The sequence below is a fragment of the Roseibium sp. FZY0029 genome (assembly GCF_036350355.1).
Lineage (GTDB): Bacteria > Pseudomonadota > Alphaproteobacteria > Rhizobiales > Stappiaceae > Roseibium.
The window spans coordinates 1-115,343 of sequence record NZ_JAZDVZ010000008.1 but is presented as its reverse complement, the minus strand read 5'-3'; the positions used below and the strand labels follow the sequence as shown (position 1 = coordinate 115,343).

Annotated in this window: 94 protein-coding genes and 2 pseudogenes (1 of these 96 running past the window's edge); 22 read left to right on the top strand and 74 right to left on the bottom strand. The window is 59.2% G+C overall.

Going from position 1 to position 115,343, the window contains the following annotated elements:
• Together V1T76_RS21755 and V1T76_RS21750 are read right to left on the bottom strand one after the other, a co-directional pair.
• Positions 1–126, bottom strand: the beginning of a protein-coding gene (locus tag V1T76_RS21755) for a tripartite tricarboxylate transporter substrate binding protein (protein WP_330562787.1). It extends 825 nt beyond the left edge of the window; only the first 126 of its 951 coding nucleotides appear in the window; its start codon is at positions 124–126; its stop codon lies beyond the left edge, outside the window.
• Between the two features lie 27 nt (positions 127–153).
• Positions 154–882 (bottom strand): GntR family transcriptional regulator, encoded by a 729-nt coding sequence (locus V1T76_RS21750; RefSeq protein WP_330562786.1) that lies wholly within the window; start codon positions 880–882, stop codon positions 154–156.
• A gap of 86 nt (positions 883–968) precedes the next feature.
• Between V1T76_RS21750 and V1T76_RS21745 the strand changes: the two genes are divergently transcribed.
• Positions 969–1,736 carry an amidohydrolase family protein gene (locus V1T76_RS21745; protein WP_330562785.1) on the top strand — a complete coding sequence of 256 codons (768 nt, stop codon included), beginning with the start codon at positions 969–971 and terminating at the stop codon, positions 1,734–1,736.
• Between the two features lie 64 nt (positions 1,737–1,800).
• On the opposite strand, the gene V1T76_RS21740 is transcribed toward V1T76_RS21745, so the two are convergent.
• Entirely contained in the window at positions 1,801–2,079 is a 279-nt protein-coding gene (locus tag V1T76_RS21740) for a hypothetical protein (RefSeq protein ID WP_330562784.1), read from the bottom strand.
• 582 nt (positions 2,080–2,661) lie between these two features.
• Between V1T76_RS21740 and V1T76_RS21735 the strand changes: the two genes are divergently transcribed.
• On the top strand, positions 2,662–3,864 hold the full coding sequence (locus V1T76_RS21735; RefSeq protein ID WP_330562783.1) for a glycosyl hydrolase family 8: 1,203 nt from the start codon (positions 2,662–2,664) through the stop codon (positions 3,862–3,864).
• A gap of 49 nt (positions 3,865–3,913) precedes the next feature.
• Here the strand turns inward: V1T76_RS21735 and V1T76_RS21730 are convergent, their stop codons facing one another.
• Entirely contained in the window at positions 3,914–4,456 is a 543-nt protein-coding gene (locus tag V1T76_RS21730) for a TetR/AcrR family transcriptional regulator (protein ID WP_330562782.1), read from the bottom strand.
• Between the two features lie 202 nt (positions 4,457–4,658).
• Here V1T76_RS21730 and V1T76_RS21725 point away from each other — a divergent pair, with 202 nt between their 5' ends.
• The gene (locus V1T76_RS21725; protein WP_330562781.1) at positions 4,659–5,519 is read left to right on the top strand and encodes an alpha/beta fold hydrolase; all 861 of its coding nucleotides are present in this window, start codon (positions 4,659–4,661) and stop codon (positions 5,517–5,519) included.
• 457 nt (positions 5,520–5,976) lie between these two features.
• On the top strand, positions 5,977–7,656 hold the full coding sequence (locus tag V1T76_RS21720) for a methyl-accepting chemotaxis protein (RefSeq protein ID WP_330562780.1): 1,680 nt from the start codon (positions 5,977–5,979) through the stop codon (positions 7,654–7,656).
• Positions 7,657–7,802: 146 nt separating this feature from the next.
• Here the strand turns inward: V1T76_RS21720 and V1T76_RS21715 are convergent, their stop codons facing one another.
• The 8 genes from V1T76_RS21715 to V1T76_RS21680 all read right to left on the bottom strand — a co-directional run bounded on the left by V1T76_RS21715 (position 7,803) and on the right by V1T76_RS21680 (position 19,184).
• Positions 7,803–8,618, bottom strand: coding sequence for an ATP-binding cassette domain-containing protein (locus V1T76_RS21715; protein WP_330562779.1), 816 nt, complete (start codon positions 8,616–8,618; stop codon positions 7,803–7,805).
• Positions 8,611–9,648, bottom strand: coding sequence for an ABC transporter ATP-binding protein (locus V1T76_RS21710; RefSeq protein ID WP_330562778.1), 1,038 nt, complete (start codon positions 9,646–9,648; stop codon positions 8,611–8,613). Before V1T76_RS21710 ends, V1T76_RS21715 begins: the two co-directional genes overlap by 8 nt.
• A 1-nt stretch (position 9,649) precedes the next feature.
• Positions 9,650–10,546, bottom strand: a complete 897-nt coding sequence (locus V1T76_RS21705) for an ABC transporter permease (protein WP_330562777.1) — start codon at positions 10,544–10,546, stop codon at positions 9,650–9,652.
• Complete coding sequence (locus tag V1T76_RS21700; protein ID WP_330562776.1) at positions 10,543–11,550, bottom strand: ABC transporter permease; 1,008 nt, start codon at positions 11,548–11,550, stop codon at positions 10,543–10,545. Before V1T76_RS21700 ends, V1T76_RS21705 begins: the two co-directional genes overlap by 4 nt.
• 66 nt (positions 11,551–11,616) lie before the next feature.
• Positions 11,617–13,191 (bottom strand): ABC transporter substrate-binding protein, encoded by a 1,575-nt coding sequence (locus V1T76_RS21695; RefSeq protein WP_330562775.1) that lies wholly within the window; start codon positions 13,189–13,191, stop codon positions 11,617–11,619.
• 53 nt (positions 13,192–13,244) lie between these two features.
• Positions 13,245–17,099 carry a hydantoinase B/oxoprolinase family protein gene (locus V1T76_RS21690; protein ID WP_330562774.1) on the bottom strand — a complete coding sequence of 1,285 codons (3,855 nt, stop codon included), beginning with the start codon at positions 17,097–17,099 and terminating at the stop codon, positions 13,245–13,247.
• Positions 17,100–17,115: 16 nt separating this feature from the next.
• Positions 17,116–17,853 carry an IclR family transcriptional regulator gene (locus V1T76_RS21685; protein WP_330562773.1) on the bottom strand — a complete coding sequence of 246 codons (738 nt, stop codon included), beginning with the start codon at positions 17,851–17,853 and terminating at the stop codon, positions 17,116–17,118.
• Between the two features lie 179 nt (positions 17,854–18,032).
• Complete coding sequence (locus V1T76_RS21680; RefSeq protein WP_330562989.1) at positions 18,033–19,184, bottom strand: amidohydrolase; 1,152 nt, start codon at positions 19,182–19,184, stop codon at positions 18,033–18,035.
• A gap of 375 nt (positions 19,185–19,559) precedes the next feature.
• Here V1T76_RS21680 and V1T76_RS21675 point away from each other — a divergent pair, with 375 nt between their 5' ends.
• Both V1T76_RS21675 and V1T76_RS21670 read left to right on the top strand, forming a co-directional pair.
• Positions 19,560–20,939, top strand: coding sequence for a glutamate decarboxylase (locus V1T76_RS21675; protein WP_330562772.1), 1,380 nt, complete (start codon positions 19,560–19,562; stop codon positions 20,937–20,939).
• Between the two features lie 92 nt (positions 20,940–21,031).
• On the top strand, positions 21,032–21,925 hold the full coding sequence (locus V1T76_RS21670) for a hypothetical protein (protein ID WP_330562771.1): 894 nt from the start codon (positions 21,032–21,034) through the stop codon (positions 21,923–21,925).
• Between the two features lie 132 nt (positions 21,926–22,057).
• Here the strand turns inward: V1T76_RS21670 and V1T76_RS21665 are convergent, their stop codons facing one another.
• The 4 genes from V1T76_RS21665 to V1T76_RS21650 form a co-directional block, all read right to left on the bottom strand.
• A complete protein-coding gene (locus V1T76_RS21665; protein WP_330562770.1) occupies positions 22,058–24,466 on the bottom strand; it encodes an aminotransferase class III-fold pyridoxal phosphate-dependent enzyme in 2,409 nt (802 codons plus the stop codon).
• A gap of 328 nt (positions 24,467–24,794) precedes the next feature.
• Complete coding sequence (locus V1T76_RS21660) at positions 24,795–25,700, bottom strand: LysR family transcriptional regulator (protein ID WP_330562769.1); 906 nt, start codon at positions 25,698–25,700, stop codon at positions 24,795–24,797.
• 106 nt (positions 25,701–25,806) lie between these two features.
• Positions 25,807–26,859, bottom strand: coding sequence for an agmatinase (gene speB, locus V1T76_RS21655; RefSeq protein WP_330562768.1), 1,053 nt, complete (start codon positions 26,857–26,859; stop codon positions 25,807–25,809).
• Between the two features lie 358 nt (positions 26,860–27,217).
• Positions 27,218–28,156 carry a helix-turn-helix domain-containing protein gene (locus V1T76_RS21650; protein WP_330562767.1) on the bottom strand — a complete coding sequence of 313 codons (939 nt, stop codon included), beginning with the start codon at positions 28,154–28,156 and terminating at the stop codon, positions 27,218–27,220.
• A 234-nt stretch (positions 28,157–28,390) separates the two neighbouring features.
• Here V1T76_RS21650 and V1T76_RS21645 point away from each other — a divergent pair, with 234 nt between their 5' ends.
• A complete protein-coding gene (locus V1T76_RS21645; protein WP_330562766.1) occupies positions 28,391–29,290 on the top strand; it encodes an alpha/beta hydrolase in 900 nt (299 codons plus the stop codon).
• 142 nt (positions 29,291–29,432) lie between these two features.
• Here the strand turns inward: V1T76_RS21645 and V1T76_RS21640 are convergent, their stop codons facing one another.
• Positions 29,433–30,269 (bottom strand): helix-turn-helix transcriptional regulator, encoded by an 837-nt coding sequence (locus V1T76_RS21640; protein WP_330562765.1) that lies wholly within the window; start codon positions 30,267–30,269, stop codon positions 29,433–29,435.
• A 704-nt stretch (positions 30,270–30,973) separates the two neighbouring features.
• Here V1T76_RS21640 and V1T76_RS21635 point away from each other — a divergent pair.
• From V1T76_RS21635 to V1T76_RS21625, 3 genes are all read left to right on the top strand, one after another.
• Positions 30,974–35,494 carry a VCBS domain-containing protein gene (locus V1T76_RS21635; protein ID WP_330562764.1) on the top strand — a complete coding sequence of 1,507 codons (4,521 nt, stop codon included), beginning with the start codon at positions 30,974–30,976 and terminating at the stop codon, positions 35,492–35,494.
• A gap of 68 nt (positions 35,495–35,562) precedes the next feature.
• Entirely contained in the window at positions 35,563–37,335 is a 1,773-nt protein-coding gene (locus tag V1T76_RS21630; RefSeq protein ID WP_330562763.1) for a type I secretion system permease/ATPase, read from the top strand.
• Entirely contained in the window at positions 37,335–38,660 is a 1,326-nt protein-coding gene (locus V1T76_RS21625) for an HlyD family type I secretion periplasmic adaptor subunit (RefSeq protein WP_330562762.1), read from the top strand. Before V1T76_RS21630 ends, V1T76_RS21625 begins: the two co-directional genes overlap by 1 nt.
• Before the next feature lie 197 nt (positions 38,661–38,857).
• Here the strand turns inward: V1T76_RS21625 and V1T76_RS21620 are convergent, their stop codons facing one another.
• The 13 genes from V1T76_RS21620 to V1T76_RS21560 form a co-directional block, all read right to left on the bottom strand.
• Positions 38,858–39,553, bottom strand: coding sequence for a GntR family transcriptional regulator (locus tag V1T76_RS21620; protein ID WP_330562761.1), 696 nt, complete (start codon positions 39,551–39,553; stop codon positions 38,858–38,860).
• A 16-nt stretch (positions 39,554–39,569) separates the two neighbouring features.
• The gene (locus V1T76_RS21615) at positions 39,570–40,046 is read right to left on the bottom strand and encodes a hypothetical protein (RefSeq protein WP_330562760.1); all 477 of its coding nucleotides are present in this window, start codon (positions 40,044–40,046) and stop codon (positions 39,570–39,572) included.
• Between the two features lie 168 nt (positions 40,047–40,214).
• On the bottom strand, positions 40,215–41,813 hold the full coding sequence (gene ggt, locus V1T76_RS21610; protein WP_330562759.1) for a gamma-glutamyltransferase: 1,599 nt from the start codon (positions 41,811–41,813) through the stop codon (positions 40,215–40,217).
• 41 nt (positions 41,814–41,854) lie between these two features.
• Positions 41,855–42,547, bottom strand: coding sequence for an ABC transporter permease (locus V1T76_RS21605; RefSeq protein WP_330562758.1), 693 nt, complete (start codon positions 42,545–42,547; stop codon positions 41,855–41,857).
• A complete protein-coding gene (locus tag V1T76_RS21600) occupies positions 42,547–43,257 on the bottom strand; it encodes an ABC transporter permease (protein WP_330562757.1) in 711 nt (236 codons plus the stop codon). Before V1T76_RS21600 ends, V1T76_RS21605 begins: the two co-directional genes overlap by 1 nt.
• A gap of 68 nt (positions 43,258–43,325) precedes the next feature.
• Positions 43,326–44,180: a transporter substrate-binding domain-containing protein gene (locus V1T76_RS21595; RefSeq protein ID WP_330562756.1), complete on the bottom strand. Its 855-nt coding sequence runs from the start codon at positions 44,178–44,180 to the stop codon at positions 43,326–43,328.
• Between the two features lie 99 nt (positions 44,181–44,279).
• A complete protein-coding gene (locus tag V1T76_RS21590; protein ID WP_330562755.1) occupies positions 44,280–44,954 on the bottom strand; it encodes a GntR family transcriptional regulator in 675 nt (224 codons plus the stop codon).
• A 439-nt stretch (positions 44,955–45,393) separates the two neighbouring features.
• A complete protein-coding gene (pglB, locus tag V1T76_RS21585; protein WP_330562754.1) occupies positions 45,394–46,728 on the bottom strand; it encodes a polygalacturonase PglB in 1,335 nt (444 codons plus the stop codon).
• A 103-nt stretch (positions 46,729–46,831) separates the two neighbouring features.
• Positions 46,832–47,620 carry a glucosamine-6-phosphate deaminase gene (nagB, locus tag V1T76_RS21580; protein WP_330562753.1) on the bottom strand — a complete coding sequence of 263 codons (789 nt, stop codon included), beginning with the start codon at positions 47,618–47,620 and terminating at the stop codon, positions 46,832–46,834.
• A gap of 62 nt (positions 47,621–47,682) precedes the next feature.
• Positions 47,683–48,819, bottom strand: a complete 1,137-nt coding sequence (locus V1T76_RS21575) for an ABC transporter ATP-binding protein (RefSeq protein WP_330562752.1) — start codon at positions 48,817–48,819, stop codon at positions 47,683–47,685.
• A 58-nt stretch (positions 48,820–48,877) separates the two neighbouring features.
• A complete protein-coding gene (locus V1T76_RS21570; protein WP_330562751.1) occupies positions 48,878–50,071 on the bottom strand; it encodes a Gfo/Idh/MocA family protein in 1,194 nt (397 codons plus the stop codon).
• 95 nt (positions 50,072–50,166) lie between these two features.
• Positions 50,167–51,348, bottom strand: coding sequence for an ROK family transcriptional regulator (locus tag V1T76_RS21565; RefSeq protein ID WP_330562750.1), 1,182 nt, complete (start codon positions 51,346–51,348; stop codon positions 50,167–50,169).
• 44 nt (positions 51,349–51,392) lie between these two features.
• Positions 51,393–51,803 (bottom strand): hypothetical protein, encoded by a 411-nt coding sequence (locus V1T76_RS21560; protein ID WP_330562749.1) that lies wholly within the window; start codon positions 51,801–51,803, stop codon positions 51,393–51,395.
• On the opposite strand from V1T76_RS21560, the gene V1T76_RS21555 reads away from it, so the two are divergent.
• Positions 51,765–53,516 (top strand): glycogen debranching protein, encoded by a 1,752-nt coding sequence (locus V1T76_RS21555; protein ID WP_442970160.1) that lies wholly within the window; start codon positions 51,765–51,767, stop codon positions 53,514–53,516. The genes V1T76_RS21560 and V1T76_RS21555 overlap by 39 nt on opposite strands.
• A 74-nt stretch (positions 53,517–53,590) precedes the next feature.
• Here V1T76_RS21555 and V1T76_RS21550 read toward each other — a convergent pair whose 3' ends face one another.
• Entirely contained in the window at positions 53,591–54,205 is a 615-nt protein-coding gene (locus V1T76_RS21550; RefSeq protein WP_330562747.1) for a GNAT family N-acetyltransferase, read from the bottom strand.
• A gap of 236 nt (positions 54,206–54,441) precedes the next feature.
• Between V1T76_RS21550 and V1T76_RS21545 the strand changes: the two genes are divergently transcribed.
• The 3 genes from V1T76_RS21545 (at position 54,442) to V1T76_RS21535 (ending at position 57,643) form a co-directional block, all read left to right on the top strand.
• Positions 54,442–55,776, top strand: coding sequence for an extracellular solute-binding protein (locus V1T76_RS21545; protein ID WP_330562746.1), 1,335 nt, complete (start codon positions 54,442–54,444; stop codon positions 55,774–55,776).
• 140 nt (positions 55,777–55,916) lie between these two features.
• Positions 55,917–56,813, top strand: coding sequence for a carbohydrate ABC transporter permease (locus tag V1T76_RS21540; protein ID WP_330562745.1), 897 nt, complete (start codon positions 55,917–55,919; stop codon positions 56,811–56,813).
• Complete coding sequence (locus V1T76_RS21535; protein WP_006938027.1) at positions 56,810–57,643, top strand: carbohydrate ABC transporter permease; 834 nt, start codon at positions 56,810–56,812, stop codon at positions 57,641–57,643. The genes V1T76_RS21540 and V1T76_RS21535 overlap by 4 nt, the downstream gene beginning before the upstream one ends.
• A gap of 376 nt (positions 57,644–58,019) precedes the next feature.
• Here the strand turns inward: V1T76_RS21535 and V1T76_RS21530 are convergent, their stop codons facing one another.
• From V1T76_RS21530 to V1T76_RS21510, 5 genes are all read right to left on the bottom strand, one after another.
• A complete protein-coding gene (locus tag V1T76_RS21530) occupies positions 58,020–58,946 on the bottom strand; it encodes an SMP-30/gluconolactonase/LRE family protein (protein WP_330562744.1) in 927 nt (308 codons plus the stop codon).
• Positions 58,946–59,710: a cytochrome b561 domain-containing protein gene (locus V1T76_RS21525; RefSeq protein ID WP_330562743.1), complete on the bottom strand. Its 765-nt coding sequence runs from the start codon at positions 59,708–59,710 to the stop codon at positions 58,946–58,948. Before V1T76_RS21525 ends, V1T76_RS21530 begins: the two co-directional genes overlap by 1 nt.
• Positions 59,711–59,978: 268 nt before the next feature.
• Entirely contained in the window at positions 59,979–61,028 is a 1,050-nt protein-coding gene (locus V1T76_RS21520; protein WP_330562742.1) for a substrate-binding domain-containing protein, read from the bottom strand.
• Positions 61,029–61,051: 23 nt separating this feature from the next.
• The gene (locus V1T76_RS21515) at positions 61,052–62,074 is read right to left on the bottom strand and encodes an ABC transporter permease (protein WP_330562740.1); all 1,023 of its coding nucleotides are present in this window, start codon (positions 62,072–62,074) and stop codon (positions 61,052–61,054) included.
• Positions 62,075–62,085: 11 nt separating this feature from the next.
• Positions 62,086–63,594: a sugar ABC transporter ATP-binding protein gene (locus V1T76_RS21510; protein ID WP_330562738.1), complete on the bottom strand. Its 1,509-nt coding sequence runs from the start codon at positions 63,592–63,594 to the stop codon at positions 62,086–62,088.
• 140 nt (positions 63,595–63,734) lie between these two features.
• Between V1T76_RS21510 and V1T76_RS21505 the strand changes: the two genes are divergently transcribed.
• On the top strand, positions 63,735–64,757 hold the full coding sequence (locus tag V1T76_RS21505) for a LacI family DNA-binding transcriptional regulator (protein WP_330562736.1): 1,023 nt from the start codon (positions 63,735–63,737) through the stop codon (positions 64,755–64,757).
• A gap of 11 nt (positions 64,758–64,768) precedes the next feature.
• Here the strand turns inward: V1T76_RS21505 and V1T76_RS21500 are convergent, their stop codons facing one another.
• From V1T76_RS21500 to V1T76_RS21480, 5 genes are all read right to left on the bottom strand, one after another.
• The gene (locus V1T76_RS21500; RefSeq protein ID WP_330562734.1) at positions 64,769–65,785 is read right to left on the bottom strand and encodes a LacI family DNA-binding transcriptional regulator; all 1,017 of its coding nucleotides are present in this window, start codon (positions 65,783–65,785) and stop codon (positions 64,769–64,771) included.
• A gap of 104 nt (positions 65,786–65,889) precedes the next feature.
• Complete coding sequence (locus V1T76_RS21495; protein ID WP_330562733.1) at positions 65,890–66,222, bottom strand: hypothetical protein; 333 nt, start codon at positions 66,220–66,222, stop codon at positions 65,890–65,892.
• Entirely contained in the window at positions 66,219–67,106 is an 888-nt protein-coding gene (locus V1T76_RS21490) for an NAD(P)-dependent oxidoreductase (protein WP_330562732.1), read from the bottom strand. The genes V1T76_RS21495 and V1T76_RS21490 overlap by 4 nt, the downstream gene beginning before the upstream one ends.
• Positions 67,103–67,603, bottom strand: coding sequence for a gluconokinase (locus tag V1T76_RS21485; RefSeq protein ID WP_330562731.1), 501 nt, complete (start codon positions 67,601–67,603; stop codon positions 67,103–67,105). The genes V1T76_RS21490 and V1T76_RS21485 overlap by 4 nt, the downstream gene beginning before the upstream one ends.
• Complete coding sequence (locus tag V1T76_RS21480) at positions 67,603–68,370, bottom strand: SDR family oxidoreductase (protein WP_330562730.1); 768 nt, start codon at positions 68,368–68,370, stop codon at positions 67,603–67,605. Before V1T76_RS21480 ends, V1T76_RS21485 begins: the two co-directional genes overlap by 1 nt.
• An 84-nt stretch (positions 68,371–68,454) precedes the next feature.
• On the opposite strand from V1T76_RS21480, the gene V1T76_RS21475 reads away from it, so the two are divergent.
• Together V1T76_RS21475 and V1T76_RS21470 are read left to right on the top strand one after the other, a co-directional pair.
• Positions 68,455–69,402 carry a 2-hydroxyacid dehydrogenase gene (locus V1T76_RS21475; protein WP_330562729.1) on the top strand — a complete coding sequence of 316 codons (948 nt, stop codon included), beginning with the start codon at positions 68,455–68,457 and terminating at the stop codon, positions 69,400–69,402.
• A gap of 7 nt (positions 69,403–69,409) precedes the next feature.
• Positions 69,410–70,441, top strand: a complete 1,032-nt coding sequence (locus tag V1T76_RS21470; protein WP_330562728.1) for an L-idonate 5-dehydrogenase — start codon at positions 69,410–69,412, stop codon at positions 70,439–70,441.
• A 111-nt stretch (positions 70,442–70,552) separates the two neighbouring features.
• Here V1T76_RS21470 and V1T76_RS21465 read toward each other — a convergent pair whose 3' ends face one another.
• Entirely contained in the window at positions 70,553–70,969 is a 417-nt protein-coding gene (locus tag V1T76_RS21465; RefSeq protein ID WP_330562727.1) for a GlcG/HbpS family heme-binding protein, read from the bottom strand.
• A 1,029-nt stretch (positions 70,970–71,998) separates the two neighbouring features.
• On the opposite strand from V1T76_RS21465, the gene V1T76_RS21460 reads away from it, so the two are divergent.
• A complete protein-coding gene (locus V1T76_RS21460) occupies positions 71,999–72,703 on the top strand; it encodes a Crp/Fnr family transcriptional regulator (RefSeq protein WP_330562726.1) in 705 nt (234 codons plus the stop codon).
• 254 nt (positions 72,704–72,957) lie between these two features.
• Here V1T76_RS21460 and V1T76_RS21455 read toward each other — a convergent pair whose 3' ends face one another.
• From V1T76_RS21455 to V1T76_RS21355, 21 genes are all read right to left on the bottom strand, one after another.
• Positions 72,958–73,569 (bottom strand): LysE family translocator, encoded by a 612-nt coding sequence (locus V1T76_RS21455; RefSeq protein WP_330562725.1) that lies wholly within the window; start codon positions 73,567–73,569, stop codon positions 72,958–72,960.
• A 194-nt stretch (positions 73,570–73,763) separates the two neighbouring features.
• Entirely contained in the window at positions 73,764–77,027 is a 3,264-nt protein-coding gene (locus tag V1T76_RS21450; RefSeq protein ID WP_330562724.1) for an adenylate/guanylate cyclase domain-containing protein, read from the bottom strand.
• Between the two features lie 298 nt (positions 77,028–77,325).
• Complete coding sequence (locus V1T76_RS21445; RefSeq protein ID WP_330562723.1) at positions 77,326–78,681, bottom strand: PepSY-associated TM helix domain-containing protein; 1,356 nt, start codon at positions 78,679–78,681, stop codon at positions 77,326–77,328.
• A gap of 284 nt (positions 78,682–78,965) precedes the next feature.
• Positions 78,966–79,358 carry a hypothetical protein gene (locus V1T76_RS21440; RefSeq protein ID WP_330562721.1) on the bottom strand — a complete coding sequence of 131 codons (393 nt, stop codon included), beginning with the start codon at positions 79,356–79,358 and terminating at the stop codon, positions 78,966–78,968.
• A gap of 249 nt (positions 79,359–79,607) precedes the next feature.
• Positions 79,608–80,342 (bottom strand): class II aldolase/adducin family protein, encoded by a 735-nt coding sequence (locus tag V1T76_RS21435; protein ID WP_330562719.1) that lies wholly within the window; start codon positions 80,340–80,342, stop codon positions 79,608–79,610.
• Between the two features lie 15 nt (positions 80,343–80,357).
• A complete protein-coding gene (locus V1T76_RS21430; protein ID WP_330562718.1) occupies positions 80,358–81,791 on the bottom strand; it encodes a carnitine 3-dehydrogenase in 1,434 nt (477 codons plus the stop codon).
• Positions 81,788–82,705 (bottom strand): 3-keto-5-aminohexanoate cleavage protein, encoded by a 918-nt coding sequence (locus V1T76_RS21425; RefSeq protein ID WP_330562717.1) that lies wholly within the window; start codon positions 82,703–82,705, stop codon positions 81,788–81,790. Before V1T76_RS21425 ends, V1T76_RS21430 begins: the two co-directional genes overlap by 4 nt.
• Before the next feature lie 17 nt (positions 82,706–82,722).
• On the bottom strand, positions 82,723–83,508 hold the full coding sequence (locus V1T76_RS21420; RefSeq protein WP_330562716.1) for a carnitinyl-CoA dehydratase: 786 nt from the start codon (positions 83,506–83,508) through the stop codon (positions 82,723–82,725).
• The gene (locus tag V1T76_RS21415; RefSeq protein WP_330562715.1) at positions 83,505–85,556 is read right to left on the bottom strand and encodes an acetate--CoA ligase family protein; all 2,052 of its coding nucleotides are present in this window, start codon (positions 85,554–85,556) and stop codon (positions 83,505–83,507) included. The genes V1T76_RS21420 and V1T76_RS21415 overlap by 4 nt, the downstream gene beginning before the upstream one ends.
• Positions 85,557–85,559: 3 nt before the next feature.
• Entirely contained in the window at positions 85,560–86,720 is a 1,161-nt protein-coding gene (locus tag V1T76_RS21410) for an acyl-CoA dehydrogenase family protein (protein ID WP_330562714.1), read from the bottom strand.
• A gap of 399 nt (positions 86,721–87,119) precedes the next feature.
• Positions 87,120–88,010, bottom strand: a complete 891-nt coding sequence (locus V1T76_RS21405) for a LysR substrate-binding domain-containing protein (RefSeq protein ID WP_330562988.1) — start codon at positions 88,008–88,010, stop codon at positions 87,120–87,122.
• A 131-nt stretch (positions 88,011–88,141) separates the two neighbouring features.
• Entirely contained in the window at positions 88,142–88,816 is a 675-nt protein-coding gene (locus tag V1T76_RS21400; RefSeq protein ID WP_330562713.1) for a DUF1028 domain-containing protein, read from the bottom strand.
• A gap of 34 nt (positions 88,817–88,850) precedes the next feature.
• Positions 88,851–89,267, bottom strand: a complete 417-nt coding sequence (locus tag V1T76_RS21395) for a RidA family protein (RefSeq protein ID WP_330562711.1) — start codon at positions 89,265–89,267, stop codon at positions 88,851–88,853.
• Positions 89,268–89,299: 32 nt separating this feature from the next.
• Positions 89,300–90,550, bottom strand: a complete 1,251-nt coding sequence (locus V1T76_RS21390) for a flavin-containing monooxygenase (RefSeq protein WP_330562710.1) — start codon at positions 90,548–90,550, stop codon at positions 89,300–89,302.
• A gap of 47 nt (positions 90,551–90,597) precedes the next feature.
• Positions 90,598–91,749 (bottom strand): acetylornithine deacetylase, encoded by a 1,152-nt coding sequence (gene argE / locus V1T76_RS21385; protein ID WP_330562709.1) that lies wholly within the window; start codon positions 91,747–91,749, stop codon positions 90,598–90,600.
• 75 nt (positions 91,750–91,824) lie between these two features.
• Complete coding sequence (locus V1T76_RS21380) at positions 91,825–93,189, bottom strand: aminotransferase class III-fold pyridoxal phosphate-dependent enzyme (protein WP_330562708.1); 1,365 nt, start codon at positions 93,187–93,189, stop codon at positions 91,825–91,827.
• The gene (locus tag V1T76_RS21375; protein ID WP_330562707.1) at positions 93,186–93,962 is read right to left on the bottom strand and encodes a carbon-nitrogen hydrolase family protein; all 777 of its coding nucleotides are present in this window, start codon (positions 93,960–93,962) and stop codon (positions 93,186–93,188) included. Before V1T76_RS21375 ends, V1T76_RS21380 begins: the two co-directional genes overlap by 4 nt.
• 20 nt (positions 93,963–93,982) lie before the next feature.
• Complete coding sequence (locus V1T76_RS21370; RefSeq protein ID WP_330562706.1) at positions 93,983–95,011, bottom strand: extracellular solute-binding protein; 1,029 nt, start codon at positions 95,009–95,011, stop codon at positions 93,983–93,985.
• Positions 95,012–95,052: 41 nt separating this feature from the next.
• A complete protein-coding gene (locus V1T76_RS21365; RefSeq protein WP_330562704.1) occupies positions 95,053–95,862 on the bottom strand; it encodes an ABC transporter permease in 810 nt (269 codons plus the stop codon).
• On the bottom strand, positions 95,862–96,785 hold the full coding sequence (locus tag V1T76_RS21360; RefSeq protein WP_330562703.1) for an ABC transporter permease: 924 nt from the start codon (positions 96,783–96,785) through the stop codon (positions 95,862–95,864). Before V1T76_RS21360 ends, V1T76_RS21365 begins: the two co-directional genes overlap by 1 nt.
• Positions 96,785–97,858 carry an ABC transporter ATP-binding protein gene (locus V1T76_RS21355; protein WP_330562702.1) on the bottom strand — a complete coding sequence of 358 codons (1,074 nt, stop codon included), beginning with the start codon at positions 97,856–97,858 and terminating at the stop codon, positions 96,785–96,787. The genes V1T76_RS21360 and V1T76_RS21355 overlap by 1 nt, the downstream gene beginning before the upstream one ends.
• Before the next feature lie 87 nt (positions 97,859–97,945).
• Here V1T76_RS21355 and V1T76_RS21350 point away from each other — a divergent pair, with 87 nt between their 5' ends.
• The gene (locus tag V1T76_RS21350; protein ID WP_330562701.1) at positions 97,946–98,743 is read left to right on the top strand and encodes a helix-turn-helix transcriptional regulator; all 798 of its coding nucleotides are present in this window, start codon (positions 97,946–97,948) and stop codon (positions 98,741–98,743) included.
• A 176-nt stretch (positions 98,744–98,919) separates the two neighbouring features.
• Here V1T76_RS21350 and V1T76_RS21345 read toward each other — a convergent pair whose 3' ends face one another.
• From V1T76_RS21345 to V1T76_RS21300, 10 genes and pseudogenes are all read right to left on the bottom strand, one after another.
• A complete protein-coding gene (locus tag V1T76_RS21345) occupies positions 98,920–99,498 on the bottom strand; it encodes an NAD-dependent epimerase/dehydratase family protein (protein WP_330562987.1) in 579 nt (192 codons plus the stop codon).
• Between the two features lie 17 nt (positions 99,499–99,515).
• Positions 99,516–100,274: pseudogene (istA, locus tag V1T76_RS21340) on the bottom strand (IS21 family transposase); the annotation flags it as partial.
• Positions 100,275–100,308: 34 nt separating this feature from the next.
• On the bottom strand, positions 100,309–100,614 hold the full coding sequence (locus tag V1T76_RS21335; RefSeq protein ID WP_330562700.1) for a type II toxin-antitoxin system Phd/YefM family antitoxin: 306 nt from the start codon (positions 100,612–100,614) through the stop codon (positions 100,309–100,311).
• Positions 100,615–100,903: 289 nt separating this feature from the next.
• Entirely contained in the window at positions 100,904–101,536 is a 633-nt protein-coding gene (locus V1T76_RS21330) for a DUF2478 domain-containing protein (protein WP_330562699.1), read from the bottom strand.
• A complete protein-coding gene (locus V1T76_RS21325) occupies positions 101,533–103,374 on the bottom strand; it encodes a hypothetical protein (RefSeq protein WP_330562698.1) in 1,842 nt (613 codons plus the stop codon). Before V1T76_RS21325 ends, V1T76_RS21330 begins: the two co-directional genes overlap by 4 nt.
• The gene (locus tag V1T76_RS21320) at positions 103,375–104,487 is read right to left on the bottom strand and encodes a P-loop NTPase (RefSeq protein WP_330562697.1); all 1,113 of its coding nucleotides are present in this window, start codon (positions 104,485–104,487) and stop codon (positions 103,375–103,377) included.
• Between the two features lie 3 nt (positions 104,488–104,490).
• Positions 104,491–105,255 (bottom strand): ethylbenzene dehydrogenase-related protein, encoded by a 765-nt coding sequence (locus tag V1T76_RS21315; protein WP_148583185.1) that lies wholly within the window; start codon positions 105,253–105,255, stop codon positions 104,491–104,493.
• Between the two features lie 11 nt (positions 105,256–105,266).
• Positions 105,267–105,992 (bottom strand): molecular chaperone TorD family protein, encoded by a 726-nt coding sequence (locus V1T76_RS21310; RefSeq protein ID WP_330562696.1) that lies wholly within the window; start codon positions 105,990–105,992, stop codon positions 105,267–105,269.
• 29 nt (positions 105,993–106,021) lie between these two features.
• Positions 106,022–107,002: a chlorate reductase subunit beta gene (gene clrB / locus V1T76_RS21305; RefSeq protein ID WP_330562695.1), complete on the bottom strand. Its 981-nt coding sequence runs from the start codon at positions 107,000–107,002 to the stop codon at positions 106,022–106,024.
• A gap of 27 nt (positions 107,003–107,029) precedes the next feature.
• Positions 107,030–109,762: a molybdopterin-dependent oxidoreductase gene (locus tag V1T76_RS21300; protein WP_330562694.1), complete on the bottom strand. Its 2,733-nt coding sequence runs from the start codon at positions 109,760–109,762 to the stop codon at positions 107,030–107,032.
• A gap of 205 nt (positions 109,763–109,967) precedes the next feature.
• Between V1T76_RS21300 and V1T76_RS21295 the strand changes: the two genes are divergently transcribed.
• The 3 genes from V1T76_RS21295 (at position 109,968) to V1T76_RS21285 (ending at position 114,753) form a co-directional block, all read left to right on the top strand.
• Positions 109,968–112,343, top strand: coding sequence for an ATP-binding protein (locus tag V1T76_RS21295; RefSeq protein WP_330562693.1), 2,376 nt, complete (start codon positions 109,968–109,970; stop codon positions 112,341–112,343).
• Positions 112,340–113,083 carry a response regulator transcription factor gene (locus V1T76_RS21290; RefSeq protein ID WP_330562692.1) on the top strand — a complete coding sequence of 248 codons (744 nt, stop codon included), beginning with the start codon at positions 112,340–112,342 and terminating at the stop codon, positions 113,081–113,083. Before V1T76_RS21295 ends, V1T76_RS21290 begins: the two co-directional genes overlap by 4 nt.
• Positions 113,084–113,544: 461 nt before the next feature.
• On the top strand, positions 113,545–114,753 hold the full coding sequence (locus V1T76_RS21285; protein ID WP_330562691.1) for a multidrug effflux MFS transporter: 1,209 nt from the start codon (positions 113,545–113,547) through the stop codon (positions 114,751–114,753).
• A 243-nt stretch (positions 114,754–114,996) separates the two neighbouring features.
• Here the strand turns inward: V1T76_RS21285 and V1T76_RS21280 are convergent.
• A pseudogene (locus tag V1T76_RS21280) lies at positions 114,997–115,343 on the bottom strand (DDE-type integrase/transposase/recombinase); the annotation flags it as partial.

Sequence of the window (115,343 nt, the reverse complement as noted above, 5' to 3'; positions counted from 1 at the left end):
ACTGGTGTCGGTGCCGCCACCGGCCGGCGCGGGCACGGTAACCTCAATGGCGCGTTCAGGATATTCCGCCAGTGCCGGCGCAGAGACCAGCGGCAACAGGGCGATGCCGACAAGAAATTTTTTCAACGTTTTTCCTCCTGGTTGTGTTTTGTATCAGCCGATGCGGCTGCGATAACGGAACCGGTTTGCCGGGCCGCGAGCGATACGCCATTCGAGCGGCGTACCCTTGATGGAATAGGCGGTGCGTTCGATCACCGCGATTGCCTCACCCGGTTTGATGCCAAGTCGGGATGCGGTCGTTTCATCCGCAGTTCCGAAACTCACTTCGTCATCGGCCGACGCGACGAAGACATCAAAACGGTCGAGATAAACCGGGTAGAGCAGCGGGCCGACCTCATTGTCCGGGATCGTTTCGAAGCCGGCGAAAAGGTTTGCCGGGATGTAGATTTCCTCGCTCAGGAACGGCCGGTCGGCAAAATCGCGCAGGCGTTCGATCCGGATGACGTCATCGGTGCCCAGCACCTTTGCGACCGCTTCCGGCGCCTTCACGCGTGTACGCGACAGCAGTCTGCTCGTGGGAATGCTCTGGCCGCTGCCAGCGTCGCGCATCTGGAAAAAGCGGAACAAGGTCGCATTGAAGGCGGGTTTGCGAAGATAGGTGCCCGAGCCCTGACGCCGCTCGAGAAGGCCTTCGTCCACCAGCATCTGGACAGCCTTGCGGACTGTGCCGACGGAAAGGCCGCCTTCACGGGCAAGGCGATTGTCGGAGGGAAGCGCTTCATCGGCACGCCATTCACCTGCAGCGATGCGCGCGGCAAGTTCGTCGCGCAGCCGCAGATAAGCGGGCAGCCTTGTATCGATCATCGACGCCGTTTGGACCATTAACTCGTCCTCCTCGTGGCCACGAAACATCATTTGACCTCTCTAGTCAACCAGTTATATATAGAACTTGAAATCGAGGAGGTTGAATGTTCAGATTCGATTGCCACGCCCATGTCTATGAACGCGTCGTGCCAGCGGGGACCGTCCGGTATCTTCCGGAGCACCCTGCTCCACTTACTCAGTGGCTTTCGAAGATCGCCTCAAACGCTCTGACGGGAGGGGTAATCGTTCAGGTCAGCTTTCTCGGCACCGACAACAGCCAGCTTCTTTCGGCGCTGACCGGCCTGGACAAGCGCCGTTTCGCAGGAGTTGCGGTCACAAGCCTCGATGTGAGCGAAAAGGAACTCGAGGCGCTACTTCAGGGCGGAGTGCGCGGGCTGCGCTGGAACCTTGTCGGGGATGCCCCGCTTCCGGACCTGCAGTCGGACTGCCTGCGCCGCTTCGCCAGCCGCTTGCGCGCGCTTGGGATGCATGTCGAAATCCAGCTCGAAAGCCCCCGGCTCGCAGACTGGCTGCAGCCGCTGTCGCGTCTGGGACTGCCTGTCGTGATCGATCATATCGGTCTGCCGGTCTCAAAGGATGCACAGCGCGAACCCTGGATCGAGGCACTGTCGACGCTCTCTGACCGCTCGTCCTTTTTCGTCAAGCTGAGTGCTCCTTATCGGGGCATCGCCGACCCTCGCGACCATATCTCGCGCCTGCACCGGTTGCTGGGCGACGGACGCTTCGTCTGGGGCAGTGACTGGCCGCACACGAGGCACGAGGATTGTGCCGTCTATGAAGGATTGCTGGCGCTCGGTGAAGACTATGACGACGCCAGTGCCGCGAACATCCTTTACGGCATCACGGCCTGACGGGCCGGTCATGCCCGTCGCCGGTACTGCGAGTGCACCCTCGGTGCCTCCGGCGGTTCCAACTTCAGAGCTTGCGCAATTTTTTCAGCACAGCCGACAGCATGCCGTTGAATGTATCGATTTCTTTCTGGGTCGACTCTGAAAACGAGTTGTCGAAGAGATTGCGAGCTTCAACAAAGGCTTCATTGCGCAGATTGTCGCCTTTCTCCGTCAGGCAGACTTCGGTGACCCGGCCGTCGTTGAGCATCCGCTGGATGACCTTTGTGATGGTGTTCAGCTTTTGCGCGGAAAACTGTGCGATCTCCGAGACAGACAGGTATTTGTCTTCGTAGAGGCTCATCATGGCCCGCCATCGGGGACTATCGATGCCGTGCAACTTAATTCTGCATTCAAGAGCATCGGAGCAGGCCGCATGAATCAGGCTGTTCCAGTAAAAGGGCCATTTTTCCTTAAGGTGTGCAGGGCTGTCTTGTCGACTTTTTGTCATTTTTTGCCTGTCAGTTCTTCGTAACCTGCGGATAAAACATTCCTTTCCCCTTATGTATGAGGTGTCTCCCTAAATTCTTTCAAGATAGCGTTTGGTCTGGTGATGCAATCGGATCTCCTATCCTTCGGGCCGGACACATAAGGCTGACCATTCAGGTTCCAGACGGTCGCATTACCTCGGAAGGGGTCGCTCCGGTCCACTCGCGATAGGCTCGCCAGACCGACTTATTAAATTCTTGATTTTGAGAGTTTAAAGGCACACGGCACCTTCAACAGCGGATGGCGGAATGACTTAGGACATTCTGTTCCGAACGCCCAGGAATTCGTCAGTTCGCAGATCAAAGTTCGTATATTTCAAGCTGGCCCAAGCTGTTGTGCTTCTGGGCAGCTTTGACATGTCGTAGAACGGAGGGCGTACTTCCGTTTTCAAGGAGAACATGTGTTGTTCCGTTTTCTTGCGACGCTCGTCTGGTGTCTTCTTCTGCTTCTGCCCGTTGCGGCCCGTCCCCTGTTTCCATCGCAACCTCAGGCGGAGCGCCTGGCGGCTCTGGACAGGTTCTGGGCGGACTGGAAGAAAACCTACCTCCATGAAGGGTGCGGCGGTGCTTACGTCGACACGTCGGGGGATGAGAAGCCGACGTGGGGCGGCAGTGCCACCGGCACACTCACCGTTTCCGAAGCACACGGATATGGCATGCTGGCGCTCGTCAAAATGGCGTCGCGCGATCCAGAGGCGCAGGAAAACTTCACAAGCATGGTTGCCTTCTATCGCACGCACCCGGCATCCTCCGGCCCCGGTCTGATGGCCTGGAACCAGACCCGAGATTGCAAGGATGCTCCGGACGGGGGCGATATGTCGGCAACCGATGGCGATCTCGATACGGCCTTGGCGCTTCTTCTGGCTGACGAGAAGTGGGGAGGTTATCGAGAGGCCTTCGATCAAGCCCAGCAGGCGATTTTGGAGCGTGAGGTTACGGCTGACGGCATGATGCGCCTCGGCGACTGGGCGGTTGATGAGGACTACTCCGGAACATCCCGGTCTTCTGACTTCATGCCGGCAAGTTTCGCGGGCTTCGCAAAAGCCGCCGGCGATTTGTCTCCACGCTGGACATCCATTCGCGATCGCGGCTACCGGGTATGGGGTGATATCGCCGAGAACCACGCGGGAAACACCGGTTTGGTTCCGGACTTTCTGGTCGGGCTTCCTGAAGACCCAAGGCCCGCAGAGGCCGACTTTCTGGAAGGCGCCGGCGACGGCCAGTTTTCCTGGAACGCCCTCAGATTTCCCTGGAGGCTCTCACTCGATCTTGTTGAGACAGGCGACACGCGTGCCGCAGACCATCTCATGGTGATCAACCGCTGGATTCGCGGTGCGGCAAAAGAAGACCCATTCCGGATCGCGACAACATACCGACTGGACGGAAGCATTCCGGAGGATCAGTCAACTGGCTCCGCGGCCTTTATCGCCATGTTTGCCGCTGCCGCGGTTGCCGGTAGCGGTGACCCCGACGGAGACCAGGCCTGGCTTGATGCTCTGTGGTCGGCCATGATAAGCATCCCGCTTGCCGATGAAGACTATTATGGCAATACGCTTAAATTGTTGGCGATGATCGAGCTCTCAGGACAGTGGCAGGAACACTGATTCATCCGGGCCGAACCGCGGCTGATGCCTGAAGAGGTGTTGCTGCGTGTCAAGGCTTCTGTTTCGCGGCATCCAAAAGGTCTTGCGCCAACGCTTCCGACCCTACAGCTCGGGCCAGTATAAGGGCACCAACCATCGTGGATAACTGCCGCATCGCCTCATTGCGATTGCCGTCCGGCCCGGCGAGCAGATCGACACTCGCCTCCAAAGCCTCCGCGAAAGCTTCCTGAACCTTGCCCCCCTGGCGCGGCGCTTCGGCTGCCAATGCCGCATAACAACACCCATCCGACCTGTTCTCGATATGCAATGGCGTAAGATATGACCTTGCGATGACTTCGCCAGGCGCATCGTCAGATGCGGCAATGACATCCTCCCACTTCTTCCGGTTCTCGGCCAACGCGGCTTCGGTCGCTTCTGCCACCAGCGCCGCCTTGTCCTGAAACTGCTTGTAAAATCCACCGTGGGTCAGGCCGACCGCTTTCATCAGGTTGGCAACGCCAATCCCGTCATAGCCGTGTTCCCGGAACAGGTGGCTGGCGGCAGACACCACCTTTTTCCGATTTTCCTCGGCAACTTCACGGCTGACGCGCATACCTGCCTCCTTTGACTTAAGATTATTTTCATAATCTAATCTTGACGACTTAAAGATTACAATAATAATCTATAATTCGACGCGACCGAAACGCCGTAAAGACCGATGCCTCATCGACAGGCTCAAGAATGGGAAAGTCGCATCCAGGTGTTGCGCCCGCAGTCGCATCCGACATCGACCACCTTTGAAAAGGGAGACAGACATGACACTCAACATCCGGGAAGCCCGTTCCAGTACGGACATGAATGTAACCGACGTGAAAGGCACACCGATCGCCTGGCGCAGCCAGGGCGAAGGGCGCCCGCTGCTGATGCTCAACAGGTTCCGGGCGGCAATGGCCGACTGGGATCCGGCGCTCACCGCAGCACTTGCCGCGAGCCATCGGGTTATTACATTCGACAACGCCGGCGTTGGCGATAGCGGAGGAAGCGTCCCAGACACCCTGGAAGGCGCGGCCGATGTCGCCATTGGTTTGGTAGACGCGCTCGATCTGGAAAATCCGCATGTGCTCGGCTGGTCGATGGGGGGAATGACCGCACAGATCCTTGCCGCCAAATATGGCGACCGGCTGGGCGGCGTCGTTCTTGCCGGGACCACCCCGAGTTTTGCGGTGAAGGGAGCGATCCCTCTTCCCGAAGAATGGCTGGCAGTCGCCAGGAAGGAAGACAACTCACCCCGCGACATGCTTTTCCTCTTCTACGCTGATAGCGAGAGCAGCCACGCGGCCGGCATGGCTTCACTTACCCGTATCGGCGGGGGTGATCCGGTTGCCGGGGCTGCATTGAAAACCACCCTGGAAACCTACGCTGGACAAGGCATCGCCACGCGTAAATTCTTCCAGGGCGAGGATGGAGCCTTCAAACGGCTTGGCAAAATCAACGTTCCAGTCCTCGTCGCCAACGGTGATCGCGACAGGGCCTTTGCGGTCGAAAACTCGCTGGCGCTGGTCAGGGCGATCCCGAATGCCCAGCTCGCCATCTATCCCGATTCCGGACACGCCTTCCATTTCCAGTATGCGGAACGCTTTGCAGAAGACGTTACCCGCTTCCTGGCTTGCGCCTGAAAGGGCTCTCCTGGGTGGCCCAAGCGCCTTCGCACGGGCCGTTCATCACGAGCCCAAACACATCAGACAGTCGAAAGAAAGTGAGCATCCGGCGGGCGCTTCTTTTCAGCTTCGCTCTCATGTTGCACTGCGAAAGCAGGACAACAAAAAACAGCGCAAGTTATCAGCCCGGCTCCGACGGAGGCTCACCTTCGACCGCATTCAGAGATCTCTCTGCGTAAATATGCGTACTCTGAGACCTGCCGCAGAAAGGCCAAATCCTCCAGAACAGTATCGGTATAGAGGAAGGAAGAGATGACTTTGCCTAACCTTGCGCCACCACATTGATGAAATTGCCCGATGCACAACTTTGTGCAGCGCACATAAACCTTTTCGCAACGCCCTCTCATGTAAAGGCTGAGGTACAGGAGCCACCACGCGGTGCAACCCTAACTCCTTGTCTGCGGAGATCGGTCAGGTGCTGAAGAATATTTCCATCGTCAAGAAAATGCTTGGCGTCATCATGCTTTTGAGTTTCGCGGCTGCGGGAACCACCTGGCTGGCTTACAGCCAGTTGACCGGTGTCACGCAGACATTCAACAGGGTCGGGCTTTCGGAAGAAGCAGCCCGCGAAGCGATGGACCTGCGCATCGATATCGTCGCCATCAGCCGCATGACCTATCAGCTTGCGCTCGATGCGGAAAATGCCGCCGATTACCGCGCCCAGAACAAGCGCCGCGTCGAAGAAATGCTCGACCGGCTACCGAAGCTGGAAGCTGTTGCGGATGCAGAGGAAATCAAACAGCTCGACACGGTACGGACCTCGCTCAAATCCTACTTCTCCAATATCGAACAGATGATCGATGTTGCTGAACGCTCACCGGAAGACAACGCGGCCATCAATGCGGCGCTCGACGTTGCCTTGCAGGGCCAGAAGACGGTGACCGACAATGTGAAGGTCTACAGCAATTACTCCTCCGCGAAGATGGCGACGCTGCGGGAGAGCGCCAGCGAGAACGCCCGGTCGGCTGCATCCAGCCTGGTGATCATTGCGGCACTGGCGGTTATCTTCTCCATTGCACTCGGCATCTGGATTTCCCGCTTCGGCATCGCAAAGCCGATCTCGCGTATCGTGGACACGTTCAAGGAACTCGCACGGGGTAACCTCGACGTTTCCATCGAAGGAACTGAGCGTACGGACGAAATCGGCGACCTGGCAAAAACGGCGCATTATTTCCGGGAACAGGCCGGGGAAAACGCCCGCCTAGCCCTGGAGAACGAAGACGAAAAAGCCCGTGCGGAAGAAAAACGCCAGGCGGAACTGCACAAGATGGCAGCCCAGTTCGAGGAAGCTGTCGGTAGCATCGTTCAGTCGGTTTCCGCGGCAGCGTCTCAGCTCGAGACCTTCGCTCGCGAGATGTATGAGACCGCGAATGTAACCTCCGAACGGTCCGGCACGGTGGCAACCGCTTCAGAAGAAGCCTCCTCCAACGTTGAAACAGTCGCCTCCGCGACTGAGGAGCTGACCGCGTCGGTACAGGAGATCTCCGGTCAGGTCGACCGCTCCAACAGCATTTCCGACGAAGCCGTCAGAGACGCGGATTCTGCGGCCAGCAAGGTACACGGCCTGTCCAGCGCCGCCCAGAAGATCGGCGACATCGTCGAACTGATCAGCGGCATCGCTGCACAGACCAACCTTCTTGCCCTCAACGCGACCATCGAGGCCGCTCGCGCCGGCGATGCCGGCAAGGGCTTTGCCGTGGTTGCTGCCGAGGTCAAGGAACTTGCGGACCAGACAGCCCGCGCGACCACCGAAATTGCCGATCAGATCGCGGAAATCCAGAGCTCGACCGACGAATCCGCAACCGCCATCAACGGTGTTGCGACGACGATCGGCAAGGTCAAGGAAATCAGCACTGCGGTCGCCGCCTCGGTGGAGCAGCAGGCTGCGGCAACACAGGAAATTGCGCACAACATCCAGCAGGCCGCCATGGGCACCATGGAAGTCTCGCGCTCGATCGGTACCGTTACCGAAGCGGCTACGAAATCGAGTGCAACCGCGAACGAAGTTCTTCAGGCTTCCGGCGACCTTGCCAAGCAGTCGGAGTTTCTGCAGTCCGAACTGAGCAGGTTCCTGGCCACCATCCGGGCTGCCTGATCAACGACCAAACGGACGTCCTTATGTTTGACAGGCGATGGCGGCCCGGCTGCCATCGCTTTTTTGTTGTCCCGCAGCAGGCAGAAACCTGGTGCGCTTTACCGGTCTTCCTGTTTCAAAAAGAACCGGGACACATCACCAAGCCCTCAGGCTGCGCTGCCCCGAACCTTTACTTCCGGCATTGCCCCGATCAGCATCTTGGCGTAGTCGCTCTTCGGCGCGTCGAAGATCTCGTCGGTCTCGCCCTCTTCGACAAGCTCGCCGCGATAGATGAGGGCAACCCGGTCGCACAGGTAGCGCACCACGGCAAGGTCGTGACTGATGAAGAAATAGGTGAGCCCGAGTCGGTCCTGCAAATCGCACAAGAGGTTCAGCACCTGGGCCTGGACTGACACGTCGAGCGCCGATGTCGGCTCGTCAAGCAACAAGAGCTCAGGACCCGAGGCAAGCGCCCGGGCGATACAGATGCGCTGGCGCTGCCCACCGGAAAATTCGTGCGGAAAGCGCGAGAGGTGCTGGGGTCCAAGGCCGACAAGCGACAGAAGTTCGGCCGCACGATCGGTGCGCTGACCACGGTTCAGATTCAGAATGTCGTTATGAACGAGCATCGGTTCGGTGACGATGTCGCGCACCGACATGCGCGGGTTCAGCGACGCATAGGGGTCCTGAAAAACGATCTGAACGCGGGCCCGCAGGCGCCGAAGTTCGGCGGACGAAAGATGGGCAAGATCCTGCCCCTCGAACAGAATGCGCCCCGCAGTCGGCGTTTCCAGATGCAGAATGGAACGGGTCAGTGTCGTCTTGCCCGACCCGCTTTCGCCGACCAGCCCGAAGCTTTCCCCTTTCTGAACCGAAATCGAAACGTTGTTGAGCGCCTGTACCTCGGCAGTGCGTCCGAACAGCGTGCGCCTGGCACCGTAGATTTTGGAGACATTCTCAATCTGCAGGATCGGCTCAGGCATCGACGAGATCCTCCGTTTCGTTAAGGCGGATACAGGCGGCATGATGCGTGCCGCCAACTTGAACGGGTTGTGGCAGCGTCTGCGTGCAGGCTTCGACGGCGCGTGAGCAGCGAGGCGCGAACCGGCAGCCCGGCGGCGCAGAGATGAGGTTTGGCACCGACCCGCCGAGACCGTTCAGCGAGCCCCGCTTCGAATGCTTGGTCGGGATCGATGCCATCAGAGCCTTGGTGTAAGGGTGCGCCGGGCGCTCGATCACCTCGGCGACAGGACCACTTTCAACGATATTGCCTGCATACATCACCGCGACATGAGAGCAGGTCTCGGCCACGACGCCCAGGTTATGCGTGATCAGGATGACACCGATAAAATGGTCGGCCACCGTCCCCTTGAGCAACTTCAGGATCTGCGCCTGAACCGAAACATCCAGCGCGGTCGTCGGCTCGTCGGCGATCAGAAGATCCGGCCGGCCGATCAGCGCCATCGCGATCAGCACGCGTTGGCGCATGCCGCCCGAAAACTCGTGCGGATAGTTGTCGAGCCGCGCCTCGGCGTTGGGTATGCCGACACGATCCAGCATGTCTCCCGCCAAGCGCCGCGCCGCACGTCGGCGCTCGCGGCGGCTTGCGTTCGGCGGGCAATCGAGGATCGACGCATCGTGACTTGCGGCCGCGAGAGCGACATCAACAAGTTGCTCGCCGATGCGGTAGGACGGATTGAGGTTGGTGGTCGGGTCCTGGAAGATCATCCCGATCCGCTTGCCGCGCAGGCTCTGCACCTCTTTTGCCGGAAGGCTCAGAATATCGCGGCCCTCGAACAGGATCTCGCCGTCGATGTAGCGCGCGGGCGGCGTGGAGACGAGCCGCGAGATAGACAGTCCCGTCAGCGACTTGCCGCAGCCGGATTCCCCGACAAGGCCCCAGATCTCACCGCGATTGACCGTCAAGTCGATGCCGTTCAGAACATGCGCCGCCCCGTCGAAACTGGTCATCGTCAGATGCAGGTTGCGGATATCAAGCAGTGGGTAGGTCATCTCAGCGCCTCGCTTTCGGGTCGAGGATGTCGCGCAGGCCGTCGCCAAGCAGGTTGAACCCGAACACCGCGAAGAACATCGCCATGCCGGGAGCCATAGCCGTCCACCAGTAGTCTGGCATGTAGGAGCGCGAGAGCGACAGAAGGGTGCCCCATTCCGGGGTGGGCGGGCGCACACCGATCCCGATGAAGCCAAGTCCGGCCACCGTCAGGATCGCGAAGCCCATGTCGAGCGACATCTTCACGATGATCGGCGAGACGACGTTGGGCAGGATATGTCGGAAGAGGATGCGCGAGGGATTGGCCCCGATGGCCCGTGCGGCCGTCACATAAACTTCTTCACGCGCGGCCAGCACCTCACCACGGACCAGGCGCGCATATCCCGGCCACCAGGAGAGGGAGATCGCGATCACCATGTTGGTGAAGCCTGGGCCGAGCGCCGCGGCAATCGCCATGGCCAGGATCAGGCTCGGGATTGTCAGCGTGAGGTCGGTCAGCCGCATCAGGCCTTCATCGGTCCAGCCGCCGACAAACCCCGCCACCGCTCCGACGAGTGTACCGATCAGCGTACCGATGAGGACGACCCCGAAACCGGCGAGAACCGAGACCGTTGCCCCTGCCATCACGAGAGACAGGACATCCTGACCAAGTTCGTTCGTCCCGAAGGGATGTGTCAGCGAAGGTGGTTGGAAGCGATTGGCAGTGTCGACAGCTCCGGCTACATGCTCGGGGTATGGTGCCAGGATGGTGCCGAAAGCGGTGAAGAACAGCACGATAGCAACGACAGCCGCACCAAGCATCGACAGCTTGCTTTGCCGAAAGCGAAACAGCGCGCGGCGCAGGCGGTCGTCGGCAGGACGCGGGATCTCGACCTCGGAAGTCTGGGCAGTCTCGCTCATGAGTAGCGTACCTTCGGGTTGATGACCCCGTACAGCAGGTCGATAACAAGGTTGGCGGCAACGAACATCAGGCCGATGACGAGAGCCACACCGATGACGGGCATCATGTCCTGCGAGATGATCGCCTTCGTTGCGTAAAGGCCAAGACCCGGCCAGTCGAACACGGTTTCCACCAGCACGGTTCCGCCCAGAAGCCAGCCGAAGTAAAGCCCGATGACCGTCAGCGTTGCGGAAACGGCATTTCGGGCGATGTATTTGAGGATGATCTTCGCACGTGGCAGGCCGAGCGCGCGGGCGGTCGTGACATAGTCCTGGCCCATCACCTCGATGGTTGAGGCGCGCATCATGCGCATGATCGTGGCCAGCGGCGAGAGGGACATGGCGATGGCGGGCATTGCCAGATGCCGAAGGGCGGTCACGAAGGTGTGCATGTCGCCTGCCAGCAGGGAATCGATCGTGAGAAAGCCGGTTACGGTTGGCGGCGGAATGACGATGATCGGCAGACGGCCGCCGAGCGGCAGCCACATCAGCCACATTGCGAAGCAGAGTTGCAGCAGCAGTCCGAGAAAGAAGCGGGGCATGGAAATCGCGCCGATGGCAACGACCTGCGACAGGTAATCCGGCCAGCGGTTGCGCCAGACGGCGGTTGCCAGGCCAAGCGGGATGCCGATGCATACGGCAATCAGCATCGCGGCGATGACGAGTTCCAGCGTTGCCGGCAGGTAGGCCGCGATGTCAGCCGCCACGGGGCGCCGGGTCAGAAGCGATGTGCCGAGGTCGCCGTGCAGAAGTCCGGACAGGTAATCGAAGTATTGCGTCCAGATCGGCTGATCCAGTCCAAACTCGCGCGCCAGGGCGTCGATTTCGGACTGGGTGGCGTTCGGCCCTGCAGCCAGAGAAACCGGGTCGCCGGGCAACAGCCGCGCAATGGCGAACATGATCACCGTCAGCCCGATGACAACGGGTATAAGCAGCAGGATCCGCCGCAGGATGAAATACAGCATCTCAGACGCCCTTTGATTGGGAACGGCCGGGCGCAGGTATTTGCGCGCCCGGCCTCAACGGGAAGGTCAGAGCGACAGCGGCCAGGCCTCGATCGCATTGGAGGCAACCGGTGTGAAGTGGTAGCCCTTCACGTTGTCGCGCATGCCAAGCTTGCGGCGTTCAAGCACGCCGAAGATGTCCGGCGCGTCGGCAACCACCTTCTTCTGGAATTCTCCGTAGATCTCGACCCGTTTGGCCGGGTCGATCTCCGCACGGCCGGCCTCGATGAGGGCGTCGACCTCCGGATTGTGATAGACGGCGTTCTGCCAGCCACCATTGCGCGAGGAGTGGTAGGCGGCAAAGGCGATGTTGTCGGGATCGCCGTAGTTGGCGGTCTGATAGACCGGGAAGAGATCCGGGAAGGTTTCCGGTGACTTGCAGGCAGCGACCATGTCCGGCCATTTCAGCGGCTGGATTTCCAGGTCGATGTTCAGCTTCTTCAGGCTGTCCAGCATGATCAGCGCCCAACGGCGTTGCTGCTCCAGGCCAGAAACATGAACCATCTTGAGCGTCAGGCCCCCCTCGGGATACTCGGTCTTGGCCAGATATTCCTTGGCCTTGTCGAGATCGGTCCGGTAGACCTCCAGATCCGGATTGAAGCCCAGAATACCGTTCGGCAGCGGGCCCGTCATCAGATCGGCGTAGCCGGCTGCGTCGAGGATAGCCTGATAGTTGGTGGCGTAGGAAATCGCCTTGCGCAGATTGACGTCGGCGAGCGGGCCCTTTTCCGTGTTCATCTTGATCGAGAAGGTACGGTATTCTGGTTCGATCACCCGCACCACGCCTGGTGCGTCCTTCAGCGAGTCCATGTCTTCGGAGGTCAGATCGACCGCGATATGTGCCTCGCCCCGCTGCAGCATCAGCCGCTGCGTTGCCGTTTCACGCACGATCTGCCAGATGACGCCATCAAGGTTGCCGCCAGCCGGCTGCCAGGCGTCGGCCACGCGTGCAAGGTGATATAGCGTACCGACTTCGAAGCGGGCGACCTGGAAGGGGCCGGACCCGGCGGTGTTGGTCAAAAGCCAGCTCTGGCCCTGATCGTCGCCAAGGTTTGCTTCAACGGCGGCTTTCTCCACCACGAAGATCCACGGCAGAACCTGAAGAAAAGCCGCAAACGGTGTTTCCAGCTTGAATTCGACCGTGCCCGCATCCACTGCACTGACGCCTTCCGGGGTCACAATTCCGCGGATCATCCAGGAATTGCCCTTGGCGAGTTCCAGCGCACGCTGGAAGGAATACACCACATCATCCGCGGTTACCGGATTGCCGCTGTGAAACTTCGCAGCCGGGTTCAGTTTGAACGTGTAGGTCAGGCCGTCTTCGCTCATCGTCCAGCTTTCGGCCAGCCCGGGAACCGGCTCGGGCGGATTGCCGGAAACACGGACGAGCGGATCGTAGACGTTGCGCAGGAAGAATGAAGCGGAGTAGCCCGTCGCAGTATGCGGATCAAAGTTCGGAATGTCCTGACCCGATGCGATGATGAGAATGTTGCTGCCCGACTGGGCAAAAAGCTGTGTGGGGAAACTCGCTGCCGCGAGGCCCGCCCCGGCCATGGCCAGAAGGCCACGGCGGGAGACATTGAACTGCTTGGATACGGTCATCAGTTTGCTCCTTACTGGATCGGTCTGTTTTCTTTTCTTTTTATCTTGAGCCCTCAGGCCCCTACCTTCCCTAGTTCCTTTTCCGCGTGTGCCTGTTCGGGTACCGCAGTGTTCTGGTAATGCTGGCGCACGTGTTCCGGTGTCACGTAACCATGGGCCAGGTCACGGGCCACAGCGGCCTGGTCGCGTTCGTCCGGGTTGCCGAAGCCGGCACCACCGCCGAGCACAAGCTCGACGATCTGGTCGGTCGTATGGAGGGACACCAGCGCGCCGGTGCCGCAGTCGCGCAGCAATTCGCCGTCGCTGCTTTGCACAAGACCGCGTGCCCCGCCGCCCGCTTCGCCGCCGAACAGGCCCGGGATCGGGTTGTCGACGCCTTCCGGATAGACCGAGACAAGCATTTCCTGACCGTCCTCATCGCGCTTGCGGAAGCGGACCATCTGACCAAGCCCGCCCCGGCTCTTGCCGGCGCCGCCGCTGTCCGCCAGGAAGGTCTTTTCCAACACCAGCACGGGAACGCGGCTCTCCATCAATTCAATGGATGTATTTGCAGCCGAGGTTGGCCAGAGCAGCGAGGAATGACCGTCCTTGCGCTCGGAGCCGCCCTGTCCGCCGCCGCAGAACAGCATGTCGGAATAGAACTGACCGTCACGGTCCTGGCCATAAATATTGGCTGCCACTGCCAGCCCGGTGAAGGATTGCACCTTGTCCGGCGCCGCCTGTGCCAGCGCCCGGAAGATGTTCGGCGCAAGATACCAGCCGGTGCGTGTCCGCAGGTTCACCGCCGCCGGATACGTCGGGTTCAGGATCGACCCCTCCGGCGCCTTTACCGTGAATGGACGATAGCAACCCGCATTGCCCCGAACCGAAGGTGTCAGCATGCATTTCAGCGGATAGGTGGCATGCGCCGCCGTGTAGTTCAGCGTGGCGTTGAGGCCACCTTGCGGCAACTGCGGCGGAGCCCCGTCGAAATCAACGGTGATGTTGTCGTCCTCGACCTTCACCAGCACCGGATAGGTGATCGTTTCTCCGAGCGGATTGTTGGTGATGGTCGAGCGGTACTCGCCATCCGGCAAGGCACGAATGGCATCGCGCATCGCCTTTTCAGACAGACCCTGCACAACTTCCGCCAGAGCGCCAAGGTCATGCATTCCGTAGTCATGCATGAAGGCATCCAGACGCTCGACGCCCAGCTTGTTTGCCGCGACGAAGGAGAAGATATCGCCCAGAACCTGTTCGCCGTTGCGCACGTTCTGCTTGATGAGGTGGATCAGCGTTTCGTTGGGAACCCCCGCATCGAACAGTTTCATCGGCGGGATCTGCAGGCCCTCTTCGTAAATCTCACGGGCGCGGAGCGAGTCCTTGGTGCCGCCGATATCAGAGACATGGCCAACCGTGCCCATCAGTCCGACGAGCCGGCCATCCCGGAACGCCGGCGTGACGATGGCTATATCGAAGAGGTGACCCGCACACAGCCAGGGGTCGTTCGTGATCAGCACGTCGCCCGGCTTCAGCGTCTCGGCCGGATAGGCCTTGAGCAGCGCCTTGACCGCACGTGGCAGCGTCAGATTGAAGACCGGCATTGCGCGCGGGGAATGCGCCAGGGTCTCGCCGTCCTTGTCCAGGAGTTCGCAGGCAAAATCCTGAGCCTCGGCGATGACCAGCGAGAAGGCTGTGCGGCAGACGGTGAGCCACATTTCCTCCACCACGTTGACGAGGCGGGACCACATGATCTCCAGACCGATCGGATCGGACTGAATACGCGCCACGGCATCCGCACGGGACATATCGGCGGTCACCAGCGCGTCAGCAGCCTTCATGGTGCCAAGCGTCACGCAAAGGTTCAGACCATCGTCGATGGCAACGCTGTCGGACGGGCCGATGACGGTCGTGGACTCACGCTCCTCGATAATCGCCGGCCCCTTGATCTCGTCGCCGGACTGCAGGGCGTAACGATCGTAGACAGCGGTCTCGAACGCGCCTTCTTCGAACCAGCACTGACGGTAGCCCTTGATCCGTGTGGCAACGTCGCCGCCCCCGGCAGCACCGGTCAGAGCCGGTTTCGGGGTCGGACCGGCAACCCGGACGCGGAAGTTGACCGCCTCGAAACGCGCGCCTTCGAAAGGTTCCGCATAACGGGCCGAATAGGCACGCACAAAGGCTGCCCGGATATCCGGCAGGTCGGTCTCGCTGAGGTCGTTGACCGGCAGCGGCACGGAGATGTCGTGCATCTGACCAACAAGCCGCATGTCGGCACTGCGTTCGATGATCGCATCGCCCCGGCCAATGCCGGCACGCTCCAGATGACGCAGGCCTTCTTCTTCAAGCTCGTGCAGAAGCGCGTTGACACCCGCTGCGTCGAAGCCCGGCGCAAGTTCCACTCGTAGCGAACGCACATCCTCGAAGGACAGCGGCGCGGCAAGGAAGCCGAGGGCCGATGCGGCACCGGACGCCGGCGGGATCAGAACGGAGCTGACACCCATGACACGGGCAACGTCCACCGCATGGGCAGGACCTGCGCCACCAAAGCCGACCATCGCATATTCACGCGGATCCTTGCCGCGTTCCACCAGGTGAACGCGCGCGGCCGAGGCCATGCTTTCCACGACAACCTTGTGGATGCCGAGGGCCGCGTCTTCCACAGTCAAACCGAGCGGCTCCGCCACGCTGGCAATGGCCGAGCGAGCCGCGTCCAGGTCGAGCTTCATGCGACCGCCGAGAAAGAAGCCCGGATCGTAGTAGCCAAGCACAAGGTTGGCGTCCGTAACCGTGGGCTGCTTTCCGCCAAGGCCATAACAGGCCGGGCCCGGATCGGAGCTGGCCGAGTGCGGCCCGACTTTCAGGAGGCCCACTTCGTCGATTGCAGCGATGGAGCCGCCGCCCGCGCCGATCTCGATCATTTCGATCACCGGAGCCTTGATCGGCAGGCCGGAGCCCTTGGTGAAACGGTGCACACGGGCGGCTTCCATCATTGGAGCCACTTCTGCGCGGCCGTCCTCGATCATGCAGGCCTTAGCCGTGGTGCCGCCCATATCAAACGAGATGACGTCCTTCAGACCGGCGCCTTCAGCGAACAGCGCCGTTGCCAGTCCGCCACCGGCCGGGCCACTTTCGAGCAGCCGGATCGGGAAGTCGCGTGCGGTTTCCAGCGAAACAAGGCCGCCAGCGGAATGCATCAGCCGCAGGGGACCGGCAAAGCCGCGTGCTCTTAGCGCCTCTTCCAGCCGGGTGAGGTAACGATGCATCAGGGGCTGAACGAAGGCATTCGCACAGCTCGTCACGGTGCGCTGGTATTCTCCCATTTCGGCGACAACGTCGCTCGAAATCGAAATCGCGAGATCCGGGAACGCTTTGCGCACGATTTCGGCAGCGCGGCGCTCATGTGCGGAATTGGCGTAGGAATGCATGAAGACGATGGCGATCGCCTCGCACCCTTCAGCGACAAGTGCCTTTGCCGCGGACAGAACTGCGGCTTCATCAAGCGGGGTCACGACATCGCCGGCGGCGGTAACGCGCTCATCCACTTCCAGACGAAGGTCGCGGCTGACGATCGGGTCCGGGAAAGAAACGAACAGGTCGTAAATGTCGTACCGCTGTTCCGTGCCCATTTCCAGAATGTCCCGGAAGCCCTGCGTGGTGATCAGCCCGACCGGCGCGCCCTTGCGCTCGATCACCGCGTTGGTGACGAGCGTGGTGCCGTGAACGATCTCGGACAGGTCGGCATGGCTGATGCCACGCATTTCCAGGATTTCTTCCAGCCCCTTCAGGGCCGCCTCGGATGGGTCATGCGGAGTGGTCAGGCGCTTGTGCAGCGTGACCGAAGCCGTCTGCCGATCATAGAGAACGAAGTCCGTGAAGGTCCCGCCAATGTCGAAGCCGACGCGCCAGCGGGGTTCGGAAGTTGTCATTCCAGTCGTCCTTTCATCAAATCTTCGGGGTGACAAAGCCGGTATCACCCAGTTCTTCGGCTATCCGCGTCGCTCCTGCGGCAAGTGCGGCAAGCATTTCGTTGTGGCCGCTCTGATCGACGACCGCGTGCGGGTAGACGATGCAGAGGCTGACAGCCTCGTCGGTGGCCGGATCAGCAACCGCAATGGCAATGGAATCGACGCCGGGCGTCGCTTCCTGACTGGAGGTTGCGTAGCCCGTGGTCCGTACTTCGGAGAGTTTTTCAAGAAGGACATCAAGTGCGGTGTCACCTTCATAAAGGGCCCGCACCTCCTCGTCCGTCAGCCGCGCCAGCAGAGACCGGCCGGTGGCACTCATCGCGGCGGGAAGACGGCGGCCGATGTTGCTGACAACCCGCAGGGCGTTGGTACCGGGAAAATCAGCGACCGCAGTCACCTCCCGGCCTACACGCAGCGTGATGTAACCGGTGTGCCCGAAGCGCAGTCCAACCTCGCTCATGACTTCGCTTGCGCGGCCGATAAGGCCCGACGACCGGCGGAAGGCCGCCGCAAGGTCGAGCATCAAGCGGCCTGGCCTGTGGCGACGGGTGTCACCGATGGTTTCCAGCATGCCGGCCTCACGCATTGCCTTCAGAAGCCGGGACGCATTCGCCTTGGGCATATCCAGGCGCGTCGTCACTTCAGACACCGTCAGGTCGGTGCAGTCCGCTCCGAAGAGCCTGAGCACATCAGCAGCATTCTTGAGGATCGACATCGGTCAAAGTTCCATTTTATGGATCTACTGTTCCATTTTTTGTTACTATGTTGCCCGGAGAAATTTTGTCAACCGGAATCTGGATGCCCGTCACCCAAACGTGCGAACGCAAACGGCCGGCCCCAGGGAGGGCCGGTCGCGGCAAGGAACTGAAAACGGAAAGAGAAATGTTCGGCGGATCAGCCGCCCCGTGTTTCCACGATGCGCGCAAAAATACTCGCGCCGACAGGCAGAATCGTGTCGTCAAAGACAAAGCCGGGATTGTGCAGCGGCACGTCGCCATTGTGGCCGAGGTTGAAGAAAGCCCCTGGAACAACTCTCAGCAAATCGGCTATGTCTTCCGATCCCATGGTCACCTCGGCGTCCGCCGCCGCGTTGTCACCAACCACATCGCGAGCGGCCCGGATGGCATCCGCAGCGCGATCCGGATCGTTGATGAGCACGTCGAAGACACGGCGGACATCAACGTCGATGCGCACATCATGAGCAGAGGCAACACCGCTGCAGATTGCACGAAGCCGGTGTTCGATCATGTCGCCATCCGCCGCTTCCATGAACCGGAAGGTTCCGCGCAGGACAGCCTCGGAGGGAATGACGTTGTAGGCAGAGCCTGCATGAAATTCCGTCACCGACACCACAGCGGCGTGGGTCGGATCGGTGTTGCGCGACACGATCTTCTGAAGTTCGTTGATCAGTCCCGCACCGACCGCGATCGGGTCCGCCCCCATCTGAGGCATGGCGCCATGACTGCCCCGGCCGTGAACCTCGATATCGAAAAAGGCAGCGCCCGCCTGCGCCCTTCCCGGCCGGATGCTGACCTGTGAATGGGAGTTGTAGGGAGAATTGTGAAGACCATAGAGTTCATCGCAGGGAAACCGCTCGAACAATCCGTCCGCCAGCATCGCCCTTGCCCCGCCGAGCCCTTCTTCCGCGGGTTGAAAGATAAACACCACGCGGCCCGCAAAATTACGGGTTTCAGCCAGATAGCGTGCAGCGCCGAGCAGCATCGTCATGTGCCCGTCATGGCCACAGCCGTGAAAGACGCCCGGGTTCTTGGAGCTGTAAGGAAGGTTTGTCTGCTCTTCCATCGGCAAGGCATCCATATCTGCCCTGAGCCCGATTGTCCTGCCTGGACGCGCCCCTTCCAGGACGCCGACGACACCGGTTCCCCCGACACGACGCGTAACTTCAATGCCCCAGCTTTCCAAGAGGCTGGCAACGTTGGCGGACGTTCTTTCCTCACAAAACCCGATCTCGGGAAATTCATGAAAATCCCGCCGGATCGCAGTGAGGTCCTCGGCATAACTTGAAATGAGATCTAGGACGGGAATGGCTGGATCCTCCTGTTCACGGGCACCCGACGCGCGATATTTTGACAGTTTGAGACCTTGGAAATCGGATAGGACGGGTGGGAGCCAGTCATCTGGGCGCGATTTCCAAACGCGATGCTGGGTACAACATTCGGATCGTTTGGCATAGCCGCCAAATTCCGTTTCAGCTGGCTACGCGGAGAATGCCCGCTTCGGGGTGACAGGCGGACCGGCGGACAGGTTCACCTATTCGGAAATGTCCACGTGCTGCAGTGCATCGCTTGGCGAAAGTGATATGTCATAAACTTAAAGCAGACAAATCTGCTGGAAATTGATGACCAAAAGCATCCATAGAGGTCATGGTCCGACTTTCCAAAATCCTGACAGGAGAGAGAAATGAGCAAGACCCGTCACCATCAATACGACGAAGTCTACGGAGCACGGGACGCCGTTTCCTCGCTGCCGAAATCGGAGTTCCCCAAGAGCGAACGAGACCCGCGCCATGTCTATGCCGTCGTCCGGGACGAGTTGATGCTTGATGGCAATGCGCGGCAGAACCTGGCGACCTTCTGCCAGACCTGGGAAGAACCGGAAATCCATCAACTGATGGAGGACTGCATCGACAAGAACATGATCGACAAGGACGAATACCCGCAAACGGCAGAAATCGAGCGGCGCTGCGTGCAGATGCTTGCAGACCTCTGGCATGCTCCGGAAGGCTCGGCGACGGGGTGTTCGACGGTCGGTTCAAGCGAAGCGGCCATGCTTGGCGGCCTTGCCATGAAAAGACGCTGGGAGGCAAAGCGGCGCGCCGAAGGCAAGCCGACCGACAAGCCCAACCTGATCACCGGTCCGGTTCAGATCTGCTGGCACAAGTTCACCCGCTACTGGGATATCGAACACCGCGAAATTCCCATGGAAAACGGCCGGTTGCTGATGACGCCGGAGGAAGTCCTCAAGCTATGCGATGAGAACACGATCGGGGTGGTTCCCACTCTAGGTGTCACCTTCACGGGGGAATTCGAGCCGGTAAAGGACGTCAGTGATGCGCTGGACGCATATGAAGCCGATACCGGCCTGGACATTCCCATTCATGTCGATGGCGCAAGCGGTGGTTTCCTCGCACCCTTTTGTGCACCCAAGCTGGTCTGGGATTTCTCGTTGCCGCGCGTGCGTTCGATCAACGCCTCGGGTCACAAGTTCGGCCTTGCTCCTCTGGGTGTGGGCTGGGTGCTCTGGCGGGAAGAGAAGGACCTGCCGGAGGACATGGTGTTCTGGGTGAATTATCTCGGCGGCAACATGCGCGACATCGCGCTCAACTTCTCACGTCCGGGCGGACAGGTCGTCTGCCAGTACTACAACTTCCTTCGTCTGGGCCACGAGGGATACGCCAAGGTGCACGGCGCCTGCTACAAGAGCGCAAGGTATCTGGCAGATGAAATCGGCAAACTGGGTTTGTTCGATGTGGTTTTTGATGGCGACCCGGAGCGCGGCATACCGGCGGTTTCCTGGAAAATGAAAGAAGGCGAAGACCCCGGGTTCAATCTGTTTGACCTCGCCGACAGGCTGCGTGTCCGGGGATGGCAAGTTCCGGCCTACACGCTCCCGGCCAATTGCCAGGATCAGGCCATTCAGCGCATCCTCGTGCGCAACGGCGTCAGCCTGGATCTCTGTTCACTCCTGATCGACGACATGAAATCCGCGCTGGATCACCTCACCGTCCATCAGCCGAGCAAACCTCTGCAAAGCGACGAATTCTCTGGATTTCACCACTAAGCGTGGACGTCCTGCGCTCCTCGGAGCGCAGGACAGCCATTCGGCCCTCGTAACAAGAGAAGCCGGGACTGCAAGAGCGTGCGGGAAGCGGAATGAACGGAACAGAACAGGCTTTTGCCGCAACCATGGAAGAAGTCCACCGCAAGGGGCCCTGGCCGTTCGTCACCTACAGAAGGTTCAGCCTGCCGGGCGAACACTTCGTCTGGCGCTCACGGCGGCACAGAAAGGGGCTTGTTCGGCTGCCGCAGCAAAGCAGCCAGCCCTTCTGGCATCGTCCGGCGTACAACTGGTGGACGGGCCTGTCGTTTGCGATTGGCGCGTTCCTTTTCATGCTCGGATCGTTGCTGTCGCTTGTGCCGACCTCCCTTGAGAGCCTGCAGATCAACCTCATTTTCTTCGCCGGTTCCGTCCCTTTCACCATCGCTGGCTACCTCCAGCATTTCCAGGCAGCCAACACGGTAGAGTTCACCGGCACGGCACCACAGGCCGCGTCCGATCAACCCATCCGGTTCATAGGCTGGCAGCCGGCAAACGCTGGCTGGTGGTGTACGCTGACCCAGTTCGTCGGAACGGTCGCGTTCAACTTCAATACCTTCGACGCAATCCACGCGCCTGCGGCCTGGTACACCCAGGATCTTGTCATCTGGGTGCCCGGGATGATTGGATCCGTCTTGTTTCTGGTCTCCGGCTACCTCGCCTATATCGAGGCAGGTCACGCGCACTGGTCGTTCAGGCCTTTCGAGATGGAATGGTGGATCGTCTTCATCAACCTTCTCGGTTGCGTCGCGTTCATGATCGCGTCGACGATTGCCTTCACCCCGAAGGGCGCCGAGCCAGCCTGGATCGGCCAGATGTCGAACGCCAATCTGTTCACGGGCGCCCTCTGCTTTTTCACAGGTGCCGTGCTCCTGATGATCGAAGCCCGGATGGATTGGGAAAAGACCGCGCATCTGTCCCTCTCCAGCGAGCCCGCCGTGCAGTCATGAGCGTTGCCGTTTGGGAGCGCACTTCGCCCCGACGCCAAAGCTGCTGACACCGGACCCGGTCCGGAGTGATTGACAACCATTTGCAATGAAGCCCGGTGCTGCCCAGCACCGGGCTTCAGTCTTATCCGTCCATCAGACAGCTTGGGAGCGGAGGTCGGCCGGCACCTCCGAGAGCGCCGTCTCCAGAGCTTCAAGACACCTTGCTGCATCGGCATTGCTGAACACGAGCGGCGGACGGATCTTGATGATGTTGCCGAGGGGCCCGGTGGAGGAAACCAGAACGCCGAGCGACTTCATTCGTTCACGCACCCAGCGGGCTGCGAGTTTCGCCGGGGCCCTGGTGGTGCGGTCCGTCACGAGTTCGACGCCGAGGAAGAGACCTCGTCCCTGAATGTGGCCGACGATCTCGTGCCGTTCCATCAGGTCAGCAAGGCCCGCACGCATGGTTGCCCCGCTCCTGGCCGCATTGCCCTGCAGGTTTTCTCCCCAGAGCACGTCCAGACACGCATTGCCAACGACCGCCGACACCGTATTGCCGCCGAAGGTGTTGAAGTAGCCGCCATTTGCCTGAAGCTTTGCGGCAATGTCACGCCGTGTCACAAGCGCCGCCATCGGATGCCCGTTCCCCATCGGCTTGCCCATGGTGACAATGTCCGGTTCCACGCCAAAGGCCTGGAACCCCCACATGTGCGTTCCCGATCGCGCGAAGCCCATCTGAACCTCGTCGGCAATTGTCAATCCGCCATGGGTCCTCACTCTCGCATAGACCTCAGACAGATAGTCCGGCGGAGGAACGAGAGATCCGTTCCCGTCGAAAATTGAATCGATCATCAGGCCGGCAAGTCCTCCGCCCCGGTCGTCAAGAAGGCGCGCTGCGCTGTCGACATGGCCGGCATATTTCGACCCGGCGTCGTTGTCGCCATGCCTGTAGAGCCCGCGGTACAGATTGGGCGGCGGCACTGTTTCCACCCAACCGGGTCTGTCGTTGGCGTCATAATCGATGAGCGACAGCGGGGCGCAGACCGAGGTATTGCCGTGATAGCTGTTCTCGGTAATGACGATCCCTTCCTTGCCCGTCACAGCCCGGGCCATTCGCACGGCCAGATCATTCGCCTCGGACCCCGTGCAGACGAAAATCCAGGTATCGAGATGCGCCGGCAACGTCGACGACAATCGTTCGCCCAACCTGACCACTTCACGGTGCAGATAACGGGAATTGGTGTTGAGCGTACTCGCCTGACGCGTCAGCGCGTCGACGACATAGGGATGGCAATGGCCGAGATTTGCGACGTTGTTGTAGCAGTCCAGATATTCGTTGCCCGACGCGTCGTAAACCTTGCAACCACGCCCCCTGACGAGCTCAAGCGGCTCGTTGTAGAAAGTGTAGGTCTTGCCGAGAACGGTTTCGCGATGCTGCAGCAAAGACGGGGTGGGAAGCGACTGAACCGTGGAAACAGCCGTGCTCATCGGCACGACAGACGGCAGCATGCCGGCGACAAAAGCGGCGTCGGTCACCTGTGCAATACGCTCGATCGCATTCATGTAGAAGGCCTGCAAGTCACCTAGCGGCGTATCGAGCCCGTTGACTGAAGACTGGTAGGAAACGATCCCCACTTGCAACAGCAGCCGAGCAAGCACGAGGCGGCGCAGAACCGCAAGGTCATCGGCTTCCAGAGGCATGAACCGCTGGTACCCCCGTGCAAGGCAGGTTGCAGCGTAAACCGGGTCGTCTGCCCAGTGGATCAGCGAGGCAATCGTAACGGCCAGATCTTGTACGACAGGGCCATAGACCATGTCGCCGAAGTCGATGACACCCTGGACGCTGAACCCGGAAGTCAGGTCCGCAAGGACGTTGGATTCGTGAAAGTCGTTGTAGATGACCTGTGCGCGAAGCTTCGGCAAGTCCTCGGACGTCGCCTTGGCCAAGTCCGGCAACAGGTTTCGCGCAACCGGTCTGATGCGCTCAGGCATATGGATCAGAAGCCGTTCGGCAAGCTGAGGAGCGTTTTTCAGATCCCAAGGCATGCTCGCCGGGGAGCCACGGCCCTGAAACCCCTGAAGCGCACGCGCCAGGCGGCCACTCATCGCCCCCAACGTGATCAGCTCTGCCGCTTGAAGCGTGTGTCCGGAGGACTTGATGCAGTCAAGAAGCGTTTGCCCTGCAAGGAAGGTCAGAACCCTCACGGTATGCATCTGGCCGTTCGCGTCGGAAAGACGGCCCATGGCTTTCCCTTGCAGGGTCCGCTTGACCCGCGGCACCGGATAGCCTGCATCGATCCTTGCAATATGATCCAGCGCCTCGATCTGGAACGCGAGGCTTTCGACTGGTTCTTCAAGTGAGGCCACCTTGACGACGAATTCCTGCCCCTCGCCTGTGGCCAGACGGAAATTCTGTTCGCGCTCCCCGCCCAACCGGCGCCATGTTCCCGTCAGGCCGTATAAAGTCGCAACTTGTTCTTCAATCAAGGCAAGATCCAGATCCGGCGCCGAAATGCTGGCAAGCATGGCGTCAATCTCATCGAGCTTCGGATTTGACTGCATATTCAATAGGTTACCTCATAGTGCGGGGAAGACCATCCGCCTGGCGGGCACGAACTAAGTCGCATAATGCTCGGGCAGATAGCCCAGGCAAGCACCGGACAGGTTCAGGTCCGCCTGTGCGACCGAAAGCCCCACGGCTTCCACCACGAGAAGGAAGTCAAGGATGAGACGGATGTCCGCGTTGTGACGTAGAACAGATTGCGCGGATTACCGTCGCACTTGCGCACCTTCCGCCGCGACGTCTCATCACCGCTCAATCCGCTGGTGGTCAGGATAAATCGAGGAACGTCCGCAAAAAATACCGATGAAAAAACCGATACATTGAAATTTACAAATGTAAATCATGCGCCTTGGCGATGACCTCGGCGACGTAGCCGACATTCGCAGCCTGCTCTCCCGTCCGGATGGCAAGCTCAATGTCGGCAAAGTAGTCCTCATCTGGAACGGCGAGCCGGCGCAGGCGGCCCTGCTGCTCGAACACGCTCGCATAATGCACGGGCAGGACACCGAGGTAAGCGCCCGAAAGCACCATCAGCACCTCCGCCTCGATGTCATAGGCGATGCGGTTCAGGACGGTACTGTCGGTACGTTGTGCTCTGACCCCATTCCAGTATCCCCGATAAACCCAGGGGTAGGCGTGGCAATCGGCGCTGGTGACGGCATCATCCGATGCCTGAAAAAGCGGGTGCCCCTGACCGCAGTAAACGACATGTTCCTCACGATAAAGGGTCCGGTAAGCAAGGCTCGCCACCTTGATGTTGGACCCGCCGATGCCGACGTCCAGCTCGTGTTCCGCGACCGCCTTGGTGATGTCGTTGGGGCGCATGATTTTCAGGCTCAGCTCGATTTCAGGCGCCGTGCGGGAGAGCTCCTCAATCGCTTCGGACACCTTCAGCTGCGGGTCGGTCGCCAAGCAGTCGACAATACCGACGGTTACCTTTCCAGACAAGCCGCTTCCAAGGCCGGACAGCCGGGCGGAACTTGCCTCCAGCATGCCCGTCAGTTCCAGACTGACTTCGTAAACTCGGCGCCCCTCTTGCGTCAGGGAAAACCCGCGGCGGCCGCGCTCGCAGAGTTTGGCCCCCAGCCGTCTCTCGAGCGCTGTCAGGTGATTGGATATCGTCGGCTGGCTGAGTGAAAGCTCCATCTGTGCGGCGGAAATTCCGCCATTGCGCACAACGCTTTCGAACACGCGCAACAGGTGAAGGTCGGACCCTGATATCTTCATGGACATAGGTTGCACCAAATGTCTGGGATCGCAATCCCCGGGGCAACATAGCCAAAGGCCCGCCGTGGCGGGCAGGCCTTCGATGAACAGAAGACGACAATCGTCTCCGCTATCAGCCCTGCTCAAAGTGACCGGTGTTCACCATGAGGCAAAGGATCGTGTGCAGGACCTGTGCCGCAATCTGAGCCGTGTTGGTGCTCGGATCGTATTGCGGCGCAACCTCCACCACATCACCGCCAATGATGTTAAGCCCGTTCAGGCCGCGCAGGATCTGCAGCACCTCTCTCGGCTGCAGGCCGCCCACCTCGGGTGTTCCCGTTCCTGGGGCAAAGCCCGGATCCACGCTGTCGATATCGAAGGAAACATATGTCGGCCCGTCGCCAACGATCTCGCGCGCCTTTTCGATCAACCGGGGGATGCTCGCTTCGCCCACGTCTTCGGCATGAACCACGGTCATGCCGCTTTCATAAGAGAACTCCCACAGATATTCAGCCGGACCGCGAATGCCGATCTGGATCGTTCGGCGCGGGTCGAGCACACCGTCCAGAACGGCGAGGCGGAACGGACCGCCGTGCTGGAACTTGGCCCCTTCATAGGGTCCGGCCGTATCGCAATGGGCGTCGATGTGAATGAGCCCCACCGGCTCCTTTTCACCCAGAGCCTTAAGGATGGACGCCGTGATGGAATGGTCACCGCCAACGCTCAGCGGACGCACGCCCGCAGCAACAAGGCGGCGGTAGAAGTCCTCGATGTCCTTGTGGCACTGGGCAAGATCGAAACGGCTGAGCAAGGGAACGTCTCCGATATCCGCGATTTTCGCCTTGCCCATTGGAGAGGTCTTGAGCACGTGGTCGTATGGACCAATACGCTCGATGGTGCGCAGGGCTCTTGGGCCAAAGCGAGTGCCGTTGCGGTTGGTTACACCCAGATCCATCGGCACACCGAGCAAGGCTATATCCAGACCGCCGAAGTCGTCGGCGTCCTGAGCCTCTGGAAAGGCCCGAGCATCCAGAAAGGTCGGAATGCCCGCGAAAGGCCACTTGCGCTTGTCGCCGCCACTGAACTGGGACCGGGCCACTTCCTGAAAATGCGGGTCAAAAATATCACCGCCGGACGCATTGCCATACTTGTCTCGAAGGGCATCCAGATGCGCTTTTTCCACCATTATGAAATTCTCCTCATGAACGCGCACAACCTTAATGGGCCGGGGCCCGGATGTATTTCGGATTCTCCCGAAGTGATCGCGCCAATATTCTTATGTTTCCAGACGGACTGAGGAGTCCTCAAAGCCCACAACATGGCCAATACCGCAATTCGCTACACGATTTGCGGAGGCAAAGCTTCCCAAGCCGCGGAGGAAGTCGAAGCGCAGGAGCTGCTTCGAAAGAATTCTTTTGGGACGTAATCACGCCTCAGGGCACCGCCGCACAAGGCACGGATTTTCTTTAAAGTCTTTCAACGCCTGAGCAGAAAGGCTTTTGACACTTCTCCTTTTGTGCAAAGGCACAACCAAGTCCTCGGTCTCATTTCCTGCGCAGTGTCTTGGGGGCGATACCGAACTCTGCCTTGAAGGCACGGCTGAAATGGGCGGCGTCGTTAAACCCCCATCGGAACGCAATTTCGGTGATCGTGTCGCGGCAATGCGGCCGCGAGAGATCCGCGTGGCAGCGGCGCAGCCGCTCCCGCCGCATGAAGTTGCAGCAAGTGTCGTTGTTGTGCGCGAACACCGTATGCAGGTATCGCAACGAGACGCCATGCGCCTCTGCCACCGTCCTGGGATCGAGGCGACCGTCTTCCAGGTTGTTGCCGATGAAGCGGCAAAAGGCGGAAAAGTGGTCACGGTGCGCCACCGATGCCGACGCAGGCTCCTGCCGCGTGGTCAGCGTTGCCATCAAGAGGCTCAGGATCGGCTGCATAACCGCTTCAGCGTCCTTTTCCTCGATTGCCGTGAAATCGCGCGCAAGCCGCCGAAGCGCTTCGGCCGAAATGCCGCTGACAGCGCTCGAATTCTTGACCACCGTTCCGGCAAACCGCTCGACGTCCCATTCCAGGCGCTTGGCCCGGAATTTCGGTATCAACAGCGTGAGTTTGTGCAGCCGACTCGTGACCTTGAAATCCATTTCACGCTCGCTGTCCCACAGCACGAAGTCGCCCGCCGACAGCTCGGCCTGACGGTCGCCCTGACGAATGATTTCATGGCCGCTGAGTTCGAAAAGCACGCCGAAATAGGCCTCGTTGCTGTGGCGCAGTTCGGGTTTGCGGCGTGAGCCCTCGCAGGGATCGCAAAAGCATTCGACCACACGGATGCCGTCGAGAACACGCTCACGAATGTCAGCATGAAATTCCGACGTTCTGGAAGGTCTGAGGTCCCAGTCCAGATGCGTTCTGCTCAAGGCGTGGCGCCAGGCCTCGAATTGAGCAGTGCCATGATGGGATTGCGTCGACCAGGTCTCGGCATCCATTGTCTTGTCTCCTCCCGGAAGCGTCTCTCGACGCTCTTTGTGCGCGGATGGTCAAATACCGGCGCATCCGTTGGCAAGACCTGACGTCATCCCTGGCTCAACAATTGCTCATCCCGACGTCTCGCCTGCGCCTCGAGTTTAGGCGAACCGGGGAAATTTACCAGATGCCGGTGCATTGGCAGGCAAACCTGCTTTTGAACCCGGCATCGAAGCTGCAAGGGAGGACGCAGACACATGCGCAAGGACATCGAGTTCAAGACAGAAGACGGCGTGACGTTGCGTGGCTGGCACTATGTGCCCGACAACGCATCCGGCCCGGTGCCAACCATCGTGATGGCACACGGGTTTTCGGCGGTGAAGGAAATGTATCTCGACCGCTTCGCCGAGGCTTTTGCTGCCGCCGGGCTGGCCGCAGTTGTTTTCGACAACCGCAATTTCGGAGCCAGCGACGGCGAGCCACGCTACGAAATCGACCCCTGGCAACAGGTTCGCGACTACCGCGATGCTATCACCTGGGCAGAAACCCTGCCGGAAACCGATACCAAACGGATTGGAATATGGGGTTCAAGCTATAGCGGCGGCCACGTGATGGTGGTTGGAGCCCTGGATCGACGGGTTAAATGCGTCGTCGCACAAGTGCCTCTCGCCAGCGGACACCGCAATGCGCGCCGGCTCATCCGCGCCGATTATCTGGCCGGCGTGCAGGCAATGTTCGATGACGATCGCCGTGCCCGGATGAACGGTGAATCGCCTGCGATGATCCCGGTGGTCGCCGAGGACCCGGCAGCCCCCTCCGCACTGCCCACACCCGATAGCTGGACCTGGTTTACCGAGACCGGCAAGACCCGTGCGCCATCCTGGCACAACGAGGTGACCTTGCGCTCCGTTGAGATGTTCACCGAATACGAGCCGATCAGCTATGCCAAATACGTCAGTCCGACGCCGATGATGATTGTCGTGGCACTGGGCGACGTGCTGACAGTGTCCGACCTGGCATTGGAAGCCTATGAAGAGGCGCTCGGTCCCAAGCGGCTTGTGACGCTGAGCGGCGGCCATTTCGACGCCTATACAGATGATTTCGACGCCTCATCCGTACCAGCAGTCGATTGGTTCCGCGAACACCTGACGCCATGACAAAATCTCCCCGGACGGCCTTCCGGCCGTTCGGATCTGTCTTTTGTGCGTCCTTCAGAAACTCCCGAGGATCTTCGATCGGAGCTTATAGGGGCGCACCCGAACATCAATTGGCTACGTTGTGCCGAGGTCGGCGAGGGCCTTATTCGAAGACCTTGAAACGCTCATAAAGCTGAAAAAGTTGTTTCTGCGAATTGACCCCCATCTTGGTCATCGCTGCTTTCAATTGTTTTCGAACAGTGTCCTGCTGAACGCCTTTGCTGCGGGAAAATTCCGCAAGTGGCTCCATTGCAATGACCGCCGCAATTGTGGCGCTTTCTCCTACGCTCAGCCCGTAAAACTGGGTGATGCGCTCCAGCGTCCGCGACGACAGCACGTCCTGGGGATTGAGCTGCACGATCTTGTAGGTCACCCAGCGCGCCGGTTCCAGCCGTCCATCAATGAAACGGGGAAGTGGGTTGAACACCTGAACTGCGTAAGTCGAATTCGACTTCTTGTCGAGAAGACGCACCAAAGGTGCTTCTCCGTTGCGCACGCGCCGGTGGACCGCCTCCACCTTCTTCTGTTCCGCCGGATCGCGGCAGACCAGTCTGCCGTTTTGAATTCGAACAAAACCCAGGTCGAGCATATCCCGCGCCAACTGGTTCGCATATTCGATCTCACCATTGGCAAGCATGATGATTGCGTATGTCTGCGAGTCGTTGGCGGACCTGTGTACCAGCTCCCGCTCTGCCATCTCACTCCTCAATTGTCGAAGATGAAGCGCCTTTCTGGCGTGCACGACCAGTCGGGAGAAGTCCTCCACTACCTCTTTCGAGAACGCCCCGTCCTTCCGGAGGCTCGTGACGCCGCCTCCCCCTAATCCACCGTCAACCGAGATGTTGCTGCCCATGATCCTGTTCACCCCGTACCGGGGAAACAAGTCATTGTGGATAGGGCTGGAACGCAACCCTTCCGGTGTATTTAGCTGATCGTCCATCAAGACCTCCCCTACGCGCGCCCTGGAAATGAGCTTCAGCCGATAATCGTGATTGACATAGTGCTCGTATTATTCGTCGAGAAATTCCGGGTCCGTGTTTGCAGTAAAATTCAGTCCAAACGACGAGTTGCCCTCACCAAGAAGACACAGGTGAGATAGGGCAGCTCCAAGATGAGAAACGATTTTCGAAAGAGTTAAAGAAAACAACTCCTTACTTTCGACAGCCTCATATAAATCAGAGATAAATTTATCAATTTTCAAGCACATTTCTAAACAACAACATCTGATTCAACACTAATAAAATCAAGAAAAGCAGCATGAAAACCATGCAATCGTACACACAACCCAAAAGGGAATCAATCCCGCCGCTCTGGAACAAATAATTTTCTCGCCTATCGAAAAAATTAATAATTAGTTAATTCTGCCTAGAAAGCTGACCAAACGTCATATTAACCCAGCGCAACGCATTGAAACTCTAAGCCTTTCTTCTAGTCCTTGTTTACGCTGCGGCTTTTTCGAAACCGCCTCTGAAGACAGAGTTAACAATTTTTAAAAATGGTACAGCCCCCATTTGGGGAATGGCTCATATTGAAACAGTCTGGCAATCCTTCTCGCGCATTTCAGCAAGGGTGATTTTTACACCCATTCTTTAATCACCGGTTGTCTTTCGAATTTTGCCGGTGGAATGAGTGAGGAATGGAATAATGCCTAATAACGTAAATCTTTCGGAATTTTTTGACTCAATCCGCGCTACTCTGGCCGAGATCAAGAGCAATACTTCCTCGGTAAACGACATTGAAATCGTGGGTACCTACATCGAAGAAGATGGCAGCGACCCGGCGCCGGATGTTTCCAGCATCAATTTTGTGAACGGAACTACAGGCGATGATGTCCCCCTCAATGGCTCCGAGGGTCTTGACCTCGTACTTGCCAGAAGCGGTAACGACATGCTCGTCGGTTACGGCAGCATCGACATCCTGCTCGGTAGTGACGATGTCGATACGATCGACTACTCCTACCTGAACGACACGGAAAACGGCATCTTCATCGACCTGCGCAGCGGTATCGCCGTGAGCAAGGGCGGTGACATCGACCTGCTGTCGTCCATTGAAAATGCCATCGGTACGGTCAATGACGACGTCATGCTCGGCAACGGCCTGAACAACATCTTCTTCGGTAATGGCGGCAGCGACATCATCGATGGCCGCGGCGGTAACAAGGACGTTGCCCAGTTTGCTGGCAAGGCTGAAGATTACGATATCAAGACCAACGAAGACGGTTCTGTCAGCATCACCAAGGACGGCGACACGACCACCCTTTACAACATCGAACTGGTTCAGTTCGGCGAAGGCAGTGAAGTCGGTGACATCCATCTCTTCAGCGTCACGGACGGCGCGCTCGTCGCTCATAACGATGCAATCGACGTCACCGAAACCACCGATGACGACGAATCGGAAGTTGCAGCAACCTTCAATGTTCTTGGCAATGACGACGAAATCGGTGAAACCGGTGGCCAGGTCATCACCCAGCTGGCGTTCAAAACGGCCGGTGGCGCGATAGTCAACGTCGATGCCGTCGCTAATGCAGATGGCATGCTGGAGGTCGAGGGCAAATACGGCACCTTGTTGCTGGACGTCGAAACGGGCGAAGCAAGCTACGTCTATTCCGAAGAAGCAAACCGTCTCACAGATGGCCAGAAGGGTGTCGATACCTTCGTTTATCAGGTCGTCGGTGGCGACAAGGCCGAATTCAAGGTCACGGTTACCGGTAGCAACGATGCTCCGACGATCGGCGACGACATCTCCCTGAACTTCGTGCCCATCGTTGAATGGCCAGGTACAGAAGACGCAGGTTACGTTCATTCTCGCAGTGGTGTCTTTGAAGTCCACGATCCGGACACGGTCGTCAATCCGACCAATTTTGAAGTCATCATCAGCGAACCGAACCTTACCCTGGCCTCCGGTGCCGGTGACATTCTGGAAATGCCGGGCGATATCTACGCCTCCCTCACGTCCAAGGACACGAACTTCCTCATCTGGACGTTCGACAAGTTCGACGACCAGGGCCGTGTCAGCTATTCGTACAAGGTCCAGGACAAGGCCATCGACTTCCTTGCCGAAGGCGACGTCCTGACCATCGAGTACACGCTGAAGGTTCAGGACACGCATGACCCGAACTCCTTTGTCGAGCGCCCGGTCACCGTGAACATCATCGGCACCAACGACCAGCCGGAAATCCTCGTCGAGCAGAGCGTTCTTGACTTCGCGGTTGATGAAGACCTCAACGCCAATCCGCAGAATATCGGCGAACTGACCGGCAACATCGTGGTCGATGATCCGGATCTGGGCGACACGCTCTACATCTCGGTCGAAGGCAACGGTTCACCGGCCTATTCGGAAGGCGATCTTCCCGATGGCGTCGACATCAATACCCTTCTGACAGCTGGCAACTTCGACTTCACCAGCGGAACGGCACTGGACAACATCTTCGCCGTGCCGAAGGGCGAAGACGGCAATGTCGAGTTCACCTATGCCTACAACGGCTCGGCCAATCTCGACTGGCTGGCGGACGGCGAAACGCTGACCCTGACGTTCGACGTGAAGGTGAGCGACCGGAACTGGTTCCCGGAAGGCACCGACACCACCCAGATCACCATCACAATCACCGGGACCAATGACGTTCCCACGCTGACTGCAGTCGACGTGAGCGGTTCCATCGTTGAAGGCGATCCGTCTACCCTGTCCGACACCGGCTCAATCGAGTTCACCGATCTCGACCTCTCCGATACGCCAACGGCAACTTTCGCTGTCAAGAGCGTTGAAGGTCTTGATGGTGTCGGCCTCACTCCCAGCCAGATCGCGAACATTCAGGCCGGCTTCGGACTGTCCGCTGACCCGGGCAACGCGAACAATGGCACGATCAACTGGTCTTACAGCGTTGCGGAAGAGCATCTCGACTTCCTCGCCGCAGGAGAAAAGGTCGAAGTCGTCTACACCGTGACGGTCGATGACGGCAACGGCGGTGTCGTGGATCAGGATGTCACCATCACGATCACGGGCACAAACGATGCTCCGACGATCGGCAACGACATCTCCCTGAACTTCGTTCCCATCGTCGAATTGCCAGGTACAGAGGACGCAGGCTACGTCCATTCCCGCAGTGGTGTCTTCGAAGTCCACGATCCGGACACGGTCGTCAATCCGACCAATTTTGAAGTCATCATCAGCGAACCGAACCTTACCCTGGCCTCCGGTGCCGGTGACATTCTGGAAATGCCGGGCGATATCTACGCCTCCCTCACGTCCAAGGACACGAACTTCCTCATCTGGACGTTCGACAAGTTCGACGACCAGGGCCGTGTCAGCTATTCGTACAAGGTCCAGGACAAGGCCATCGACTTCCTTGCCGAAGGCGACGTCCTGACCATCGAGTACACGCTGAAGGTTCAGGACACGCATGACCCGAACTCCTTTGTCGAGCGCCCGGTCACCGTGAACATCATCGGCACCAACGACCAGCCGGAAATCCTCGTCGAGCAGAGCGTTCTTGACTTCGCGGTTGATGAAGACCTCAACGCCAATCCGCAGAATATCGGCGAACTGACCGGCAACATCGTGGTCGATGATCCGGATCTGGGCGACACGCTCTACATCTCGGTCGAAGGCAACGGTTCACCGGCCTATTCGGAAGGCGATCTTCCCGATGGCGTCGACATCAATACCCTTCTGACAGCTGGCAACTTCGACTTCACCAGCGGAACGGCACTGGACAACATCTTCGCCGTGCCGAAGGGCGAAGACGGCAATGTCGAGTTCACCTATGCCTACAACGGCTCGGCCAATCTCGACTGGCTGGCGGACGGCGAAACGCTGACCCTGACGTTCGACGTGAAGGTGAGCGACCGGAACTGGTTCCCGGAAGGCACCGACACCACCCAGATCACCATCACGATCACCGGTACCAATGACGGACCGGTCTTCTCTAGCGGTGTCTTCGAAGGTGTGATCGAGGAAGCCAACACACCGGCTGAACTCGAGACATCCGGTGAGGTCTTCTTCACCGACCTCGACCTGTCCGACACGCCGGAAGTGACCGCTCAGTTCACCTCTGTCGAACCCGTCGCGGGCAGTGGCTTCACGCTGACCGAAGACCAGAAGGTTGCCTTCGCAAATGCACTGACGGTGCAGCAAACGAGCGGCAACGCCAACAACGGAAGCGCCACCTGGACCTTTGCAATCGCCGCAACGGCACTCGACTTCCTCGCCGCAGGCGAACAGCTGGAAGTCAAGTACCTCCTTACCGTTACGGACGACAGCGGAGAGACAGATACTCGGGAAGTCATGGTCGTCGTCACCGGCACCAACGATGACCCGACAATCCTCTCTGCGGATATCCTGGGCGAGGTGACGGAAGCCGGTGTCGGTGAATCAGGGACCGATGCCGCCTCTGGCCAGATCGTGGGCGATGACGTCGACATCCGGGACGTTCTGACCTACTCCGCCTCTGTTGTAGACGGGGCACTGGGTCACTTCAGCATTGATGAGAACACGGGTGCATGGACCTACACCATTGACCAGTCCAACGCCTATGTTCAGGCACTGAACGAAGGCGACAGTGTTGAGGAAATCTACACGGTAACGGTTTCCGACAATAACGGCGGCACCGTCACCACGGACGTAACCATCACCATCAACGGCACGAACGACGCCCCGACCATCGAGAACTACACGGGCTCGTTCACTGTGGTGCACAGCAACACAGACAACGAGGAAAGCAGCTTCAATCTTCTCGAGCTGCTGAATGCCAATGACGTTGACGATGGCGAGACCGAAACGCTCCAGATCGATGAGATCACCGGTACTTTGAGCCTGGCAATTGCAGGCCATCAGGTGACCCTCGACATTGCCGATCTGGAAGCTGCCGGCCTTCTGAATATCGGCGAGGCTGATGGCAGTGTCACCTTCACCCAGAACCTGGAACGTATTATGGCCCAGGTGATGGACAAGGGCGAAACCGCCAACATTTCCGGCACTGTTACCGTCAAGGATGTCCATGAAGTCGTCTCCAACTCCGCGGACTTCGATATCGAACTGTCGGTGGATCCGGACAAGACCAACACCTTCGGTGGTGACGACTGGACCACTGCCGATGGTGCGGGTGATATCCCCGAGATGCTCATCCCGACATTCGGCGAAGACGGCGATCACGGCCCGGTACTCTCCTGATCCCAGGATTATCGGAGAGGGCGTAAGCGCCCTCTCCTCCCCTTTTATTTATTTTTTGGAGAGTCTTCATGGCTGTGCGCAGCGCAAGGGAAAGCGTTTATCCCGCTCTCAAGGTCTATCGTTCTTCCTGGGCCGGCTTTTTTGCCGTCGGTTTCTTTTCGATCTTTGTCAATCTCGGCACCCTCGCTTCCCCCCTTTACATGCAGCAGATCTTCGACCGGGTGATGCAGAGCGGTCACATCGAAACCCTTGTCTTTCTGACAATGATCGTGATTTTCTTTCTGGCTGTGATTGCTGTTCTTGATGCAATCCGAGGGTCCATCCTCGCCAGCATTGCGAAGTGGTGGGACGAGACCGTCCATGCCGACCTGCTGCATGCCGTCATCCAGACGGCAAGATCCACTGGCAGATCCCACTCACATGCCATGAACGATCTGGCGACCATTCGCCAGTTCGTCGGCAGTTCAAGCGTGCTGCCGTTCTTCGACGGGCCGTGGGTGCCCTTCTTTGTCGGTGCCATCATTCTCATTCACCCTGCCCTTGGCTTCGTCGCCATCGCGGCAGGTGTGCTGCTTGTGATAATCGCAGGTATAAACGACACGGTCACCCGCCGCCGGATGGCTGGCGCTGCAGCGGCTCGCGTACGGGCACAGCAGACGATTGATATTGCGACTCAGCACGCGGAAAGCGTCTACTGCATGGGCATGCTGCCTGGCGTTCTCGCCCGCTACCGGAACGACAACGAACTGGTGGCCAATTCGACTTTCAGCGTCGCCTCCTTTTCAGCAAAGACTGCCGCTGTCACCAAGTTCATCCGGTTCACCGCGCAGATCAGCGTCTTGGGTCTCGGAGCCTATTTTGCCACGCTCGGTGAAATTACTCCGGGTGGCATGATTGCAGCGTCAATCATCATGGGGCGCGCGCTTGCGCCCGCCGAGCAGGCTATCGGCGCCTGGAGGGGCATCGTCGGTGCGATGCAGTCTCATCGCCGGCTGAGAGATATTTTCCTGGCGGCCCCGCTCCACTTCGAGAAGACCCAGCAGCCAAACCCCAGCGGCCGCCTGCAGCTCAAAGCTGTCAATCTGCTCGTTTCAGGCCAGGAACGGCCGTTGCTGCGCAACATCACGATCGACATCAAGCCGGCAACCCTGAACGCAATCGTTGGCCATTCCGGGTCTGGCAAGAGCACCTTGTGCAAATTGCTGATCGGCGCAATGGATCCGAGTTCCGGTTCGGTGCGTCTCGACGGTGTTGCCATGGGCAACTGGGACCCCCAACAGCTTGGACGGAATATCGGCTACCTGTCGCAGTCCGTGGAACTGCTCCACGGCAGCGTGAAGGAGAACATCGCCCGGATGGGCGAACCGGATGACGAAAAGGTTGTGGCTGCCGCGCGCCTTGCTGGCTGCCACGACATGATCAACGGCTTGCCGAACGGCTACGAGACCCTGATCGGCCCGGGTGGACTTCGCCTGTCCGGCGGGCAGGCTCAGCGGGTCGGTCTGGCCAGGGCGATCTACAACTTGCCAAAGCTGATCATTCTCGATGAACCCAACTCCAACCTGGACAGCGAGGGCGAAGCCTCGCTTCAGGAATGTCTCGTTCTTCTTCGGGAAAAAGGTTGCACGGTCATCATCGTCAGTCACAGACCGTCGGCTCTTTCGAAAGTCGATCTGATCATCACCCTGGCGGACGGCACAATTCAGAAGACACAAACCGGCGAGGAGTTCATGAAACACGCCATTCGCCCGGTCAGCGACATCCTTCAGAAACTTGGCAAAATCCAGCCGGCAAAAGCAAAAGGCGCGTCACCAGCCAACGACCCCCAGGGAGGTAAGTGATGAACAAGCAACATAATCCTGCATCGTTACTCCGCCGCTCCATTCGGTTTCATTGGGCCCTGGGTTTCCTTGTCGTCGCTGTTTGTTTCTTCGGCACGGGGATCTGGGCAAGTCTTGCGGAACTGTCGTCGGCCGCTATCGCTGCCGGCAAGGTCAGCCCGGACGGAAGCGTGCGCGTTGTGCAGCATCTGGAAGGCGGCATCGTGCGCGAGCTCAATGTCAAAGAGGGTGATTTCGTCAAGGACGGTCAGGTTCTCATGGTTCTTGACCAGGCGCTGGCGACAGCGAACTACCTGTCGATCTATCGCAAGCACCAGCGCTATCTGGTGACCAGAGACCGGCTGCTGGCCCAAGAGCGCGGCGATGACTCCTTCGAAGTCAAGATGCCGTCGGTCATGTCGGTCGACAACAGCTACAGGCAGTTCGTCGACAACGAAATTACGAAATTCAAAGTGCGGCGCGAGCTTCTCGATAGACAGACCAAGACCTATCGTGTGCAGGCCGGCCAGGTAGAAGCCGAGATCCAGAGCCTCGAGGCCCAAATCCAGGGCATGGATGAGCAGATCGTGCTGCTGGATCAGGAGCTGGAAAGTAAAAAGGTCCTGATGAAAAAGGGTCTCATGCGGCAACCTGAACTCCTGGCTTTGCAGCGGAAGCGGGCCGAGCTGTGGTCTGAGCGCAATGCCATCGGATCAACGATCGCCCGTGCCCGGCAGAAGATCGAGGAAATCAAGATTGCCGAGCTGACGTCCCTCAGCGAGGAACGTGAGAAGGTTGCCAAGGAACTGTCGGAGATCAACGCCGAGATTGCTCAGGCCGACGAGGCGCTTTCGGCAACCTCCGACATTCTGAGCCGTACGGAGATCATCTCCCCGATCGAAGGGCGGGTGCTCAAGGTCAACTACAAGACGGTTGGCGGTGTCGTAAGGCCTGGTGAACCCATCATCACCATCGTTCCCGAAAACGAGGAACTGATCCTTGATACGCGCCTGCGGACATCCGACATCGACAACGTCATGATCGGGATGGGTGCCAAGGTTCAGCTCACGTCGTTCATGGGGCGGCACATGAAGCCGCTGAAAGGACACGTCTTCCAGGTCGGCGCTGATGCTGAAACCGACGATCAGACGGGAGAGCAATACTACACGGTCCGGGTCCGGGTCACGTCGGACGACATCCGGGCGGCCGGAGGTGGCTTCGAACTGGTGCCGGGCATGCCCGCGCAGGTCTTCATCCAGACAGGAGCGCACACACCGATGCGCTATCTCCTGGACCCTGTGCTGCAGTCCTTCGGACGGGCATTCCGGGAAGAACGCGTTCTGTAACAGGAAAGCGGCGAACGGATGCGCCTGACGGGTGTCAGTCCGGACGCGAGCAGAAGCTTAAGCGCCAGGACAAAACATCGATCGAAAGGGATCACGCCGGGGGGATTGTCGCCGGCGTGATTTCCTGGATACGGGCCTTGCTGCAATCCGTTGAAATGATTGAGAAGGGCTTCCGTCCGAAAGGGTTCGAGGCTCGGCTATTCCGGCTCTTCGCTCAAGAAGCGGAACAGCAGGTCGTGGGTCGCCTTGATGTCATGATACATGGCGTTGCGGAAAACAGCCTTGTCTCCTCGCTTGACGGCATACAGCATGTCGTCATGATGGCGCGCAAATCCCTCCTTGTAGCTCGTCCTCAAGAGATCGCACATCCGATCGGAGAGATAGCGGACATAGGGGCCGCTGCGCAGCCAGAGATTTTCTATCTGGCTGAAGAGCACCTCGTTGCCTGAAGCTCGGTAGATCCGGAAATGGAACTTGCGATTTTCCGCAAGCATGGCCATCACGTCGCCTGCGGCGCCGCACTGCTTGTGTAGGGCAAGAATCGACTCGAGCTCTTTCACCATCTCCGGAGTGATATGATCAAACGCGATTTCCACGGTTGCCGGTTCGAGAATGAGGCGGGCCTGACAGATCTGCGTTAGCTCATCCAGATCAAGCGCCGGCACGACAGCTGTTCCCGTCGAAGCAATCCGCAAGGCATTTTCTGCTGCAAGCCGCCGCAAGGCTTCCCGCACAGGCATGTGAGACGTCATGAACTTCTCGGCAAGCGACTGGATCGTGAACTGCTCTCCGGCCCTAAATGCGCCGTTGACCAGAGATTCCCTCATTTGAACGTAAATCTGGTCCTGTACGGTGCGCCGACTGCGAACGGGTTTGAGCGTGCTCCTGTTCATCTATGATCTACCACACCTACCGCAGCTTCTGATCCAGCCGCGCGCGACGCCAATTTTGAACACCGTCCGCGCTCCTCGGCAAAATGATCACCAAGGCTGAAGAAACGACACCAGCCGTCCATTCGCCCGAAACCAAATACCCGTAGCCGACTTTGATCAAGGTGCCAAGCGATGGCTGGCTTGGGTTCCTAACCCCTGAAAAGACGATGTGGGCGCTTCTTCCTGCCGGTTTGCCGGCAACATCATCCGCGGCATTTCCCCAATAAGCAAAACCAGCGGCATTGAAGGAAACGCAACTGAACGTCCATCGCGGGTCGGCAGGCGCGATCGGCGGCTGTCTCGACTTGACACAGGCACATGCCCCGGACCGCAGGTCGCGCCTGCGGCACTTGGTTGCTTTTCCGAAATTAGGAAAGAATTTCGGCCGGGCGTACCCAAACCCGCCCAGCTTGCTGAGCTGGCACGAACAGGCGTGAAAAAGGCCTTGGGTCATTTTGCTCAGCCAAAGATCATGGCCTGTTACGCAGACTTCTGCCGGGTTTCCAGGTCCGCAATTTGGGAACCTGCTGTTGCTGCGTGGATTAATCCGGCGAGCATCCCTGCGGCGGGGCGGTTCTGCCCGGTGCAGCAGCACCGAGCCGGGCAGAACTGCAATATCCGCCTAGAACCCCAGAGCGATCCCGTCCTTGCGGGATTCCGAGGCGCCGGTGAGCGTGCCGTTTTCCCAGTCGATCCGGATGACTTGCGCACCACCGATGGGATCCGGAGAGGGAACGAGCCTGAAGCCCCGGCGCTCAAGTTCCGTTGCGACCGCCGGCGGAACTGTGTGCTCGGCTTCAACGCGCGTGTCGTTGCCGCCGACAGGGATAAGCCGTGGAAGATCAATGGCTTCCTGAAGGTCCATGCCGTAGTCGATGATCTTTGACACCAGATGAGCGTGGCCCATGGCCTGATAGTAGCCGCCCATCACGCCGAAGGACATTTCGGTGCGCCCGTCGCGGGTGACCATGCCGGGAATGATGGTGTGCAGTGGACGTTTTCCGGGGGCGACCACATTCGGATGTCCGGGCTTCAGAGAGAAGCTCTGGCCGCGGTTATGCAACACCACGCCTGAATTGGGGGCAACCAGTCCCGAGCCGAAGCAATCGAAGATCGAGTTGATCAGGCTGACCGCGTTGCGCTCCGCGTCGACCACGGTGATATAGACGGTGTCACGATGCAGCGGCATGTCGAAAGCGGGCAATTCCGTCAGGGCGCGGCTGAGGTCGATCTTGGCTGCAAGCCTGGCCGCCAGCTCGTCCGACAGCATTTCATCCACCGGCACTTCGACCTTGTCCGGATCCGCCAGCCAGGCGTCACGCGCGGCATAGGCAAGGCGCGTGGCCTCGATTTCAGCGTGCAGCCGATCTGGTGATAGCGGATCGTCTCCGGTCTCGACGTGGGACAGGATGTTCAGGATCATCAGGGCGATGATGCCCTGCCCGTTCGGCGGACATTCATGGATCGTGTGGTCTCGGAACCGGGTGGTGACCGGCTTCACGTATTCGCCCTTTGCGGAGGCAAAGTCCTGCAGCGTGTGCAGCCCCCCCAGCGAACGGAGGTGATCGACCATGTCCTGCGCAACCGGCCCGAGGTAGAAGCCATCGCGGCCTTCGGCAGCAATTCGTTTCAAGGTTGCGGCCAATTCCGGCTGCTTGTGAATCTCGCCGATAGCAGGAGCACGGCCCTTGGGAAGGAAGATCCTGGCAGCAGCCGCATCCGCAGCCAGCAACTTTTCTTCCAGCACCCAGTCCCGGTGCACCCTCGGCGTGATGGCATAGCCCTTTTCCGCAAACGCGATAGCCGGAGCCAGGATCTCGGAAAAGGGAAGCCGCCCATGGTCGGCATGCAGGCGCGTCCAGGCGTCGATCGCGCCCGGAATGGTAACCGACGCCGGCGACTGACGTGGGACTTCATCGGTAATACCGCACTCGCTGAACCAGCTTTCGGTCAAAGCCTCGGGTGTGCGCCCGGACCCGTTATAGGCCAGAACCTCATCACCACCCTTGGGGGCATATAGCGCGAAGCAGTCACCGCCGATTCCGGTCGAGCCCGGTTCCACGACGCATTGGACGGCACAAGCCGCAAGGGCTGCATCCATCGCATTGCCACCGGCCTGAAGGATGTTGACCGCCGCAAGCGTGGCGTATGGATGCGAAGTCGCAGCCATGGCATTGGCCGACACGGACACCGACCGCGTCGGGTTTTCAAAATTACGCATTCCTTTTGCGTCTCCTCGGTATTTGTCTGGTGAGGTCCCCGTCAGGAGCGGGCCCGGTAAGGTGTGAGTTTGTGCTCGAGGGCGTTCAGAGCGCGCACGATGAGGAAGTTCAGGATCAGGTAGATAGCTCCGGCGGCAATAAAGACCTCGATCGCCCGGTAACTTTGGGAGATAAGCCCCTGCGCGATGCCGGTGACCTCCATCAGCGTAATGATGGAAGCCAGGGATGTGCCCTTGACCATGAGAATGATTTCATTGCTGTAGGCCGGGATCGCTGCCCGGAATGCCAGTGGCAGGACCACGAGCCGCAAGGCAAGCAGCCGGTTCATGCCAAGGGCGGCGGCAGCTTCCCACTGCCCCTTGGGAATGTTTTGGATCGCGCCGCGCAGAATTTCACTGCCATAGGCGCCCGTGTTCAGTGAGAGCGCAAAGATCGCGCACCAATACGGCTCACGGAAGAAGGTCCACAGGCCGAGGGTCTGAAGCGTCGGGCGGAACTGACCAAGCCCGTAGTAGATCAGAAAGATCTGGACCAGCAGCGGCGTGCCTCTGAACAGGGCGACGAAGGTGCGGATTGGCCAGACCACCAGCGGACTGTTCTTCTGCTGCGCCAGGGCGAGAACGAGCGCCAGAATGAAACCGAGAACGATGGAAGCCCCGGCGAGCTGCAGCGTGAGCGGCAAACCGGACAACAGCTTGGGGATGATGCTGATAAAGAAACTGAAATCGATCATTACCGCGCGATCCCCCGGGAGGTTCTGAGTTCCACGGCCCGGAATGCGAACCCGGTGATGCCGGCGATGACGAAATACAGGCAAGCGGCGGCGATGTAGAAGAGGAACGGTTCCCGGGTGGACCCGGCACCGATCTGGGATTGACGCATCAGCTCCACGAGGCCGATCACCGAAATGAGGGCGGAATCCTTTAGGACCAGCTGCCAGACATTGCTGAGGCCAGGAAGGGCATGACGCAGAAGCTGCGGAACGATCACTAGGAACAGCCTCTGGCCACGCGTGAGTGCAAGTGCATTGGCAGCGTCAAACTGGCCCCGGTCGATGGCCAGATAGGCACCCCGGTAGACTTCCGCCTGATAAGCGCCGGAGATGATGCCGAGGGCGAGAACACCTGTGGCCAGGGTGGGCAGGCCAATGAAGCCCTCCGCGCCCATGGCCCGGGCGACTGCGGTCAGCGCGACGCTGCCACCATAGTAAAGCAGATAGATGGTGAGGAGATCAGGCACACCGCGGAAAACGGTGCCGTAAGCGGAGGCGATTGCCTGCGGCAGCCGCGCAGAAGACAGGCGCCCGGCGGCAGCGGTCGCACCGAAAAATATGCCGAGGGCGAAGCCCAGCACCGACAGCAGCAGCGTCATCGCCGCGGCCTCAAGCAGCGCAGGACCCCAGCCTCCGCTGCCGAAACCGAGCAAGTGGAGTTTGTCGAACATACGGGTCGAAACCTTTTTTCAAAAACGTTCGGCCGGGGAATTCCCCGGCCGCCCGCGGTTTGACCGCGTTATTTGACGGGTGTCACGTCCGTGTTCACCCATTTCTCGGAGATCCGCTTGATCGTGCCGTCGGCGATTGCCTCGTCGATGGCCGTGTTCAGCATTTCCTTGAGTTTCGTGTCTTCCTTGCGCAGACCCGCGCCGGTGCCAAAGCCGAAGACGCCACCGACAAAGCCAGGTCCCGCAATTGTGTACTCTTCGAATTCTGGCTTTGCGAGGGTTGCCGCCAGGGCTGTCTGCTGGGCGAAAAGCGCATCGATGCGGCCAGCCGCCAGATCCAGATCGTGTTGTTCGGTCGTCTTGTATTCACGGATTTCAACCGTGTCGGCGAAATATTTCTTGACGAAATCTAGGTTGGTCGTTGCGGCCTGCACGCCGACAACCTTTCCCTTGAGCAACGGCTTCAGCTTTTCGATAGCCTCCAAGGCACCAGCATTGTCGTCGTCAAGCTTGAACTTCTCGCCTGTGAGGCCGAGTGCACCGAGTTCGCTATCCTTTGCAACGGCGAAGCCGGACGGGTCGACCGCATAGGGTTGCGTGAAGTCGATGGTCTCAAGCCGCTTTGTCGTAATGAACATGCTGGCCATGATGACGTCGAACTTGCCGACCGTCAGAGAGGGGATCAATCCATCCCAGTCCTGGGCGATAATGGTGCATTTGACCTTCATGCGAGCGCAAAGATCGTTTGCCAGATCGATTTCAAGGCCGTCCAGCTTGCCCTCCGCCGTGGTGAAGTTCCAGGGAGCGTAAGCCCCTTCAGTGGCGATCGTGATCTCGGTGGGCGCGCTTTGCGCCATGGCAGCGGGGCCAAGGGCGAGTGTCGATAAAGCAGCCGCGATCGCGGCCATGCGACGGATCGTCATGACGTGAAGTCCTTCCTCTATTTCAATGCCGATGGTTCGGCGGTTCCCCTCGCCCGTGCCGAATGTGTCCCCGGCTTTGGGCTATCCGTCCGGCGCGCTTCAGCGCCGGGCGGGACTTGCGTATTCGATGAGCAATGGTGCCGTGCCGAGAATGTGCTCCCTCATCACCGCCTCGGCATGAGCTGCATCACCGGATTTCAGGGCCTCAATCAGGTTTTCATGTTCCTGACGGGCAGAGAGTGGTTTGGTCACAAAATCGAACCAGATCCGCATGTAGGGTTCGATGACCAGATGAAGAGCGGAAATCTGACGAATGAGTTTGGGGCGGCCACTCAGACCGTAGATATAGGCATGAAACTCCTGATGCCTCGACACCCATTCGTTGCTACCGCTCTGGCCAGAACGCTCCATTCGGTCGAGCAGCAACTCCAGTTCCTCGAGCGTGTCGGCATTCATCTGCGGCATGGCAAGCCGCACCGCCAGACCTTCCAGAACGGATCGAATTTCAAAGGTTTCGCAGATTTCATCGGCCGTCAGACCGGCCACGACGCAACCGCGGTTCGGGCGCAGCGTGACGAGGCCATCGGAAGCAAGCCGGCGGAAAGCCTCGCGAACAGGCATCCGGCTCATGCCGATTTCATTGGCTATTTCTTCGGGGATCAGCCGGTCCCCCGGCTTATACCGCCCGCACCGTAGCGCCGACTGCAAATGGAGATAGGCCTCCTCCTCAGCGGTGGAGGCTTTCAGGTCGGCCGGTGAAGGCGAAAGTGCCATTTCTGCTCCATTGGATTTTTGTATCCACTCATACAAACATCCAGTTTCACAGAGGTCAAGCGTTTTGGGCCAGAGGATTTCCGGTCGATGTCAGAAGGCATTCGAAGGGAAATGCCGCTATCCGGGACGGGCGTGTCTAGCAGTCTGTCAAATTAACTTAGCCCCGGCTTCCGGCAATTGATAAGCTGAACCCGCATGTGGCGCTTGAGCACATAGCGTCCGCCCAGAAACTGAAACGTCAGACCGAGGATGACCTCAAAAGCGGCTGCTTGAGAAGCAGATGATCAATCAGATGGTTGGGAGGCGCGCGAGGTTCCGAAGAGCTGCCGGAATGTAAGGAAAGCTTTCGCGGAACGTCGCGCCGCGCCCGGCTTTCGTCTCTCCGGCATTGGTATCCTGGCATAAACCGACCAAGGCATGCGCTACCCTGGCCCGAACCCTAGAGCGGCGTTTTCGAAGCCGTAACCTGTTGCTGCCGGTTCCAGCCGGCAGGCAAGGGCTCTGGCCGCTCGATCCGGACATCTTCACACTGAAGGCTGTCTACATTGAGGGCAAAAAGACCCGGCAGACCGTCCGGATAGGCGAAAAGGCCTAGCACCGCACCCGACGCGTCCTTGACGTAGGCATTGGCGCGGCCGCTCACATCCTCTGCCAGGGCAAGGTCATGAGCGGTCGGGCGCAGATCGTAGCGCTCACCTGTGCCAAGCAGACCGGGCCGCTGCTGAAGATTGATCCGGCGTAACACAAGGCCTTTGATTCCGGCATTGCCGAGTGCAGCAAGATTGACAGCGCCTTCCATGGTGCCGGAAATATCTTCAAAAAGAACGTCAGAGACCGCCCCGGCGGGCGCTTCGGGACGACGATCAAGAACATTGACGGTTATTGCCTCGCCGGAGCCCCAGAAGCCGTCCCGGGTTTCATGGCACTCGACCCTTATGCGCCGGAACGTGACACCGTCAATCTCACCGCCGTCGCGCGAGAAAATGCCCAATGCCCGGTTGGACGAAACGACGTCGCAGTCTGCGAATTCTATGTCTTTAAAATCGGAAAAAGATTCCGTTCCTATTTTCAGAGCGCAGCTTTGGCTCTCTATCCGGCATTTCCGAATACGAATGGACCGGCATGGCCCGGTGGGCACACCGCTCGCCCGCCGGGTTGTCTTTAGCACGATGCCGTCGTCGGCAGTTGCGATGTTGGTGTTCTCGATGTCCACGTTGCTGCAGGAATCGATGACGATGCCATCCGTGTTCGGCATCAACCGGTCGTTTTCAATAGTGACCCGAGCTATGCCAACCTGCTCGCAAGCGATGAAATGCAAGGTCCACATCGGCGAATTGCAAATGGTAATGTCTTCGATGTGCACATCCCGGCAGCCGTCAAACACCATCACACGGGGACGCAGGCGTGCGGGCAAATGCGTTCCCATGTCGTCAAGCTCGCCGGCAATGAAGTCGGCACCCGGCGCCTCGATGACACCCTTGCCGGTAATGCGAATGCCTTTGACGTCCTTGGCAACCAGCATCGCCCGATCCGAGTCCTCGGCAACGACATCGACCGTGGTGGAGGCATAAGCGGCATAGTCGCCGGATGGTTTGAGGACTGCGCCTTCGCAGAGATGAAGATGCACTCCGCTGCGCAACACGAGGCCGCCGGTCTGATAAACACCGGTTTCCAGAACGAGACGCTGACCTCTCTCGCTGGCCTGGTCGAGAGCAGCCTGAAGGCGAGCCGTCGCATCGCCTTCCTGTGAATTGAATATGATGTCATGCGTCATGATGAATGAGGTTCCGTGCAGCTAGGGCGCCCGCAGGCACATTCTGTTCATCAAGCACGTTGCTGCCTCCCGGCCGTGCGCAGTGCTTTTTTCAAGACCGGCTTCAACGGGTCTCTATCTGAGCCGGGGCACCATCGGGATGAACCCGTTGATAATAGTCGACAAGTTGCAAACCGGCCGCCGCCTCCCGGTCGAGCAGCATGGTCGCGTGCCTGTGCAGTTGCAGCGCGGACGCCGGACAGGTCGCCGCAAGCGGTCCCTCGATGGCCTTTGCAACCGGCTCCGCTTTCGACGCCCCGATTGCCAGAAGAACGCAGTGCCGTGCGTCGAGGATTGTCCCGATCCCCATGGTCAGCGCGTAATGCGGCACGTCTTCCAACCTGTCGAAAAACTGCGCATTCGCCTCTCGCGTATCTGCCGTCAGGGTTTTCACTCTCGTGCGGGAAGACAAGCTCGACGTCGGTTCGTTGAAGCCGATATGTCCGTTTCGGCCGATCCCAAGCAACTGAAGATCAATTCCGCCAGAGGCCGCGATGGCTGCCTCATAGCGCAGGCATTCCGCCTCAGCGTCTTCACAGTCGCCTCTCGGCAGATGTATTTTCGCCAGATCGATGCCGACCCGGCTGAACAGACGCTGACGCATATACGTGTGATAACTCGCCGGATGCTCCGGCGGCAGGCCGAGATATTCGTCGAGGTTGAAACTGCTGACATCGGCAAAGGAGACCGCCGTCGCCCGCACACCATCTGCCACCTGGTCGTAAACGGCTTCCATCGTGCCGCCCGTGGCAAGACCGAGAACGGCGTCAGGCTTCAGCCGCACCTGGTCAAGCACAAGGCGCGCTGCTGCCGCGATGGCATCCTTGGCGTCAGGAAAAATCAGAACTTTCATTCACGGTCCTCATGGCCGGCTCCGGCAGGAGCCGGGTGACTTCGACAATCCACATCGGAGTGTCAAACGGCTGCGGCAACAGGCAAGGACGGATCCATTTCACTCGCATCAACGCGGCGTTCCAGGGCCTTGCCGTCGCCATCGAAGAGATGACAGTCGCTTCCCTTGAGGCCGACGGTCTGCGGCACGCCAGCCTTTGCCGGTACCATGCTGTGGAAGAGCGAGGTGAAAGTCTCATCGCTGCCTTCGATGGATGCATAGACAAGCGTGTGGATGCCGAGATGCTCGATCACGGTTGGCATGACCTGAAGCTCAGCCTCTCCCTGCCCCAGCAACAGATGTTCCGGCCGAATGCCCAAGGTCAGCGATGCGCCCTGAAGGTCTCCACGAACCTCCACCGGAACCGTGAGCTTCGAGCCGTTGGCAAGTGCCACGGTTGCACCGCTTTCGTCGCAGGCGGTGCAGGTGACCGGCAGAAGGTTCATCTTCGGATTGCCGATGAACTGCGCAACGAAGAGATTGGCAGGCTTGTGGTAAAGCTCTAGCGGTGACCCGACCTGACTGATCGAGCCCTGGTCGAGAACGACGATCCGGTCCGCCATGGTCATCGCCTCGACCTGATCGTGCGTGACGTAGATCATCGTTGCGCCAAGGTCATTGTGGAGCTTGGACAGCTCGATGCGCATCTCGGCCCGGAGCGCTGCATCGAGATTGGAAAGCGGCTCGTCGAAGAGGAAGACGGAGGGCTCTCGCACGATCGCCCGGCCGATGGCGACGCGCTGCCGCTGCCCGCCCGAAAGCTGGCCGGGCTTGTGCTTGAGCCGCTCATCGAGTTTCAGGATGGCCGAAACGCGGCGTACCTTGCGGTCGATCTCGTCTTTCGGCAGCTTGTCGACGCGCAGCGGAAAGGCGATGTTCTCATAGACCGACATATGCGGATACAGCGCGTAGGACTGGAACACCATCGCGATGCCGCGCTTGGCCGGCTCAAGTCCGTTGACCACCTTGCCGTCGATCTTCACATCGCCTGCGGTGATTTCTTCAAGGCCTGCGATCATGCGCAACAACGTCGACTTGCCGCAGCCGGACGGCCCCACGAAAACGACGAATTCGCCGTGGTTGATCGCCATAGAGACGCCTTTTATGACTTCGAACTTGCTGAAGGCCTTACGCACATCAACCATTTCAAGCATTCCCATGACTCAACTCCGTCATCGTTTCATGATGCAGGCGCGCTCTTTCCAGAGGCGATTGGCATCAGCTCTTCGCTGTCAGCCCGTAGCTGTCGAATTGGTCCCAGACCGCCCCCATATCGACGACCGAACGATTGCGGCGCGCCTCGTCAATCTTGATCGCCGTTAGCCCCGCCTCGAGCGCATCGAGCACGGTCACCTTCAGCGGCACGCCCCGGTCGAGAAATGCCGCGATGTCGGCCGCCATCTGGTCGTCTGCGCCGGAATGGTTGTCTCTGCCCGTACCGACGCTCGGTTCTTCGAGAAGCGTCTGTGATGTCAGGGCATCGGTCAGCTTGAAGGTGCATCGGACGAAGTCGCCCTCCGCCATGCCCCTTGTGCCGATCACCGCGAACCGGCGGAACTCATCGGGCACATTCATGTTGGTGTGAAAGGCCATGGTCGCGCCGTCCTCGTATTCGATCAGCGCCGTCTGGTAATCGATGATGTCCGCGTCGCTCTCGAATTCTGAGGACGCACCGCCCCAACGCGGTTCGAACGGATAGACCCGATTGCCGCGCGAAGGTTCAGCGCGCAGTGCAAGCGCCCTGTAATCCGGAAGTTCATCCGGCTTGTTCTCAGGAAGGAAGCTTTTCCGGCCGCCGAAGCTTGAGACATATTTTGCGCGCCTGCCGACAACGCCCTGATAGAGGTCGAGGTCATGGCAGCACTTTTCCAGCATGAAACCGCCGGAATACTTGACGTAACGACGCCAGTCCCGCATGAAGAAGCTGCCGTGATACGGAGCGATGTGTTCCGAGGCCTCTATCGAAACAATCTTTCCGAGCTGGCCTTTGGCCTGGGCCTCCTTCAGCATCTGGTAGAGCGGCGCGTATCGCAGGACGAGGCCGATCATCAGGCGCTGCATGCCGTCGTGAGCACGCATCAGTTCCAGAAGTTCGAAGGTTTCCGCCTCACTGATGACAACGGGCTTCTCGGTAAAGATATAGGGAACCGCGGATTTGAGCGCCGTCCGCAGGTGGCCGATATGCATGTGGTTCGGCGAGCCGATCATCAACATGTCCAGCGCTTCGCCGTCGAGCATCTCCTCAAGAGTTTCATAGCCGTTCAGCGTGGTTCCGAGGCTGGTCTCCAGGAAAGAGAGCCCAGCCGGTGCGGGATCGGCGTATGCTGCGAATTCCAGATCAGCTTTCTGTGCCTTCAGGCAGCGTGCCACATGTGACATTCTCGACCCGAGACCGACGATACCGACTTTCATTTTTCCATTTTCCCAGTGCTTTGCGCTTCAGGTGAGGCTGCAAACCCGCGCTCTTCGAAGGAGTGCGTCCCGCCCCGGATCCCAGTCTGTTTGGTCTACACCTCTCCTAGATCGACCCCGAAAAGCTCTTCATGCATATGTGCAACCGCAATCCCCATGCCGCCGATGAGAGCGGCCCGGTTGCCGAAGCGGCTGATTTCGATCCGGGTCGGATAGGGAGTGCAGCGCGGCAGATAGCGGCGGATGGCCTCCACCAATTCCGGCCGCGCGCCGATGCTGCCGCCCATGATTACCAGTTGCGGATCGAGCGTGGCGCCAACGGCGGCAATGGCAAGCGCGGTCAACCGCGCCGTTTCCTCGACCGCCGCAATGGCGCTGTGATCGCCCTTCTCGAAGGCGACGAAGAGGTCGGCGACGCTTGCCCCTTCCTGCCCGCCAAAACCGACGTAGCGCCGGGCCATCGCCACACTGCCGACGGCACTTTCGAACGTTCCGAGATGAAAACCGCCCGGGTCGAACGGATCTCCACCGATAGGAAGGTAGGAGATTTCACCCGCGGCCCCGCGCCCACCCCGCAACAGGGACCCATTGGCGATGATGCCCATGCCCGTTCCGGTACCGAGTGCGATGAAAGCAAAGTTGCCGACGTCGACACCATGTCCCTTCCAGCGCTCGCCTTCCGCGGCAAGATTGACGTCGTTTTCGATGATTGCCGGAATGCCGAGCCTGTCTGTCAGCAGCTGGCGCAGATCGATATTCTCGATTCCGGCAATATTGGGCGCAACATGGATGTGGCCCGTGGCGGGATCGAGCACACCCGGCGTCCCGAGGACGACCATCCGGACCTTGGCCATTTCAACGCCCGCCATCTCCGTAAGGTCGCTGATAACCGCCTGGAACTGATCGACAAGATGGATACCACCGCGTGCATCGGTCGGCACTTTCGTCTCGGCGATGATGTTTCCAAGAAGATCTCCAATCGCAGCCGCGATCTTTGTGCCTCCCAGATCGATGGAAATGGCGAGCCCTGCGCTGGCATTCAGCTCGTAGGTGATGGCCGTGCGTCCGGGGCGTCCGTCGGTCTTGCCCACCGGCCTCAACCAGCCATCTGCCTCCAGATCTCGCACGACATCGGAAATCGTCTGTTTGGAAAGTCCGGTGAACTTGGCGATATCGGCCCGGGAAATCGGGCCCTGCGCCAGAACGGTCCGGATCACCGCATTGGTCGAAATTTTGCGCGCAATCGGTGTCTGCGCAACAGAAGACGTGATGGCCATCGTTCTGTGGTGATCTCCCAATTAGTCCAGCACCTATACCTAATTCAGATATGAGTACCTAAAATTTCGCCGAAATCAGCAATTTCAAAACCACTCAAGCGGGTTTCTTCAATATTGGCTAGCGTTTTTAAATCTATTTGTCCACCGCCTTGACAAATTAATTCCCAATTCGCTAGGCTCTCCTCATTCTGTTGCAACGCGACGAGGTTCGCCATGCAGGCAATGAGAGACGTCAGAGCTTCTGCACCGGTCGATGCGCCAGCAAACGGCGCACGCACCGCTGCGTTGGGCATGGCTTCCCGTTTGCCGGCGATGATCGAGGCAACCCCTCTTGCGTGCGCGCTCAAACAGTCAGCGACTGCCGCCGGCTCAGCCAATCCTCCATCCAACGTCAGAGCACCAGCGACCCCATCATGATGACGCCGACGCCACAGGGTGAAATCGCCACCCAGCATCCCGTTCTCCTGCCGATCATGGCGCCGCGCCTGCAGGCCGACCTGCATCCCGATGGCTATGTCGATCTCGCACTGTGGGGGTCCGGCAGCCTGGGGAGAGTTCGGTTCTCGGCTTTGCCCGGCCCCTATGTCTATGGACCGAACCGGCTGATCGCGAAGTCGGGCGGTAGCTACGTCGCCCAGTCAAAGCCGATCATGCTTTTGCAGAACGTCAAGCTGAAGACCATCCATCCGGCTCGCCGCTGCGCCTGGTGGCACGAACTGGATGGTAAAGGCGTAAAGGCCAAGGTCACGAAATCAAAAACCCAGCGCACCATCGAACTCGATTGGGGTGTCGTTATCATCGAAACAGGCGAAAACGACCTCCGGATTGCCGTGGGCGCTTCGATGGACGAGGCAAAAGGCGCACTCGCTCTTTCCAATGACGAGATCGTTGCAGAAGCCGAGGCCTATGCGGCGCGATGCGATGCCGTTCCGGAGGCAGATCCTCTGATGCGCAGCATGGTGATGCAGGGCGTTCATGCTGCTCTATCCAGCATCCGGCAGGACGACAAGGGGGCTTTTGCCGGCCTTGCTGCGGGACAGGCCTACAGCGCACCGGCGCGCACCTATTACCGCGACGGCTACTGGACCATGCAGCCGCTTCTGACACTTGCCCCGGAAGCAGTGCGCGAGGAAATTCGCCTGCTTGCCAAGGGCGTCCAGCCTGACGGCGAAGCCCCGAGCGGCGTTATCCTGACGGGACCCGCGCAATCCGAAGCATGGCAGCGGTTCGTCGCTGAATGCCGGGCCAACCCGGAAAGGCGCGGAAAAGCATTCCCCGAACATCACAATCGTCCCGGGGATTGGTGGAGCGACCATTTCGACAGCCCGCTCTTCTTCATTCTCTTCATAAGCGAATATGTGGACGCGACGGGAGACATCGCCGAGGCGAAGATGCATTGGCCGATCGTGAAGGCCATCATCAACCGCTATCTCGGCTTTGCAGCACCGGGAAGCGTTCTGCCCCTGAAGCCGCGCAACGACCGCGACTGGGCGGACAACGTTTTCCGTGAAGGCCTTGTTTCCTACGACCTTGGTCTGTTCGTCGGTGCGCTTGATGCGGTTGCCAAGCTCGGCAAGGAACATGATCCGGAACTGGCAGAAAAAGCCCGCGAAACCGCCAAGAAGGCCCGCGCCGAAATCGAGGACGGTCTTTTTGTTGCCGAACGCAACGGTTATGCCGACTACAAGACGCCAGACGGCTTCATCGAAGATCACCTTGTCCTCGACAGCCTGACGCTCTCCCGGTTTGACGCAATTTCAGCCGAACGGGCAAAAGGCCTTCTGAAGGCTTTTGAAAAAAATCTGGAAACTAGGAACAACACGGAACAGCCCTACGGCGACTGGGGCGTCATGTGCGCGTATCCGCCCTTCAAGCGAGCGCGGGACACCCGCTCAAAGACCGCTTTTGCCTTCCGCTATCACAACGGTTCGGACTGGCCCTATTGGGATGGTGCCTATGCGGAAGAGCGGCTGCACCACGGCCTTGGCGGTGCACGGTATGCCCTGACCCGGTGGTGGGAAACCTGCCTTGCCAACGGCTGGGCCGGGGCGGTGGAATATTTCGCGCCGCCCTATGGCCGCGGCTCTCTGCTTCAGGGGTGGAGCGCCATGCCCGCCGCCACGGTTCTCAAACACGGCCTTGAAGCCGCCAATGCGGAGGGCTCATGATCCTCAGTGCACCTATCGTATCCGACAAGGGCCTGGACTTCCCGCCGAAGCAACCGCTGCCTCAGCGGACAGCCTCAGCGGCCAAGACGGCGGGCAAACAGCACGTGGCCGTCGCGGCTGATGTCTTTAAAGCCGAGGTGGCTGTAGAAGCCTTTCGCCCGCTCGTTCTGCGGATGAAGTCCGAGATGAACACCCGGCGCTCCGGCTTTCGCCAGCGCATCCAGCACCGTGTCGATCATTCTCCGACCCCAGCCGGAAGACTGGGCTCCCGGCAGAATGTTGATGTGCAGATGGGCAGGATAGTCCGCCAGCAGCCATTGCGGCGTTCTTTCCGGATGGTTGATCCGGTGGAAGGCTTTCGCGTCATCACGCAGCTTCGGCGTCATATCCGCAATCATGCGGCGAATGTCCGGCCACCAGTGCTGCTCCAGCGTTTCCTCGAAACGGGCGGTGTCCGGCGCTCCGAGCACGTAGCCGATGGTTCGCCCGTTCTCGACAAGCACGAAGGCGCACTCCGGCTCGAACTTGAAGTAGGGCACGGACCAGACGTAGCCCGGCAGGCGCTTGTCGCTGAAAAACGCGCTGCCATCGGTGCCGCCGTCTGCAGTCTTCAGACAGATGTCAAAGAGGGCGTCGAGGTCATCCTCGGTCGCCGGACGGATGAGGCGGTTGTCGGCTGTGGCGTTCATGGTGTCGTTGACCTCATTGCCGGCTCTCGGCCAGCTCGCATCATCGAATTGGGGGCCCCAAGCGAATGCCCTCGGACCGAGGGATGCGGAAGTGCAAAAGGAGTGTGGCAGAGCACTACATGAATTCGCCGGAGTGGTAAAGCTCCGGCAAAACAGGACGTTCGGCACTGGACGACAAGGCCAGGCCGATCGGGGGAAGCAAGCTAACCGCAATAACAACCGGAGAGGACAATCCCATGTTTCGACGTATGATATCCTGCAGTATGCCACCAGCAATCCGAAGATCAGCAGTGCTGGCCGGTGTTGCCGTTATCGGCTTCAGCCTTTCAGGAATGGTGCAGGCTGAAACGCTGACGGTCTGGGACGACCATGATTCTGAATCGCGCGCCGCAGTGATGGCTGAACTGAACGGTCGCTTCAAGGAAGCCCATCCGGACATCACGCTTGACCACACGATCCGTGACTTCGCGGACCTGAACATGACCCTGAAACTGGCGGTGTCCTCCGGCGATGGTCCGGATGTGACGAAGGTGAACCAGGGCGCCGGCGCCATGGGTCTCATGGTCAAGGAAAACCTCCTCGTCCCGGTGGATGACTTCATCGCCGAATACGGCTGGGACAAGAACCAGTCGGACAGCCTTCTGGCCCGCGACCGTTGGTCGGACAAGGGCGAATTCGGTGTCGGCCCGACCTACGGCATCTCGTCCCTCGCTGAAATCGTTGGTCTTTACTACAACGAAAAAGTACTCGCCGACGCAGGTGTCGAACTGCCGCTGACCTCCTTCGAAGACCTCATGGCCGCCGCCGACAAGATCAAGGGCGCCGGCAAGACGCCTTTCATGATCGGCACGGCCAAGGGCCACCTGACGCTGCACATGCTTGCCGGCATCACCCAGGCGCATATCGACGCTTCCGATCGCGAGGCGCTCGATGATCTCGTTTACGGCCATGGCGGCACCTTCAACACGCTCGGCAATGTGGAATCGGCCAAGATTGTCCAGGATTGGGCACAGGACGGCTATTTCTTCAACGGCTACCAGGGCATCTCCGGCGATGATGCCGTTCAGCTCTTCGTCTCCGGCGAAGGCGCTTTCCTGATTTCCGGCACCTGGTACTTTGGCGACATGAAAGCCAATCCGGATATCCATTTCATGCCGATCCCGGGCCCCGAGGGCGTAGAGCATCCTCTCTCCGTTGGCGGTGTCGACCTTGCATGGGCAATCACCAGCATCGCCAAGGATGACAACACCAAGGCGCTTGCAGGCGAATACATCAACTACATGGTGTCCGAGGACGCAGCGGTCACATGGGCGAAGGCCGGCTACCTGCCTGCTTCCTCCGTTCCCGCCGATGCCGACATCGAGGTCACGCCGCTGCTGTCGGAAGGCATCAAGATCTGGAAGTCGCTCAACGAGAACAACGCGATCGGTCACTACCCGGATTGGGCGAGCCCGACCATGCTGAAGACCTTCGACGACAACACGCCGTTGCTGCTCGCCGGTCAACAGACCCCGCAGGAGTTGATCGACAAACTCGATGCCGACTATCAGGCATACATGAAGAGCAAATAATCCTGGTAGCTGCAGACCTGACAAGCCTCGCCATGGCTTGATCAGGCCCTGCAACCAAAAATGTTTCCCGCCGCGATCATCTGTCGGATAGACGCGGCGGGAGCCCCGCCAGCTAATCGTCACTGCATTGGAACGCCTGTATGTCGCGCTCACCGCTCGATTCCAAAGTCAGCAGCAATCTCGTCTTCATTCTGCCGGGACTGCTGATCTATGGATCCCTGGTTTTTGGCCCCATCATCGCGGCACTCGTTCTCAGCATGACAAGCTGGAATGGTATCAGCGCTCCGGAATGGATCGGATTTGGCAACTATGTCAGCCTGATCGCAGATGAAGTTTTCTTCAAGTCGTTAAAGAACAACGCTCTCTTGATGATTTTCTACTGCGCTGTTCCGGTCTGCCTCGGCGTCGCGCTGGCGGCCCTGGTTTGGAACCTGAAACAGAAGGAACAGCTCGCGCTGCGCACGCTTCTGTTTCTGCCCTATATCATGCCGACCGCTGTTCTCGGCATCATCTGGCACTGGCTCTACAACCCCGCATTCGGTCCCTTCAATCAGGCCCTGAAGCTCGTCGGCCTCGGCGACTATGCCCTTCCCTGGCTCGGTGACTTCACTTTCGTTCTTCCGGCGGTTGGCATCGTTGCAAGCTGGTATTTCTTCGGTTTCTGCATGGTGCTGTTTCTGTCCGGCATGCAAAGGATCGACCCCTCACTGTTCGAAGCCGCCAAAGTGGACGGCGCCAAGGGCATCCGCACCTTCTTCTTCATCACCCTGCCGCTGTTGCTTCCGGAGATCCGCATCGCGCTGCTGCTCACGATCATCTCCTCGATCAAGAGCTTCGACCTGATCTTCACGATGACCCGTGGCGGGCCCGCCAACGCAACACTTGTGCCCAATATCTACATGTATCAGCTCGGCTTTCAGCTCAACCGCTACGGATATGCGGCGGCGGTCGCCATCGTTGGCGCAATCCTGATTTTCGTTGTCAATTATGCGGTCCACCGGCTGGTTCGACCCAATCACGGAGGAGATGCGTCATGAGCCAGTCATCGGGTCTCAACACAACCGCCTGGCCGATGCGCATCATCCTGTGGCTGTTCGCGCTGATGACGGTGATCCCCTTCGGCCTTCTGATCCTGACCTCGCTGAAGAGCCGGCCGGACCTCTTGCAGGGCGCGTTCGTCCTTCCCGAATATCCCCATTTCGAGAATTACGTCAGCGCCTGGATCGACGGACATTTCAACGTCTACTTCCAGAACTCCGTGCTCGTCGTCTTGCCTGTCGTCACCATCAGTATCGCTCTTGGCACCCTGACCGGCTTCGGCTTCGCCTTTCTCAGTTTTCCATTCAAGCGCACCCTCTTCGTGATGATGACGATCGGGATGATGGTGCCGACAGAAGCCTTCATCATTCCGCTCTACTACGAGATGCGCTACACGGGCCTTATCAACACCTACGCAGCATTGATCCTGCCGCAAATCGCGATGTCGATACCATTCGCGACCATCTTCATGGCCAGCGCCATGCGACAATTGCCGCAGGAAATCCTGGAAGCGGCCGTGCTCGACGGCGCAAAGCGCAGCTATATTTTGCGCCGGGTCATCCTGCCGCTGATGGTGCCGGCGATGTCGACGCTCGCGCTGTTCCTCTTCATCTGGACCTGGAACGAGTTTCTCATTCCGCTGATCCTGGTCAACGACGACAGTTTCCGCACATTGCCCATCGGCATGCTGTTCTTCCAGGGTCGCTACACGGTGAACACCCCGGTGCTGACCGCCGGCGCGGTCATCGTGATCGCACCGCTGATCCTCGCCTATCTGATTTTCCAGCGGAAATTCATTTCAGGCCTGACAGCAGGCGCGACCAAGTAGAGGACACGGCGCCGTCATCGATTTTTGAGTCAGAACGCTCGGAAACCAGGTATGCAAAAGCTTTCCGCCACGAAAGACGCACCGCCTGAATTTCCAGAGCGTTCTGAGCTGAGTTGTTCCAGGGATTATCCCGCTTGCGGGACAGATGGCCGCGAGACAATACGAAGACCTTCAGAGATCAATCAGCAATAACAGCGGCATCTTAACGGCAGCGGGCCATCGAACCGGTCTACCGACATGCTGGACGAGACAAGGGACCGTGTTCGCCACGGGCTCTGGCAAGTGTCCCAACCACCGTACATTCCCTAGCTGCACCCGATCGAACTCCCAAAAGGCCGGAAGCAGCAAAATTCAACTGCAATCCAGAACATGCCTCCTATCTGGGAATCCCGTTTACATTGAGAAAGACCGAATAAAGAGATGTCGTCCCGGTGATGAAGAGCCGGTTGAGCTTGGCCCCGCCGAAGCAGACGTTGCTGACGATTTCCGGGATATGCACCTTGCCGATCAAGGTTCCCTGACTGTTCAGACAGTGCACTCCATCGGCGGCCGAGGTCCATATGCGGCCGGACCGGTCCAATCGAAATCCATCGAAGAAACCGTTCGTGCAGGTCGCCAGCACGTCGCCCCCTCGCAGAGACTTGCCGTCATCGGCAACCTCGAACTTCCGAATGTGGGCCGGCCCGTTTTTCTGGTGGGTGCCGCCTGTGTCCGCAATGAAGAGGTGCCGCTCATCGGCCGAGAACGCCAGACCGTTCGGTTTGACGAAATCCGTTGCAACAGTGGTGACGTCTCCCGTCTCGGGATCTGCGCGATAGACGTGGCACGCGCCGATTTCGCTTTCCGCGCGGTCTCCCTCATAATCCATCATGATCCCGTAGGAGGGATCGGTGAACCAGACCGAACCATCGGATTTCACGACGACATCGTTTGGCGAATTGAGGCGCTTTCCGTTCCAGTGTGATGCGATGACGCTGATCGATCCGTCATGATCTGTTCTTGTCACACGCCGCGTCTGGTGTTCGCATGAAACCAGCCGCCCTTGCGTGTCGACCGTGTTGCCGTTGGCGTTGTTGGAGGGGGAGCGGAACACCGACACGGAGCCATCCGTCTCGTCCCACCTCATCAGCCGGTTGTTGGGAATGTCGGACCAGACCAGATATCGTCCGGCCGGAAACCAGGCTGGTCCTTCCGACCAGCGAGCGCCGGTCCACAGGCGCTCCACACGCGCATGTCCGATGAAACAGTCTTCGAATTCCGGCTCGATGACTTCAAAGCCTGTGCCTTCCAAAACACCAAACATCACATATCCCGTTTCTTGCTGTAGATTGCCGCCCTTGCTGCATGAGCGGGCTTTTCGGCCCAGTTTCCCGGATGGACCGGGTCAGGTCCCCAGATCGCCTGATAGGTATCGACCGCCCAGCCTTTGCGTTGCAGCACAACCGCAGCGGCCGTCAGTCCTGTCCACCAGAGCGACAACACGAGCCACATCCATCGCGGCGCATTTGTTGCCCAAAGTCCGCTGGCGACTGCTCCCATCATCATGAAGAGAGCAAGGTAGCCGAAGATTTTGTGAAAACTTTCAAAAAGTTGCCGTCGGAGTGTCATGTCATAATGATCGCCTCGCAGGGAACCGTCTGGCGCTGGACTGGTCGGGCCGCCTTTCGTGCCGCGCAAGAGGCCCGACAGGCCCTGAAAGCATCCGAGTGCAAGCACGCAATAACCGAAGGAACGGTGCATCTGTTCATGGCCCGTGTTCTGACCGGACAGCAGAGCAAGGCCGAAGCCAACTGCTGACAGAACCAGAACCGCGCTCTGCCCCATCCAGTGACAGCGCCACCACGTCTTGTTATCCAGCTCCCTGGGCCAGCTCTGCGACGGCAGAACCTTGAGATAGCGCGCTGTCAGGATCGCCAGCGGTGCGAGGATCCCCCAGCCGAGCACCATGGTGCGGGCGTGCCAGGACAGGGTAAGCCCGACATCGTGGGCTCTGGCCGGATCTACCAGGGAGAGCAGCCACTCCGGCATCATCGATTGATCGTCCCGGCCGTCCAGATCGGCCCGCAAACAACGTCGTCTTTGCTAATCAAATTCCCAATCATCGCCCGGCCGACATTCAGGTCCGGCTCCGCGGTTGGAGACCAATGCGCGTGAAAACTGGCGAAAGCGCGATTGAAATGGGTGAAGCGGGCCTTTCGGCTGGTCGAGCCGCTGAGGAAACGTAAAGAAGCCATTTCGGGTTCATTTCAGGCGAGCAAAGTTGGCGAACAGATCAATAAAAGGTGGAGCCGCACGGCTATCCTGCCGCGCGGCCCGACAACAGGGTGATCGGCTATTACTGTTTCCAGATCGCCGAATAGGCCTCGCGATACGGGGTATCGGGATCGAAGGCCGTGGCGTCACCCATTCTTTCCACCCCTTCCTTGGTCACGAGAGCCGGAGACGTGACGTAGCCGGAGCACGGTTCGCCTTGAATCGCCCGGTTGAGTTCGTCCACAAGCTGCCAACCTTGCAGGTTCAAGGGTTCGGCAACCGTGATCGCCTGATAGGCGCCGGTCTTGATGCGAAAGAAAGCTGCTTCCGAGCCGTCGCCCGCCGAGCCCGCCTGCGGACCATCTTCGCTGGAAACTCCGGCCGCCGCCAGTGCGGGACCCATGAAGTCGAAGTAAAGGTCGTTGATGGCCAGGGCGTGGGTCCACTCGTCGCCGTATTTCTGCAGCAAGCTGGTGGTCAACGGCCCCATGCGGCTTGAAGTATCGGCAATCGGCGTATCGACATATTCAAGTACCTTGCCGCCGCCGGCCTCGATTGTTTCCTTGATACGGTCAGCCTTGTCGATGGCGATCTGGTAAGTGGAATCGGTGAAGATGACCGCACCCATATCCTTGCCGCCGTCTTCAAGCGCCCAGTTGGCAGCAACTTCCGACACGGTCATGGCGTCGGTCGAAACGTTGGCGAAGATCCCGCCAGGCGCATCGCAACCGATCTTCGGCCCGGAGTGCCAGGCAACGATGGGAATATTCGCGGCCGCCACGTCTTCCAGCGCCGCTTGTTGTTCGACAGCATCGAAGCCATTGATGACGATCCCGTCTGGCTGCAAGGCCAGAGCCTGACCGATTGCCGCCGTGCGGCCCTGAATAGAGCCTGCGCCATCGAGAACACGAATGGTCCAGCCGATCTGCGAGGCCGCCTCCTCAACGCCCTTGGATACGCCCAGAATACCGCCATTCTTCATGTCGGCGGCAACGACGACGATCGACTTGTCCGGCGCACCGGCCGGACCGGTGGTCGGCCCGTCCCATGGCGTTTCCGCAAGAGCCGGGATCCCGGCCGTTGCCAGCATCGTCGTGGCCAGAATTGTCTTCAGGAATGTACGTTTTTGCATAATCTCCTCCATTGCATCCAACGTTACTTTTTCACCGCCCCCTTGCGGCGCTGCGCGTAACCCGCAATACCGATTGCAATCAGCAGCGTGACGCCGTTGAAGAGCGGCTCGACCCAGAAAGAGCCTCCGAACTGCTGAATTCCGGAAATACCTACCGCCAGGATCGTGACGCCTACGATGGTGCCCCAGACATTGACCCGGCCGGGCTTGATGGTCGTAGAGCCCAGGAAAGCACCCACAAGCGCGGGCAACAGGAATTCCAGTCCGACGCTTGCCTGGCCGATGCGGAGCTTCGACGCCAGAAGTACACCGGCAAGCGCTGTCATGGTGCCCGATGCCATGAAGGCGCCGATCACATATTTTCGGGTGGGAATGCCGTTCAGATGGGCCGCGCGCTGGTTCGCGCCGATGGCGTAGAGATACCGTCCGACCGGCGTATATTCGAGCGTCAGCCACAAGATGACGGTGATCGCGATCAGATAATACCCGGTGATCGGCAGACCGAAGACGAAGGTTGTGCTGAGGGAAAAGAAACCATCCGGCAAGACCCCCACCATCTGGCGGCCACCCGTGTGCCAAAGGGCTATCGCATAAAGAACAGTGCCTGTGCCGAGCGTCGCGATGAAGCTGTCGATCTTGGCGACTTCCACCAGGAGCCCGTTCAGGAACCCTGTGAACGCGCCGAGCAGCAAGACGATCATGACGGCCATCGGCCAGGGAATGCCCAGAAGGGTTTGCAGGCTGATGGCAAGAATATGCCAGAGCACGATGCCGTAGCCGACCGTCAGATCGATCCGCCCTGCTGCCATGGGGATCATTGCCCCAAGGGACAACAGCGCGATGATCGCCTTGTCCGATACGATTGCCCGAAGGTTCAGGAGTGTCGGAAAGGTTTTCGGCAGAAGGATCGAGAACAGCAGGATCAGCAGCAGCGTCAAGATGACGAGACCATAGACCGGCAGCAGACGCACAAGTCTGGCGCGCGTGGTCAATCCCTGCATTTCCGTTTTGGTCGGCTCAAGCGCGGTGGATTCAAGTGACTGCATGGTTCTTACCCTTAAGCGGCGGCAACGTTGCTGGCCGAAGCGGCCTGAATGAGGTTTTCCGTCGAGAGTTTCGCCCCTGAAAGCTCACCGACGATCGCGCCCTGGCTGAAGACGATGGCGCGCTGGCAAATCGTTGCGACTTCCTCGAAATCGGTCGAAACGAGCAGGATGCCGACCCCTTCCCGCAGCGCCTTGTTCAAAAGCTCATAGATTTCCGCCTTCGCGCCTACATCGACGCCCGCGGTCGGATCCTCGCAGATCAGAAGCTTGCGTCTGGTCGCGAGCCAGCGCGCGATCACCACTTTTTGCTGGTTGCCACCCGAAAGGGCCTCGATGGCGAGTGTCTGATCGTTCGGCGACAGCGCCACTTCGCGGCCGATCCTTTCAGCCTCCCTGGATTCCGTGTCCGGCGACATGAAGGAAAAAAGGCTTCGGCCGACGGCTGCTGGATTGAGGAAGGTGTTTTCACGAAGGGTCAGCGGCATGGCGACGGATTCTTCCGTCCGATCCCGCGCGACAAGCCCAATGCCGCTGTCGAGCGCCGTCTTGGGAGAGCGCAGATCGGGGGCGCCGACACCAGTGAGCTCTATGTCGCCTTCGTGCGGTTCAAGGCCGTAAAGCGCGCGCGCAATCGTCTCGTGCCCTGCCCCGCGCAAACCCACAAGGCCGACGATCTCGTTTCGGTGAAGCGTAAAGTCAACCGGCCCAGCCACCCGGGTCGCAAGACCTTTCACGGACAGGATCGGTGCTCCGGGTGTCTCCGTCAGCTTGGTAACCTGCCGGGCCTTGCGCCCGACGATCATGTGCACCAGCTCTTCGGCGTTCGTATGCTGGATCGCACGGACCCCAACGAGTTCACCGTCTCTGAGAACCGCTACGCGGTCGGCGATCTGAAAGATCTCGTCGAGCCGGTGGGACACGTAGATCATGCCGACCCCGGCATCCCTCAGCGGCCGCAAGGCTTCGAACAAACGTGTGACTTCATCTGCCGGCAGAGACGCGGTGGGCTCGTCGAGCACCAGGAAATCGCTATCGACGGCAAGCGCACGGGCAATCGCCACCAGCGATTTTTCCGTTCGCGACAAATCCTGCACCCGTGTGGTGGGACAGAAATCGCAGCCGACCCTGCGCAGCGCTTCAGCGGCGAACGCCTCGGCGTCCTGCCAGTCGATCAGGCCGAACCGTTTCTTGAAACCGAGCGCCAGCGACATGTTCTCGGCAACGGTCATCCATTCGATCATGCCGAGGTCCTGATGGATGAAGGCGACCGCCTGGTGCTGACCGAAGCCGCCCGGTCGATGCTCGTAAGGTTCACCGTTGATCAGCACCCGGCCGGCATCCGGCTTGTGAATGCCCCCGAGAATTTTGATGAGTGTTGACTTACCCGCGCCGTTTTCACCCAGAAGCGCAACGATCTCGCCTCGGTCGACCGCCAACGAAACGTCCCGGACGGCATAAGTTCCGCCGAAATGCTTCTGAATGCCGTCGAAAAACAGACGGTTTTTCAGATTACCTGCCACTGTGTTCCTCCCAGTCGTCACCGGCTTCCCGCAGTAGGCCTCCTCCACAAGGCAAGGATTGAGTTACCGGTAACGTAGAGATATCATCCGTCCGCAAAACTCGAAAGTCAACGAAAAAGTTATCGATAACTTTTTACGGTATGGATCGTATTTTGAGTAATAAAAACAAAAAGATAAGCCTGTCTGAAGTCGCGGAAGCAGCGGGCGTCTCGAAAATGACGGCCAGTCGGGTCCTGCGAAACGAAGGCGGGTTCTCCGAGCAGACCAGAGAAAGGGTTCTGGCTGAGGTCGCACGTCTGGGCTACCTGCCGAACCGCCTGGCCACCGTCTTCTCCGGTGACCAGAAATCCACCTTCATCGGCGTTAGCATTCCGGACCTCGGCAACGAGGTCTTCACACATGTTCTGGAGGGCATCGACCGGAAGCTTTCTTCTTTCGGACATCAGACTGTTCTGGGCATGACACAGCGGGCTGCGGGCGAGGAAGAGAAATGGATTGAAACCGTTCTCGCCTGGCAACCTGCAGGACTGATCCTGACAGGCAGAGCGCATACGAACCGCTCGCTTCAGCTCCTGGAAAACGCAAAAATTCCCGTCGTCGAAATCTGGGATTTGAACTCAAGCCCGTTCGACATGTGCGTCGGCCTCAACCACTTTGACAGCGGTTACCAGATGGGCCGGTATCTGCTGACCAAGGGCTACACCCGGTTCGGCTATGTCGGGACCTCTCACGATGCGGCAAATGCGGCGGCCGCTCGCCTCAACGGCTTCGACCGTGCGATCGCCGACGGCTCGGCTTCTCTGAAGAAGCAGCTTCTGTTGAAGGACGTACCGGGTTTTTACACCGGCTACTATGGTATCGAACAGCTGCTCTCCGGAGCTCCGGAAACCGAAGTCGTGTTTTTCCAGAATGACAACATGGCCGTTGGAGCGATCCACTTCTGCGAAAGTCAGAAGATTTCGGTGCCCAGGGATCTCGGCATTGCCGGGTGGGGCGAACTTCCCATTGCTTCCGTTCTTCCCTACCGGCTGACCACGGTGCAGGTGAACCACTTGCGGATCGGACAGATCGCCTCTGAAAAACTTCTGATGCGGATCAATGGCGACAGCGCCAGGAAAGTCACGGATGTGGGGTTCCGGCTGATAGAAGGGGAAACGGTTTGAGCCGGACGCGCCTAGGCAGTCGATCCACCCACGCTCAAGTTGGGCTCGATCGAAATATGGACAGGGTCGCTGTCCGTCTTCCCCTCGCCCCTCAGCAGGGAGACGATCAATTCGCCAGCCCGCCGGCCGATATCCGCCGGGTGAGGATCAATCGTGGTGAGGGTCGGCAGGCAGATAGAGGAAATGTCATAGGCACCGAAACCGGCGATGGCGATATCTTCGGGTACCTTCACCCCCTTGCGCGCGCATTCCGTTAACGCCCCGAAAGCGGAAAGATCGGAAACGCAAATAACCGCTTCCGTATCCGGAAAGTCCTGCAGGAGCCTCGCCATGGCGTCGGCGCCCTCGCGCATGGAAATCGGAGGCTCGCCCGCCCCGATCAGGCGCTCCGTCGACAGACCCAGGTCCGACATTGCCTGAATGAAGCCGCGGCGGCGATCCGCACCGCGCGTGTCACCATCCGTGTCGCCGCCGATGAAGGCAATGCGCTTTCGCCCTGTCCCTACCAGGTGCTTGACCAGGTCATGCATCGTGGCCGCATTGGAAAAGCCAACCACATGGCCAATCGGGCTCTCCGGCAGATCCCATGTTTCGACGACCGGAATATTCGCTCTGGCGAGCAACTGCCGTGTCCGGTCGGTGTGCCGCCCACCCGTCAGAACGATGGCTTCCGGACGGCGCCTGAGGAACTGCTCGACGATCTCTTCCTCTTTGTGGATGTCGTAATTGCTGTACCCGAGGAGGACCTGCAAGTCGGCCAGCTTGAGGCTTTCCGACAAGGCACCAACCGTGTCGGCGAAGTTGGCATTGTTGATCGAAGGGATGGATACAGCAACAAAGCCTGTGCGCTGCGAGCGGAGGTTGGCCGCCGTGCTGTCGAACACATAACCGAGGTCTTCGGCGATCTGCAGAATACGTTTCCTTGTCTCCTCACCCACGGACGCATGCTGTTTGAAAGCGCGGCTGACGGTCATGACGGAGACACCCGCCTTGTCAGCCACATCCTTCATCGTCACCGTTCGCTGCATGCTGAACCCACCTCTGACCATGCGCTTACATACGCAATACGGATCGGCATTCGCAATTGCCGGAGCCCGCTGCCGGGAATTTCAAACAGATCAATTTCGAGGGCTCATCCCTCGTATTGGTTTGCCTGTGTTACGTGATGGTGAATTCGCCCATCGAAGAACTCCGCGACAATGTCGCCGGTGACATCCCGTGATCTGCTGCGGACATCGCTGCCGAGAGCGCCTTCCATGGTGTCCCGGTCCGGATAAGTGATCGCCAAAATCAACGGAAATTCGGGGGCGCCTTCATCGCGCTCCTCACCGAACATCACCCTGACGTCGCTGTTGCCGGGAAACTGGCGCCAGAGGGGAACCAGCCGGTCTGTCACGGCCGTTCGGAATTCCTCGGTCTTGCCGGGCTTTACGCTGCCTTCGAAAAGCGCGAAACGGGTGATCATTCGAATTTCTCCTTGTCGGGCCCCTTGAAATATTCCATCAGCGCGGCCTGATCTTCGCCGCCCAAGCCCGCTGCCGTGAGCATTCTGTGAACTTCGGCACAGACAGCCGTCAGTGGCATGGCCGTGTGGGTTTTCCGCGCCAGATCCTGGGCACCGTTCAGGTCTTTCACCATGTTGTCGATCCGGCCTGTGCGCCGATAGTCGCGCGACACAAAGCGGGGCATGTATTCCTGAAGGATGGCGCTGTCCGCGCGTCCTCCCTTCAGCGCCGTCGGTATCTTTGCGGCATCGACGCCTGCATCGAGCGCAAGCTTCGTTGCTTCGGCCACCGCCAGAAAGCCAAGGCCGCACAGCACCTGGTTGATCAACTTGGTCGTCTGGCCCGCACCAACCGGCCCCATGTGGGTGTAATTGGAGCTGACGAATTTCAGGACGTTGTGCGCATCCGCGACGTCCTTTTCCGAGCCGCCTGCCATCAGCGTCAATTCACCGACAAGTGCCTTGGGCGCACCTCCCGAAAGAGGACTGTCCACCCAGCGCAAACCTCTTGCTTCCGCCTTTGCGGCAAGATCCTTGGTCGCACCAGGATCGATTGACGACATGTCGATAATCAAGGTTCCCGCACGAGCGCCATCGGCAACTCCGTTTTCCCCGAAGACCGCCTTCTCCACGATTTGCGGGGCGTTGAGGCTTGTGATGACATAGTCGGACGCAGAGGCAGCTTCCGCAGCAGAAGCTGCGCTGATGGCGCCTTTTGCAACGAGCGCCGAGACCTTTTCCGGATCGAGGTCGAAGACACGGAGAGTGTTGCCTGTTTCCGCGAGGCGTGTTCCGATTGCCCCGCCCATGGCTCCGGCCCCGATCAGGGCCACATTCACGCTCATGCGATTTCCTTCCGAACGAATGTCTGCAGCGCCGCGACGATCTGCTCGGGCGTCTGGTCGATTGAAACGGCAAAAGCGCGCTCGTCCGGCTCCGGCGGCTCAAGCGTCTCAAGCTGACTGTCCAGCAGAGCCGTTGGCATGAAATGTCCTTCCCTGTGCGCCATCCGCTCGCGCAACAGCTCACGCGTGCCCTCAAGGAACAGGAACGTCACGGGACGGTGCGCATGGGCAATGATCCGCTTTCGGTAGCTTCGCTTCAGCGCCGAGCAGGCGATGAAGGTCACTTCCGAAACATCCCGCAAGGCCTCCCCGACCTGTGCCAGCCACGGCAGACGGTCGGCGTCGGTCAGAGGGATCCCTTTGCTCATTTTCTCGATGTTTTCCTGCGGATGAAGGTCGTCGCCATCGATGAACCGGCCGCCGACAGCCTCTGCCAGTTTCCTGCCGATTTGGGACTTGCCGCAGCCCGAGACGCCCATGACAACAAAAACCGGCATCACAGGCACGCCGATATGCCGCCGTCCACAAAGATTGTGGTTCCGTTGACGAAAGAGGATGCATCGGACGACAGGAAGATGCAGGTGCCCACCAACTCTTCCACGTTGCCCCATCGCCCTGCCGGGGTGCGCTTTTCCAGCCAGGCGCTGAAGTCGGGATCGTTGATCAGCGCCGCGTTCAAGGGCGTATCGAAATACCCCGGCGCCAGGCCGTTGCATTGCAGGCCGTATTGTGCCCAATCCGTCGCCATGCCCTTGGTCAGATTCGCAACCGCCCCCTTGGTGGCAGTGTAAGGCGCAATTCCCGGACGGGCGAGCGCGGTCTGTACCGAGCAGATATTCACGATCTTGCCCGCCCCGCGCTTGATCATGTGACGGGCGACCGCCTGACCGACATGAAAGACGGAGGCAATATTCGTTTGAAGAAGGCGCTCGAACGCGTCTGCCGGAAAATCTTCCAGCGGCGTTCGGTGCTGCATGCCGGCATTGTTGACCAGGATGTCGATGCCACCTGTGGATGTTTCGAATGTGTCCACGGCCTTGCGAACAGCGTCATGGTCGGTCACGTCGAACACCAGCTCCGCGACGGTCAGCCCCTCGGCCCGCAGTCCCTCTGCCGCACTCTCGAGTTTTTCCCGATCCCGGCCATTCAAAACGATTTCCGCCCCGGCGCGCGCTAGGCCGCGGGCAAGGGCCAGGCCGATCCCTTGAGAGGAACCGGTGACCAGGGCCCGCTTACCGGACAGGTCGAACAGGGCAAGGCTCATTCGGGCTTCCTTTTTAGATGGCGATTGACAGCTCCCATTCTTATGTTATCGATAACAAATATTGTCAAGTCTCGGAGCCCCAAAATGAGCAAACCCGATATTCTCCAGGTCGGCCCTTACCCCGAATGGGATCAGGTTCCGCTGGAAGCCGGCTTTACCATGCACAAATATTTTGAGGCGCAGGACAAGCCTGCCTTTCTCTCTTCGATCGGTGAGCGCATTCGCGGTATTGCGACACGCGGCGAACTGGGGGCGGACCGAGCCTTGATCGAGGCCTGCCCAAAACTGGAAATCATCTCGGTCTATGGCGTCGGTTTTGATGCGGTGGACCTGGACGCCTGCCGGGAGCACGGCATCCGGGTGACCAACACACCGGATGTTCTGACCAACGACGTCGCCGATCTTGGCGTTGCCATGATGCTCGTCCAGTCGCGCGGCATGATCGGTGCCGAGACCTGGGTGCGGGACGGAAGCTGGGCCACGCAAGGTCTGTATCCGCTCAAAAATCGTGTCTGGGGCAAGAGAGCAGGAGTGCTTGGCCTGGGTCGGATCGGCTTTGAGGTTGCCAAGCGTCTTGCCGGTTTCGATCTCGACATTGCCTATTCGAGCGTCACGGCCAAGGATTACGCACCTGACTGGGAGTTCGTTGCCGATCCGGTCGAGCTCGCCCGCAGGTCCGACTTCCTGTTCGTGACGCTTGCTGCATCGGCGCAAACCCGCCACATCGTCAACAGGCAGGTGATCGACGCTGTCGGGCCGGACGGCATGATCATCAACATCAGCAGAGCGTCGAATATCGATGAGGACGCCCTGCTGGACGCCCTTGAGACCGGCCGCCTTGGGTCGGCAGCGCTTGATGTGTTCGAAGGAGAACCGGCGCTAAACCCCCGCTTCCTGAAACTGGATAACGTTCTTCTGCAACCGCATCACGCCTCGGGAACCTTCGAAACGAGAAAAGCCATGGGCCAGCTCGTCAGAGACAATCTGTCCGCGCATTTTGCCGGCAACAATCTTCCGACCCCCGTTCTGTGAGGCAGTCATGAAGTCAATCGTCATTCACGCTGCCAGGGACCTGCGCATCGAAGAGCAGCAAGAAGAGCAACCCGGCCCCGGCGAAGTTCAAATCAAACTGTCGACCGGCGGCATCTGCGGTTCGGACCTGCATTATTTCAATCACGGCGGCTTTGGACCCGTGCGCCTGAAAGAACCCATGATCCTCGGACATGAGGTTTCCGGTCACATCACCGCACTTGGGGAAGGTGTGTCGGGTCTCGCGCTTGGACAGCTTGTTGCCATTTCACCTTCGAGGCCCTGCCGGCAATGCCGGTTCTGCAACGAAGGCTCCTTCAACCAGTGTCTCAACATGCGCTTTTACGGAAGCGCGATGCCGTTTCCGCACATTCAGGGAGCCTTTCGCGAAGTCCTGGTTGCCGATGCGCTCCAGTGCGCACCGGCCGACAGCCTGACACCGGGCGAAGCTGCAATGGCCGAGCCGTTGGCCGTCTGCCTTCATGCGACACGTCAGGCCGGAAGCCTCTTGGGCAAATCCGTGCTCGTCACGGGCTGTGGCCCCATCGGCATTCTGTGCATCGTTGCCGCCCGCAGAGCTGGTGCCGACTTCATCGTCGCAACGGATCTCAGTGACTTCACGCTTGAGATGGCCAGAACCGCAGGTGCTGATGAAACGGTGAACATGGCAAGCGCCCCTTCGGCACTGGAACGCTTTTCCGCTGACAAGGGAACCTTCGATGTCCTTTATGAATGCTCCGGCGCGACCCCTGCCCTTTCAGCGGGCATTGCAGCGATGCGTCCGGGCGGAACCATTATTCAATTGGGTTTGGGCGGCGATATGTCAGTCCCCATGATGGCGCTGACATCCAAGGAACTCTGCCTGAAGGGATCTTTCCGTTTCCACGAGGAATTCTTCACCGGCGTCAGCCTGATGCAAAAGGGATTGATTGACGTCAAACCCTTCATAACGCAGACCTTTCCACTGAACGATGCCATTAAGGCGTTCGAAACTGCAGGGGACCGGTCCAGGGCCGTCAAGGCCCAGATTGCCTTTGCCTGAGGCTCGACCACATGAAAGAGGCGGAGTGCTTCTGTCCTCCGCCTTCATTACTTTCACCCAGGTCGCCGGATCACTGGTGAATAAACCGGCACATTCCCCGAGAGGCCATTTTCAAAGGTCCGCCCCAATGGCCGCAAGACCGGCTCGCGCAACTTCAGTGTCCTGATCGCCGCTGCCGGACCCCACTCCGATCCCTCCAAGGAGGTGCCCGTCCACCACAATCGGCAATCCGCCTTCCAGGCCAGTGACATTTCCATCGGTTGCCAGGCCAATCAGTGGACGAACGGCTTCCGGAATCGACGTCGTTTTTGCTCCGATGGAGGCCGCCGTCCGCGCCTTGGCCTTCGCGCTTTTCAGACTCAGAAACTTGGCACCGGACATGCGGATTTCCGCCAGCGCCACGCCGCTTGCATCGACAATGACGACACACTGCGGTTGACCAATTTCTTCAGCCTTTCCAACCGCTGCAACAAGCATCGCCAGCGCGCCACGATGGGTAAGCTGCATTGAGGTTTCGACCAGGTTCATGAAATGCCTTTCGGAAAAGTTATCGATAACATATTGAAACAACTATGCTCGACAATCAATCACTCATGGCATGCATTTCCGGCAATCATTTCCGAAAACGGCTCAGTGGATCTCCTGTTCCACGCGCAATAGCAGCATTTCGCTCCTGCCATCGCGGCAAAACACCAACCGGAAGATCTTCTTCACCCGGCGGCATGGTGGACACCGTCCGAACATCAGAACCGAAGCACCGAGACGCGGCGTCATCGGTGCTTCCGTCGTTTCTTGCTCCGTCACCGCGTGGAAAATGGCGGAAAATCCGGCTCCACGCTGAGGCCGCTTAAACGGCGCGCATCAGAGCGGCTGTGTCACTGCCTGCCAGTCTGGTAGAGGCCGATGATATGGCGCTCGGTGTTTCAACTGCAGGCCCACCCGAATAAAGATTGTAGCTTACACTCCTGTAGCACATGGGAGTTGCAATCTTCTTCGCGGCCTGCAGTTCGGTCACACCGTCGTGACGGCATCCACGATAAACGAGATCGCAAGGAGCATGCGGCTCTGCCTGCCTCGCCCCATCGTGGGAAATACTGCGATATATTAGATAATTCATAGAAATAACCCCTTCTGAATCAATTTTCCTGGCATATGACGCAGAGGAATATTCCCTATATCGGACCAACAGGTATGTGAACCAATTCACACCAACAGAGCTTTTTCTGAAAATTCCTTCATTTTGCACTCAAAAGACACTTGCAACAGAGATCGGATATTGCTCATCATACTGAGCGGAAGCTCGAGGAGCTCCTAATTCGGCCGCGCCTCATGTGTCGGGAACGAATTTTCTGAAAAAGGAGAAACCAGTCAGATCGCACTATTTCCAAAAAATTTCTACGTAATACATTAGATAAACTACACACGTTTTCTATCCATGTGACGCCACACATCTTTCCTTGTCTATTTTTTGGATTTCCAGCGGCCTGGAAGTTCAATCAAGACATTCGTTTCGATTAATAACTTCGGCACATGCCGGCAATCCGATTGAGGCATCCCATGCTGAGAGACGTCATCCGAGAGTGTTATCTTTTTTCAAATATTGACGAAGGCAGCCTGGATCTGCTTACCCGCCTGAGCACCATCGCTCGATACGATACGGAAAGCGCAATCTTCGCAGCCGGCGATGAACCGGACGGACTTCGCGTCATTATCACGGGCTCAATTCGCATATGGATCTCCGACGCGGAAGGCCGTGAGCTCACCCTTGCGCTCCTGGAACCAGGCGATCCGTTTGGCGAAATCTCGGTGCTGGACAAACTGCCACGAACCGCAAATGCATCAACTCTCGCAAACTCCGAATGTCTGTTTTTGCCCAAGGATGCGATGGAAATAGCGTTGGACAAAAGCCCGCAATTTGCCCATCACCTCATCCAGCTCTTGTGTGAAATCCTGAGACGCAACACGGAAGCGATGGGAGCTTTCGCCTTTCTTGGCCTCGACGGTCGGCTTGCTCAAAAGCTCCTGGATCTCGCGCTGTCATATGCGGACCTGAAAGACGATGGGGCGAATTTCAAACGAAAATTCTCTCAGAATGAACTGGCGCACATGCTGGGTGTCACACGGGAAGCGCTCAACAAGAGGCTCAACGCCCTGGCTCATGACGGATTGATCACGCTGACAAACGGCCTGATTTCGATACCCAACATGGAAGCCCTGGCAACACGCGCAAGAGCCGCCGAAAGGCTCAATCGGGGGCGATGAAAATTGGAGCGAGTCCTCTGGATGCAACGGCGCACACCGCCCCGCAAACCGGCTTCCAATACCAGACTTTGCTTGAATTTGGACCGATTGAGAAAGGGCTGGGGCACCGCTTTGAACTCTTGTCCGTTCAAATGCAGCCTGTCCCATCCAGCCCCAATCACGTCATTCGACGATTTTCATGCAGTCTGTCCGAGGCTAATATTGTAAAATCGCGCCAAATATTGCGCCGATTTTGTTAAGTAAAATTCATGCCTTTAGAAGAGTTGCAGGAAAACCAGCGCCCCCATAACCAACAGTGTTGTGCCGGAAACACAATTTACAACGTTGGCGATGCCCTTGTGCACCGTCAGCACTCTGGTGGCCGCCATCCAGGGGATGAGGCCACAGGCCGAAGAGAGCAGGATAACGGGGACGCATAACATCAGGGTGGTCGCGTAGGAATTATCCGTCAGCTCAAGCAAGAACCCGGGAAAAAGCGCGATAAAAAACATAAGAGCAAGAGGGTTCGCCAGGCCTATCCACGCACCCTTCGCAGCATAGTGTGTGAAGCGGAAAGCAGGAGCTTGCTCCATCTTACTGAATTTCATTTCCCGCAATATGCTGAAACCGAAATACGCAAGGATACAGCCGCCTGCCAACTGCATGGCGTGAATGAAAAGAGGACTGACCTCCAGCAGTCCGATAGCAAACAGAATTGCCAAAACCACCCACACAAGCTCGGCGAAAAGAATGCCGGCAAGTGAAGCAACACCGCCTAAAAAACCTGAACGCGTTGTCGCGGCGCTGACGAAGGCAACGTTCTGCCCAGGCGCTATCGACGCGGCAAAATTTGTCGCTGCAAGGGCGAACCATATTTCGGTAGACATTTTTCCTCCCAGTATTGGGAGTGGCGTAACAAATATTTCCGCTGGGTGATGTGAACGTATTCACATCGAGCGCATTATTCGAAGTGTCAAAAGGCACCCTGAGTATGTGGTCCCGCTCGCACCGAGTACGCAAACGTGGGACCGGGTTCTCGTGCGAATGAAGTGGGGTTAAAAAAGGCAGGAAGGGTGCCGCATCAAACAGAAGGGCGCGCGAATAAGTCGTTGCGCGTGGAGGCTATTTTCTCCTGAAGCTCACCATGAGCACTCTCGATGCGATTGCCGAAAGACCGGGATTGTTGGCGCTTCGCGACGCCATCCGCCTGGCGCAGAATTGCTTCGGCAACCTCAGGCTCGCAGCCTTCGTGAAGCCGCAGTTGCGCTTCCACGCGGCCAACTTCCGGCTCGTTCCAGACCTCCCCGAACTGCTCCATCAGCATGCGGGCATTCTTGATGTGCGCGAGGCCTTCCCGCGCCTTGCCAAGGTCCAACCAGCGCCTTGCAATGAAAGTCTCGTATGTTGGCAGGTAAACCACTCCCATGTCGCGAAACTCTTCAAGCCGCTTGTCGACCAGCTGGATGGAATATTCCGACGGTTTCTGGCAGCAGATGCCCATCGCTTCGAGCAGCCGCCCGCAGGCCAGCCACATGTTGTAGTGATGCTCGAGCCCGACCTTTTGCAGCAGACGGCCATTCTTCACCAGAATGTCCTGCTGCTCCATCAGCACACCGCGCAACAGCGCCTCGTGGTAGGTCGCAAAGGCACGGCTGCCCGCCAGATCCAGTTTTGCGGAATGGGCAAGCGCCCTGTCCATGTTCTCTTCCGCGGCCTCGCCGTCACCAAGACACCAGCAAACCAGGGCGTTGTAGCCTGACGCGGCCACCAGTGCGTCCAGCCCTATCGAATAGGTGACAGATGCCTGATATTTCGGGTCATAAAAGCCAATTGAGGTCTCGAAGTTCTGTCTTGCAGAGGGGAACCGGCCACGGAGAAACTCATTGGCTGCCTTGGCGCGATGCGCCGTCATGCGCAGCAAATTCCCCTGGTCGTATGAGCAACGTGCAAACAGTTCATCGATGAGGGCATCCCCATCATCCCGGTGCCCCGTCACGAATACATAAACCCACTGATTGTAAAGCAGCGGCAGAATTGCATCCACGTCCTGCGCCTGATCGGCAAGCTGAATGGCGCGACGGGTTGTTTCCCCCACTTCCGGTGCCGCAAAGCCGCGCACGGACCGATAGGGCGCCACCAGTTCGATCAAGAGAAGGAACTCAAGCGCTTCGCGGCGCGATTTGCCTTCCACGTGCTCAAGAAGCTCCAAACCCTTCTTCAGGTGGGCAATCGCTTCCTCGCTGGCAGAGCGATAATTCGCAACCACCGCGGCTTCATGCCATCGTACGATCGCTTCCTCATAACGTTCAGCACGCGCGAGATGGAAAGCCATGTCCTCCGGCCGCAGCAAGCTGTCGAAATTCGGAAGTTCGGGCATCACCTCGGCAATACGGGCGTGAATGTCCCGCCGGTCGGCAGCCAGAAGGGTGCCGTAAGCCGCATCGCGAATAAGGGCATGGCGAAACGTGAATTGCCGGCTGGGCATGCCCCCGGAAGAGTGGATCAACTCGGCAGACTGAAGAACATCAAGCCCTTCCTTGAAGGCCGTCTCGCCAACATCTGCAACGCCGGCCAGGACATCAATGGAAAAGCTGCGTCCAATACACGAGGCAACCTGCGCCAGGCGCTTATGCTCACCGAGCCGGTCAAGACGCGCCAGTAAAATACTCTGGAGGTTGCTCGGAATATCGCCCATGTCGAGTTGCCGGCTCAGTTCGACGCCGTGCCCGGTGCGCAGCAGCAAATCCTTTTCCAGAATGACATTCGTCAGCTCTTCAACAAAAAGCGGTACGCCATCGGTACGCTCAAAGATCAGATCGATGATCGCTTTGGGGACGTCACGCCCGAGCAGTTCCTTGACGAAACCCGTTGTGTCATCCGCCGTCAGCCGCTCAAGGAAAAGTTTCGTTTCTTTTCCGGTAGGACCATTCAGGGCCTGCCAGCCATCCGGGCGGGAGGTCGTGATCATCAAGATGGAAGCCGGTGCGCTATCGGAAACAATGCTCTGCAAAAACTCGAGCGACGTCGGATCGCACCAGTGCATATCCTCGACAACAAGAACCAACGGCCGCACCGCTGCTTTTTCGACGAAGAACCGGCGCAGGATCTGGAACGCCTGCTTGCGCCACACAGCAGGATTCGCCATCGGCGCTGCCACCTTGCTGCTTGCCGAGCCGACAAGCCCACCCAGGACAACCAGTTGCTCGCTCGACAGATCAAGCTGCGAACCGACAAGCTTTCTGAGCTTTCTGGCCTTCTCCTCGTCCGTGGCGACAGGAGAGACGTCCGCCTGCTCCATGATCGCCTCAGCCAGGGGGAAAAAGGGTGTGTTTGCCTGTCCGGGAGCGCATTGAAGCTGGATCACTTCAAAGCCCTCGGATGCGATCGTATCGGTCAATTGCCAAACGAAGTGAGATTTGCCGATGCCCGGCTCTCCCCTCACAGAAACGACGTGACACGCCCCCGCCTGCACCTTGCGCCAAGCTTCGATTGCCAGGGCGGTTTCAATTCCACGCCCCAGAAATATGCCACTCCGGGAACGGCTTTTCGCTTCGAAACGGCTTCGCGCGAGCCGCGATGCAATGACCTGAAAGACGAGCTTCGGCTTTTCGAGGCCGGCAATCCTCTGTTCGCCAAGCGGTTCGACAACGAACAGATCCCCCACGAGTTTTCGCGTGACATCGTCGATCAGGAGACTGTCGGGCGCTGCCATCGCCTGCAATCGGGCTGCCAAATTGACGTTCGACCCGACAGCAAGTGCATCCTCCGGCCTGCTCTTGAGTTGCGACGGCAGCCCGACGACAACCGGACCGGTTGCAATGCCGATACGCATGTGCAGATCGGCAGCGCCATGGCCCTCCGCCTCCTGATTGTGCGCCAGCAAAGCCAGGGCAGCGTTGACGGCCCGTTCGGCGTCGTCTTCAAGGGCGGCGGGATAGCCGAAATATATGAGAGCTCCGTCGCCCAGATATTGAGCGATATGTCCGCCAAAGCGCGCCGTGATGGATTTGACGGCTTTCCAGTACTCGCGCAGCAACCGGCGGGTTTCTTCCGGGTCCAGATCGGCTGAGAGCCTCGTGTAACCGACGATATCACAGAACATTGCTGTCAATTGGCGCCGCTCTGCGCTGGGTCCGGACGGCTTTTTCGCCTCCTGGTGCTGCGTTTCCCGCAGGCCCTTGTCGATTTCCTTGAGCAGTTTCAGGCGTGCCCCGATGGACAATCCCATCTCGGCCAGATGCGCGTATTCCAGATGAGGCAAAACATCCATGTCGACGCCGTGCTTTTCCAGCAAAGCGCCGTAATCACCAAGCCCTCTTTCTTCCAACCAGCTCAACAATGGCACGCGGAATTGTCTCCGGTTTTTCAAATGGCATGGGCGTTACGAAATAAATATCTTCAATTGTAGGATCTATCGGCAACTTGTGAAAGGCAAAGCTTGAGCTTGCGCCGCGCCAGACAGTCCGACTGGCTATATGAATTGCCGTTGCGGAAGATACTCGGGCGGATTGGTGACGACGAAGCCTGAGAGGATGACGCTCTGACGGCCCCCTTACAGACGTCCTCTCATTCCGAATAGGCCTGGCGATCTTCTCCCGCCACAGAACAGGAAACGCCGGGACAGGCCCGGCGTTTCGGTTCGGTCAGGTTGCCTGGAGGCGCTGTCTCCTGGAAAGGTAGATTACGACCTCGACCACGGCGATAACCAGCATCGAAAGCCCCACCAAGGGAAAGAAGATGCCCGCTGCGATTGCCATCAGAAGCAGGGTTCTGGGGATTCGCCAGTCGACGGGGAGTTGCGGGGCGCCAATGCCGCCGACCGGACGACGCTTCCACCACATGACCGCTGCGGAGACACACAGCCCGATCATCGCAGCACAGGCCAGGAGCAGAACGATCTGGTTGGTCAGCCCCCAGGCCTGTCCCATGTGAATGCTGATGCCCCATTCCGCGGCCCAGCCGAGCGTACCCAGGTCGTTCAGACCGGCATCGTACAGCACTTGTCTGGTGTATTGATCCAGATGGATCACGCGCTCGCCGGTGATATCGTCGGGGTAGACCGAAGCGGTGAAAACGCCTTCAGGGCCATTCGGCATGGAGATGGCGTAGCCTGGAACGATGCCAAGGTCCTCGACGGTCGCAACCACGGCATCAAGTGCCTGGGGCACGCCTGCACTGGCCTCGGAAAGCGGCATCGGCTGCTTTTCCATGATCCAGGGTGCCCGGTCCACCGCATCGGCAACCGGGACGGTCGAGACCGGTTTGTTCGACCAGTAGCCATCCGGCATGCCGAGACCAAGCTGATAGGCGTAGTCGTAGAACTTGCCACCCCAGACGGACGACCAGGGCAGCCCTGTCATGGCCAGGAACACGATGAAGAGGCCGGTATAAAGCCCTGTAACCGCGTGGAGATCTCGCCACCAGGGCCGACCGCGCGTTGCCTTGATCGACACGGTGCCGACCTTGCGTCCGCGCGGCAGCCACAGGTAGATGCCGGTACCAACCAGGAGCACCATCCAGCCTGCCGTCGCCTCGATGATACGGTTTCCGAGCCAACCGACATATTCCAGTGAATGGAGTTTGCGCACCACATACATGGCCGGACTTCCGGCCGCGCCTCCGTCCCACAGGCTTCCGAGAACCGTGGCGTCATAGGGATTGACGTAAACAGTATCTTTCAACCCGTCTTCGCCGACGATCTTGACCTCCGCACTCCGGTTTGCGGCCGCGGGGGGGCCGTAGGCTTTCAGCGTTCCCGGGTGAACCACAAGGGCTGCGCCCGTGATTTGAGAGGGAGCGAGCATCTCTTGCTTGCTCGGGGTAACGAAACGGAGCTGTTTGTAGGCAACGTCGTTGATTTCGTCCTTGAAGAGATAAATCCCGCCTGTGACCGCAAGTATGATGACAAAGGGGAGGATCAGAAGACCTGCTACGAAGTGCCATCGCCAAACGGCGCGATAGAGTGCGGAATTTCCCCCGCGTTTGACCTGTTCTGACATGGATGTGCCCAGAGTTCGCGCCGCGCTCGTCTTCCTTGGACGTCGCCGGACGCATGAATGGAAAGGCGGGAAGTTGCGCGATGCCGCGTCATCTCCGCCTTGAGGATCTTGAGAATTGCCTGGAGTACCGCGCCTCGGCCCTGACAGGCCCCGCAAGCTTTGGAAGCTGGGAAGAGGCTCGGTTGGGGGCAAGGTTTCGGGGTCTCAGCCGCTGCCCGCGCACACGCATCGCCTCCGCTCAACCGAGCGGGGCTGGCGTTTTTGGACGGGCAAAAGGAGGTCGGCTACGCCAGCTTGGACGGTGGCGCGCGAGGCTGGTTCGGCCTGAAGGCTTGAAGGCGATGGACGGACCTGTCGCGGACAGCAACATGGATGCGCCCGATATGCCGCAAGACGACCGTAATCGGTGCGGGGACCGTCGGAAGCGCCAGTCCCATCTTGGCAAGGGACTGTACGGCACAATTGGGGACCGAGTTGTCAGGATCGTTCTTGCCGGTGGCAAGGGTGGTGCAGATGGACCACGAGGTCGTTATCTGGACACCGGCGTCGGCGAGGCCCCGGAGAGCGCCGGCGGCCATGTGCAAGGGCGCCAGCAGACACAGCAGCCAGATGGCCAGTGCTGCCAACGGCAGACCGACCTCACGTATTTTGCTGCTGTTTGCGCTGACTCTGGCCAAGTGAATCTCCTCGCATCCTTATGAAGGATTCTGGATCGTTGGCAATCCCTGATACGGCCTTTTCAGGTCTGGTGGACCGAACCAGGACGCAAGTCAGCTTGGAACGAAGAACGCCTTTATGTTTTGAACGTCTTCATTCCTGGTTTCGAGGCAGGCAAGTCAGGCGACGAAAGAAGGCACGCGAAGGCGACACAGCAACCGCACATGCGGCTTTATCGCCTCCGCAGATCAAACCACGGTCGCGCTGTTTCAGGCGCGGTAGTCGGTGCCCATTCCCTCTATGGAGCGCAGGTGGGCGGCCCATTCCAGCGCCAGATCGCCGTCTTCCTCGTTCATCTGGACATATTGTTGATGAACACGGGAGGCGATCTCATCGTCCACGAAGCGGAGCGTCTGGCCACTGGACGTGGCAGCCACCTGGATCTCGCAGGACCGCTCCAGATAGAACATATTGTTGAACATCTCGGCAGCGCTGCGGCCCGTTGCGATCAGACCGTGGTTGCGCAGGACCAGAACCGGGTGATTGCCGAAATCCTTCACGATGCGCTCGCGCTCCTCAAGGTCCAGCGCGATGCCCTCGAAATCGTGGTAGGCGATCCGGTTGTGGAACTGCAGGGAGATCTGGTTCAGCGGCAACAACCCCTCTTCCATGCAGGACACGGCCACCCCGGCGCGTGTGTGGGTGTGCATGATCCAGGCGGCATCGTGGCGGTTCATGTGAACGGCTGAATGAATGGTGAAGCCCGCCGGATTGACCCTGTGCGGACTGCCGTCCACCTTGTTGCCGTCCACGTCGATCTTCACCAGCGACGAGGCGGTGATTTCTTCCCAGCGCCAGCCATAAGGATTTATCAGAAAATGACCGTCTTCCCCGGGCACACGCGCGGTGATGTGGGTGTAGATCAGATCCGTCAACCTGTGGAGCGCCGCTAGGCGGTAACAGGCAGCAAGCTCTTCACGGGTTTGTCTTTCTTCAGGCGACATCGTCTTCTCCAATTTTCAGCCCCGGTCCCCCACGGCCCCACCGGCCCCTTCGGCGGGTCGTGCGGCATGATCCGCGGCGAGCTTTTCCAGAACTTCGGCAACATGAGCTTCCGGAGCACAGGCCCGGCGCGTGGTGAGATCTGTGTGCAACAGCAAGGTTTCCAGAGTAGCGCACAGGCGGCCATCCTGCTTCAGCACCCTGTGGAACAGCTTCATCTTCTTGCCACTGCCGTCGAGCACCTGCGTCGTCACGGTCAACGGTTCGCCGCGATGCACCTCATCGAGATAGCGAATGCGGGTGTCGACCGTAAAGTAGCTCTTTCCGGAGGCAATATAGGCTTCATCCGCTCCGACAAGCTGCATCAATCCATCGGTTGCCCAGGTGCCCAGTTCCAGATAGGCAGCTTCGTTCATATGGCCGTTGTAGTCCGTCCATGTTACAGGCACGACCCGGCGGAGGGTAATCGGAAGACCGTCGATCTCACCGCCCGTCTCCAGATGTGCTTCATGGCGGGTTATGACACCGCCAGCCCCGCTGCCGGTGCGTCGCAGGCCTCGCAGAATGGCCACGAGATTGTCATCGCGCAGGGTTTCCAGCTCAGCGATCGTCATGTGTCCGGACTGGGCGTCAGACTGATCGCCTATGGCCTTGATCAGCGCGGCGTCGAGCTCGGGCACATCTGTCAGCTTCGACCAGGGCCACTGCAGCGTCGGGCCGAATTGCTCGATGTAGCTTTCCATGCCCGCTTCACCACCGGCAATCCTGTAGGTCTCGAACAGACCCATCTGCGCCCATCTGAGGCCAAACCCCATGCGGATCGCGTCATCGATTTCCGCCGTTGTAGCGATACCGTCTTTCAACATCCAGAGCGCTTCGCGCCAGACGGATTCCTGAAAGCGATTGCCGATGAAGGCGTCGATCTCGGTCTTCATCTCGAGCGGATGCATACCGATAGAGGTGACGACCGGAATTGCTTTCCGGCGCAAAGCCGGGTCACCGGAGATTTCCACCAGCGGCAGGAGGTAGACCGGATTGAAAGGATGCACCACGACGACGGGAGCACCCTTGGCGGCCAGATCCGACGCCTTGAAGCCGGAGGTCGAAGAGGCAATGAAGCCGCCTTCGGGCAGATGCGCCGCGATCTCCCCATAAACCTTGTGTTTCAGCTCCAGCCGCTCCGAGACGCTTTCCTGCACCCAGTCAGCACCTTCAACCGCCTCGGCGATGCTGGAACAGAACGTCAGTGTCCCTTCAGCCGGAAGCGGGCGATCATAAAGCGCGGGCAGCGAGGCTCTGGCGCGATCCAGCACCGCCCCGATCCGGCGTTCCGCTTCCGGAGCCGGATCGAAGACCGCGACGTCCCACCCGTTCAGGAGGAACCGCCCGGCCCAACCGCCGCCGATGACACCACCACCGATGACGGCAACGCGTTTGCGGCTCTCGCTCATGCGGAGGCCGGCGCGCGCTTGACGAGACCCAACTGGTCGCGCACCTCCTGCGGGCCCATCAGGTTCGCCCCCATGGTGGACAGCAGGTTGGCCGCCTTTTCGACGAGTTGGGCGTTGGTCGCCATCACGCCGCGTTCAAGATAGAGATTGTCCTCCAGGCCGACACGCACATTGCCACCCGCAAGGGCGGCGGCAGCCACATAGGGCATCTGGTCCCGGCCAAGGCTGAAGGCCGACCAGGCCCAACCGGCGGGCACATTATTGACCATAGCCATGAAGGTGTTCAGATCGTTCGGCGCCCCCCAGGGGATCCCCATGCAAAGCTGCACCAGGGCAGGATCTTCCAGAACGCCTTCCTTCACCAACTGGGTCGCGAACCAGAGATGACCGGTATCGAAGGCCTCGATTTCCGGTTTCACACCCAGTTGCGTCATCATGGTGCCCATGGCGCGCAGCATGTTGGTGGTGTTCATCATGACATAATCGCCATCGCCGAAATTCATCGAGCCGCAATCCAGTGTGCAGATCTCGGGCAGGCATTCGCGTACATGGGCCATGCGCTCGGTGGCGCCGGCCATGTCGGTGTTGGCGTCATCCAGGGCCATGGGTGTTTCCGGTTCGCCGAGCGTCAGGTCCCCCCCGATCCCGGCGGTCAGGTTCAGCACGACATCGACCTCGGAAGAACGAATGCGGTCCGTCACCTCCCGGAAATAGCCGAGATCGCGGCACGGCGCCCCGGTCTCCGGGTCGCGGACATGACAGTGAACGATCGCGGCCCCTGCCTTGGCCGCATCAATGGCGGCATCGGCAATTTCCTGCGGCGAGCGCGGCACGAGGCGGCTCTTGTCCTGGGTGGCACCTGCCCCGGTTATGGCAGCGGTGATAAAGACGTTTCGGTTCATCTGAAGTGGCATGGGTCCCTCTTTTCGTCTTACCGGCCCTTCCAGACCGGGTCGCGTTTTTCGGCAAAGGCGCGAGCGCCTTCCTGCTGGTCTTCAGAACGGTAAAGCCGCTCTACGGTTTCAAACTGGCTGCGGGTGATCCGGTTGAGCGCATCCTGGAACTTCATGTCCTCGGCCTCGCGGACAACTTCCTTGATGGCGGCAAACACAAGCGGCGGGCCACTGGCCAGCTCGTCTGCCATCTTGCGCGCTTCGCTCATCAGGTCGGCGGAAGGAATGATCCTGTTGACGAGGCCCCAGCGATTGGCCTCCTCCGCATCGAACCAGCGCCCGGTGAACAGCAATTCCATGGCGATGTGATACGGAATGCGCTTGGGCAGCTTGATCGTTGCCGCATCCGCCACCGTGCCGGACCGGATCTCCGGCAGGGCGAAAGTGGCGTGTTCGGCCGCCAGGATGATGTCGGCAGATATCGCCAGCTCCAGCCCGCCTCCGCAGGCGATGCCATTGACGGCGGCAATCACCGGCTTGTTCAGGCCGCGCAGTTCCTGCAAACCGCCGAAACCGCCTTTGCCGTAATCGGCATCGGCCGCTTCACCGTCAGCTGCGGCTTTCAGGTCCCAGCCGGGGCAGAAGAACTTTTCACCCTGACCGGTGATGATGGCCACCCGCAGTTCGGGGTCGTCCCGGAACCGGGTGAAGATTTCGCCCAGTTCCTGGCTTGTGGCCATGTCGATGGCATTGGCCTTGGGGCGGTTCAGGGTGACTTCCAGCACCGCTCCGCGGCGCTCTGTCAGTACGTTTTCAAAAGTCATGCTCGTTCATCCATTCTGATGAGCGCATCTGCTGCAACGGCACCGGAGGCGCGGCAGATCAGCGGGTTAATTTCGACCTCGTGCAGGGCATCCGCATGCGTGCGCACCAGGTCCTGCAGGGCCATGACCGTATCCAGAACGGCGTCCAGATCGACCGCCGGCCGGCCGCGATAGCCGTTCAACAAGGCACTGGTCCTCAGACCCGAGAGCGCCTCGCGCACCTCGTCCCGGGAGGATGGCACCAGAACCGAAACCGTGTCGCGGATCAGTTCGGTCAATATGCCCCCAAGTCCCAGGGTCAGCACAAAACCATGAGCCGGATCGCGGGTCACCCCGACAATCAATTCGGCCAGGGAACCCGTGATCATCTCTTCGACCAGAAAACGCTCCGCAGGCATCGCGGCGGCAGCCTCAGCCACGGCTTCAGCGCTGGAAAGGTTCAGGACAACGGCACCTGCTTCAGTCTTGTGAGCGATGCCCTCGCCTTTCAGCACAACGGGAAAGCCGATCTGCGCTGCACATTCTCCAGCTTCTTGAGCCCCGCCGGAACGGGTGGACCGCGGCACACGAACCCCGAAGCCATAGAGAAGCTCCTTGGCTTCAGCCTCGGAGAAAACACGGGGCGCCCCCTGCCCGGCCTTCGGCTGGATCACCGGCACGGGACGGGTGCTCGTGGTCCTGGCAAGCCCGACCTGAGCAGCCGCCCGAATGGCTTTGAGTGCGTCTCCCATGCCGCAGAGAGGCGTGATGCCAAGCCCGATGGCCCGCCAGGCGATGGGTTCAGGCAAGCCTTCGGACAGCAGCGAGATCAAGGCCATGGGTGTGCCGGTGACTTCACGGGTGCGGGCAACTGCCCGCAGCACCTGATCGTAGTCCGGCGCCTCGAAGCGATCATCTCGCGGATAATCCAGAACCACGCACCCAAGGCCTATGTCGTCCGTGCATAGGGCTATGAACGTTGCTGCCAACGCTTCCTCGTCACCCCAAATATAGGTGTTGTAGTCCAGCGGGTTCGCCAGAGCGACCTTGGGGCCGAGCGCCGCTCTGAGGCCGGACCTCTGGGCTTCTTTCAGGGCGGGAAAGGAAACGCCGGCGATTTCTCCCATATCCGCCATCAGGGACGCTTCCCCGCCGGAACAGGAGGCAGACACAATCCGGTTGGACCTCAGCCCTCCGGTGACGTGCAAGAGCTTCAGCGTCTCGATCAGTTCCGTTGGTGTATCCACCTGGGCAATGCCCAGCCGCTTGAGAAGCGCCACTGCGCCGGCATTGCTGCCGGTCAGAGACGCCGTGTGTGAGACCGCTGCAGCCTGCGCCTGTTGGGAAGATCCCACGCGCAGGGCAACGATTGGCTTTCGCAGCTCCGCCGCCCGGACGGCAAGTGCCTCGAAAGCCGCAAGGTCGCTGATACCCTCGATATGAAGCCCCAGCGCGGTGATGCGCGGATCTTCCAGCAGCGCGCTTCCAAGGTGACCGATCGACAATTGCGCCTGATTGCCTGCCGCCAGCACTGCGGCAAGAGGCAGGCCGCGGCGCTGCATGGTCAGATTGATCAGGACGTTCGAGGATTGGCCGATCACGGCCACGCCGGTCTCCACCCGATCAAGCCCATGACGGTCGGGCCACAGGGACACGCCGTCAAGGGCATTGACCATGCCATAGCAATTCGGGCCGAGCACAAGCATGTCGCCCGCGGCGTCGACAAGACGGGCCTGCAACTCGCCGCCGTCGGACAACTCGGATACAGCTTCGCTGAAGCCTGCCGCAAAACAGACTGCGCCGCCACAGCCAAGGGCGGAGAGTTCTGCGGCCACGTGGACTGTCAGTTCCCGGTTGACCCCGATAAAGGCGGCATCCGGGACACCGGGAAGCGAAGCCAGATCCGGATAGGCCGGCAGGCCCCCGACAGCGGGCTTTTTCGGGTGCACTGGCCAGATCTCTCCGGCGAAACCGGTCGCACGGCACTGCCGCACGACGCTCTCACACCAGGTTCCGCCACCGATCACGACGATGGCTTTGGGAGAAAAGAAACGGCGGAAACTCGCCATAAATCAGGCCCCCAGCGGCCGGAAAAGTTCCCGGCTGATGATGTGGCGCTGGATTTCCGATGTGCCATCCCAAATGCGTTCGACACGGGCATCGCGCCAGAACCGTTCGATGGGCAGCTCGTCCATGAGCCCCATGCCCCCGTGAATCTGCAGGGCAGCATCGGTTACGCGCGCCAGCATCTCCGACGCATAGACCTTGGCGGACGCGATCTCGCGGTTGGCAGGCAGCCCCTGGTCGAGACGCCATGCGGCCGAGAGCGTGAGAAGGTCGGCGGCATCGATTTCGGTAATCATGTCGGCAATTTGGAAGCTGACCCCCTGGAACTTGCCGATGGGCTGTCCGAACTGCTGACGCTCTGCCGCGTAGTTGAGGGCATGGTCGAAGACCCGGCGTGCACGGCCCACGGAATTTGTCGCGACGGTGATACGCGTGGCATAGAGCCATTCGTTCATCACGTCGAAGCCGCCATCGACTTCTCCCAACACCTGCGCGTCCGACAGGCGGCAGTTGTTGAAGTAGAGGATGGAATTCTTGTAGCCGCGGTGCGAAACGGAATTGTAGCCCTTCGCGATCTCGAAACCCGGCGTCCCTCGATCAACGAGGAAACAAGTGATCCGCTTTTTCGGACCGCGCGGTGTTTCATCGACACCAGTCGCGACGAAGACGATGACGAAATCCGCATGTTCCGCTCCGGAAATGAAGTGCTTCGAGCCGTTGACGACCCAGTCGCCGCCATCGCGCACCGCCATGCATTTCATGCCACGCACGTCCGATCCCGCATCCGGTTCGGTCATGGCAAGCGCATCCATCTTTTCCCCGCGCACCGCCGGCATCAGATAGCGCTCGACCTGATCGCCCTTGCAGGCCATCAGGATGTTCTGCGGCCGGCCAAAGAAGTGGGTGAGTGCCATGGAGCCACGGCCCAGTTCTCGCTCAACCAGCGCAAACTCAAGATGGCTCAGGCCAGGGCCGCCGACACTTTCAGGAAAGTTCGACGCGTAGAAGCCCAGGTCGATGACCTTCTGCTTGATTTCCTGAGCGATCTCAGCCGGCACTTCACCGGTGCGCTCTACTTCGGCTTCGTGCGGATAAATCTCTTTTTCCACGAAACTGCGAACGGTGGAGACGATCATCTCCTGTTCTTCGGTCAGACCAAAATGCATCGGGCACCCTTTTTGGTTCAGTCTTGAATTTATTGGCGAGCGTGACAGCACAGGGGCCGCACGGCCGGTTCAAAAGCAGGTCAACCGGCCCAGCGCACCCGGCGCATCAACACCTCGAGCGGAAACCCTGTGTTTTGGCAGGTCAGTGAGATCGGCAAACTGCGAATTGCCCTGAAGGCCCCTGCAGCGGCGAAACCTCGCCTTCGGCAATATCAAGGAAATTTTCGTCAGACTCAGTGAACGGGCCGAAGGTCTTACCGACCGAACGTGCTGCAATCTTCGCTGTGCTGGCCACAACCGCTACGCCTTTCCAATCGTGTAACTCCTGGCACGAGGTTAGAAAGGAGATGAGGTCGACCGCAAATGAAACTTATTGGGCGCGCCGACAAACAAAATTTGTCATGCTTCGCTTTTTGGGTGAAAGCGGCTTATTTCCAGTCGGGTTTTCAACCACTTGTGAAACTCGACCACAATCGGGTTTTCGAAATTCTCTTCCGGCGTACAAATGAAATAACCCGTATCCGTGTGCAGAGACTGGGCAAACGGACGCATGAGCCTGCCTTCCTGCAGCTCCTTGTGCCACAGAACCGTGTCGCCGATCGCGATCCCCTCGCCCGCAAGAATGGCTGTGAGGACGATATTCATGTCCGAGTAGCAAATGCCGCGATGTGCATCTTTCGCCGGCAGGCCGGACAGTTGCATCCAGTCTTCCCAGTCGCTGTAATCGAGCATGTGCAGCAGGGTCGCGTTCTTCAAGATGCTGAGGTCGTTGAAGGTCTTGAACCGGCTCAGATATGCCGGACTGCAAAGCGGCGTGAAGTCGACCGACATCATCGGCTCAACAACCACATTGGCACGGGCCTCTTTGCCGAAGGTAATAAATGTGTCGACGTCCGGGTTGGCTGTGCTGGCAAGGTTCTGAGAGCTGACGACATTCACCAGAACCTCCGGGTTCTGCGCCAGAAAGTCCCCCATGTGCAGACACAGCCAGGCGGCGACGAAGCCCGGTGGCGCGCTGATGGTCAATCGCCCCGTCAAGCCGTGTTCCGAAACACGAGCCGTCGAGGAGGCAATCATGCTGAGAGCGCGGCGCACCTCCTCGGCATAGGCGATGGCGCGCGGCGTGATTTCGGTCTGGTTGCCATTGCGCACAATGATCTTGAAGCCCAGATCGCGCTCCAGAAGGCGGAGCTGATGACTGATCGCACTGCGGGTGACATTCAACTCCGCAGCGGCACGCCACAGCGCACCATTGCGCGCGACGCTCTCAATCGCCCTGAGGGCCTGGATCGACGGATAACGGTTGATAGCGCCCTCACAGACAGAACGGGTTACCCCCGCTGAGTATCGCAGCGCGGTTGGACGATCAAGACGGTCTCCCTACCGACGGTGCTTGTGCGTTTGCCCGAATACGCCTGTTTTTACTCGTCACCTGGCACGCCGTAACTGGGTGCAGCCGTCGGATCGAGCGCGCGTGTCACATAGTCCTCCAGTTGCGGCTTGTAGAGGCGCCAGAGGTTTCCGAGGGCCTGAATGGGATCGTCTTCGATCCAGTCAACGCGCAAGTCGGCAATCGGCCAGCTCACGTCACGCACCATGTAAAGACCCGCGGAATGGACCGGTCCCGCCTCACCACCGGCCCTTGATCCCGCTTCCATGGCCGCGATCAGCCGATCCCCCAGATCGCCCCGCGCAGCCTCGAAGCCTTCGACCATTGCGGCCGGAACGCCCGTATTCGCAAGCAGGTTTCCGGCAGCGACGCAGTCCCGCCCGGCGGCAGTTGCATGGACCCCGAGAGTTTCCCGCCCGGAATGAAATGCGGCTTTTCCGGTTCTGTCGAGAATGACCACCTGTCGCCAGTCGGCAGTGGGGTAATCCTTGAGCAGCGCAGCAAGGGCCGCGTCAGCATCAAGACCCTGTTCAAGCAGATCCAGTCCACGGCTTCCAAGAGATGGATCGGTAATATTCTGGCTCGCCACGACGCCGACCTTGGCGCGCGCATGGGCGCAGCGCGCCGCGACCGCCGGTGAAGACGAAGAAATGGCGATGCCCATTGTCCCCGTTTCGGGGCAGCGGGCGGCGATGGAAAAGGTCATGGCGCGTACTCAATCGAATCGGCAGGAGGCAGGATCAGGCATCTGGAATAACGGCGGTGGCGTCGATTTCGACCAGCCATTCCGGGCGGGCGAGAGCTGAAACCACGATGCCGGTGGAGACCGGATAGACACCTTTCAGCCACTTGCCGACGATGCGGTAGACATCCTCCCGGTAGCGTGGGTCGATGAGGTAGATCGTGATCTTGGTGATGTGATCGAGCTCTGATCCCGCCTCCTCGAGAAGCATCTTGATGTTGGCCATCGCCTGTTCTGTCTGGGCTTTCACGTCACCCACGCCAACATTCTTGGAGGTGTCGAGGTCCTGACCGATCTGTCCACGGACGAACACCATCGTGCCTCTGGCCACAACGACCTGACACAGGTCGTTGTCCAGGTTCTGTTCCGGGTACGTGTCCTTGGTATTGAATTTGCGGATACGGGTGTGGGCCATTGCGGGCTCCATGTTCGAAGGAATGAAGAAAGCTATTGGGCTGCAGGTTCGAAGAGCCTGTAGTTTCGCTGTTTGACAATATGATCGGTCAGGTATTTGGCGTCATACCAGACACCCCAGATGAAGGACGAGCCGCGCCGCGTCTGCCATGGCAGGCCGAGGAAATAGACGCCCGGCACAGAGGATACGCCGCGCTGATGGATCGGCGCACCGGTTTCATCGAAGGCATTCACCTCCAACCAGCTGTAGTCCCGGACAAACCCCGTTGCCCAGATAACGGTGCTGATGCCTGCCTCTTTCAGATTCAGGTCTAGAAGAGGGTTCGCCACGCACTCCGGATCCGGACCAATGATTTTGGCTTCCGGCTCAGGTGGCAAATCGAGACCATAGGCCTCGACATAGGCATCGGCCTCGTCCAGCAGCGACAGGTAGTTTTCGTCACCTGCGTTGATGTTTTCAGCAAGATCGTCGGAAAAGGCCAGTACGCCATTTTCGCAGGATCTGGTCATGCCAAGCAGCGTCATGCCGCGATCCGCGAGCTTGCGGAAATCGATCGTGTGTCCACCGTTGGCGCCGGAAACGGCGATGGTGACATGCTCGGAGCCCGGAACGAACTCGGCGTCCCATTTGTTCAGCACACCCAGCCACCAGCAGAAATCCCGGCCGCGATAGGAACGCGGAGGCCGATTGTGGGACCCGACAGAAAGATAAGTCTTGCGGCCGGAATTCATCAGTTCTTCCGCTATCTGCACGCCGGAGGACCCCGCTCCGATAACGAGCACCGCGCCGTCGTCCAACTGCTCGGGATTACGGTAGGCCGTCGAATGGATCTGCGTGAGCCCGGGAATCTCGGGGATCAGTTTGGGGAAGACCGGAACCTGGAAAGCACCGGTTGCCGCGATAATCGTATCCGCCTCCAGGATGCCTTCGGACGTTTCCGCGCGGAAGCCGTGCCGGCGCTCAAGCGGCGTTACTCTTGTGACTTCAACACCGGTTCTGACGGGGGCATTGATCTTCCGGGCGTAGGCCTCGAAATAGTCTGCCACGGCCTCTTTATGGACAAAAGCATCCGGGGCATCATCGAAGGTCAGACCCGGAAAGCGGTCGTGCCAGGCAGGGCCGTTGGCGACCAGAGAATCCCAACGTTCGGATCGCCAGCGTTCGGCTATCCGATTTTTCTCCAGCACGAGATGAGACAGTCCCGCAAGGCCGAGGTGCTCACTCATCGCGATGCCGGCCTGTCCACCCCCTACCACCAGTGCATCCACCTTTTCGATCGCCATCTTGGTCAGGTCCTCTCCGGATTATCGTGTCATGCGGTTATTGCCGGTCATTCGATATGGGTCTCGACGAGCCGCGCCAGCATCTGCCGGCAGCGCTCCATCTGGTCGCGAGCAATGAATTCATCGGCCTTGTGCCCCTGATCCATGGACCCTGGTCCGCAAACGACAACGGGCACGCCCAAATGCTGATGGAACAGTCCGCCTTCCGTGCCGAAAGCGACCTTCAGCGGTGCGTTGCTTCCTGATAGGGCGCGCGCCCTGGAGACCTGCGGACTGTCGGGTCTTGTCTCCAGCCCCGGATAGGTGTTCAGAACGTCTAAGCGGATACGTGCCCCCGGGAATCGCTCTTTCAGGCGTTGTTCCTGATGTTTGGCCTTTTCTAGCAATTGCTCCAGGAAGCCCTGCGCATCTTCTTCTGCAATATTGCGAATTTCAAAGTCGAGCACACAGCTATCCGGCACGATGTTCAAAGCCGTGCCTCCCTTCAGAATGCCCGCATGCAAGGTGGTGTAAGGAATGTCGAAGGCTTGGTCCCGCGCCCCTTTTTCCTGGGTCTCTTCCTGAAGGGCGCGGATTTCCGACAGAAAGTCCGCAGCCATGTGAAGCGCGTTCAGTCCGGTGGGCGCCAGGGCCGAATGAACCGTGTGACCGCAGCAGGTCGCGCGCGCCGCAAGCTTGCCTTTGTGGCCGGTGGCGACCCTCATGGAGGTCGGCTCGCCGATCAATACCCAGTCCGGTTTCAGCCCGGCTTTTGTCAGATCCTCCAGCATGGGCCTTACGCCGATGCAGCCGATTTCCTCGTCATAGGAAAGCGCAAGATGAAGCGGGGTGTGGAGCGGTTTGCGGACCGCACCAAGAACGGCCTCGATGGCACATGCGACAAAGCCCTTCATGTCGGCAGTGCCGCGGCCAAAGAGCAGGCCGTCCCGCTCCCGCAGGCAAAAGGCATCACTGGTCCAGCTTTGGCCATCCACGGGAACGACGTCAGTGTGTCCCGAAAGCACGACCCCGCCCGGCCCCTCCGGGCCGACGCTGGCAAACAGGTTGGCACGATCACCGCTTTCGGACGGCAGAAGCCGGGATCTGATCCCCGCCTGACTCAGTAGCTCCTGCACCCATCTGATCAGGTCGATATTTCCATCCCGGCTCACGGTCGGAAAGGCGATGAGTTTTTCCAGAAAATCGTAGGCGTTGGACATGAGTTGAAACTTGCAAACAATCCCACTTTGAACGGTGCGGGGCACGTTTGTTCAAGGCGCCCCGGCTCGAAGGTGTCACAAGTTTCGACTGACGTCTGCGATACTCTCACGCAAGATGTCGCCAATCTGGCCGATTTGTGCCTCGGTGAGGATCAGCGTTGGCGAGAGGATCAGAATATTGCCGAGCGGACGGGCAATCAGGCCCCGTTTCTGGGCGGCCCGAGCGAGTTTCAAACCGATGGCGTCCTCGGGAGCGAAACTTTCCCGGGTCTCCTTGTCCCTGACGAACTCAACACCCATCATGAAGTGACTGCCCCGCACCTCGCCGACGATGTCGAGATCCGCGAGACCCCGCAGGGTGTTCTCGAACAACTTGCCGGTGACGCGTGCCTTTTCGGGTATCTGTTCCCTTTCCATCAGCGCGATATTGGCAAGACCCGCGGCGGCGGCCGCCGGATGACCGGAATACGTCATGCCATGCAGGAACATTCCGCCCGGACGGGAAATGACCTCGTGGATTTCGTCGGACACAATGGTGGCTGACAACGGCTGATAGCCTGACGTCAGCCCCTTTGCCGTGTTGATGATGTCCGGCGTGTGACCGAAGACGTCCTGCGAGGCGAAGAAATGGCCCAGGCGGCCAAAGGCGGTTACCACCTCGTCCGCAATATACTTGATGTCATTGTCCGCGCAGACCTTCGCCATGCGCGCATGATAGCCCTCAGGCGGCACAACGACGCCACCAGCGCCCTGGATAGGCTCGGCAACAAAGGCAGCAATGTTTTCCGCACCCAGACGCTCGATGGTGTCCTTCAGGTCCTCGACAAGCGCATCGCAGAATTCGGCTTCGGTCATACCGTTGCCTTCACGCCAGTAATGCGGGCTTTTGAGGTGGTGAACGAGGCCCTCTACGTGATCCCATCCCTCGGAATAGGCCGGCGTCGTCATTGCAATCGCAAGATGGGTCGAGCCGTGATAGGCCCCGATACGGCTCAGGATCTTTTTCTTTTTCGGGCGCCCCAGCCGGTTGTTGTAATGGTGCAGGATGCGCACAGCGCTGTCATTTGCGACAGAGCCCGAGTTGCCGAAATAGACTTTGTTGAGCTGGCCGGGTGCCAACTCGGCGAGTTTTTCCGCCAGGGCTGCGGCCGTCGGATGGGTGAAGTTGTAGAACGTTGAATAAAAGTCCAGTTCATTCAACTGCTTCGTAATCGCGTCGATGATTTCCTGTCGTCCGTGACCGACGTTGGAACACCACAGCCCGCCGATTCCATCGATCAGCTCATTGCCTTCGCTGTCACGCACCATGGCGCCTTCAGCACCGACGATCACCGTGCGGGCACCGTCCTGTTTGAGCAGGTTCAAGTCGGCAAAGGACTGAATCAGGTGGGTGTCGGCGGTCAAAACCGCATCTGTGCTGATATCCGTTTTAATATTCATTGGAAATTTCCCTCCCGATAATCCTGGTCTTGCCGGGACAGAAGGTCCCGCGGGATGTCTGAAACTGGCGCGAGGTCCGCGACCAGAAGAGTTTCACCGACCCCAGCGCTCGCCAGAACCCGCGCATCGGGGCCGGCAATCAAGGAGTGGCCGCCAAAGGTGATGTCACCATCGGCACCGAAGAAGTTGGCATAGACGATGGTCAGCCCGGCTTCGGCCGCACGCGCCGGCACGAAAGTGTGGGACACATGCTCGAAACGCTCCGGATTGGCGGTCGGCACCAGCACCAGGGATACCCCCTGCTCCGCAAGTCGCCGGCAATGTTGCGGAAACTCGACATCGTAGCAGATGAGGAGTGCTGTCTTGCGGCCGCAGAACTCGAACACCGTGTACTGTGTCCCGAAGTTGAAGCTGGCTTTTTCCATCTCGCCGAAAAGCTGGATCTTGCGATAGTGACCAAGCTGTTCGCCGCCGGTGCCGAAGGCGGTGGCGGCGTTATAGACGGCTTCATCGCTACGTTCGCTCCAACCGACCGTCAGACCGCACCCGGCTTTTTGAGCCAGTTTCGACAGTCGTTGGCACCATTCCCCGCCCAGAGGCTGGGCGAGGGATTTGTGCAGGTCCGGGCGATTGTACCCGGGCAGAAAAAGCTCGGGAAAGACGACCATACTGGCGCCTGCCATGGCGGCTGCCGTCAGCTGGGTTTCGAGCCGGTTGAACCCCGCCTCGATGTCCCCGCAGGTGGCAGGTCCCTGATAAAGCGCCAGTTTCATGGTCTTCCGATACCTTGTTTCTACTTTTTCAGGTTGGTCCAGATGGCGTCATAGAGAACCTGAACGTCTTGCGGACAGGCCTCGACGAAGACACCCTTCTGGTCTGCCGGCGGATTGGATTCAGGCGAGTTGGCCACTTCCGGCTTGAGGAATTCGCCAACACCCTTCACGCCTGCGGTGTACTGCGCGTAGTTAGTGACAGCGGCGGCGTTTTCCGGCTCCAGCAGGAAGTTCATGAACTTCAATGCGTTTTCACGGTTGGGGGCGTCCTTTAGAAGCACGACGTTGTCCATCCAAACGATCATGCCTTCCTTGGGGAAGCCATATTCGATGTTGGCCCCTTCCGAGCGCGCCTTGGCGGAAAAACCCGACCAGATCATGCCGGCTGCGGCATCGCCGGAAACCAGAACATCCTTGGCAACGTCAGACCCGAACGAGGCCCAGTCGGCCTTGGCTTTCTGGACCAGGGCGTTGAGTTCCTTGAGCTGCTCCCTGTCGGACGTGCACTGGGGAATGCCGAGGTAGAGTGATGCCAGGGTCAGCGTTTCGCCGGCCGTATCCAGCACATTGATCTTGCCTTTCAACTCTTCCGGTGCGTCAAAGATCAGGGAAAGACTGTCAAGTTCGCCCTTGTAGAGATCCTTGTTCACCGAGAACGAGGTTGACCCCCACTGATAGGGAATTGAACTCTTGCGGCCCGGATCGAATTCGACGTCCACCCATCTGTCTTCGATGTTGCCGAAATTGGGCAGTTCGGACGCCTCGAAGGTGTCCAGCATGCCTTCGTCCCGCATGATCTTGACCATGTAGTCGCCGGGCACGGCCACGTCATAGCTTCCCAGCTTTCCCGCCTTCAGCGAGGCGAGCAAGGCCTCGTTGCTGTCGAACGTGTCCATGGTGACTTCGACGTCATATTCCTTGGCAAACTTGTCGAGCAGCTCCTGCGGGATGTACTCGAACCAGTGGTAGATCGAGAGTTTGCCTTCGGCGTGGGCTCCGGCGGTCAGGGCCAACAGGGCCACGGCAGTTGATGCGAGTAGTTTCCTCATGAAATTCTCCACTCTGTCTGGTTGGTTGCTGAGTCAGCTTTTTATGTTTTTTCTTGCCCCATCCGGCCGACCAGCCAGGACAGGGAAACGAAGACCACCGATACGACGAGCATGAGGGTGGAAATGGCCATTATGTTTGGTTTGATGCCCTGTTTGACCGACCCGAAAATGGCCGTCGGCAGGGTCTCGATACCGGCACCCTTGACGAAGTTCGTGATCAGGAAGTCGTCGAGGGAGATGATGAAGGCGAGCAGGAAGCCGGAGAGAATGCCCGGCGTCATCAAGGGAAGCAGCACAAGTTTGAACGCTTCGCGCGGCGTGGCGTAAAGGTCCATCGCGGCTTGCTCGTACATGTCCGGGATCGATTGCATGCGCGCCGAAATGGGCAGGTAGGCAAAAGGAATGCAGAAGACGGTGTGCGCGATCAGGATGGTCGTCAGGCCTGTGGTGAAGCCGATTGCGGAGAAAAACACCAGGCTCGCCACGGCGGTGACCACTTCCGGCACCATCAGGGGAAGATTGATCAGCGCGAAGGACAGGGTCTTGCCGCGAAAACCGCCGGCACGGGTCATGGCGACGGCCGCAAGGGTGGCAACGATGGTTGCTATGACCGAGGCGCAAACCGCGATGATCAGGGAGTTGAGTGCGGCCTGCTGGAATTTCGGTGCTTCCGGCCCGGTGAAGACATCCAGATACCAGGTCAGGGAGAGACCGCCCCAATTGGTGATCGAGGTCGACGCATTGAAAGAATAGACAGCGACGACAATCAGAGGCGCGTAGAGCACGAAAAGACAGGCGATCGTGACCGTGAGAAATCCGGGAAAGCGGCGCAGGTTTGTCGAGCCAGCCATCAGCGCACCTCCGCCTTGTTCTGATTGCGGGCGTAGACCAGCAGAACGCACATCACGATCGTCAGGAGGATCATGGAGGCGGCGGCCCCGAAGGGCCAGTTTCCGGCATTGCCCTTGAACTGTTCCTCGATCAGCGACCCGATCATGAAGGTTTTGGCACCGCCCAGAAGATCCGGCGCCAGAAAGGCCCCAAGAGAGGGAACAAAAACCAGGATGCAGCCTGCGATGATGCCTGGCCTGACGACCGGCAGGATCACCAGCCAGAGGATGGTCCAGGTGCCCGCATAAAGATCCGCAGCAGCCTCGGAGAGAGAAAAGTCATAGCGCTCCACGGCCGCATAGATCGGAAGCACCATGAAGGGAAGATAGGAATAGAAGAGGCCGAGCTGCACGGCAAAGTTCGTATTGATAAGGCCGAGCGGTTCATCAATCACGTGCAGCGCCAGCAGGAATTCGTTCAGGGGACCGGTGTCGCGGATCAGGAACTTCATCGACACCGTCCGGATCAAAAGGTTGACCCAATAGGGAATGGTGACGAGAAACAGCCAGATCGAACGGGACTCGGGATTTCTCGTGGCAATGAACCAGGCCGTCGGAAAACCGATCAAAAGGCAGGTGACCGTGGCAAGGCCTGCCTGCCAGATGGATCGCCAGAAGATCCCGATATAGGTCCATTCCAGCGTGGGTGGTTCATCGCCGAAGAGGCCGCGATCGAAAAAGAACTGATCATAGGCATCGAGCGAGAATTCCCAGATCACGCCACCCCGAAACTCCTTCGTCAGGAAGGAATAGACAGCCATCATCACAACAGGGGCAAGCAGGAAGATGCCAATGATGATCCAGGAGGGTGCCAGCAGTTTCCAGCCGCTGCCCCGGTAGATGTGGGACGCACCGCCTGCGCCGACAGGCGCTCCGGCCGCCATCAGTCTGCCAGCAGACGCGCGGCGTCTGCTTCCAGATTGAGACCGATAACGTCCCCGGCTTTCGGCAGGAGCGTGCTTTCCGTGTTCTGCAGACGGATACTCATGACCTCGCCGTCGACAAGCTTCACGTGCAGCTGATTGTCAGTGCCAAGATAGGTGTGCCCCGTGACCGTCGCGATTAGGTCCCCGGCCGACTCGGCACAAATGGATATGCGCTCCGGGCGCACGGACAAGTGCCCCGGACCGCGTGCGTCTACGGCCGCTGCAGGGCATTCGAAGCTCCGGTTTCCAGGCAACAGGACCTTGGCCATGCCGTTATTGACGGACTCGACCGTGACATCCAGCAGGTTGGTCTCGCCGATGAAGTCCGCGACGAACCGATTGACCGGGGCTTCGTAGATTTCCCTGGGCGGGCCCACTTGCTGCACGTGACCTGAGGACATGACCGCAATCCTGTCCGACATGGTCAGTGCTTCTTCCTGGTCGTGGGTGACGAAGATGAAGGCAATGCCGGTTTCACGCTGAATGGCCTTGAGCTCCATGCGCACGGCCTGCCGCAGTTTCAGATCGAGAGCGGAGAGCGGCTCATCCAGAAGCAGGACTTCCGGCCGAGGGGCAAGGGCCCGGGCAAGCGCAACGCGCTGCTGCTGGCCGCCGGAAAGCTGACCGGGTTTACGGGCGGCAAAATCGGACAGTTGAACCAGCTCCAGCACATCGCGCACACGGCGCTCCGCCTCCTGCCGGTTCCAGCCCTTGCGCAACAGGCCGAACATGACATTTTCGGTGACGCTCATATGCGGGAACAGAGCATATTGCTGGAATACGGTGTTGACCGGACGCTTGAAAGGAGGCTGGTCCACCAGATCCTTTCCTTTCAGCCGGATGTGGCCTTCCGTAACGTCTTCAAATCCGGCTATCGCCCGCAGCAAGGTTGTCTTGCCACAGCCTGACGGCCCCAGAAGAGTGAAGAATTCGTTTTCCCGGATATCCAGTGAAACACCGTGAAGGGCGGTCACGCTTCCGTAGCGTTTGACGACTCGATCGACAGAGACTGCAATCCCGGGACTAGTCATACGCACCTCTTGGTGATACCCCTCAATTTACAAATTGGAGCGTAAAAACTTAAAATGAGGGGGTATATACCCCCAAAGAGGTATGCGGTGCATCTTCCCAATTCAGCAGAGAAACTTCTCGGCGAAGCCATCGCATCCATCGGCAGAAACACGTTTGAAAACACGCTTTTTCAATGGCTCAGCCGATGCTTTCAAATAGACAACACCACCATGCTTGCCTATTTCCAGGACAGGCAGCCGGATGTGCTTTTTGCGCAATCGGTCGAAAAGCGCGTTCATGAAAAGCTTGAGAGCGACTATGTCTCCGGCATCTATCTGCTTGATCCCTTTCATGCCCTGCATGTGGAAAAGGCACCGCGCGGTCTGTACCGCCTGAAGGACATCGCTCCAGACCAGTTCCATCGAAACGAGTATTTCGCAGCTTATTACCAGCGCACGACGCTCATCGATGAAATAGGGTATGTCGCCTACCCCTCCGATGGTGTTTCGGTTCATGTCTGCCTTGGAAGAGACGCGTCTTCGGCGCGCAAGTATTCCAGCCGCGATCTTGTACTGGCGGCAGACCTGGCACCGATCGTCTGCAGCCTGATCGAGCAGCACTGGTCCGATCTTGAAGGAGGTGGCGAGTTTTCCGAAGCAGATCTCACCAGCACATTGATCACGGCGGGAGAGCAGGAACTGGACGTCAAACTCAGCCCGCGCCAGGCAGAGGTAGCGCTTTTGATCCTGCGCGGACACTCTTCGGTTTCAATCGGCCTGAGGCTGGGGATCAGCTTCCAGACGGTCAAGGTCATTCGCAAGCAGCTCTACCGCAAGTGCAATATTTCATCACAGGCAGAACTGTTTTCCTGCTTCATGCCCCTGCTCTCAAAACACGGTTCTTAGGCCCCACTCCAGCGTGTTTGCTTGACCAGGCAATCTGCAGGTCGGATTGCAAACATCCCGGTTTCCCGCTTGAAGCAGATGCGCATCCGTTCGCACCAGCGGTTATCAAATTTGCCAGTTACGCCCCAAAGCAAAGAAGGAAATGGACGGCACGAAAGCCAGCCAGCACAGGTGTATTACAGGAGGTTCTCTTGGACGGCCTGATAAACGGTTCTCACGTCTGGCCGGAAGCCGAGCCGACGTGCCAGCGATCCATCAGCGTGAAAATCCCAGGGGCTGACCAGCGGCTCGGTTGATGGCGCCATCGGTTCGCCGACCAGTTCGGCCAGTTCATAGAGTGAAGTGGGCGCATCATCGGTGATATTCACGATGCGTTTGTCCATCACGCCAGACAAGGCAAGTTTCATCGCGGTCGCGATGTCACGATGATGGATCATACTCATCCGTACGGCGGGGTGGAGGTTGAACTTTGTCGCGAGCCCGGGCAAGGACTCCAGATGCCCATCCTTGTCGCCGTAAACGAAAGAAAAGCGCTGAATGACCCAGTTGAGTCCGCTCTCGCGAAGCAGCTTTTCCGCTGCGAGTTTACTGGCAGGGTCAGCCTGTTTCGGATCAGTTGCATCGTCCTCTCGGCCGGGGTGTTCCTGCCGGGTTCCCATGCCGTATATATTGCTGGTGCTCGCCATGATGAAGCGCGCTTCGGGAGCACGCGCCCTCGCGGCCGCAACGAGATTTCTTGTTCCTTCGAGGTTGATCCTCCAGATCAGATCGATGAGACTCGCTTGGTGTATTCGACAAACCCGTCGAACGGCCTGGAGACAGGAATGAGTGCCGGAGCTTCCTCCGCCAGGAGGTCGGCTATGGTGCCTCTCATCTGACGGTGCGGCGTCTGTGCCCATAGTTCCTTGCATCGCTGCTCCAGCCAATCGTTCAGGGCTTCCAGCGATGGAAAGCGGGGCATGGGCTGCCAAAGCCGGTGCCGGGCATCCTGAACGTTCTTCTCGACCTGTCCTTTCTCCCAGCCGGAAGCCGGATTGCAGAACTCCGGCTCAAACAAATAGTGGCTGGCCATAGCCTGGAAACGGATATTGACGTCACGCTCCTTGCCTCGCCCGACCTTATCAATCGCGGTCTTCATGTTGTCGTAGATGCCGCACCCCGGCACGCCGCCGAAGACGCGGAAGATATGATTGTGGGCGTCGAACAGCATCTCATGCGTCTGTAGGAGCTAGGCCCGGACAATGAATGCGCGGCTATAGCTCAGCTTTGTATGGGCGACTTGCAGTTTGGTGCGCTCGTTGCCAATGATCGCCCAATCCTCCGACCAATCGAACTGGAAGGCTTCGCCTGGTTCGAATGCCAAGGGTACAAACGTGCCGCGACCGGTCGTCTGCAATTCCCTTTGTCGATCTTCACGCCATTCCCGAGCGAAGGCCGCCACGCAATTGTAGGATCCCTGATAGCCGAGGCTGACCAGATCCGCATGCAGCAGCTTCATCGTCCGCTTCTGCTTGCGGCTCTTTTTGGCTTCATCAAACCGTGACAGGTCCAGAATGCTTTGCCGATCAGTCATTCTTTAGGCTGTCTTCCAAAGCGGAGAGCAGATCGCCGGCATCGGCGTCGGTCAGATCCGACACATGGACAGCCTTTCTGGTATCCCTCTTGTGCTGCAGGCGTTCGAATTCCTTGGCTGAAAGCATCACGAAGCGGGATTTGCCGTGACGTTGAATGGCGACGGGTTCCTGTGCGGCGGCGGCAAGAACATCTCCGGTCTTGTTGGCCAGTTCGGTTGTGCTGAAAGCACGCATGGCAGATTCCAAGTGGGTTTTGATAAAATCAACATTTTCAAAGCCAAATAGCTGTGTTTCCAAGCATATCTCGCGGCTAAAGAATTGGCCCGAATGGCGCGGACAATGGACAGGCGGGTCTTTTGCTCAGCTTGGGCTTAGCCGACATTCGCCGGCCCAGGATGCGTTGGTAATTCTGGCCCGAAGCCGCCATTCCTTGCATCCGCGAAGCCGGGTGGCAGCCAGATGTCGGCAATGCGGACGTTCCAGACATTCGCGAAATCATGATCACCGTCCGCTTTTCAAGATGTGGCTCACGCGCAGTGATCAGGTGTGAAACTGCGGCGAAGGATGTTGACCTTTGGACAGCTTGTCACGGTGTGCTGTTGGTGGGGGGAACATTCTGGACGGTATCCAAATGAGCGCGGCTACTTGGCCAAGGGGTCTGCCGGCAGGTCAGATACCAGTTGACCAGCGTGGTTTCGCACGCTTCCAACCGCACCTGCAGTCCGGCTGAGAACTGGTCAAATGCCTCCTGGTTCAGCACGTTCACGCAGGTGAGAACAGGTACGCCAAGAGCGATGGCCTCTCCAATCACTGTGCGAAAGCCTGCGCCGGAGGCCTCTTGTTTGCCGAACTTGTTGACGATCAGCAGATCCGCATCCGGACCGAAAGATGCACCAACGCTGGCGACGGCTATCTCCAGGGCACCGCTGTCCAGCCGGCACCCGCGCGCACCAAGGCCGAGGCTTTGCGACACCCGGATCTCCGATCCGTCCGGCAGGATTCTGATGTCCATGTCGCAGCGCTGCCCGTCGCGCCTTTCGCGGTTGACCTGAACGATGCCGTACACCCGGATGCCCGCCGCGATCAGGCGATCGGCGACATTGCTTAAGACCCTGTCGCCACCACCGCGCCCCTGGGACTGGATGTATCCCAACAGGGGCGGCTGGACCTGGGGTGCCTCTGAGGTCGAGCACTTCGGTTCTCGCGTAAACGGAGTCATTTAGCGTCTCGGAACAGGATTGTCCCGCCATCGCCCGCAGCGAAATACCGGCCCGCGCCATCCACCGCGATCGCCCGCAAGCCGGCCGTTGTGCCGGTCGGGTCCATATGCCAGCGATGGCCGTCGAAACGCGCCGCTGCGCCTGCGGCTCCAACGGCCACCACGTCGGTCTCGGTCCCGGTCAGTGCCAAGAGGTCGTTGCGCGCCCGCGCAGGGGTGATATGCCATCGAGACCCGTCGAAATGGCCGATTGTGCCGGATAATCCGACAACAAAAACATCGCTCAGTGACCGCCCCCAGACGTCGAAAAGGAAATGTTCGGTTCCGGCGTTAAACTCGTCCCAGCGCTTGCCGTTCCACCGCATGACCTGGCCGAAATCCCCGACGGCCAGCAGATGCTCCGCATCCATACCCCACACGCCATAAAGCGCGCTCTTGGTGCCGGATGGCATACGCTCCCAATCCACGCCCGACCAATGCAGCACAAGCCCTTCGTCGCCGACGGCAAAGATCTGCCCGCGGCCATCGGACCACATCGACAAGAGCGTGATGTCCATGAACAGGTCGAAATGCTTGCGCCAGGCCGTGCCATCGAAATGGTGAATTTCGCCCAATTGACCCGCAGCCAGCAGTCCGCCATCCGGGGCGCGGGCCAGGTCGTGAATTCCAAGCGCGCCTGCTGGCGGCAGCGCCTCCCATTTGCCGCGATCATGGGCCAGCACGGTCCCCTCCTCGCCGCAGGCAAACAGCATGTCCTGCTCGGGATCGTGCCAGATGCCCCAAAGCTGGCGGTCGGTACCGCTCTGCATCGCGGACCAGTTCGCCGGCTCCTCGCCGGGCCGGATGGCGGGTGCGAAACAGCTCAGCGCCGCGCTGCCGCCCACCAAAAGACTGCCATAATCGCCGACCGCCATCACGTCACCTAACGGCAGGTCGACCAGGCCCAGGAGGTCGTGCCCCGTGCCGCTTTGCAGGCGGTCGATATGGTCGTCGCGTAACAGATGGATTTGTCCTGCATCCCCAAGCGCCACAAGGCCTTTGCCGGTCCGCCCCAAGGCCCGGAAGCGGCTAAACTCCGTGTCGGTGAAAAGCTTTTCGAACGTCTCACCATCCCACATGACAAGATCGCCGCGAAACCCGTTCGCCTGTATGAAATAGCGGCCTCCGGCCAGTAAAACGCGCCCGTCAGGCAAGGCCATTGCGGCAGTGAAATTGGAGCCCACCGGGCAGTCCAGTGCGTGCCATGTGCCCTCGACATCGCGTATCAGCACCGTGCCATCGCCGCCAGCGGCCATCACACGCCCATCGTCGAGGCGGATCACCGCGCGCAAATGAGCGTGCGTGCTAGCGTTCTCGACCGTCCAATCAGCCCCGTCGAAATGAAGGACCATACCGCGATCACCAACGGCCCACGCCTGACCGTCCGCGCCGCCGCAAATGGCGAACAGTGGGGTATTCTCCTCAACGGAGGCATATTTTCCGCCCGCGTCGACCACGCAGCCACGCATTTGGCTCCAGATCTCTCCGTCATGGTGCAGGATCAATCCCATCCAACCGACGGCCCACAGGTTTGCCCGATCTGTGCCCCAAAGCGCATGGATCGGCACGGGTGCCGGACAGGGCTGCCGGACCCAGTCTTCGCCATCGAAGTGGTTGATCGCCCCGTGATCGCCGACAACGAACAGGCCGGTTTCGTCGGCCCACCCATCCCAGAACACGTCGTCGGGGCCCGCTGAAAGGCCTTCAACCGAATACCAACCCGGTGCTGCCTCGGGGCGCGCCCCGAACTGGCCGAGGAAAAATCCCCGACGCGAAACCCTTTCAACTGATCCGTGCATCTATCCGTCATCCTCCGCCGGTTGCGTGGCCTGTTTAAGTCTGGCGGCCTCCTGGTTCAGTAGTTCCGAGAGCCCGACGCCTAGCGCGTCATTTTCGGGCAATGCCGCCAACGCCGCCTGCAGGTCCGCGTCGTTCAGATTTTCGGCAAACACATCTTGCATTGTTGCGGCGACCGCCTGGTGAAAACCCTCACGCCCCAGCGCGGCGACCGCTTCGATCATCGGAGCAAAGGCGCGCGCCACCGCGGTGTCGGGCATCGCGGTTACGACCGGCTCCCCGCGGTCCGATCCCAGCGCGAGATCGGGCGAAAGGGGAATTTCGGCGATCTTGTCGATGTCGAGTTGGCCCAACGCCTCGGTAACGCCCGCATCGGGAAACAGATGAAATTCTTCGTGGCAATGCGGGCATTCCACTCCGGCCATGTTCACCACGGCTCCGACAACTGGCAGGCCCCGCTCGCGGCAAAACCGCCCGGCCTTGAGGCTGTCCATTTGTGCCACTGCCTGTGGCGACGTCACCAGAACTGCCGACACGTTGCTGCCTTCAAGCATGTCGCACAGCGTGATCAGCTCGTTGCCGGTGCCCGGGGGCATGTCGACCACCAGAAAGTCCAGAGATCCCCAATCGAAGCTGCCGATGAGATGGTGGATGAAATCATGTTTGTAGGCGTCTCGCCAGACGATCGGGGTGGTGTCGTCTTCGAGCATGAAGGCCAGTGATCCGACCTCGACCGGATATGCGATCTCTGCGGCTTGGAAGCCATGGGTCTGCAATCCCGCTGGCGTGGTGCGGATCTTGGCGCCTGCAAAACCGAAAAACCGGCTTTGATTAGGCCCGTGGATATCTGCATCGGCCACGCCTACGCGAAATCCTTCTCGCGCCAGCCCGGCGGCCAGATTGGCACTGACCGTGCTTTTGCCAACCCCGCCCTTGTTGGCCAGCACGACGATGATCTGGTCGATCTCCTGCAGCCGGTTCTCGATCAGAACCTTGTTGTGATAGGGCTTGTCGAGCGTGCAGCTGTCTTCTTTCGGGCAGAACTGGCAGGCGTGGCCCAGTCCGCAATCGGTCTTGGGGCCACTTGCCTTTTCTTCAGGGGTCAGGAAATCCATGGCTTATTCCGATGCCATGTCGAGAAGGATCCAGCCGTCCGATACGCGCTTGAACCCGTCGCGCTCTTTCTCGGCTCCCTGCCAGACGGCGAAGGCCATGGGCACCATGTCCCGGTCCAGCGACACATTGTGATCGCCATCCGCCTCGATCGGGCGCGACATCACGACCGTCCATTGGTTCGGATCGCCGTCATTGTCGGAATATTGGCTTTCGCCGCTGACCGGCTGTTCGTCGAGGATCGTGGTGCTGCCGGGGCTGCCCGCCGCAAGGTTTTGCACCTCGCCCTTGTCGGAGCGCCAGTACCAGATATTCACCGGGCTGTCGGGGCCGTCGCCCATTATGTAGGATGTCTCGTCATCCCCCATGGAAAACTGCACCGCGACGCCGTCCCGGAACCGGTCAAACGCCGTTTCGGTATCTTTCGTGTCATCCACCCAGCGCAGCCGCACATAGAACCGATCCGACGTCTTGGCCAATGTCACGTTGAGATAGCTTGCCTCGGTATCGTAATTGACCCTGAGCTCCACCGATTGATGCACCGCCGGCGCCGGTAACATGGCAACGCGATATTCGGGCAGGCGCTGCCAGATGATGTCGTCCGGGTCGTTGACGTTGCGCAGGTAGATGCCGTCGGGAATGGTCGAAACTTTTACGGTTTCATAGGCCTCGATCAGTTTGATATTCGCATCTTCCACGGCTTGGGCGACAGACAGAGACGGAGTCGAAAGCATGGCCAATGCGGTCAGGGTCACGATCGTTCTTTGCATGGTGGGTCTCCTTATCCCCAGAGGTTTTGTGCCGCCGACTCGGCGGGGCCGCTGCTGGTTTTGGGCGCATCGGGGTCGTGAAACGGACCGACCCGGACCTCCAGTTCGTTGATCTGGACCGCGGCCCAGGCGCTGATGTCCTGCACGAGCTGACCGATCGTGGGGTCCAGCAACTCGACCGGATTCCGCCGCAGCAATCCGGCGACGGCCTCCAGCGTTGGACCGAGATGGCGGCACAGGAAATCGCGCTGCGCACGGCGATAGCCCGAGGCATCCTTGCCCTTGGCCAGCGCGGTCGCCTCGAAGTGGCAAAGCACCGCCATCAGTTCCAGCATGCTGGCAAGATGATCGGGCTCGTCGGTCTTGCCTTCGTCGCCGGTCGCCGCCTTCAAGCCGAAATGTCTGTAGAAGGCCGCAACATTCAGCATGAAGGAGGGCCGGGTCAGGCCCGCGAGAATGTGCTCATGCTCTCCGGCCAGCAGGGCGGCAACAGGCTTGCCCCGATCACCGTGCAGGAAGGCGGTGATATAGCCCGCCTCGAAACTGGCGAAATCCGGCGAGACGGGCATGGCGGGCCAGGGCGCACCGGTCGTATCCGCCCAGGCGTCGCTGAAGGCCTCGTGAAACTGCCCCGAAGCCACGGCGTCGAAAAACTCCTTGGACGGATGCCCGAAGGCCAGCGCCGCCAGGCGCCAGATGCGTTCCTTCGCCCGTGCCCTTTGCGGGCTGTCGCCCATCGGAGGGCGTGATGATACCGCGACCGACATCAGCTTAGCTTGAACATTTCGGCGTGACGATAGCCGATCAGCGTGTCCATCAACTCGCTCTCGCCGCCCTCGGCCTTCTTAGCGCGTTCGGCGGTGATCGTTTCCAGTGCCGCGCTGACCCCGTCACCGAACAGGCTTTCGAGATAGTCCAGCGGAACGCGGGATTCGGCGGTTGCGCCTCCGGCCTCGTCGATTTTCGGCGGCGACAGGGGCGGCACGTAGAAGACGTTGGGTTGTGTCCCCATCTCGGGGTAGAGCGGCAAGGCGACTTTGTATTTGTCTACCAGCGTGTGGATCGGCCCGTCCTTGTCGTCGCGATAGCCAATCCAGCGGATCCGGCCGACGCATTGCTTGGCACAGGCGGTTGGCAGGCCCTTCTCGATGCGCGGATAGCAGAAGATGCATTTCTCGGATTTCGAGATCTGCTCGTTGAAATAGACCTTCTTGTAGGGGCAGGCTGAGACGCAATAGCGATATCCACGGCAGCGCTCCTGGTCGATCAGGACGATGCCGTCTTCCTGACGCTTGTAGATCGCGTTGCGCGAACAGGCGGCCAGACAGGCTGGATTTGCGCAGTGATTGCACAGCCTCGGCAGGTAGAAATAGTATGAGTTCGGATAGTCGCCCTCACCCTCGTCCTCGTCCCAGTTCGCCCCCCATGTCGGTTTGACATTGGGGCGCAGCCACGGGTCCGTGCCGGTCATAAGGGCTTCTTCGTAATTGTACTCCCAGGGAATGCCATAGTCCTCGGCGCTGGGTTCTTTTCCCAGGCGTAAAGCGCCCTCCTCGTCGAACCCGCCGCCCATCTCGTGAAAGTTCTTCGGATATCCGGTGCCGGGCCTGGTCTCGACATTGTTCCAGTACATGTATTCCCGACCGTTGCGGTTGGTCCATTGCAGTTTGCACGCGGATGTACACGTGTGGCACCCGATGCATTTGTTCAAATCCAGAACCATGCTCAGCTGACGTTTCACGGCCATGTCTTATTCCTCCCTCTCACGCGGCTCTTAAGCCGGCTCCACGTCAACGCCGCTTTCATGCGCGAGCTGGTTTGCATTCCATTTGAAAAGCTTGAAGCCCAGGTGCCCCCATCCGCCCGCCAGTTCCAAAGGCTGGATCAGCGTGGCCATGGTGTTGTTCATCGGCTTCCACTGTTCGTATTGATGCGGCTCCCACCCGTGCTCCATCATGATCGAGGTTAGCGGCAGGCTGGGATAGAACTTAGCCTGCGCGAAAAACTCGCCCGCGCTGTTGAAAACCCGCACCTTCGAGCCGTCCGTGATGCCCTTTTGCGCCGCCAGTTTCGGGTTGATGTAGATGTTGGGTTCGCCCCGCTGCAGCCGCAGCATGAACTTGTTCGACCGCCAGTTGGAATGGATGCCCCATCGCGTGTGCGGCGAGTAGTAGTTCAGCGGGAAGTTCGATGCTTCACTGCCGGCGTGATGCCGCGCGGTGGGCACCATCGCGCCCAGCTTCTCGAATGTCGGGTGGTCGCAATAGAAGGTAACACGCCCCGTGAGGGTGTCGTACGGCTTCTTGTTCTCGGTCTGTGCCACGAACGGGCGATAGGGTTCGTCCACCGGGATCGGCTGGTTGTTGCCCCCCTTGGCATTCATCACGATAAAGCCCCGTTCGGCGGCCTCTTCCAGAGAGACGCCGCCCATTTCGGGGCTGTTGTCCACGAGCCACTTGGTGGCGTCGTAGTCGGTCAGGAGCGTTTGGTTCATGGTGTAGTCGTCATGGATCGTATGCAGATCGCGGGTGACGTCGCCATCCTGGTATCCCTCGATCCCGCGGGCGATGGCCCGCTCCTGGATCTTGCGGGTCAGCAACTCCATGATGTCCCAGTCCGGCTTCGCTTCGCCGATCGGTTCGACTGGCCTGGAGAACACGTTGATGAAGCGGTGGAAGCCGACCCCGCGCAGATCCCAGGCCTCGTAGTGGCTGGCGGCGGGCAACAGGTAGTCGGCCCACTGCGCCGTGCTGTCCATGCGCACGTTGATGTCGACAAAAAGCTCCTCGACCTCTTCAAGGATGCGCTCGCGGTACTTGTCGACGAACTTGTTGCGCCGGAATTTGTTGTCCGCGATCGAGATCAGCCCCTTCATATCGCCGTTGTAGGGCATCCACCCTTCGCCGATACTCTCGTTGATCATCTCTTCCATTTCGTCGATGTTGAACCCGACGCGCTCTTTCAGCTTGTCCGCGTCGTAATATTTGCGCGCGTGTTCGATCATGTGGCCGCGCTGGAATTCGCCCAGACCGCCGGGCTCCAGCCTTGGTAGCTTTTCGAACCCGTAAAGCGCCAGTTGCAGCCATGCGCTATGGTTCCAGTCGACCCAGGAGGTGTCCATCCCGCCGGTCTTGCCGCCATGCCCGGTCAGCGCCAGCATCAGCGCCTGCGCCCAACCGGTGTAGATGCCGTTGGAATAGCGCCCGACATTGAAGCCCAGCATCAGGATCGCCTTTTTCGCCTTGGAAAAATGACGTGCCTCGCCCCGCACGGTGTCGGCGGCGATGCCGGTGGTTTTCGCCGTGGATTCGGGCGTGTAATTCGCCGCTTCGGCGCGAACTTTTTCAAAGACCGTGGTGACCTCGATCCCCTCGACCGTGAAGGTGCCTTCTAGCGCCGGATCGACGCCATCAAGCGCGATGGTCTTCTCCTCCGACGCCATCGTGCCCCTGAGCATCACGGGGGCACCGGTGTTCAGGTCCCAGTGATAGAAGTTCTGGTCCGAGCCGCCATCGACCAGGTCGGCTTCGCGCAGCAGCTTGCCGTTATCGGTGCGGACCAGAACCGGTAGGTCGGTCTGTTCCTTGACAAAATCGGGTTTGTAGAGGCCCTCCTCGATGATCACATTGACCATCGACATTGCCAGGAACGGGTCTGTGCCCTGTTTGATCGGCATCCACAGATCGGAGTGGATCGACGACGGGTTGTAATCCGGCGCCACCGAGACGATGCGGGCGCCGTTATACTTGGCCTCCCACAGGTAATGCGCGTCGGGGATCCGTGTCACACTGGGGTTCAACATCGACATCATGATATAGTCGGCGTCGAACCAGCCATCCGAGGTGAAGCTTTCCAGCGGGTTGCCATAGGCCAGATGCGCGCCGGTGTTCAGGTCGCCCACATCGGTGAAGATATCCAGCTGCACGCCGCCGACCAGTGAGGCAAAACGATAGGGCGCCGCGAACCGGACCATCGACTGGCTGCCCGACCCGGTATGGGTCATCAGCTTTCCGGGTCCGTATTTCTCGAAGATGTCGATCACCTTGTCGGCAATCTCTTCGGTGATATCGTCCCACTCCATGCGCTGCCATTTGCCCTCGCCGCGCTCGCCCACCCGTTTCATGGGGTAGCGCAGGCGATCGGCCTCATACATGGCTGCGGAATGGATCGAGCCCTTCTGACAGCCGCGGGGGTTGGCGTCGGGGACGTTGGGGTTGATTTGCGGATACTTCGCCAACTGCTCCTCGCGGATGACGATGCCGTCCTTGACGTAAATATCAAAAGCGCAATTGCCGATGCAGTTGATGCAATGCGCCGCCTTGCCGATCTTGTCCCAGGTGAATTCCCGGCGATAGAGATCTTCCCAATCGCGATAGGGATATTCCTCGGCCAGAGTATCTCCGATGGGTTCAAGCCTGTTCAAGGACCATGCCTTGTTCGCGGCCAAAACGCCGGCACCGGCAAGTGATGACGTTTTCAGGAACTCACGACGCTTCATGCGCAGCATGTTCATCCTCCCTATGTCTACGCGCCCAGTTCTGTGGGTTGATTATTGAAAGACAGGATAGAGGAGGAGCCGCCGCCAAAGGCTGCAAAGTTGTTACTGGATGTAAACGAGATGTAAACAAACAACGTCGCGGGTTTGCGAAAACAGGATTTAGTGGTCTTATTGCGATCAAGCGTTGCTTCTTGGGGAGGGCCTACGGGTCAAGATGCAGATGCCGACAGACATGCAAGCAGACACGCCGCCCGGATTCGGACGCAACAGTAGTAACGATGCGCTGACAGACTTTCTGCAACAGCGCCTCGACCGCTTGGTCGATCAATCCATCGAAATCGCCAAATCAAACGGCTACGCGCCCTTCACCACGACGATCCGCGCCGCATGGGTCGAGGCGATTGTCAGTGTCACCAATGCCCTTGGGACGTATCTTGCCAGCAGCGACGATGCGCCGAACGGTCCTATCGCGACGCTTGATTATGCGTCGGATCCACGATTTTCCCGCATGCGCCTCATCGCCCGGATGCATCGATCTCAAGGCATCACGCTCCAGATGTATCTCGGCTTGTTCAAGCACTTCCGAAACCTCTACGTGTCTGAACTTACCCGGTTACCCGGCGGCGTGACCGCCCGGGAAGCGTCCCGTGTTCGTGATTTCTTCGACCACTGCGAGCTCAGTATCAGCGCGGACTGGCACGACAACAACGACAACCGGCGCCTACGTGAACTGCAGGAGCGTTCCCGCGCCATCACGCTGGACAAGGACCGGTATTTCGCCGTTTTTGAAAGCCTGAGGAATGCTGCATTTCTTCTGGATCACGGGGGCAATCTGGTGAATGCGAACCAGGCGGCGGCGGGATTGTTTCTTGGCCGCGACGCGCAGGCTGGCGATATCATCTACCTTCGTTCCATGCGGCGTCGTAAAAGTTCGCTGCAGGCGGTGATCGACAAGATCATGGAAAACACCGAAGCGTCGGAAGACCCGGTTTGGCTGGACACGCTGGACGGGCCGCGCTGTTTCGATGTCCGCACTCGCACACTGCACGATGCGGTAGAGAATACCGCACTGGGTCATGTGGTCCTGTTGAACGACGTCACTGCGCACATGCGCGATGCAGAGGAAGCCAAGCAGTCAGAGCGCGGTATGTCACGGTTTCTGGCAACGATGAGCCACGAAATACGCACCCCCCTGCACAGTGTGCTGGGCGCAGTTGAACTTTTGCGCACTGCGGATCAAGCCACTTCGGAAACCTTCCTCGACGTGATCGAAGGCGCGGGGAAGGCTTTGCTGCAGACCCTCAACAACGTGCTGAATTACTCAAAATTCGAAAATGATCCGCCCGTGCCGCGCCCGACAGACACGGATCTGTTCGAAGAAATTCGTGTCTACAGCCGGATAGCCATCATCGGTCGAAACGTTGCCCGGACACCGCTTGAATTCGACATTGGCGTCGATGTTCCAAAATCGGCGTATGTCGACTGGGGCATGATCCAGCAGGTTCTAAGCAATTTGGTGTCGAATGCGCAAAAGGCGGATAACGGCGAAGGGGTCGCCGTTGCGATCCGGCGCATTGCAGCCGAAGCTGGCAGGGAAGCTCTGCGTTTCGAGGTACGCGATCATGGGCCGGGCTTGCCAGAGCATGCCGCGACAGCCCTGTTCCGGCCCTTCGAGAACACCACCGCGCGCGATACCGGCAATGGCGGCTCAGGTTTGGGATTGGCGATCTCGCACCATCTGGTCGACGCCATGGCGGGCCGGATCGGGTATGAAAACCTCGAGAAGGGCGCATTGGTGTGGTTCGAAGTGCCGCTTTTCCATGCCGAAACCCTGGATCCGACCGGCCCGCGATCTCAGAGCCACACGACCGGCAAATTGCCGAACGCACAGTCCTGCATGCTGGTCGATGACGACCCTATCGGCGCCAATGTGACTGCCCACCAATTGGAACGTATCGGACTGAAGGTCACCCGCGCTGCATCCGTCAAGGAGGCAAAGCATCATGCGGCTGAAGCCGAGTTTGACGTCTATGTGGTCGATTACCTTTTGCCCGATGGCGATGGTCCGACACTGATTCAATATCTGCAAGAGCGGACAAGCCGGCAGGCCAAGTTCCTGGCGTTAACGGCCAATGTCGATGCGCTGGTCGGGCGATCGACAGGATTTGACGAGGTTCTCGCCAAACCGGCCGGTCAGGTCAGCCTTTCGTCGGCCATTTTCGGATTGGGTCCGCGAAGCTTTTCAACCGGTCCGGCAGGCCAAGAGGAACCCGAGAGTCTGCAGGGTCTCGCGCCCGGAACCGTCCAAGCGATGATCGACGTGTTCGCATCCAACTGGTCGGACTTTCGCCGGCAATTGCGGGCCGCCGATACCCCACGGCGTGTGCTGACATTGTCCGCGCACCGGCTTGCCGGTAGTAGCGCGATCCTGGCGTTGCCGGAATTGGAATCCGCCCTGCGCAATCTCGAAGCCGACGGCAACGACAAAGACAAGCCCGTCGATCTGGCTGCACATCGTTCTCTGCTCGACCGGGATCTGGCGGAAATTCCGTCCTGGCGACGGCTGAATGCGGCATGGGCTGCGGAATGACCAGCCCCACGCATCAGGTCCGCCCACGGTCAGAGGCCAAGAGAGCCTCTGTTCTTTGCATCGATGACGACCCGATTGTGCAACTGATGCTCGAGGATATCATCGCCGGCGCCGGTGCCGACTTTGTCATTGTCGGATCAGCGCGCGAGGCCGAAGACGTCCTGGCAGACACCCATTTCGATCTGGTCCTGCTCGACCGGCGCCTGCCGGACAGTGACGGCCTTTTGTTGCTGAACGCGATCAAAAGCGGAAGTGACTGCCCGGTCATAATTCTCAGCACGATGGATGAATCGCGAGACAAGATTCTCGGGATCGGCCTCGGCGCCACCGAATATGTGACCAAACCGTTTAATACACTTGAACTGAGCAGCCGAATAAAGCAATTGCTGATAGCTCATTCCAATGAATACACCCCAGGTGAGTACGGTGTTTTCGAGATCGCCGGTATGACATTCGACCCGCGCAGCCGCAGGCTCGATACCGACGGCCACCATCTTATTCTGGCACCTGCCGAAACGCGACTGCTGCATACCCTCCTGTTGAACGAAGGACAGATGCAAACGCGGGATCAGTTGTCACAATTCGCCTGCGGGCGCAATTGGTCCCCGGGCGATCGCACCATCGACGTGCTGATAAACCGCCTTCGCGGCCGTATCCGTTCGCTCCCGGTTGAGATCGTGACGGTTCATCGCGCGGGTTATATCCTTGTTGCCAAAGGTAAAGAGGCCCCGGAGAAATAGCCGGATTCGGCAGACAACGCGTAATTTTCAGCGCGCGAACACCGCAAAGCGGTCATTCATTGCATTTGCGAAGACGGGTGGCAGCCAGTGGCGTAAGCATCCGGTGTGGACCGCAGAATAGCACGGACGTCCAGTCTGATGCATCTTTCGAGCCTGGCGCGATAGGCAATGCTAGATGGGAGGCGGAACAAGACCTGCACGGAATCCCGGGCGATGCTCGAACGGAATGTGAACATCGTGCTGCGCCAGGCTTGCAATGACAACATGCAAGAATTGGCTGTTGCCCCACCCTTGGTTGCCTTTTACTTATTTCATCATGAGTGTTGATTTGGTTTCTTTCGTAGTAGGAAGGCGCATGGGCAGGGTGGCGTAGCCACCCGGCGGAAAGCACCCATGCGCTGTAAGCAAGGCCCCTCTAACGGGCCTTTTATTGTGCCCGGACCTCTCTCTGCAAAATACTATTGCCAGCCAATATGCCAAAATCTTCACCCGCTCCGCACCTGTCCACGTTGATCCTGCTGTCAGCGCTTGGCATTCTTCCAGTTAATATCTTTTTGCCGTCGCTAAGCGACATGGCGATGGAATTCGCCGTGGACTATGGTGTCATCGGCCTCGCATTGGCCGTTTACGCAACTGTCTCGGCAGGTCTCCAAACCATTATGGGGCCGATGTCAGACAGGTTCGGTCGCCGTCCCGTAATCCTGTGGGGCTTGGGAATCTTCATGGTTGCCACGCTGGGATGTGCCACTGCTCCTGACATTTGGACTTTTCTCGCTTGTAGAATGGTCCAGGCTGTTATCGTGCCAACATATGCGATGGCTCTTGCCATCGTTCGGGATACGACCAGCAAGGAGCAAGCCGCCAGCAAGATCGGCTATATTGCAATGGCGTGGGCCATAGCGCCCATGCTTGACCCGAGTTTCGGCGGAATACTTGATGAGGCATTCGGGTGGCGCGCCAGCTTCTGGTTTCTCGCCTTGTCCGGCGCTGTGGTATTAGTGCTGTGCTGGGTCGATCTTGTTGAGACCAACCGGGAACCGTCAAACACGATTGCTGAACAACTCCAGGCGTATCCCGAACTGTTTAAGTCACGTCGCTTTTGGGCCTATGCCTTGTGCATGGCGTTTTCGATTGGTGCGTTCTACGCTTTTTTGACTGGCGCCCCTCTAGCTGCTGGATCTGCATCGGAGCTGTCTCCAGGCGTGCTCGGCATCTACATGGGATCGATCACTGGGGGCTTCATGATCGGAAGCTATCTAGCTGGGCGTTTCGCGGGCAGGTTTCCGTTGACGACCACCTTAATAGCTGGCCGGACAATTGCCTGCATGGGCCTGCTACTCGGTCTGGTCCTATATTTCTTCGTTGTCGATCATCTGATGGCGCTGTTCGGTCCATGCATGTTTGTCGGTGTTTATAACGGTCTTACCATGCCGAGTGCGAATGCGGGCGCGATTTCGGTTCGGCCGAAGCTGACAGGTAGTGCCGCAGGTTTGGCAAGCGCTATCGCGGTTCTGGGTGGGGCCATTATGTCAACGATAACGGGTGCCGTTCTAACGACTGAAAACGCCCGCTTGGGGCTCCTGCTCGTCATGCTGAGTTCTGCCACGATAGCACTTACTGCTGCTCTGTGTGCCCGTCATTTCGAACGCACCCATGAGCATGGTCATTAGCCACCAGGGCTGTTTCCCTTCGGCTATTGCATGCCATAGATGCGTTGTACTCTTATCGTTTGCCCTCAGCACAGGATTTCGATCAGAACTTGTTCTGCCCCTAGATAGGTTTCAGAAGCACTCAATTCCGATCCGGAGCAGGCGCTGCATGTCCTTGTTTGAACGGATCTCGATGCAGGTTGCCGGGGCTAGTGGCAACTTTCGCCGACGGGCAGCTTTCTTCCATTTTGGGACAGCCTTTGAGGCTTCGATAACATTATCAATTCCGAAGATCATCGCAAGCAGATCGTTCTGTTCGCGGACGCTTCACTGACCGTCAAAGTCGAAGCCCTTCTTGAGCCACAGCGTGGCTTCAAAACCGGCGATAGATTTTCTGGCTGAATTGAACGAGCGGAACCCGCCGGCCGTCGGCATGTTCTTCTTCAACCTGAAATGATCGCACTCAATGCCTTGTTGCAAATGCTTGGTCACATAGTGCACCGGATCCGGAGCAAGCAGGCCGCCGTCAACCGCCTCTCCGATGGCCGGAGGAAAAGTGCCGGCACCATCGGTGCCGATTTTGCCCGGTGACAGCAGCGGGGCATCCTGCA

Excerpts from the sequence above, each read along its gene's own strand:
- V1T76_RS21750 (WP_330562786.1), bottom strand. The coding sequence starts at position 882 with ATGGTCCAAACGGCGTCGATGATCGATACAAGGCTGCCCGCTTATCTG.
- V1T76_RS21745 (WP_330562785.1), top strand. The coding sequence starts at position 969 with ATGTTCAGATTCGATTGCCACGCCCATGTCTATGAACGCGTCGTGCCA.
- V1T76_RS21740 (WP_330562784.1), bottom strand. The coding sequence starts at position 2,079 with ATGATGAGCCTCTACGAAGACAAATACCTGTCTGTCTCGGAGATCGCA.
- V1T76_RS21730 (WP_330562782.1), bottom strand. The coding sequence starts at position 4,456 with ATGCGCGTCAGCCGTGAAGTTGCCGAGGAAAATCGGAAAAAGGTGGTG.
- V1T76_RS21725 (WP_330562781.1), top strand. The coding sequence starts at position 4,659 with ATGACACTCAACATCCGGGAAGCCCGTTCCAGTACGGACATGAATGTA.
- V1T76_RS21715 (WP_330562779.1), bottom strand. The coding sequence starts at position 8,618 with ATGCCTGAGCCGATCCTGCAGATTGAGAATGTCTCCAAAATCTACGGT.
- V1T76_RS21710 (WP_330562778.1), bottom strand. The coding sequence starts at position 9,648 with ATGACCTACCCACTGCTTGATATCCGCAACCTGCATCTGACGATGACC.
- V1T76_RS21705 (WP_330562777.1), bottom strand. The coding sequence starts at position 10,546 with ATGAGCGAGACTGCCCAGACTTCCGAGGTCGAGATCCCGCGTCCTGCC.
- V1T76_RS21700 (WP_330562776.1), bottom strand. The coding sequence starts at position 11,550 with ATGCTGTATTTCATCCTGCGGCGGATCCTGCTGCTTATACCCGTTGTC.
- V1T76_RS21695 (WP_330562775.1), bottom strand. The coding sequence starts at position 13,191 with ATGACCGTATCCAAGCAGTTCAATGTCTCCCGCCGTGGCCTTCTGGCC.
- V1T76_RS21690 (WP_330562774.1), bottom strand. The coding sequence starts at position 17,099 with ATGACAACTTCCGAACCCCGCTGGCGCGTCGGCTTCGACATTGGCGGG.
- V1T76_RS21685 (WP_330562773.1), bottom strand. The coding sequence starts at position 17,853 with ATGTCGATCCTCAAGAATGCTGCTGATGTGCTCAGGCTCTTCGGAGCG.
- V1T76_RS21675 (WP_330562772.1), top strand. The coding sequence starts at position 19,560 with ATGAGCAAGACCCGTCACCATCAATACGACGAAGTCTACGGAGCACGG.
- V1T76_RS21670 (WP_330562771.1), top strand. The coding sequence starts at position 21,032 with ATGAACGGAACAGAACAGGCTTTTGCCGCAACCATGGAAGAAGTCCAC.
- V1T76_RS21665 (WP_330562770.1), bottom strand. The coding sequence starts at position 24,466 with ATGCAGTCAAATCCGAAGCTCGATGAGATTGACGCCATGCTTGCCAGC.
- V1T76_RS21660 (WP_330562769.1), bottom strand. The coding sequence starts at position 25,700 with ATGTCCATGAAGATATCAGGGTCCGACCTTCACCTGTTGCGCGTGTTC.
- speB (WP_330562768.1), bottom strand. The coding sequence starts at position 26,859 with ATGGTGGAAAAAGCGCATCTGGATGCCCTTCGAGACAAGTATGGCAAT.
- V1T76_RS21650 (WP_330562767.1), bottom strand. The coding sequence starts at position 28,156 with ATGGATGCCGAGACCTGGTCGACGCAATCCCATCATGGCACTGCTCAA.
- V1T76_RS21645 (WP_330562766.1), top strand. The coding sequence starts at position 28,391 with ATGCGCAAGGACATCGAGTTCAAGACAGAAGACGGCGTGACGTTGCGT.
- V1T76_RS21640 (WP_330562765.1), bottom strand. The coding sequence starts at position 30,269 with ATGGACGATCAGCTAAATACACCGGAAGGGTTGCGTTCCAGCCCTATC.
- V1T76_RS21635 (WP_330562764.1), top strand. The coding sequence starts at position 30,974 with ATGCCTAATAACGTAAATCTTTCGGAATTTTTTGACTCAATCCGCGCT.
- V1T76_RS21630 (WP_330562763.1), top strand. The coding sequence starts at position 35,563 with ATGGCTGTGCGCAGCGCAAGGGAAAGCGTTTATCCCGCTCTCAAGGTC.
- V1T76_RS21625 (WP_330562762.1), top strand. The coding sequence starts at position 37,335 with ATGAACAAGCAACATAATCCTGCATCGTTACTCCGCCGCTCCATTCGG.
- V1T76_RS21620 (WP_330562761.1), bottom strand. The coding sequence starts at position 39,553 with ATGAACAGGAGCACGCTCAAACCCGTTCGCAGTCGGCGCACCGTACAG.
- V1T76_RS21615 (WP_330562760.1), bottom strand. The coding sequence starts at position 40,046 with ATGACCCAAGGCCTTTTTCACGCCTGTTCGTGCCAGCTCAGCAAGCTG.
- ggt (WP_330562759.1), bottom strand. The coding sequence starts at position 41,813 with ATGCGTAATTTTGAAAACCCGACGCGGTCGGTGTCCGTGTCGGCCAAT.
- V1T76_RS21605 (WP_330562758.1), bottom strand. The coding sequence starts at position 42,547 with ATGATCGATTTCAGTTTCTTTATCAGCATCATCCCCAAGCTGTTGTCC.
- V1T76_RS21600 (WP_330562757.1), bottom strand. The coding sequence starts at position 43,257 with ATGTTCGACAAACTCCACTTGCTCGGTTTCGGCAGCGGAGGCTGGGGT.
- V1T76_RS21595 (WP_330562756.1), bottom strand. The coding sequence starts at position 44,180 with ATGACGATCCGTCGCATGGCCGCGATCGCGGCTGCTTTATCGACACTC.
- V1T76_RS21590 (WP_330562755.1), bottom strand. The coding sequence starts at position 44,954 with ATGGCACTTTCGCCTTCACCGGCCGACCTGAAAGCCTCCACCGCTGAG.
- pglB (WP_330562754.1), bottom strand. The coding sequence starts at position 46,728 with ATGACGCATGACATCATATTCAATTCACAGGAAGGCGATGCGACGGCT.
- nagB (WP_330562753.1), bottom strand. The coding sequence starts at position 47,620 with ATGAAAGTTCTGATTTTTCCTGACGCCAAGGATGCCATCGCGGCAGCA.
- V1T76_RS21575 (WP_330562752.1), bottom strand. The coding sequence starts at position 48,819 with ATGGGAATGCTTGAAATGGTTGATGTGCGTAAGGCCTTCAGCAAGTTC.
- V1T76_RS21570 (WP_330562751.1), bottom strand. The coding sequence starts at position 50,071 with ATGAAAGTCGGTATCGTCGGTCTCGGGTCGAGAATGTCACATGTGGCA.
- V1T76_RS21565 (WP_330562750.1), bottom strand. The coding sequence starts at position 51,348 with ATGGCCATCACGTCTTCTGTTGCGCAGACACCGATTGCGCGCAAAATT.
- V1T76_RS21555 (WP_442970160.1), top strand. The coding sequence starts at position 51,765 with ATGACGCCGACGCCACAGGGTGAAATCGCCACCCAGCATCCCGTTCTC.
- V1T76_RS21560 (WP_330562749.1), bottom strand. The coding sequence starts at position 51,803 with ATGCTGGGTGGCGATTTCACCCTGTGGCGTCGGCGTCATCATGATGGG.
- V1T76_RS21550 (WP_330562747.1), bottom strand. The coding sequence starts at position 54,205 with ATGAACGCCACAGCCGACAACCGCCTCATCCGTCCGGCGACCGAGGAT.
- V1T76_RS21545 (WP_330562746.1), top strand. The coding sequence starts at position 54,442 with ATGTTTCGACGTATGATATCCTGCAGTATGCCACCAGCAATCCGAAGA.
- V1T76_RS21540 (WP_330562745.1), top strand. The coding sequence starts at position 55,917 with ATGTCGCGCTCACCGCTCGATTCCAAAGTCAGCAGCAATCTCGTCTTC.
- V1T76_RS21535 (WP_006938027.1), top strand. The coding sequence starts at position 56,810 with ATGAGCCAGTCATCGGGTCTCAACACAACCGCCTGGCCGATGCGCATC.
- V1T76_RS21530 (WP_330562744.1), bottom strand. The coding sequence starts at position 58,946 with ATGTTTGGTGTTTTGGAAGGCACAGGCTTTGAAGTCATCGAGCCGGAA.
- V1T76_RS21520 (WP_330562742.1), bottom strand. The coding sequence starts at position 61,028 with ATGCAAAAACGTACATTCCTGAAGACAATTCTGGCCACGACGATGCTG.
- V1T76_RS21515 (WP_330562740.1), bottom strand. The coding sequence starts at position 62,074 with ATGCAGTCACTTGAATCCACCGCGCTTGAGCCGACCAAAACGGAAATG.
- V1T76_RS21505 (WP_330562736.1), top strand. The coding sequence starts at position 63,735 with ATGGATCGTATTTTGAGTAATAAAAACAAAAAGATAAGCCTGTCTGAA.
- V1T76_RS21500 (WP_330562734.1), bottom strand. The coding sequence starts at position 65,785 with ATGCAGCGAACGGTGACGATGAAGGATGTGGCTGACAAGGCGGGTGTC.
- V1T76_RS21495 (WP_330562733.1), bottom strand. The coding sequence starts at position 66,222 with ATGATCACCCGTTTCGCGCTTTTCGAAGGCAGCGTAAAGCCCGGCAAG.
- V1T76_RS21490 (WP_330562732.1), bottom strand. The coding sequence starts at position 67,106 with ATGAGCGTGAATGTGGCCCTGATCGGGGCCGGAGCCATGGGCGGGGCA.
- V1T76_RS21485 (WP_330562731.1), bottom strand. The coding sequence starts at position 67,603 with ATGCCGGTTTTTGTTGTCATGGGCGTCTCGGGCTGCGGCAAGTCCCAA.
- V1T76_RS21480 (WP_330562730.1), bottom strand. The coding sequence starts at position 68,370 with ATGAGCCTTGCCCTGTTCGACCTGTCCGGTAAGCGGGCCCTGGTCACC.
- V1T76_RS21475 (WP_330562729.1), top strand. The coding sequence starts at position 68,455 with ATGAGCAAACCCGATATTCTCCAGGTCGGCCCTTACCCCGAATGGGAT.
- V1T76_RS21470 (WP_330562728.1), top strand. The coding sequence starts at position 69,410 with ATGAAGTCAATCGTCATTCACGCTGCCAGGGACCTGCGCATCGAAGAG.
- V1T76_RS21465 (WP_330562727.1), bottom strand. The coding sequence starts at position 70,969 with ATGAACCTGGTCGAAACCTCAATGCAGCTTACCCATCGTGGCGCGCTG.
- V1T76_RS21460 (WP_330562726.1), top strand. The coding sequence starts at position 71,999 with ATGCTGAGAGACGTCATCCGAGAGTGTTATCTTTTTTCAAATATTGAC.
- V1T76_RS21455 (WP_330562725.1), bottom strand. The coding sequence starts at position 73,569 with ATGTCTACCGAAATATGGTTCGCCCTTGCAGCGACAAATTTTGCCGCG.
- V1T76_RS21445 (WP_330562723.1), bottom strand. The coding sequence starts at position 78,681 with ATGTCAGAACAGGTCAAACGCGGGGGAAATTCCGCACTCTATCGCGCC.
- V1T76_RS21435 (WP_330562719.1), bottom strand. The coding sequence starts at position 80,342 with ATGTCGCCTGAAGAAAGACAAACCCGTGAAGAGCTTGCTGCCTGTTAC.
- V1T76_RS21430 (WP_330562718.1), bottom strand. The coding sequence starts at position 81,791 with ATGAGCGAGAGCCGCAAACGCGTTGCCGTCATCGGTGGTGGTGTCATC.
- V1T76_RS21425 (WP_330562717.1), bottom strand. The coding sequence starts at position 82,705 with ATGCCACTTCAGATGAACCGAAACGTCTTTATCACCGCTGCCATAACC.
- V1T76_RS21420 (WP_330562716.1), bottom strand. The coding sequence starts at position 83,508 with ATGACTTTTGAAAACGTACTGACAGAGCGCCGCGGAGCGGTGCTGGAA.
- V1T76_RS21415 (WP_330562715.1), bottom strand. The coding sequence starts at position 85,556 with ATGGCGAGTTTCCGCCGTTTCTTTTCTCCCAAAGCCATCGTCGTGATC.
- V1T76_RS21410 (WP_330562714.1), bottom strand. The coding sequence starts at position 86,720 with ATGCATTTTGGTCTGACCGAAGAACAGGAGATGATCGTCTCCACCGTT.
- V1T76_RS21400 (WP_330562713.1), bottom strand. The coding sequence starts at position 88,816 with ATGACCTTTTCCATCGCCGCCCGCTGCCCCGAAACGGGGACAATGGGC.
- V1T76_RS21395 (WP_330562711.1), bottom strand. The coding sequence starts at position 89,267 with ATGGCCCACACCCGTATCCGCAAATTCAATACCAAGGACACGTACCCG.
- V1T76_RS21390 (WP_330562710.1), bottom strand. The coding sequence starts at position 90,550 with ATGGCGATCGAAAAGGTGGATGCACTGGTGGTAGGGGGTGGACAGGCC.
- argE (WP_330562709.1), bottom strand. The coding sequence starts at position 91,749 with ATGTCCAACGCCTACGATTTTCTGGAAAAACTCATCGCCTTTCCGACC.
- V1T76_RS21380 (WP_330562708.1), bottom strand. The coding sequence starts at position 93,189 with ATGAATATTAAAACGGATATCAGCACAGATGCGGTTTTGACCGCCGAC.
- V1T76_RS21375 (WP_330562707.1), bottom strand. The coding sequence starts at position 93,962 with ATGAAACTGGCGCTTTATCAGGGACCTGCCACCTGCGGGGACATCGAG.
- V1T76_RS21370 (WP_330562706.1), bottom strand. The coding sequence starts at position 95,011 with ATGAGGAAACTACTCGCATCAACTGCCGTGGCCCTGTTGGCCCTGACC.
- V1T76_RS21365 (WP_330562704.1), bottom strand. The coding sequence starts at position 95,862 with ATGGCTGGCTCGACAAACCTGCGCCGCTTTCCCGGATTTCTCACGGTC.
- V1T76_RS21360 (WP_330562703.1), bottom strand. The coding sequence starts at position 96,785 with ATGGCGGCCGGAGCGCCTGTCGGCGCAGGCGGTGCGTCCCACATCTAC.
- V1T76_RS21355 (WP_330562702.1), bottom strand. The coding sequence starts at position 97,858 with ATGACTAGTCCCGGGATTGCAGTCTCTGTCGATCGAGTCGTCAAACGC.
- V1T76_RS21330 (WP_330562699.1), bottom strand. The coding sequence starts at position 101,536 with ATGACTCCGTTTACGCGAGAACCGAAGTGCTCGACCTCAGAGGCACCC.
- V1T76_RS21325 (WP_330562698.1), bottom strand. The coding sequence starts at position 103,374 with ATGCACGGATCAGTTGAAAGGGTTTCGCGTCGGGGATTTTTCCTCGGC.
- V1T76_RS21320 (WP_330562697.1), bottom strand. The coding sequence starts at position 104,487 with ATGGATTTCCTGACCCCTGAAGAAAAGGCAAGTGGCCCCAAGACCGAT.
- V1T76_RS21315 (WP_148583185.1), bottom strand. The coding sequence starts at position 105,255 with ATGCAAAGAACGATCGTGACCCTGACCGCATTGGCCATGCTTTCGACT.
- V1T76_RS21310 (WP_330562696.1), bottom strand. The coding sequence starts at position 105,992 with ATGGGCGACAGCCCGCAAAGGGCACGGGCGAAGGAACGCATCTGGCGC.
- clrB (WP_330562695.1), bottom strand. The coding sequence starts at position 107,002 with ATGGCCGTGAAACGTCAGCTGAGCATGGTTCTGGATTTGAACAAATGC.
- V1T76_RS21300 (WP_330562694.1), bottom strand. The coding sequence starts at position 109,762 with ATGCTGCGCATGAAGCGTCGTGAGTTCCTGAAAACGTCATCACTTGCC.
- V1T76_RS21295 (WP_330562693.1), top strand. The coding sequence starts at position 109,968 with ATGCAGATGCCGACAGACATGCAAGCAGACACGCCGCCCGGATTCGGA.
- V1T76_RS21290 (WP_330562692.1), top strand. The coding sequence starts at position 112,340 with ATGACCAGCCCCACGCATCAGGTCCGCCCACGGTCAGAGGCCAAGAGA.